The organism is Heliomicrobium gestii (assembly GCF_009877435.1).
GTDB lineage: Bacteria > Bacillota > Desulfitobacteriia > Heliobacteriales > Heliobacteriaceae > Heliomicrobium > Heliomicrobium gestii.
The window spans coordinates 57,672-173,014 of sequence record NZ_WXEX01000002.1; the positions used below are offsets into that span (position 1 = coordinate 57,672).

Annotated in this window: 97 protein-coding genes (1 of these 97 only partly in view); 17 read left to right on the forward strand and 80 right to left on the reverse strand. The window is 53.8% G+C overall.

The features are described 5' to 3' along the window. From GTO89_RS02290 to GTO89_RS02320, 7 genes are all read right to left on the reverse strand, one after another. Window positions 1–149: the beginning of a nitrogenase component 1 gene (locus tag GTO89_RS02290; protein ID WP_161260457.1), read on the reverse strand. The gene continues 1,357 nt to the left of window position 1, outside the view; 149 of the gene's 1,506 nt are visible here — the first part of the coding sequence; its start codon is at window positions 147–149; its stop codon lies off the left edge, out of view. Between the two features lie 5 nt (window positions 150–154). Further along, a complete protein-coding gene (locus GTO89_RS02295) occupies window positions 155–1,495 on the reverse strand; it encodes a nitrogenase component 1 (RefSeq protein ID WP_161260458.1) in 1,341 nt (446 codons plus the stop codon). Between the two features lie 45 nt (window positions 1,496–1,540). Then, the gene (locus tag GTO89_RS02300; RefSeq protein ID WP_161260459.1) at window positions 1,541–1,714 is read right to left on the reverse strand and encodes a hypothetical protein; all 174 of its coding nucleotides are present in this window, start codon (window positions 1,712–1,714) and stop codon (window positions 1,541–1,543) included. A 25-nt stretch (window positions 1,715–1,739) separates the two neighbouring features. After that, window positions 1,740–2,768: a uroporphyrinogen decarboxylase family protein gene (locus GTO89_RS02305; protein WP_161260460.1), complete on the reverse strand. Its 1,029-nt coding sequence runs from the start codon at window positions 2,766–2,768 to the stop codon at window positions 1,740–1,742. Window positions 2,769–2,935: 167 nt separating this feature from the next. Beyond that, window positions 2,936–4,321 (reverse strand): nitrogenase component 1, encoded by a 1,386-nt coding sequence (locus tag GTO89_RS02310; RefSeq protein ID WP_161260461.1) that lies wholly within the window; start codon window positions 4,319–4,321, stop codon window positions 2,936–2,938. Window positions 4,322–4,420: 99 nt separating this feature from the next. Next, the gene (locus GTO89_RS02315) at window positions 4,421–5,953 is read right to left on the reverse strand and encodes a nitrogenase component 1 (RefSeq protein ID WP_161260462.1); all 1,533 of its coding nucleotides are present in this window, start codon (window positions 5,951–5,953) and stop codon (window positions 4,421–4,423) included. A gap of 285 nt (window positions 5,954–6,238) precedes the next feature. After that, entirely contained in the window at window positions 6,239–8,686 is a 2,448-nt protein-coding gene (locus GTO89_RS02320) for a hybrid sensor histidine kinase/response regulator (protein WP_161260463.1), read from the reverse strand. A 435-nt stretch (window positions 8,687–9,121) separates the two neighbouring features. Between GTO89_RS02320 and GTO89_RS02325 the strand changes: the two genes are divergently transcribed. After that, window positions 9,122–9,751, forward strand: coding sequence for a DUF3793 family protein (locus GTO89_RS02325; protein ID WP_161260464.1), 630 nt, complete (start codon window positions 9,122–9,124; stop codon window positions 9,749–9,751). A gap of 94 nt (window positions 9,752–9,845) precedes the next feature. On the opposite strand, the gene GTO89_RS02330 is transcribed toward GTO89_RS02325, so the two are convergent. From GTO89_RS02330 to GTO89_RS02360, 7 genes are all read right to left on the reverse strand, one after another. Continuing rightward, complete coding sequence (locus tag GTO89_RS02330; protein WP_161260465.1) at window positions 9,846–12,959, reverse strand: efflux RND transporter permease subunit; 3,114 nt, start codon at window positions 12,957–12,959, stop codon at window positions 9,846–9,848. A gap of 43 nt (window positions 12,960–13,002) precedes the next feature. Next, window positions 13,003–14,337: an efflux RND transporter periplasmic adaptor subunit gene (locus GTO89_RS02335; RefSeq protein ID WP_161260466.1), complete on the reverse strand. Its 1,335-nt coding sequence runs from the start codon at window positions 14,335–14,337 to the stop codon at window positions 13,003–13,005. A 265-nt stretch (window positions 14,338–14,602) separates the two neighbouring features. Then, the gene (locus tag GTO89_RS02340; protein WP_161260467.1) at window positions 14,603–15,700 is read right to left on the reverse strand and encodes a DUF2680 domain-containing protein; all 1,098 of its coding nucleotides are present in this window, start codon (window positions 15,698–15,700) and stop codon (window positions 14,603–14,605) included. A gap of 192 nt (window positions 15,701–15,892) precedes the next feature. Next, window positions 15,893–16,744 carry a cytochrome c3 family protein gene (locus GTO89_RS02345; RefSeq protein ID WP_161260468.1) on the reverse strand — a complete coding sequence of 284 codons (852 nt, stop codon included), beginning with the start codon at window positions 16,742–16,744 and terminating at the stop codon, window positions 15,893–15,895. An 11-nt stretch (window positions 16,745–16,755) separates the two neighbouring features. Further along, window positions 16,756–17,406: a hypothetical protein gene (locus GTO89_RS02350; protein WP_161260469.1), complete on the reverse strand. Its 651-nt coding sequence runs from the start codon at window positions 17,404–17,406 to the stop codon at window positions 16,756–16,758. An 82-nt stretch (window positions 17,407–17,488) separates the two neighbouring features. Further along, window positions 17,489–18,949 (reverse strand): sensor histidine kinase, encoded by a 1,461-nt coding sequence (locus tag GTO89_RS17755; protein ID WP_161260470.1) that lies wholly within the window; start codon window positions 18,947–18,949, stop codon window positions 17,489–17,491. A 2-nt stretch (window positions 18,950–18,951) separates the two neighbouring features. Next, window positions 18,952–19,632, reverse strand: coding sequence for a response regulator transcription factor (locus GTO89_RS02360; protein WP_328793854.1), 681 nt, complete (start codon window positions 19,630–19,632; stop codon window positions 18,952–18,954). Window positions 19,633–19,881: 249 nt separating this feature from the next. Between GTO89_RS02360 and mntA the strand changes: the two genes are divergently transcribed. Beyond that, window positions 19,882–20,298 carry a type VII toxin-antitoxin system MntA family adenylyltransferase antitoxin gene (mntA, locus tag GTO89_RS02365; protein ID WP_161260472.1) on the forward strand — a complete coding sequence of 139 codons (417 nt, stop codon included), beginning with the start codon at window positions 19,882–19,884 and terminating at the stop codon, window positions 20,296–20,298. Next, on the forward strand, window positions 20,288–20,704 hold the full coding sequence (gene hepT / locus GTO89_RS02370) for a type VII toxin-antitoxin system HepT family RNase toxin (RefSeq protein ID WP_161260473.1): 417 nt from the start codon (window positions 20,288–20,290) through the stop codon (window positions 20,702–20,704). The genes mntA and hepT overlap by 11 nt, the downstream gene beginning before the upstream one ends. 180 nt (window positions 20,705–20,884) lie before the next feature. Here the strand turns inward: hepT and GTO89_RS02375 are convergent, their stop codons facing one another. From GTO89_RS02375 to GTO89_RS02405, 7 genes are all read right to left on the reverse strand, one after another. Next, window positions 20,885–22,117 (reverse strand): MFS transporter, encoded by a 1,233-nt coding sequence (locus tag GTO89_RS02375; protein WP_161260474.1) that lies wholly within the window; start codon window positions 22,115–22,117, stop codon window positions 20,885–20,887. Window positions 22,118–22,411: 294 nt separating this feature from the next. Beyond that, entirely contained in the window at window positions 22,412–23,350 is a 939-nt protein-coding gene (locus tag GTO89_RS02380) for a hypothetical protein (protein WP_161260475.1), read from the reverse strand. Window positions 23,351–23,378: 28 nt separating this feature from the next. Beyond that, window positions 23,379–23,924, reverse strand: coding sequence for a flagellar hook assembly protein FlgD (locus GTO89_RS02385; protein WP_161260476.1), 546 nt, complete (start codon window positions 23,922–23,924; stop codon window positions 23,379–23,381). Between the two features lie 104 nt (window positions 23,925–24,028). Next, entirely contained in the window at window positions 24,029–24,715 is a 687-nt protein-coding gene (locus GTO89_RS02390) for a response regulator transcription factor (RefSeq protein ID WP_161260477.1), read from the reverse strand. Window positions 24,716–24,733: 18 nt separating this feature from the next. After that, complete coding sequence (locus tag GTO89_RS02395) at window positions 24,734–25,939, reverse strand: ABC transporter permease (protein WP_170294339.1); 1,206 nt, start codon at window positions 25,937–25,939, stop codon at window positions 24,734–24,736. After that, complete coding sequence (locus tag GTO89_RS02400) at window positions 25,936–26,622, reverse strand: ABC transporter ATP-binding protein (protein WP_161260478.1); 687 nt, start codon at window positions 26,620–26,622, stop codon at window positions 25,936–25,938. Before GTO89_RS02400 ends, GTO89_RS02395 begins: the two co-directional genes overlap by 4 nt. A 12-nt stretch (window positions 26,623–26,634) precedes the next feature. Further along, window positions 26,635–28,002: an efflux RND transporter periplasmic adaptor subunit gene (locus GTO89_RS02405; RefSeq protein ID WP_161260479.1), complete on the reverse strand. Its 1,368-nt coding sequence runs from the start codon at window positions 28,000–28,002 to the stop codon at window positions 26,635–26,637. Between the two features lie 191 nt (window positions 28,003–28,193). Here GTO89_RS02405 and GTO89_RS02410 point away from each other — a divergent pair, with 191 nt between their 5' ends. Continuing rightward, complete coding sequence (locus tag GTO89_RS02410) at window positions 28,194–28,598, forward strand: nucleotidyltransferase substrate binding protein (protein ID WP_161260480.1); 405 nt, start codon at window positions 28,194–28,196, stop codon at window positions 28,596–28,598. Further along, window positions 28,591–28,908, forward strand: a complete 318-nt coding sequence (locus tag GTO89_RS02415) for a nucleotidyltransferase family protein (protein ID WP_161260481.1) — start codon at window positions 28,591–28,593, stop codon at window positions 28,906–28,908. The genes GTO89_RS02410 and GTO89_RS02415 overlap by 8 nt, the downstream gene beginning before the upstream one ends. Before the next feature lie 79 nt (window positions 28,909–28,987). On the opposite strand, the gene GTO89_RS02420 is transcribed toward GTO89_RS02415, so the two are convergent. Both GTO89_RS02420 and GTO89_RS02425 read right to left on the reverse strand, forming a co-directional pair. Beyond that, entirely contained in the window at window positions 28,988–30,991 is a 2,004-nt protein-coding gene (locus GTO89_RS02420) for a methyl-accepting chemotaxis protein (RefSeq protein ID WP_161260482.1), read from the reverse strand. Between the two features lie 207 nt (window positions 30,992–31,198). Continuing rightward, complete coding sequence (locus GTO89_RS02425) at window positions 31,199–31,747, reverse strand: NADH peroxidase (RefSeq protein ID WP_161260483.1); 549 nt, start codon at window positions 31,745–31,747, stop codon at window positions 31,199–31,201. 365 nt (window positions 31,748–32,112) lie between these two features. Between GTO89_RS02425 and GTO89_RS02430 the strand changes: the two genes are divergently transcribed. Next, the gene (locus GTO89_RS02430) at window positions 32,113–33,795 is read left to right on the forward strand and encodes an S-layer homology domain-containing protein (protein ID WP_161260484.1); all 1,683 of its coding nucleotides are present in this window, start codon (window positions 32,113–32,115) and stop codon (window positions 33,793–33,795) included. A gap of 135 nt (window positions 33,796–33,930) precedes the next feature. Here GTO89_RS02430 and GTO89_RS02435 read toward each other — a convergent pair whose 3' ends face one another. The 19 genes from GTO89_RS02435 to GTO89_RS02525 form a co-directional block, all read right to left on the reverse strand. Then, complete coding sequence (locus GTO89_RS02435) at window positions 33,931–35,694, reverse strand: hypothetical protein (protein ID WP_161260485.1); 1,764 nt, start codon at window positions 35,692–35,694, stop codon at window positions 33,931–33,933. 15 nt (window positions 35,695–35,709) lie between these two features. Further along, window positions 35,710–36,681 carry a hypothetical protein gene (locus GTO89_RS02440; RefSeq protein ID WP_161260486.1) on the reverse strand — a complete coding sequence of 324 codons (972 nt, stop codon included), beginning with the start codon at window positions 36,679–36,681 and terminating at the stop codon, window positions 35,710–35,712. A gap of 64 nt (window positions 36,682–36,745) precedes the next feature. Further along, entirely contained in the window at window positions 36,746–38,092 is a 1,347-nt protein-coding gene (locus tag GTO89_RS02445) for a hypothetical protein (RefSeq protein ID WP_207708913.1), read from the reverse strand. A 271-nt stretch (window positions 38,093–38,363) separates the two neighbouring features. Next, entirely contained in the window at window positions 38,364–39,158 is a 795-nt protein-coding gene (locus tag GTO89_RS02450) for a hypothetical protein (RefSeq protein WP_161260488.1), read from the reverse strand. 22 nt (window positions 39,159–39,180) lie between these two features. Continuing rightward, window positions 39,181–39,792, reverse strand: a complete 612-nt coding sequence (locus tag GTO89_RS02455; protein WP_161260489.1) for an FHA domain-containing protein — start codon at window positions 39,790–39,792, stop codon at window positions 39,181–39,183. A 74-nt stretch (window positions 39,793–39,866) separates the two neighbouring features. Beyond that, the gene (locus GTO89_RS02460) at window positions 39,867–41,480 is read right to left on the reverse strand and encodes a hypothetical protein (RefSeq protein ID WP_161260490.1); all 1,614 of its coding nucleotides are present in this window, start codon (window positions 41,478–41,480) and stop codon (window positions 39,867–39,869) included. 13 nt (window positions 41,481–41,493) lie between these two features. Further along, window positions 41,494–42,252 carry a PP2C family protein-serine/threonine phosphatase gene (locus GTO89_RS02465; protein ID WP_235920205.1) on the reverse strand — a complete coding sequence of 253 codons (759 nt, stop codon included), beginning with the start codon at window positions 42,250–42,252 and terminating at the stop codon, window positions 41,494–41,496. Window positions 42,253–42,291: 39 nt separating this feature from the next. Next, window positions 42,292–43,908, reverse strand: coding sequence for a serine/threonine protein kinase (locus GTO89_RS02470; protein ID WP_161260492.1), 1,617 nt, complete (start codon window positions 43,906–43,908; stop codon window positions 42,292–42,294). A 32-nt stretch (window positions 43,909–43,940) separates the two neighbouring features. Then, the gene (locus GTO89_RS02475) at window positions 43,941–45,932 is read right to left on the reverse strand and encodes an AAA family ATPase (protein WP_161260493.1); all 1,992 of its coding nucleotides are present in this window, start codon (window positions 45,930–45,932) and stop codon (window positions 43,941–43,943) included. Next, window positions 45,874–46,560: a 4Fe-4S single cluster domain-containing protein gene (locus GTO89_RS02480; protein WP_161260494.1), complete on the reverse strand. Its 687-nt coding sequence runs from the start codon at window positions 46,558–46,560 to the stop codon at window positions 45,874–45,876. The genes GTO89_RS02475 and GTO89_RS02480 overlap by 59 nt, the downstream gene beginning before the upstream one ends. Before the next feature lie 297 nt (window positions 46,561–46,857). Further along, the gene (locus GTO89_RS02485) at window positions 46,858–47,148 is read right to left on the reverse strand and encodes a hypothetical protein (RefSeq protein WP_161260495.1); all 291 of its coding nucleotides are present in this window, start codon (window positions 47,146–47,148) and stop codon (window positions 46,858–46,860) included. A 78-nt stretch (window positions 47,149–47,226) separates the two neighbouring features. Continuing rightward, entirely contained in the window at window positions 47,227–48,090 is an 864-nt protein-coding gene (locus tag GTO89_RS02490) for a cyanobactin maturation protease PatG family protein (protein WP_161260496.1), read from the reverse strand. A gap of 32 nt (window positions 48,091–48,122) precedes the next feature. Next, window positions 48,123–48,377 (reverse strand): hypothetical protein, encoded by a 255-nt coding sequence (locus tag GTO89_RS02495; protein ID WP_161260497.1) that lies wholly within the window; start codon window positions 48,375–48,377, stop codon window positions 48,123–48,125. Next, window positions 48,374–49,219: a LamG domain-containing protein gene (locus tag GTO89_RS02500; RefSeq protein ID WP_161260498.1), complete on the reverse strand. Its 846-nt coding sequence runs from the start codon at window positions 49,217–49,219 to the stop codon at window positions 48,374–48,376. The genes GTO89_RS02495 and GTO89_RS02500 overlap by 4 nt, the downstream gene beginning before the upstream one ends. Window positions 49,220–49,253: 34 nt before the next feature. Beyond that, window positions 49,254–50,195, reverse strand: coding sequence for a cyanobactin maturation protease PatG family protein (locus GTO89_RS02505; protein ID WP_161260499.1), 942 nt, complete (start codon window positions 50,193–50,195; stop codon window positions 49,254–49,256). A gap of 48 nt (window positions 50,196–50,243) precedes the next feature. Further along, window positions 50,244–51,119: a S8 family peptidase gene (locus GTO89_RS02510; RefSeq protein WP_161260500.1), complete on the reverse strand. Its 876-nt coding sequence runs from the start codon at window positions 51,117–51,119 to the stop codon at window positions 50,244–50,246. Window positions 51,120–51,170: 51 nt separating this feature from the next. Next, window positions 51,171–52,436 (reverse strand): cysteine desulfurase family protein, encoded by a 1,266-nt coding sequence (locus GTO89_RS02515; RefSeq protein WP_161260501.1) that lies wholly within the window; start codon window positions 52,434–52,436, stop codon window positions 51,171–51,173. Between the two features lie 115 nt (window positions 52,437–52,551). Continuing rightward, window positions 52,552–53,091 carry an RNA polymerase sigma factor gene (locus tag GTO89_RS02520; protein WP_161260502.1) on the reverse strand — a complete coding sequence of 180 codons (540 nt, stop codon included), beginning with the start codon at window positions 53,089–53,091 and terminating at the stop codon, window positions 52,552–52,554. Window positions 53,092–53,478: 387 nt separating this feature from the next. Then, entirely contained in the window at window positions 53,479–53,994 is a 516-nt protein-coding gene (locus GTO89_RS02525) for an NYN domain-containing protein (protein ID WP_161260503.1), read from the reverse strand. Between the two features lie 495 nt (window positions 53,995–54,489). Here GTO89_RS02525 and GTO89_RS02530 point away from each other — a divergent pair, with 495 nt between their 5' ends. From GTO89_RS02530 to GTO89_RS02545, 4 genes are all read left to right on the forward strand, one after another. Continuing rightward, window positions 54,490–55,932 carry a lipase family protein gene (locus GTO89_RS02530; RefSeq protein WP_161260504.1) on the forward strand — a complete coding sequence of 481 codons (1,443 nt, stop codon included), beginning with the start codon at window positions 54,490–54,492 and terminating at the stop codon, window positions 55,930–55,932. 141 nt (window positions 55,933–56,073) lie between these two features. Further along, complete coding sequence (locus GTO89_RS02535; protein WP_161260505.1) at window positions 56,074–56,991, forward strand: LysR family transcriptional regulator; 918 nt, start codon at window positions 56,074–56,076, stop codon at window positions 56,989–56,991. Window positions 56,992–57,251: 260 nt separating this feature from the next. Then, the gene (locus tag GTO89_RS02540) at window positions 57,252–58,520 is read left to right on the forward strand and encodes an NAD(P)/FAD-dependent oxidoreductase (RefSeq protein ID WP_161260506.1); all 1,269 of its coding nucleotides are present in this window, start codon (window positions 57,252–57,254) and stop codon (window positions 58,518–58,520) included. A gap of 261 nt (window positions 58,521–58,781) precedes the next feature. Further along, window positions 58,782–59,147 carry a hypothetical protein gene (locus GTO89_RS02545; RefSeq protein ID WP_161260507.1) on the forward strand — a complete coding sequence of 122 codons (366 nt, stop codon included), beginning with the start codon at window positions 58,782–58,784 and terminating at the stop codon, window positions 59,145–59,147. Between the two features lie 133 nt (window positions 59,148–59,280). Here the strand turns inward: GTO89_RS02545 and GTO89_RS02550 are convergent, their stop codons facing one another. The 8 genes from GTO89_RS02550 to GTO89_RS02585 all read right to left on the reverse strand — a co-directional run bounded on the left by GTO89_RS02550 (window position 59,281) and on the right by GTO89_RS02585 (window position 69,906). Next, a complete protein-coding gene (locus GTO89_RS02550) occupies window positions 59,281–60,882 on the reverse strand; it encodes a PAS domain-containing sensor histidine kinase (protein WP_161260508.1) in 1,602 nt (533 codons plus the stop codon). A gap of 360 nt (window positions 60,883–61,242) precedes the next feature. Next, a complete protein-coding gene (locus GTO89_RS02555) occupies window positions 61,243–61,788 on the reverse strand; it encodes a glutathione peroxidase (protein ID WP_161260509.1) in 546 nt (181 codons plus the stop codon). Between the two features lie 44 nt (window positions 61,789–61,832). Then, window positions 61,833–62,309: a glutathione peroxidase gene (locus GTO89_RS02560; RefSeq protein WP_161260510.1), complete on the reverse strand. Its 477-nt coding sequence runs from the start codon at window positions 62,307–62,309 to the stop codon at window positions 61,833–61,835. A gap of 328 nt (window positions 62,310–62,637) precedes the next feature. After that, a complete protein-coding gene (locus tag GTO89_RS02565; RefSeq protein WP_161260511.1) occupies window positions 62,638–63,576 on the reverse strand; it encodes a hypothetical protein in 939 nt (312 codons plus the stop codon). A gap of 23 nt (window positions 63,577–63,599) precedes the next feature. Further along, complete coding sequence (locus GTO89_RS02570; protein ID WP_161260512.1) at window positions 63,600–64,775, reverse strand: hypothetical protein; 1,176 nt, start codon at window positions 64,773–64,775, stop codon at window positions 63,600–63,602. Between the two features lie 811 nt (window positions 64,776–65,586). After that, window positions 65,587–66,183 (reverse strand): hypothetical protein, encoded by a 597-nt coding sequence (locus GTO89_RS17260; protein WP_235920196.1) that lies wholly within the window; start codon window positions 66,181–66,183, stop codon window positions 65,587–65,589. Window positions 66,184–66,348: 165 nt separating this feature from the next. After that, a complete protein-coding gene (locus tag GTO89_RS02580; protein WP_161260513.1) occupies window positions 66,349–67,746 on the reverse strand; it encodes a radical SAM/SPASM domain-containing protein in 1,398 nt (465 codons plus the stop codon). Between the two features lie 60 nt (window positions 67,747–67,806). Further along, the gene (locus tag GTO89_RS02585) at window positions 67,807–69,906 is read right to left on the reverse strand and encodes a RiPP maturation radical SAM C-methyltransferase (protein ID WP_161260514.1); all 2,100 of its coding nucleotides are present in this window, start codon (window positions 69,904–69,906) and stop codon (window positions 67,807–67,809) included. 418 nt (window positions 69,907–70,324) lie between these two features. On the opposite strand from GTO89_RS02585, the gene GTO89_RS02590 reads away from it, so the two are divergent. Continuing rightward, window positions 70,325–70,936 (forward strand): CBO0543 family protein, encoded by a 612-nt coding sequence (locus tag GTO89_RS02590; RefSeq protein WP_161260515.1) that lies wholly within the window; start codon window positions 70,325–70,327, stop codon window positions 70,934–70,936. Window positions 70,937–72,036: 1,100 nt separating this feature from the next. On the opposite strand, the gene GTO89_RS02595 is transcribed toward GTO89_RS02590, so the two are convergent. From GTO89_RS02595 to GTO89_RS02605, 3 genes are read right to left on the reverse strand one after another with little or no spacing between them, the layout of a single operon-like run. Further along, window positions 72,037–73,998 carry an AAA domain-containing protein gene (locus GTO89_RS02595; protein WP_161260516.1) on the reverse strand — a complete coding sequence of 654 codons (1,962 nt, stop codon included), beginning with the start codon at window positions 73,996–73,998 and terminating at the stop codon, window positions 72,037–72,039. A 1-nt stretch (window position 73,999) separates the two neighbouring features. Then, window positions 74,000–74,602: an HNH endonuclease family protein gene (locus tag GTO89_RS02600; protein ID WP_204758156.1), complete on the reverse strand. Its 603-nt coding sequence runs from the start codon at window positions 74,600–74,602 to the stop codon at window positions 74,000–74,002. Continuing rightward, window positions 74,599–75,894: an AAA family ATPase gene (locus tag GTO89_RS02605; RefSeq protein ID WP_161260518.1), complete on the reverse strand. Its 1,296-nt coding sequence runs from the start codon at window positions 75,892–75,894 to the stop codon at window positions 74,599–74,601. Before GTO89_RS02605 ends, GTO89_RS02600 begins: the two co-directional genes overlap by 4 nt. Before the next feature lie 280 nt (window positions 75,895–76,174). Here GTO89_RS02605 and dndB point away from each other — a divergent pair, with 280 nt between their 5' ends. The 5 genes from dndB to GTO89_RS02630 are packed head-to-tail and all read left to right on the forward strand — an operon-like array spanning window position 76,175 to window position 82,403. Further along, complete coding sequence (dndB, locus tag GTO89_RS02610; RefSeq protein ID WP_161260519.1) at window positions 76,175–77,275, forward strand: DNA sulfur modification protein DndB; 1,101 nt, start codon at window positions 76,175–76,177, stop codon at window positions 77,273–77,275. Then, a complete protein-coding gene (gene dndC, locus GTO89_RS02615) occupies window positions 77,275–78,699 on the forward strand; it encodes a DNA phosphorothioation system sulfurtransferase DndC (protein WP_161260520.1) in 1,425 nt (474 codons plus the stop codon). Before dndB ends, dndC begins: the two co-directional genes overlap by 1 nt. Further along, window positions 78,686–80,857 carry an AAA family ATPase gene (locus GTO89_RS02620; protein ID WP_161260521.1) on the forward strand — a complete coding sequence of 724 codons (2,172 nt, stop codon included), beginning with the start codon at window positions 78,686–78,688 and terminating at the stop codon, window positions 80,855–80,857. Before dndC ends, GTO89_RS02620 begins: the two co-directional genes overlap by 14 nt. Then, a complete protein-coding gene (locus GTO89_RS02625) occupies window positions 80,854–81,228 on the forward strand; it encodes a DndE family protein (RefSeq protein ID WP_161260522.1) in 375 nt (124 codons plus the stop codon). Before GTO89_RS02620 ends, GTO89_RS02625 begins: the two co-directional genes overlap by 4 nt. After that, the gene (locus tag GTO89_RS02630) at window positions 81,225–82,403 is read left to right on the forward strand and encodes a cysteine desulfurase family protein (protein ID WP_161260523.1); all 1,179 of its coding nucleotides are present in this window, start codon (window positions 81,225–81,227) and stop codon (window positions 82,401–82,403) included. The genes GTO89_RS02625 and GTO89_RS02630 overlap by 4 nt, the downstream gene beginning before the upstream one ends. On the opposite strand, the gene GTO89_RS02635 is transcribed toward GTO89_RS02630, so the two are convergent. The 17 genes from GTO89_RS02635 to cdaA all read right to left on the reverse strand — a co-directional run bounded on the left by GTO89_RS02635 (window position 82,359) and on the right by cdaA (window position 101,471). Then, complete coding sequence (locus GTO89_RS02635; RefSeq protein WP_161260524.1) at window positions 82,359–83,297, reverse strand: O-methyltransferase; 939 nt, start codon at window positions 83,295–83,297, stop codon at window positions 82,359–82,361. The genes GTO89_RS02630 and GTO89_RS02635 overlap by 45 nt on opposite strands. 1 nt (window position 83,298) lies before the next feature. After that, window positions 83,299–84,681 carry an ATP-binding protein gene (locus GTO89_RS02640; protein ID WP_161260525.1) on the reverse strand — a complete coding sequence of 461 codons (1,383 nt, stop codon included), beginning with the start codon at window positions 84,679–84,681 and terminating at the stop codon, window positions 83,299–83,301. Window positions 84,682–84,884: 203 nt separating this feature from the next. After that, a complete protein-coding gene (gene glmS, locus GTO89_RS02645) occupies window positions 84,885–86,711 on the reverse strand; it encodes a glutamine--fructose-6-phosphate transaminase (isomerizing) (RefSeq protein WP_161260526.1) in 1,827 nt (608 codons plus the stop codon). Between the two features lie 116 nt (window positions 86,712–86,827). Further along, window positions 86,828–87,172 (reverse strand): hypothetical protein, encoded by a 345-nt coding sequence (locus tag GTO89_RS02650; protein ID WP_161260527.1) that lies wholly within the window; start codon window positions 87,170–87,172, stop codon window positions 86,828–86,830. A 227-nt stretch (window positions 87,173–87,399) separates the two neighbouring features. Continuing rightward, entirely contained in the window at window positions 87,400–87,852 is a 453-nt protein-coding gene (locus GTO89_RS02655; protein WP_161260528.1) for a hypothetical protein, read from the reverse strand. 14 nt (window positions 87,853–87,866) lie between these two features. After that, window positions 87,867–89,015: a hypothetical protein gene (locus tag GTO89_RS02660; RefSeq protein WP_161260529.1), complete on the reverse strand. Its 1,149-nt coding sequence runs from the start codon at window positions 89,013–89,015 to the stop codon at window positions 87,867–87,869. A 3-nt stretch (window positions 89,016–89,018) separates the two neighbouring features. After that, the gene (locus tag GTO89_RS02665; protein WP_161260530.1) at window positions 89,019–90,071 is read right to left on the reverse strand and encodes a hypothetical protein; all 1,053 of its coding nucleotides are present in this window, start codon (window positions 90,069–90,071) and stop codon (window positions 89,019–89,021) included. 66 nt (window positions 90,072–90,137) lie between these two features. Beyond that, a complete protein-coding gene (locus GTO89_RS02670; RefSeq protein WP_161260531.1) occupies window positions 90,138–91,031 on the reverse strand; it encodes a TRAFAC clade GTPase domain-containing protein in 894 nt (297 codons plus the stop codon). A gap of 71 nt (window positions 91,032–91,102) precedes the next feature. Next, the gene (locus tag GTO89_RS02675; RefSeq protein ID WP_161260532.1) at window positions 91,103–92,278 is read right to left on the reverse strand and encodes an Hsp70 family protein; all 1,176 of its coding nucleotides are present in this window, start codon (window positions 92,276–92,278) and stop codon (window positions 91,103–91,105) included. Beyond that, on the reverse strand, window positions 92,259–92,591 hold the full coding sequence (grpE, locus tag GTO89_RS02680) for a nucleotide exchange factor GrpE (protein WP_161260533.1): 333 nt from the start codon (window positions 92,589–92,591) through the stop codon (window positions 92,259–92,261). Before grpE ends, GTO89_RS02675 begins: the two co-directional genes overlap by 20 nt. A 19-nt stretch (window positions 92,592–92,610) precedes the next feature. After that, window positions 92,611–94,167 carry a dynamin family protein gene (locus GTO89_RS02685; protein WP_161260534.1) on the reverse strand — a complete coding sequence of 519 codons (1,557 nt, stop codon included), beginning with the start codon at window positions 94,165–94,167 and terminating at the stop codon, window positions 92,611–92,613. Between the two features lie 21 nt (window positions 94,168–94,188). Beyond that, window positions 94,189–96,003, reverse strand: a complete 1,815-nt coding sequence (locus tag GTO89_RS02690; protein WP_161260535.1) for a dynamin family protein — start codon at window positions 96,001–96,003, stop codon at window positions 94,189–94,191. A gap of 14 nt (window positions 96,004–96,017) precedes the next feature. Further along, window positions 96,018–96,230, reverse strand: a complete 213-nt coding sequence (locus GTO89_RS02695; RefSeq protein WP_161260536.1) for a hypothetical protein — start codon at window positions 96,228–96,230, stop codon at window positions 96,018–96,020. Window positions 96,231–96,249: 19 nt separating this feature from the next. Continuing rightward, window positions 96,250–97,629, reverse strand: a complete 1,380-nt coding sequence (glmM, locus tag GTO89_RS02700) for a phosphoglucosamine mutase (protein WP_161260537.1) — start codon at window positions 97,627–97,629, stop codon at window positions 96,250–96,252. Between the two features lie 168 nt (window positions 97,630–97,797). Beyond that, a complete protein-coding gene (locus GTO89_RS02705; RefSeq protein ID WP_161260538.1) occupies window positions 97,798–99,492 on the reverse strand; it encodes an NAD(P)/FAD-dependent oxidoreductase in 1,695 nt (564 codons plus the stop codon). Window positions 99,493–99,525: 33 nt separating this feature from the next. After that, entirely contained in the window at window positions 99,526–100,662 is a 1,137-nt protein-coding gene (locus tag GTO89_RS02710) for a CdaR family protein (RefSeq protein WP_161260539.1), read from the reverse strand. After that, window positions 100,659–101,471 (reverse strand): diadenylate cyclase CdaA, encoded by an 813-nt coding sequence (cdaA, locus tag GTO89_RS02715; protein ID WP_161260540.1) that lies wholly within the window; start codon window positions 101,469–101,471, stop codon window positions 100,659–100,661. Before cdaA ends, GTO89_RS02710 begins: the two co-directional genes overlap by 4 nt. 128 nt (window positions 101,472–101,599) lie before the next feature. Here cdaA and GTO89_RS02720 point away from each other — a divergent pair, with 128 nt between their 5' ends. After that, on the forward strand, window positions 101,600–101,977 hold the full coding sequence (locus GTO89_RS02720; protein ID WP_161260541.1) for a small basic family protein: 378 nt from the start codon (window positions 101,600–101,602) through the stop codon (window positions 101,975–101,977). Window positions 101,978–102,049: 72 nt separating this feature from the next. On the opposite strand, the gene cimA is transcribed toward GTO89_RS02720, so the two are convergent. The 10 genes from cimA to ilvE all read right to left on the reverse strand — a co-directional run bounded on the left by cimA (window position 102,050) and on the right by ilvE (window position 114,519). After that, window positions 102,050–103,645, reverse strand: coding sequence for a citramalate synthase (cimA, locus tag GTO89_RS02725; RefSeq protein ID WP_161260542.1), 1,596 nt, complete (start codon window positions 103,643–103,645; stop codon window positions 102,050–102,052). 249 nt (window positions 103,646–103,894) lie between these two features. Continuing rightward, window positions 103,895–104,965 (reverse strand): 3-isopropylmalate dehydrogenase, encoded by a 1,071-nt coding sequence (gene leuB, locus GTO89_RS02730; RefSeq protein WP_161260543.1) that lies wholly within the window; start codon window positions 104,963–104,965, stop codon window positions 103,895–103,897. A gap of 248 nt (window positions 104,966–105,213) precedes the next feature. Further along, window positions 105,214–105,714, reverse strand: coding sequence for a 3-isopropylmalate dehydratase small subunit (leuD, locus tag GTO89_RS02735; RefSeq protein ID WP_170294340.1), 501 nt, complete (start codon window positions 105,712–105,714; stop codon window positions 105,214–105,216). Further along, the gene (leuC, locus tag GTO89_RS02740; protein WP_161260544.1) at window positions 105,714–106,976 is read right to left on the reverse strand and encodes a 3-isopropylmalate dehydratase large subunit; all 1,263 of its coding nucleotides are present in this window, start codon (window positions 106,974–106,976) and stop codon (window positions 105,714–105,716) included. Before leuC ends, leuD begins: the two co-directional genes overlap by 1 nt. A gap of 28 nt (window positions 106,977–107,004) precedes the next feature. Continuing rightward, window positions 107,005–108,543 carry a 2-isopropylmalate synthase gene (locus GTO89_RS02745; protein WP_161260545.1) on the reverse strand — a complete coding sequence of 513 codons (1,539 nt, stop codon included), beginning with the start codon at window positions 108,541–108,543 and terminating at the stop codon, window positions 107,005–107,007. 25 nt (window positions 108,544–108,568) lie between these two features. Continuing rightward, complete coding sequence (gene ilvB, locus GTO89_RS02750) at window positions 108,569–110,230, reverse strand: biosynthetic-type acetolactate synthase large subunit (RefSeq protein ID WP_235920197.1); 1,662 nt, start codon at window positions 110,228–110,230, stop codon at window positions 108,569–108,571. Between the two features lie 99 nt (window positions 110,231–110,329). Continuing rightward, the gene (gene ilvC / locus GTO89_RS02755; RefSeq protein ID WP_161260546.1) at window positions 110,330–111,325 is read right to left on the reverse strand and encodes a ketol-acid reductoisomerase; all 996 of its coding nucleotides are present in this window, start codon (window positions 111,323–111,325) and stop codon (window positions 110,330–110,332) included. A 64-nt stretch (window positions 111,326–111,389) separates the two neighbouring features. Then, entirely contained in the window at window positions 111,390–111,872 is a 483-nt protein-coding gene (ilvN, locus tag GTO89_RS02760) for an acetolactate synthase small subunit (protein WP_161260547.1), read from the reverse strand. A 27-nt stretch (window positions 111,873–111,899) separates the two neighbouring features. Beyond that, window positions 111,900–113,558, reverse strand: coding sequence for a dihydroxy-acid dehydratase (gene ilvD, locus GTO89_RS02765; RefSeq protein WP_161260740.1), 1,659 nt, complete (start codon window positions 113,556–113,558; stop codon window positions 111,900–111,902). 88 nt (window positions 113,559–113,646) lie between these two features. Then, window positions 113,647–114,519 (reverse strand): branched-chain-amino-acid transaminase, encoded by an 873-nt coding sequence (gene ilvE / locus GTO89_RS02770; RefSeq protein ID WP_161260548.1) that lies wholly within the window; start codon window positions 114,517–114,519, stop codon window positions 113,647–113,649. Window positions 114,520–115,343: the final 824 nt, after the last annotated feature.

Here is a 115,343-nt window from a genome sequence, read left to right on the forward strand (position 1 = left end):
TTGCTCGTCTGGCTGAAGCTGCGATCGCGATTCACCAGACAGCCCTGACGGGAATCGTTGACAAGACCGCAGACCGTCCCGCCGTAGGCATGACAAACGCGCAGGCGTTCGTCACGCTTGGGCGGCACCTTTTCATCGATATAGCCCATCCCCATCACCTCCCCGCAGCAGCCACATTCAGCAGATCCTCCAGAAGGTGCAACCCGCCGCGATAGCCCGCATAGCCCCGGTGCAATACGACACGGTTCGTGATCGGGAAACTGACGCTCAGATGCTTCGCCCCGATGGTGGATGCCAGATCCCGCTCCAGGGAACTGCCCAGGACAAAAGCGGGACTCAAACGCCGGTGATATTTTGCTTCCTTATATATGGGCCAGTGGCGCGCAAGACGCTGGGGGATTTCGGTCGTATCTGTTTCGAAAAGCAGTTGCGGCGTTCGATGATACCGCAATGTGGCGAGGTTTTGGCGAAGCCTTTCCTGTTGCTCGGCAGGTAGGGGATCGGTGACAACAACGAATTCAGGCAGCCAGCCAAGATCTTCCGTAAGGAAACGGGTGAGGGGAATCGTCATCGTGGCGTTGCCAACAACCACCGCATGGTGTTGCTGATCCGTGTCGGTGTAGAAATCGGCCACCCGTTCGACAAAGTGATAATACTCCGCCTGTTCCTCACGAATCACCGTCGCGACGGTCTCCTCCGGCACGTTCAGCCGTCGTCCCACCTGCCGCAAAAAATCCGCCGTCGCCGTCGGGCCGATCGGCGTCTCCAAGGGCAGATAGGGCGTTCCATGTTCCGCTTGAAAAACCTCTGCCGCCTGCACCCCATACACCGGCGAAAGGACGATATTGGCTGCTGCGCGACCGGCATGACGCAGATCATCCAACCCTTCGTCGTGGGAGAAAAAGGTGGTCACCTGCAACCCCAACCGACGGAGCAACCGCTTCAACTCCAACAGATCGCCGCGCCAGAAGGGATCCTGCCCCGGCACGAGACCCCACAGGTTGATCCGGTTCATCTCTTTTTGCGGCGCTGGGAGCACCACATCCCGAAACAGCGTCTCCAAAACCAGGCCGTAGCCCCCATAGGCGTTTCCGTTGAACCCGCCCGTTTGGACGGCGATGACTGTGTCGCCGGCGGATTGAAATCGACGGGCCACACTGGCAATATCATCACCGATGATCTCGGTCATACATCCGCTCAGAATGGCGAAGAGTTTGGCGTCGATCACCTGCCGGGTCGTTTCGATCTGTTCAACAAGCCGCTCCTCTCCGCCAAAAAGGATCTCCCGTTCCGTCACATTGGAACTGGGGACCGCCAGGCCGCCGCAGTACCCGGCGCCCTGGTAACCGCTGCCTCCGTAGAGAGTGTTGAAGATGTTGCCGCCACAACCGGCCGAGGCGTGGATCACCGGCGCCGCGTCACGCAACGCCGTTATCGTCGCCACAGCCCCGCCCAGCGCGCAACTGGCTCGCGGTCGTTCAATGACTTGGGACATGACCCGCCCTCCTTCCGGGAGTACCGCGCCCGCCGCTGGCTCTCATTACATCCCCTTTGATTGAAACACGCTCTTTTTGCTCAGCTCCTTCGAGGCCAGAAGCCCGATTCGCTGTCGATAGAAAAAGCAGCGAACCACGCCGCCCTTGGCTTTGTTTTGCCGCAAGACCCTCTCCAGATAATGCAGAGACGGTCGGACATCGATGCCTGGTTTCTCCATCCTCATCATTCCTCCCTTGCGCTGCCTAGCCTTTGACAGAAGCGATAAAACGCCGGATATTCTCAAGCGGCGTATCGGGCGGGATATCGCAGCCCGGCATCAAAATAAAAGACGCGTCCTTTCCCACCTCAGCTAGGCAGCGCCGGGCCTGGTCTGCCACCGCTTCTTGGGTTCCGTCCTTGATCACATCGACAGGGTTCACATTGCCGGCAAAGGCGATTTTGTCGGCAACCGTTTCACGGACTCGTCTCAGGGGGACTTTATAGTCGACCGACAAGACGTCGACACCGGCAGACGGGATCAGGGACAAGCGATCGGTAATGTTGCCGCAGATATGCAGCAAGCCGGCCGCGCCCTGTTCATGGATCCACGTCATCAACCGGGTGATATAGGGCAAGGCAAAGGCCGTGAAGTGCTTTTTCGAGATCATGTCGCCCGATGCCGTCGGTTCGGCTACCGAGAGAATCTCCGCCCCGGCTTTCCGGTGTCCTTCCAGATAGGCCATCGCCATCGCTGTCGTGAATTCCAGCACCGCATGGGCCGCCGCCACATCTTTATACAAGCTGTACATGAACCGCTCGACGCCGTAGACAAGTCCGGCCAAGGTAAAGGGCCCCCAGATGCTGGACCCGACCAGCGTCCGATCACCGACCCGCCGGCGAACGCCCTCAGTCATTTTCCAGAGAGACTGGATAGCGTCGTCGCTTTCGATGCGGCTCAAATCGATCTTCTGTAGTTTTTCGGGCGTCTCATCACCGTTGACCAGCAGTTCGATCACGTCCGGCGTGCCTTTCGGGCGGTATTTGATCCGGCCCCCCACCGCCTGAATGACTAAATTGTGATAGCCTGAACCGGGCCAGACGATGTCCGATCGCACGACCTCATTGGTCTCGGCGATGATCTGGGCCACCTCGTCCGGTCGGTTGGCGGCTTCCTGGAGAGACAGCCCTCGCTGCCGCAATGTCCAGGCGCCTCCCGACAAGAGCGCAACGGCAGGGCGCAAGGCAGGCTCGCGCCGGATCGTGGAAAGAACCATCTCCTTATCGGTTCCCATCGTGAATCCACCTGTTCCCTTCACATTGAAACTCCTTGTTTGCACCGGCATGCATCTGTTCGACAGTGCTGCCATGACGCTCCTGACAATCCTGATCGTTCAGACCGTCCTTGCAATCTTGACAATCCTGACAGTCTACATCATCGTAAAGCGCCCTTTTGATTCGCCTATGCGCTGGCGCTCACCGTAGTGGTGTAGATCTTCTCCAACAGCGTCAAGGCGCCGCGGTACCCCACATAGGACCGGGACAGGACCACCTCATAGGAGGCAGGAAAACCGACTTCGACGATGGCGCCTTTTAGCTCTTTGACCAAATCCCGTTCCCAGGTGGTTCCGAAAATGATTGGGGGCTTATGACCAAAATAAGTTTGACGGATCAACTGGTGGATGCGCCAACTGTCTTCTTCAAACTCAACCTCCACCGACACATCATCGGCGATGGTCCGGAATTGCTCGCGGATCCCTTCACGAAACCGCTCGGGCGGATTCTCCGTGATGATCAGCTTGCCGGGAATGACGCCCAGTTGATTGACGAGAAACTTTGTCAAAGCGAGGTTGTAGGCGCTGTCGCCGATGACGGCGAATTGGGCTGGCAGGCCCCACCAGTACTCGGCATAAAAATCGGAGAAATCCTCGAGGTAGCGATAATAGGTGTTCTCCTCTTTTTGGATGAACTGCTCGGCTTTTTCCCGATCAAGCCCGGCAAACTCGACGACCTGGCGCAAAAAAGCGCTCGTTTGTTTCGCGCCGATCGGGATGACCGGCACGTGCAGGTAGGGCTGCCCGTATTTTTCTTGCAGGTGTTCCGCCGTCTCCAGGCCAAGCCAAGGGGACAGGACCAGATTGAACTGGGCTCTCGGGATCCCTTTCCACTCGGCGACACCGCGAGACTCGTGCCCAAAGAGGATATTGACCTGTAATCCCACGCCTTCAAGAATCCGTTTCATCTCGGCCAGATCGCCGCGCCAGAAGGTGTTGTGGAAAGGAAGAAGTGACCAGACGTTGACGACGCCGGAGTCCCGCGGTCCTTCGTCGTCGCCCACAAACTGGTCGATAATCGCCCGCGTCACCAGCTCGTGTCCCGTAAAGTTGTTTCCTTTAAAACCGCCCGTCTCGGCATAGACGATCGGCACACCGCGAAGTTGAAACTCCTTCACCACCGAGCCCACGTCATCGCCGACCAGGTCGGAGATGCAGCCGGTCAGGACCACGAAGAGGTCGGCCTCCAGCACCTCCAAGGAGGCCGCAATCAGTTCTCGCAACCGCTCCATGCCGCCGAAGACCACCTCTTTTTCGGTGGCATTCGTGCTGGGCACGACAGCGCCGCCGCCATAACCGCCCCCCTGAAATCCGTTGTAAAAGGCGACGTTCATGAACTGCTTGTCGGCGCAGCCGGGGCCGCAGTGGGTGATCGGGATCACCCGAGGAATCGCGCAGGCGCTATGCAGGGCAGCGATGGAGCAGGCATAGCGGATCTGCTGAATGGAATTGGTCTTTTGCGTCTTCCCGATGACAGCCTCCTGGGATTGCCGCAACCCTTCACCATGTGACATGCCACATTTCCTCCTACCCTTTGATCATCGGCCGTTTGTTTGCGGGCCTGTGAAAAACCACCCTTTGATGGCCGACATTTTTTCTATGTATTGCACTGTTCAATCATAAGAGCCTTTCGCTTCGGCCTGTCGCTTTCTCGCCAGGATGAAGGGGTCGCTCTGGCGCAACCAGGCCTGTTTATAGGGCAGTTGCGTATGGGCCGCCAGGTCATCGTGAAACTTCTTGCGCGCCAGTATCTCCAGGATCGTTTCGCCGAGGTTCAACATTCCCTGATAGCCCAGGGCATGGTGCTCGTCGCCGAGCGGCGCGGCGGGGATGCCCAGCCGTGAGGCCAGCGGCGCCAGTCCATTGTGCCGGATGAGGATGAAATCGGGCTTTACGCGTTGGAGCAGGCCGTAAAACTGGTACTGCTGGCGATTGCTCACGCTGAAATGGGGCACATCGCCATAGTGGTCAACGAGATGGGATAGGGAGTCTTGTCGGGGGTCTTGGCTGTCGTAGACAGGGTCGTGGTGAAAAACAAGCGATCCGTCCACCTCGACGCCGAGTTCCCTTAAGACGGCGATCAGCCCGTGGGCGTAGGCGGAACCGGTGGCCACATACCCCTTCTTCCCTTTCAGCCGTTGGCGCAATTCCTCCAGGCGAGGCTTCACGCGGGCATGCTCCTTGGCGATGTAGGCTTCCGCCTGGGCTTCCCGTCCGGTGACGCGCGCCAGTTCCCGGATCCAGGCATCGGTGCCGGCAAAACCGTAGGGCTGGGGCGCCTTGATCTCAGGCACGCCGAAAGCCTGCTCCAAGGCTGTGGCCAGGTAGGACGCGAGGGTGTGGCAGAAGCCGACTGTCGCCGCCGCCTCCGAAAGCTGGGCCAACTCTTCGACTGTGGCCAGATCGACGACATAGTTGACGCGCAGCCCCAACTCCTTGAGCATGGGGGTGAAAACGTCAGTGCCCCAGAGGCAGATGACGTTGACCAGATCCTCTTGTTTTTGCGGGTTTTTGCGGACGATCTGCCGCACGATCCCATGCTGGGTGGCGTCAAAGCCGGTGCTCCAGTGCTTGGAACGAAAGCCTTCGCAATGAAGCGGGATCACCGGGATCGCCAGTTCCTCCTCGAGCCGGCTGGCGACGCTGTCCACATCATCGCCGATGATACCGGTGGCGCAGGAGGTGCCGATAAAAATCGCCTTCGGCCGGTGGCGCTCCCAGGCATCGCGGATCGATTGCTCCAGTTTCTCAACGCCGCCGAAAACCATGTCAGACTCCTGCAGGTTTGTGCAGATCAGGCGCAGGTTTTCTACGGGGAGTTTGCGCATAGCCAGCCCGTTGCGGTAGATGGAATTATAGATCACCTGACCGGCGCCGCAGCCGATGGGCGCATGCTGGATCAGCACGGCGTCGCGGACGTTGCCGGCCTGGCATTCGACCATCTGCTCACTGCAAACGGAACCTTGAGTGAAGGGGCCCTGAAGTTCACAGACCCTGCGCGCCTTTTCTCCGCAACCGGCGCCACAGGCGCCTCGCGCATAGGCCGATTCCGCGGAGAGTTCCGAGGCGGCGCCATCCCAGGCGATGATCGTGCCCAGTCGCTGTTCCCGATTCTCGACTACCGGTGTGTTCAGGTTGAGTTTCACCGTGTTTCCTCCTTTGACCAAACAAATCACCGAATCCAATCACGCCCCGGTAGATAAACGAAAAGGCCGAGGGATACGCGCCCCATCGGCGGTATACCTCGGCCTCCAGTCTATCTAGACAGCCATTGCTCTATCTCAACATTGTCAGGTGTATATCTCGAATTTTACGAACCCTGCCATCAGATGTCAACCATATTTTTTCCTTCTTTCGACCGCCGAGGTCGCTTCCCCTGTCCCTTGTCCCCTGTTAGCGATATTCGCGTCCCACGGGATTTCTGTCAACGACTATCGGAGTAATCGCGCCACTTCCGCCAACAGTTGCTCCTTCTTCACAGGCTTGCGCAAAAAGGCGGCGCACCCCGCTTGGCGGACACCGGCTTCTTGGTCCTCCAGGACGGAAGCCGTCACGACGACGACCGGAATGGTAGACAATTCCTCATCGTTTTTCAGGATCTGCATCACCGTAAATCCGTCCATTACAGGCATCTTCATGTCGAGGATGATGGCGGCAGGCCGGTGTCTTTCTGCCAGTTCGATGACTTCCCTGCCGTCGGTCGCCTCAATGAATCGAATGCCGTGGGGTTCAAGGTACTCCCGCACCAGTTTGCGATTTGTCACTTCATCATCGGCGACCAGCACCAGGGAGTCGGTAAAATGAACATCCGATCGCGCGGGCCTCGCTCTCGCCACAGCGGGTCCTGCCGCATCGACCCTTTCCACATCGCGCAGTGTCACCCGGAAGGCGCTCCCTCGGCCCACTTCGCTCGTCAGGGCGATCTCGCCGTTCATCATCTCGACGAGGCGCCGGGTGATCGTCAGCCCCAAACCGGTGCCGCCATAGCGAGCGTCCTGACCCTTTTGCTGGACAAAGGCCTCAAAGATCGCTTGCTTCTGCCCTTCGGGGATGCCGATGCCGGTGTCTTCAACGGTGACGGCCAGATCGAAGACGCCTGTTTTCCTGTCGCCGACGGGACAGGCGGTTACCTTGATCGAACCCCGTTGGGTGAATTTGACGGCATTGCCGATCAGGTTGAAGAGAATCTGGCGCAGGCGAACCTCATCGAGCAATAGTCGCGCTGGGAGCGCCGGATCGATTTCAATGATGAATTCCAGCCCCTTTTTCTCCACCTGAGTGGCAAAGGCCCGTCGCATCTCCTGAACCAGTTCCCACACATGAACGGGGCGCCGCTGGATCTCCAATTTTCCCGCTTCGATTTTCGATAGATCGAGGATATCGTTGATGATGCGCAGCAAGGTCTCACCGTTGGAGGAGATGTATTCCAGGTACCGCTGCCCCTGTTCATCGATCACATGGTCGTTCAGCAACTCGGAAAAACCGAGGATGGCGTTCATGGGGGTGCGGATTTCGTGGCTCATGTTGGCGAGGAACTCCGACTTGGCCTTGACGGCGAGGTCTTTTTTCTCGTTCGCCGCTTCCAACTCCACATTCTTTTTCCTCAATTCCCGGGTCCGTTCGGCCACCTTCTGTTCCAATTGGGAGAAAAGCTCCCCCAGTTGCCGCGCCATGGCGGTGAACGACTGCCCCAGTTTGCCGACCTCATCATCCCGTTCGATGGCCGGCGTATACGCCCAGTTTCCCCGTCCATACTCACCGGCGGCGATATTCAGTTCCCGGATCGGCCGGATCACCCAATGGGAGGTCCCTACCCCCACCAGGATCGCCACCAGCAGGGCGATGCCGATAAGTAGGTAGGTGGTCCGCGTGTTTGCCTGGATATAGCCCATAAAGTCTTTTTCCGGCACAACGACAACGATCCGCCAGTCCAGGCCGTATTCACGGAAGGGGAGCACCTGGGCGAAGAGGCGCTCCCCTTCCTGCTCGAAAGCGACCTGTTGGCGCCCTTGAATCTCATGGAGACTTCCAAAACGGTTCTCCAAGTAACGGGCTGCCCCCCGGATCATCGGGGAATCGGCGTCGACAGCAGGGATGCGCTCCATCTGGCCGTCCTTGAGCGAGTAGATCTTCTCCATGCCCGAGGAAGCGACCAGTTTGCCCGATGGGCAGACGATGAAGGTCTGACCTGTTTGTCCCACTTGAAGGCCGTGTAGAAATTGATTCAATCCGGTCAGTATATAGTCGACGCCGAGGACGCCGATAAGCTCGCCAGAGGGCTTGTACAGGGGATGGACAGCGGTGATCGCCAGGTCCTGAAAGACAAAATGGCGATAGATCTCGCTCCAGCCGGGCTGACCGGTTTTTTCACCCGTTATATACCAGGGTCGTTTGCGGGGGTCAAAGTTGCGGAAGACCTCCTGCAACTCCCCGGCTTCCCCATTCGGTTTGACGGAAAAATAGTGGGAGTTATGATCCGTGGCGTCACTGGCCAAGACCAGTTGGATGTCCCCGGCGAGATTGCGCCGGGCGCCCATGAATTCCCCCTGCGGGGTGCCGATGAAGTTCATGGCAATCTGGGGAAAGGCCTGCTGCTGCCGGGAAAAGTAACGCTCCCGCGAGGTCTTGTCCTGAATGTCCAGCAACCCCGTATCGATGGCGTTGGCATTGATGCGGTTGACGAGCAGGGGGATCTCCATGTGCCGCTTCAGGTGCTCGTCGATTCGATCAGCGATCTCAGTTCGCAATTGGTCGGTCATATCTTCGACAGCCCGCTCGCTGCTGTTGACCGATAGCCAGGCCACCAAACCCACAGCCAGGAGCAGTTGGAGCACAAAGGGGACGATGAATACGGCACGCAGCGGGACTTTTCGCAGCATGGGCAAATCCTCCTCATCGAATCCATGTCCTTGTGTCATTCGGCTGTCGAAAACGTCGCACTGCTTCAACTCACTCATCCTGAGGCCGGCCGGAGCCCGTCACGATGATCACACCGGCAAGAAAGACGAAAACTGCATACAATCCTATAGGGGCTCATCGGAATGCTGTGAAAAAACCCCCTCCGACGAGGGGGTTTTTTATTGTCTATATTGATTATAAATGAATGCATTCATATCCACAATCGCAACCGCACAATCTCTACTCACGCTTTGCCTCTACCCGTTGCCCAGGGATAAGACCAAGGAAAATTTGACAAAATGAAAAAACGGAAAGAACAAAATCCTTCTTGAAATTGAAAATCATTTTCAGTTACAATGGCGGTAACAACCACTTGTCGGATCACGATCATCATCGCTTTATAGGAGGGATTGGACATGGGACCATCTTATGGCCTCTGGAAAGACAGCCTGGCGGAAAAAGACGAACGCCAGGCTCGGTTTGAAAAATGGCTCTTTGTCAACCTCTCCAGGGTGCTCTTCGCTGGTAAGACCGGCGAGTTCATCCGCTTTCAGGAACCCTTCTTCGGCAAAGACATCGCCTCAACGCTGAAGGATGCGCGGCGCCTCGCCCACGACTGGGGTGTGGAGATGTTTTTGCTCAAACGCTGCGAAAAATGCGCCTGGGTGCTCTTTTACCGGGAGGCGCAAGTGAGGGCCTCGCTAAAACGCTTTGGCCGCCTGCGCCAATACCGCGACCGGCGTCTCCCCTGGCCCGTCGATGCGCGTCAGTTCCTCTTTCATTTGAAGGAGCGGTGGTGCAAAGGCGGCAAACTTCCCCACGAGATCGGTCTCGCCCTCGGTTACCCCCTCAAGGATGTGCTCGGCTACCTCGGCCTGTCTCCCCTGCCGAAAAATCATGTCTGTGAGTGGTGCATCTACGGAAATGTGGCGCCTTCGCTGCGGCTGAAAGAGCGTTTCGACTGGGCGAATCATCTCGCCCTGACCTTCCTGGAGGCCGACCGGATGGAACTAATCCGCGATGAGGCGCGACGGGTTCCGGCGTAAGTGAGAAAAGACCCCGGCGGTGTCCATACCGCACGGGGTCTTTCTTCTTTAGCACTGCTATTCGATAGCGTTAAAATTCGATTCTCTGGGGCGCTTAGGCGCCTTCTACCGCCTTTTCCCTGCCCTTCTTGGTAAACAACCCTTTCCATCCGCCATTCGACAACTTATCCTTCCAGCGATGCATGGCGATAAAGATGATCGGGATGATGACCAAGGTGAAAAAGGTGGACGTGAGGAGGCCGCCGATGAGCACCCAGGCCATGCCGATCCGGTTTTCAGCGCCTTCCTCAAGAGCCAGCGCCGTCGGCAGCATGCCAAAGACCATGGTCATGGTCGTCATGACGATGGGACGCAAGCGCGTCTTGGCTGCCTCGATGACCGCGTCGCGGGCATTGTAGCCTCGCCCCATGAGGGTCAGGGAATAGTCAAGCAGCAAGGTGCCGTTTTTGGCGACCAGGCCGTCCATCATGATGACGCCCATCATGGAGAAGAGGTTCAGGCTGTTGTGGGTCAGGGCCAGGGCCGCCACAGCGCCGATAAAGCCGAGGGGCAGCGAGAACATGCGGATAAAGGGCGTCAAGAAGGATTCATAGAGCACGACGAGCACCATGTAAACCAGAACCAGCGATAAGCCCAAGGCGCTGATCATCTGGCTGAAGGTGTCGTTCATGTTCTGGGTCTGACCGGCCAGGTTGATCGAGTAGAGGGGATCGAAGTTTTTCGCCTTGATTTTCTGTTGAACTTCCGAAGTAAACTCGGCCAAGGACCGGTCGTTCAGGTTGCAGGAGATGGTGATCGCCCGCTGTTTGTCGACCCGCCGGATCGAGCGCGGTCCAGTCCCTTCTTTGAAATCGACCAGGTTGCCCAAGGGGATGTTCTGACCGCTGACAGAGACGGGAATCGTCTTCAGGTCTTGGGGACTCATCTTGTCTCCGTCTTTGAAACGGACATTGATGTCGATATCATCGCCGTTTTGGCGGAATACGCCCGCCTTTGAGCTGTTGACACCGGTCTGCACGACGGTGGCGATATCGTTCAGGGATGCGCCATAGTGTTTGACCTGTTCGCGGTTGATGACCGTTTGAATCTCCGGTTGCCCCAGTCGCCAGCTGCTGTTCACGTCTTTGGCGCCGGGCGTGTTGCGGAGGATGTCCATCACATCTTCAGAGATAGCCAGCAGTTTCTCCTGGTCTGATCCCAGGATCTCGATCTGCACATTCCCGCTCGGGCCGCCGCGACCGCCGCCGCCAGGCAAACCGGCGATAGAGGCCGTCGATTCGCTCACTCGAACGATGCCAGGGGCGAAATTCTTTTTACTCCAGTCGCGCACCGTGTCGGCAATTTCCCAGACGGTGCGTTTGCGCAGCTTCTTGTTGGTCAGCGCCACTGACACAGAGCCCTGGTTGGAACTGACGCGGGCCTGGACGTTGCTCATCTCGGGTATGTTCAGGCAGAACTGCTCCACTTTTTTCGTCTCTTTGTCGACCTGTTCGTAAGGGGTGCCGACAGGCAACTCAACGGTGACGCTGAAGCTGCCTTCATCTGTCTTGGGCAGGAACTCAGCGCCGACGATCTGCAAGGGGATCAGGCTCATGACAGCGAGAAAGAGCGCCAGCGCGCCGGCCAAAACCTTTTTGGGATGATTGAGGCACCAGTGGAGAATGACCTCGTAGAAACTTTTGAATCGCCCGCCAAAGCGGTCGAACCGGTCGAAGAAGCGATGGGGCTTCTCCTCAAATCCCTTTTTATAGAGCCGGGAAGAGAGCATCGGCGTCACCGTAAAGGAGACAAAGAGGGAAAAGAGGGTCGCAAAGACGATGGTCATGCCGAACTGCCGGAAGAACTGGCCCACCATGCCCTGCATGAAGGCGATGGGGAGAAAGACGACGACGTCGCAGAGGGTGATGGCGATGGCCGCCATGCCGATCTCTTTTCGCCCTTCGGCGGCAGCCGTTTTGGCCTCTTTCCCCATGGACAAATGCCGATGGATGTTCTCCAAGACGACGATCGAGTCATCGACGAGGATACCGATACAGAGCGCCATCCCCATGAGGGACATCATGTTGAAGGAGAAGCCGGCCACATACATGACGAAGATGACGGCGATAAGCGAGGTCGGAATCGCGATGAGGACGGTCATCATCGAGCGCCACTCTTTCAAGAAAAAGAGCAGGGCGAAGGAGGTGGTGAGAATCCCTTCAAAGATGCTCAGTTGGGTGTTGTTGAGCGCTTTTTGCACATAGTCGGAGGCGTCGTTGGCGATGTAGAGGTTGACGCCGGGCAGGTCCTTGCGCAGTTTCGTGATTTCTGCATTGAGGGCCTTGCCCACATCGACGACGCTGGCATCGCTCTGCTTGAAGATTTCAATGCCCACCGACTCTTCGCCGTTGAGCCGTTCGGTGTTGCGGACGGTTTGGATCTGTTCTTTGACGGTGGCGAGTGTTTTTAGAGGGATGATTCCGCCGTCCCCAGTCGAAATGGGTAGATTCTCAATCTCTTTGATGCTCTGGTACTCGCCCATCAGCCGCAGGTCATAATCTTTCTGCCGGAACAATTTACCGGCCGGCTTGTTGGCGTTCTCCGCCTTGATTTTATTCACGATGGAATTCAAAGACACGTTGTAGGCAGAGAGCTTTTTCGGGTCCACTTCGACGGCGACTTCTTTCTGCCTGCCGCCGTAGATGTTGATCTCCGAGACGCCCTGCACGCGTTCCAGGCGCTGCCGGATCATGTCATCGGCCAGCTTATAGGCGTCCACCTTGGACAAGCCCTCGCTGCTGAGGCGCAAGGTCATGATCGATTGGGCATTAATATCGCGCTTGATGACGACTGGGGTATCCGCTTCGTCCGGAAGCCTGCCCTTGACGGCATCCACTTTTTTGGTGACATCCATGACGGCCTGGTCGGGATCGGCCGACAGGTCAAACTCCAAGATGACGAACCCGGAGCCCTCGTTCGCCATCGCCGATAGTTTCTTCAGCTTCGATACGGAGGAGACAGCCTCTTCCAAGGGTTCAACGACCTGTTTCTCCACGTCCTCGGCCGCAGCGCCGGGATAGCTCACCTGCACCGTCACATAGGGTGTATTCATCGCCGGCAGCAGATCGACGCCGATCCGGTTGAAGCTGTAGAGCCCCAGCACCACAAAGAAGAGGACGATCATGCTGATGCCGGCCGGTCGCTTGATGGAAAAATCCGTTATGTTCATGCATACCCCATCCTACCGTTTTCAGATGTGAGGCTCCTTCGCGCTACTGTTTTTGACCCTGCGCGTCAGGAGACTGTCCAGCCGGTTTTTGTTGGGACTGGGTCTGCTCGCCGTTTGTGTTGGCGTCCGGCTTTCCGCCGTCTTTCCCGGCCTTATCCTGTCCGGCTGCGTTTTGACCGGAACCGCCCTGGCCCGCGCCGCCTTGACCGGACTTGCTCCGTTCTTCGCTCACGGGCATGCCATCACGCAACGCCTGGAGGCCGCTGGTGATGACTTTTTCTCCATCGGCCACACCATCGGTAATCTGGGTGATCCCTTCGTCGACTCGGCCAAGGGTCACTTTGCGTTCAACGGCCTTATCCCCATCGAGTATGTAAAGAACCTTTTGTCCTTTCCTCTCCACGACGGCGTCGGAGGGAACAGTGAGGACATTCTCGAGCTTCTGGGTCGTCACATGGATCTCTGCGTACATGCCCGCTTTCAGCAGGTCGTCGGTGTTCTCCACGTTCACCCAGACGGGATAGGTCTTCGCCTTGGCGTCAGCCGCCGGGCTGATCTTGGCGACCTTGCCCTTGAAGGGTTTGGTCGACGCCGAGGGCACCGAGACATCGACATCCATGCCCAGTTTGAACTGGTTGATGTCGCCTTCGCTGACGGCGGCGTTGATCTGAACCGTCTGCATGTTGATGACGACAAAAGGCGCTGTGCCGGTGGAAACGGATTCGCCGGCATTGACATTCTTGGTGGCGATGACGCCGGAAATGGGCGAAAGAACGCGGCTGTTCTCCAAATCCACCTCGTTTTGCCGGATGGTGGCCCGGTTTTGCTCTACACTGGCCTGTGATGCGGCGACAGAGGCGACGTTCATGTCATAGTCTTTTTTGATCCCGTCGTAATTCATCTGGGCTGAATCGTATGCAGACTGAGCAATCGCGCCGGAGTCGAGCAGCATCTTCTGCCGGTCCAGGGTCCGCTTGGCGTCGTCCAACTGGAGTTGGCTCTTTTCCACCTGCATCTTGGACCGTTCCAAGTTGGCCTGGCTGGCGGCCAGGGCCGCTTTGGCGGCGTCGATTTTCGCCAGGATGTCATTGTTCTCCATTTGAATCAGCGTCGCTCCGGCGCTGACGCGCTGGCCCACATCGGCATAGACGCCCGCTGCCTTTCCGGAGGACTTGGGAACCACATTGACAGTTTCGCTCGGCTCGATTTTCCCGCTCAAGGTCAAGGTGTTCGTCAAGGTCGCCCGCTTCACCGCAGCGGTCTTTACCGATGTCACCGCTCCGGCCGCCGAGGTCGCCGGGGCATCCGTCTTCCCGCACGCCGATGTCAAAACCATCGTGGTCAAGCATACGGCGAGAACAACGTTTCGTGTCCGCAAGTTCTTCACCCCAAGTAATAATCTCTTCTCGATTATACATCTGAGATATCAAGAGCGTAATAAGATGGGAAAATTAAATGCAAAAGTTAAAGGAAAATAACATTTCAGGAAGGTTAGTTTAGACAAACAACAAGGTTCGCGTCTGTATTCCTCAAAAAATTCAATAAGGTCATCATGAAAAAGGGAAAAGCGACCGTGGGCGGGAATCCCCGCCCTCTGGTCGCATCATCATAGTCGATTGTCCCTTCGTATCGCTCGAAGGTTCTTATTTGTTTCGCGAATGACCGCCAAAACCTTTGTGGCTTAGCATGTTGTCGATCCGCTTTTCCAGATTGGCTTTGAATTGGTCTGCTTTTTCCGCCGTCAGCTTGCCGTCGGCGACGGCTTTGTCAATGTTGGCATTGGCCGTTTCCAGCAGTTTGGCTTTCAGGTCTTCCTTGGCGACACCTTTGGCCTGGGCGATCTCTTCCAGCGATTTGCCGGCTTTCAGTTCTGCTTTCAGTTCATCTTGGGTCATCTGCAACACATCGGCGACCTGTTGGAAGGGGTTTACACCGCCGGGCGCGTGGAAGCCCCCTTTGCCTTTGTCACCCCGTTTCATGTCGACGAAGGTCTCTATGTGTTGCTTCATCGTTTCTTTCAGTTGAGCGGCCTTTTCCGCTGTAAGCTTGCCGTTGCTGACGGCTTCGTCCAGGCGGGCTTGGGCGCCTTCGACCGTCTTCGCGACGAGATCCGCTTTGGCGACGCCTTTCGTTTGGGCGATTTCCGCCAAGGACTTACCGGATTTCAGTTCTGTCTTCAATTCGTCTTGAGTCATCTGCAACAAGTCAGCGATCTTCTGTAAGTTCGGGCCGCCGAAGCCGTGGAAACCGGCTTTGCCCATGTCGCCAAACTTTTGGCCGGCCTTGTCTCCAAAATTGCCGGTGTGTTTTTTGTCCACGGCGGCTTCAATGTGTTGCTTCATTATTTCTTTTTTCTGGGCAGCCTCTTCTGCGGTGAGCTTGCCGTTGCTGACGGCTTCATCCAGCCGGGTTTGGGCAGCGGCAACCATCTTAGCGATCAGGTCTTCTTTGGCGATGCCTTTGGCTTGCGCGATTTCTGCCAGCGATTTTCCGCTTTGCAGTTCCGCTTTTAAGGTCGCCTCGTCGATGCAGATAATCTTGGCAACGCCTTCAAAGCCTCTGGCGAAGTCGTTTCCTTTGAAGCCGCCCCGGTGATCCCTGCCGAACTTCTGAAAAATCGAGGGCTTACTGGTGTCGCTGCTTGTTGTCGCGTCAGTGGCGGCATAGGCGATCACGCCGCTGCACAGGAGCGCTCCCGCCACGCTGGTGGCCACCAGGGTCTTTTTCCAGGATCGATACATTGAAACGCCATCTCCTTTGTCCGGTTGTTTTGGCTGACGCCATTGATGCAAAGGGGGAGGGCATGGGTCATGTCATCCCGCCGCCTTCCCGTTGCGGGAAGGTCTTTCTTGGTTCCATTTCCTTTGACACCTTTACTTTACCAAGCAAAGCTGAAATTCGACTGAAAGAGGGGATGCCCTTTTGCGAATACCTTAGTCCGCTCCATGCTCATCTCCATGCCTCCGGTTTGGCCGCAAATCTTCTTTTTGATAGGCCTTTTCTTCGCCATAATGGAATCGGCCTGCCTGATTGATTCGATCGGTATCTTGCTGAAACGGCTCCGCTTGCTCCTCGCTAACGTTTCGGGTGGTTTCGCGCCGGAAACGGTTTCGATCGGTTCGCTTCTCCCCATGGCCCCCGTGACATTTCACGCAGTTCTCGATCCGCCCATAATCGGAGGTGTGATGTTCCCGGAGCATCTCGCTCTGGCTGTGGCAGGACGCGCAGCTATAGCTTTTGTAGTCTCCGCCCTGGTGACACTCGGCGCAAGCAACCTTGTGGTCGCCAACGAGAGGAAAGTATTTCCCATGATCAAAGGAAGCCGGTTTCCATGCCTCCACCTTATGGCAGGCAGCGCAGTCTTTCCCAAAGGCGTCGTGACCCTTTGGCCCCTGGTGACATTCGGCGCACCGCTGATTGATGTTGGGTAGGTCGTGGTCAAAGCGGGCGCTAAAGGCGGCTGCGGCGCCCTGATGCGCTCGGTGGCAGGTGGTGCAGTCCTCGTTCTTTTTGACCTCATGATAATTCAGCAAATCACTGCTCATCTGCCGAGTCTTCATTTCTCGACTGTGGCACTCGGCGGCAGCGCAACTTTCGGAGGTCACCTTTGACCATGGTTGGTGACAGTCGGCGCAACCTTGCACGACCTCTTCATGCGCTCGAGATAGGTGACCTGGGGCGTAAAAGGATTCCGGCAGCATATGTTCCTGCATGGAAAATGCAATGGCGCTGACGGCGATGATCGCAAAGGAGAGAAGGATCACTTTTTTGATTCCAGCAGTCATGTCATCCTCCCTCACCAACCGCGGTAGTAAGCAGCGGAAATGATGTGCAGGGTTAAGGCGAGTGTCAGGGTGATGTTTAAGGGAAAATGAACCCGCCGCCAGCCGGAGAGCAAATTCTCGCCAGAAATCGCCCAAGCAAGATACTCATCGGCCTCTTCCACGCTTTTTCCCGCTTCCAAGAGTAATCGCCTTTTGGCCGCCAGTTTCTGCTTAAGATAAAAGTGGAAGAAATAGCCGACCTGCCCGCTGATCATGACGACCATGAAGACAGCAAAGGTCAGCCAAGGCACGAAGGCATGGGTTCTGCCACCGATATGGAGGCAAATTAAAAAATTCCCTAGCACAGTTAGACTGACATGCATCTTCAACCAAAAGGCGAGACGACCGGGGAACGACCGAAACCGTTTTTTGATCGAATAGCCCATCGACAGGATCACCATCACCGTTCCCACGATGCCAATCCAGTAAAGGGCATCAAGCCAGTGATTTCGATACAACTGAGCGCCAAGCAGGTAGCCCGACCACCAGAGAATGAGAAATCCCACTCCAGACCAAATCGTCCGCCAGATCAACCCGGTAATCAACCGCTCGCCCCCCTCCATCCTTTGTTTCCACACTTTACCTTGGGAAAATGAAATTGCGCTGAAAACAAAACCGCCCACTGCACTCTTCCAACAAGATGGGCAGTGGACGGTTGCTTTATGACGTTGGATACCTCTGATGGACCCAACTGTTTTTGCACGCTTACGTTGACACTGACGCTGCGCCGCCGCGCTGCTCTTTGACCGGTATGGCGACAATAAAGCTACTCCCCCGCCCCATCCCGCCGCTTTCCACCCGGATCGCGCCGCCATGAGCTTCGACGATCCAGCGGGCGATGCTGAGACCGAGGCCCACGCCGCCGGCCTGGCGGGATCGCCCTTTATCGGCCCGGTAAAAGCGATCGAAGATACGCTGCTGGTCTTCCGGCGAGATGCCGATGCCCGTGTCGGTCACCTTGATTTGCAAGGCATCGCCGTGAACACCGCCTGATCGCGCCAGCGAGAGGGCGATGGCGCCGCCCTCGAGTGTGTATTTGACCGCGTTATCCAACAAGATGCAGAGCAGTTGGGTCATGCGCTCCCGGTCGGCAAAGACAGGCAGGCTCTCGGGCGCGTCCATCTCCATCGTCAACCCTTGTGCATTGGCGCGATGCTGGAATGTGCGAAAGGCCTGCTCCGCCACAGGGCGCAGATCGAAGGACGCCCGTTGCAGTTCCAGTTTCCCCGAATCGGCCCGCGCCAGGGTGAGCAGGTCGCCGACAAGACGGGTCATGCGACCGACCTCGTCTTTCATGTCAGCCAGAACCTGACGAGAAAAATCAGACAGGTTGCGTTCATCGTCCGCCTCGATCACCTCGATGGAGGACTGCAGGATGCTCAAGGGAGTGCGCAGTTCATGGGAGGCGTCGGCGACAAACTCGCGCTGACGCTGGAAGGAATGGATGATCGGCACCATCGCTCGTCCGGACATGTAATACCCAGCGCCGGCGGCCAGGAGTAGGGAAAAACTCGAGATCATACCAAGCACAAAGAGCAACCGGTACAACACGTGGCGCGAGTTGCTCACATCCATGCCGGCATAGACGATGCCGGTCAGACGGCCGTGATCCAGCACCGGCTGGGCGCCCAACATGATGTACAATTCATCGCCATCTTCATCAGAAAGCCGGGCGTCTTTCGTCTCAAATGCCGAGGGTTTCCACTGTTGAACCGCTTCCAGAATCTGCGGATGCAAGCTGGGGTATTCGTCTATGGCGCGAAGCACAGCGCCTGTTTCATCGACCATGAGCAAGAAGACCATCCGGTTGACGCCGTGCTTGGCCCCGTCGTCTCTGCCTCTGCCCTTGCCGTCGTCATCGTCGTCGTCATCGTCACTCGCCCGATCTTTTTCCCCCTCCGCGTCTTCATGAAGCTGCGCATATCGTCGATCACGTCTGCCGTCGACGAACGCTTCGTTGGATCCACGCGGACGGGCCGCCCGTCGCTTCGTCTCAAGCAACTGTTGATCGGCCATTTTGGACAGCATCATTTTCATGTCTTGCCGCTCTTCCTTCTGCAGGATGGAATGGAGCAGTCCGTAAGTGATTCCGGTGAAAGCCACCAAGATGATGACCATCAGGGCCACATAGGCCAGAGTGAGACGCGCGCGGATCCGGGTAAACACGGCTATTCCTCCAGTGTGTATCCGACGCCCCGGACGTTATGGAGCAACTTGGCGGCGCCGGGAGGTTCGATTTTTTTGCGCAACAACCGGATATAGGCGTCGAGGGTGTTGTCGGTCACATCGGCGTCAAATCCCCAGACCCGCTCCATGATCATCTCGCGGGGGAGAACCTGTCCTTTGTTTTGCACGAGCAGATCGAGCAGGGCGAACTCGCGGCTGGTGAGGGTGATCTCCTCGCCGCCGCGTGTGACGGAATGGCGATTGCGGTTCAAGACGAGGTCTGCCACCTGGACGACCTCTTCCTGTAAAGGAACCTTCCCGCGCCGGGAGAGCGCCCGCAGGCGGGCCATCAACTCGGCCGAGGCGAAGGGTTTCACCAGGTAATCGTCGGCGCCGGCGTCAAGGCCCTGGACGCGATCCTCCACGGCGTCCTTGGCCGTCAACATGAGGATGGGGCACTGGCACCCCTCCTGGCGCAGTTGCCGGCAGACGATCACGCCATCCATGGCCGGCATCATCCAATCGAGGATGAGCAGATCATAATGGGTGGACTGGGCGTAGTGATAAGCGTCGTCGCCGCGCTGCACCCAGTCGACGTCATGCCCTTCCCGTTTCAACATATGGTCGATCAGTTTCCCCAGCCGCTGGTCATCTTCGGCCAGCAAAATGCGCAATGGGATCACCTCGTCACACTTTATCGGTAGACCGCTGTCGCCGTTATTGGTTGCTGTGACCATCTTCCGCTGATCGGGCCTATCTTCCCCACTCCACCATAGAACGCAACAATGAAAATCGGCTGAAAGCAGAAGGGAAAATATTTCGCTGTACGAGCGTATGCAAAAAGACGCGCCACCCGTTGATTACAATATCAGGAAAATGTTATGATAAGACTGCTATTTTAGTTGCATCACTAAAAGGGTGGGAGGTTGCCCATGGCAATCTGTTCGTTAGAAGAGGCAAAGCCCCTCATTATTTCTACAATCCAAAAAAATTTGTCACCTGTGGCGGTTGTGTTATTTGGCTCGGCGGCAAAAGACAGGCTCCGTCCAGACAGCGACATCGATATCGCCATTTTAACGGGCGATCCTGTGGAGGAAATCGTCCTTTACCGCCTCAGTCAAGCCCTCTCCCACTCCCTGAATCGCGATGTCGACCTTATCGACTTATCGGCGGCTTCGACCGTCTTTCAGGCACAGATTTTATCGACAGGCCAGGTTATCTACTGTCGTGACCGCGATCGATTGCTTGCCTTTCATGCGTTGACGCTAAAAAAATACGCCCGGCTGAACGAAGAGCGCCACTGCATCTTCGCAGCGGAAAGGGAGAGGATCCGCGCCCATGAGTCCTGATGTGGCCTGGAATAAACGCGAAAGCATTGAACGCTGCTGGCGGCGCGTTCAAGAAGAATATGCCCAAAACCCTGATAACCTGAGCAACTACACCAAACAGGACGCCATCGTGCTCAATATCCAACGCATGTGTGAAATCGCCATCGACTTGGCTGCTCATGTGATCGCCATGCGCGGGTGGGGCCTTCCCCAAAATAGCCGTGAGATGTTCGAGATCCTTCACCAACAGGGTATCATTGATGGGACGCTAGTAAAAGCCTTGAAAGGGATGGTCGGGTTTCGAAACATCGCTGTCCATGAGTATCAGCGGTTAAACCTGACGATACTGCAACAGATCATCGAAGGGGATCTTGAAGATATTCGCCGTTTTGGTCGAATGATCGTTAAGTATGTTGAAAAGGGCTGACGATGGCGATGCTGTTAGATGGTGAGCCGCTTCTTCCGTGATTTCTGGATTTCCCCAACCGGTAGAATGCGTATTCAGCGGAATCGCCGTAACAGAAAAACGCCGCCCGAACACTCTCCGTTCAGGCGGCGTTTCACTTGTTTTCTTACCCTTCAACAGGGGGAGCGCTGGCTCAAATCCCTACGGCTGGCTGCTCAGTTCCTTCGCCACGGCCGGCAGTTTATAGAGGGGAAGGATGAACAGGATGCCGATAAAAAAGCAGGCGCCTGAGGCGATGTACAACGCCACCAGGGGAAACATCTGCTTGAGCGGACCGGCCAAGGACATGGTGAGCACCATCGCGCCGGTGAAGAGGGGGTTGAGGATGCCGTTGACCCGTCCGACAAAAGCGGTCTCCGTGTTTTGCAGAATCATGGTGTTGATGCCGGTGACGATGCTCGGAAGCGCCAGGCCGCTGATCAGGTGGGACATCACCGTCAGCCAGGGCGCCGTCGATACCCCGGTGATCCCCATGCCGAGGGCGTCAAAAAACATGCCGAAGACAAGCAACTTTTGCGGTGTCAGCCGGTTGGCGAGGCTCATCGTCAGAAAACCGCCGAGAATCGTTCCGATCCCATAGGCGGTAAGCAGCCACTGCAAGCTTTCCTTGGGCAAACCCAACCGTTCCGTCACGAGAAAGACACCGAGGGGCTGGATGATGCCAAGTCCTAAGCCGGCGGCCAGGAAGCAGGCGCCCAACAGGGTCAGCGACCGCTTGGCCAAGACGTAGCGAACGCCCTCGACCATCTCTGTCCACAGCGCCGAGGGGACCCTCGTCATCTCAGAAGGATCCTTCTGTGGCAGCAGGAGGAGCAGCGCCAGCGCCGACAGCAAGAAAGCCAGTCCTGTCGCGACGAGTGAGATGTAGATCCCAAAGTTCTGAAAGATAAAGGTGCCCACAATCGGTCCGAAAACCATGAAGACGGAAAAAACGGTCTGGTACAAGGACATCGCTTCCTGCACCTGGTCGTCGGCCACGTGCAGCTTGAGCAGTTTCAACCCAGAGGGCTGTGAGAATTGTGACAGAATGGCTGAAAAGAACATGGTGAAAAAGATGGCCTGCCACGAACCGGTTATGAGGGTCAATAAAACGGCAAAGACCGAGAGGGCGCTGAGAAACTCGCACCAGATCATGGTCCGCTTCGGCCGCCAACGGTCGGCAAAGGTGCCGCCGATGAAGGAAAACAGGAAGATGGGCGCAAACTCAGCCACGGAGACCATGGAGACAGCGAAGGGGTCCTCGCCGGTCATCTCGACTACGTAGAGTAGAACAGCGAAGTTTCGCACCCAGATCCCGATCTGGAGGAAGACACCAGAGAGTAGGATTGCCTGCACCACAGGGGTGCGCAGCAGCATGAAGCCTGATTTGGACATGAATAAAGCCTCCTGATCCGTTTCTGGACAGGAGGCGTCGCGACAAAAAGAAGATAGCTCCGGCGATGCCACCGGATGCAAAGAATCCTTTTTAAAAATGCGCGCACAAATCCCATCCAGAAACAAGTTCTTTTTTGAGAATCCTTGTTTTCTATTGATAGGATTAGAAGCGCATCAAGGTCATCCTTTCACGTTAACTCTCAATAATCGTACCTGATTTCACGCATCCAGTCAAGTTTAAATAAGGAACAATCTGTAGAGAGAAGCCTTTACCGGTCATTCCATCACAGGGTATCACAGGGTAACGCTCTGGATCAAACTTTGTTCGGAATCCTGATTGCCGTCACTGTAGGCCTGCATGTACGAATCGAATAGCTGCTGAAAAAGGCGGCTCTGGTACTGGCCCGTCTCGCCCGTCGCCATCGCTTTTTCCCGATCTTTTTCCTTCTCCTGCATCTTGGTCATCATTTCCTTCATGTCTTCTTCCGTAGCCGTGCCGTTTTTCAGTTTTTCCATAAAGTTCATGAGATCGCCGCCTGGCTTGGGAGCATGCCTGTGCGCCTTTGCCGTGCTTGTGTCCTCAGCGGACTCAGCAGCGGCGTCGGTGTCGGTCGTCGTCCCGGTCGACGTTGTCGATGTGGTGTCAGAAGCCGCTTTTTCCTTGAGCTTGGTCATGATATCGGTCAAGTCCTCGGCAGTGGCTGTGCCATCCTTCATCTTATCCATAAAGCTTTTCAGATCGGAATCCATTTCCGGCGGCGGGGGCGGAGCAGAACCATCCTGACCGAACGCTCCGAAAGCGCCCTGCATCCCGTCCATCATAAAGGGCAGGCTTCCCGTTCCATTCCCCATCATGGCTTCATGCAATTGGAGGCTGTCGCCTTCCTTCATCTTGGTCATCATGTCCTGCATATCCTGGTCGGTGGCTGTGCCACTTTTCAGCTTATCGATGAAGTCTCTCATCTCCGAGCCAGGGCCCTTATCCTGCTTTGCCGATGTGGTTGATTGTTCCGACGATTTGGCCTGCAGTATATTCATGATCGCCGTCAGATCATCGTCCGTGGCGGTGCCATTTCGCATCTTATCTAAAAAGCTCTTCAGATCCGCATCCATTTGCGGCCTTTTCCTTTTGTGCGCCTCTTGGGTGGTGTCTGTGGATGCGCTGGCTTGAGCGCTCGTTGTGCCGGAGATGCTCCATTGACTCACCACCGATGTAATCGATTGAATGCTCATCTTCTTCGAACCTCCATTTGATTTTTCGTTAGACCTCACCCAGACTGTTCTCAGTCTGACTGACCTCAGTTTGACTGACCTCGGTTACTCGTTCCAGGGCGACATTCTGTCCGTTGACGACAAGCACGGTTTTGCCATCGACCACCTTATACCCCGATACAGCCCCGGACACCTCGACGGTCGACGTTTGGCCATTCGCATCGGTAATGGCGTTCCCACTGCTATCCAACGCATCGAGTGTCGCCGTCACCTCTTTGCCGATCAGGCTTGCCCCGCCGAACTGCGTCATGGAGGTGATCGCTTTTTCAACGGTGGACGTCAGTTCTTTCACATTGGTGGCCACGTTTTGTGTCTGCTCGAGGGAACTGAACTGGGCCATCTGCGCAATCATATCACTGTTATCCATCGGGCTTAAAGGATCCTGATAGCGCATCTGGGTGATCAGCAGTTTTAAAAAATCGTCTTTCCCTAATGAAGCACCCGTGCTTTGGGTCGCGGCCGTTGTCGATGTGGATGACGTCGTCTGGGCTGTTGTTTGCGTCGTTGTCGCGTCAATGGTGTTAACGCTTGTCACGATTCCACCTCCCTGCCATTTTATATTTTATTGCTCTTTGGATATATCGAATGGATTTATAAAAATAATGGCAAGGAAAAATAAACAATCATAAAGCTCTGGGACTATCCCAAAAACTGATAGCCTACTCCCCAAATGGTTTTGATCAGCGATCCATAGTTGCCAAGTTTTTTGCGTATGCTCTTGATATGTACGGTAACGGTATTAAAATCGCTGAAATGATCCCCCCAGACAGCGCTATAAATCTGTTCACGCGTTAAGACTATTTTTTTATTTTTCATCAAGTATTGAAGGATTTGAAATTCCTTCGTGGTCATCACAACAGGTTTTTGTTCCACCAGCACTTCATAGGCGTTGATGTTGATCACCAGATCTCCCTTTTGAAACAGATGGCTCCCATCCTGTCCGTTGCCGGAAGCCCCGTAGTGACGAGACTCCCGGCGCAGGTGCGCTTTCACCCGGGCCACGAACTCAAAAACACCGAACGGTTTGGTCACATAATCATCAGCGCCCAGTTCAAAGCCCAGCACTTTCTCTATTTCCTTGTTCTTCTCGCTGACCAGGATGATGGGCCCTTTCGTCGCCGATCGAATCTGCCGGCAGATCTCGACCCCATCGACGGTGGGCAGCGCCACATTCAGGATGACCAGGTCGAAAGCCTCCCTTTGAATCTTCTTCAGGGCATCCATGCCGTCAAAAACCTTGCTAACGCCGAAACCCTCTTCCTGAAGATACTCGGCGATTCGATCGACAACATCCTTGTCATCATCAGCGACGAGGATTTTGTCCAACCGGTCAGCCTCCTTTTTCTACTCATAGCGCAGGGCTTCAATCGGGTCTAAGGCAGCGGCCCTGCGGGCCGGATAGATGCCGAAAAATACGCCCACGAGCATGGAAAAGCCGAAAGAGATCAAAATCGCGGGCAGGGACACCGCCGTGGTCCACTGGCCGAAGCGTCCAATCAGGTAAGAGGCGCCGATGCCCGCTGCGACACCGATGAGGCCGCCGAGACTGGACAGGGTCACCGACTCGACGAGGAATTGGAAGAGGATATGGGGTCGCTTGGCGCCGAGGGCTTTGCGGATGCCGATCTCTCGCGTCCGTTCCGTGACAGAGACGAGCATGATGTTCATGATGCCGATGCCACCGACCAGCAGGGAGATGCCGGTGATGCCGGCCAACAGCATGGTCATCGTCTCCGTCGTGCTCGACACGGTCTCGATGATGTCCTGCTGGTTGCGGATGGTGAATTTCTCCGTGCTCCCCAGCATCCTCGTCAAGACCGCCTCGACCTGCGCCTGGGCGATATCTATCTGACCGGCGGCGCCGGTGATGATCAGTTGCTTCAGGTTATTGCTCCCCAGCAATCGCTTTTGGGCCGTCGTCAGGGGAATGAAAATCTGATCCCCCATGTCCTGGGGGCCTGACTTTTTCGGTTCCATGACGCCGACAACCCTATAGGCCTCACGGCCAAAGCGGATCTTTTTCCCGATCGGGTCGGCGCCATCGAAAAGATCGCTGGCGACCGTATCACCGAGCACGGCCACATTGGCCATGTTCTGCACATCCTGTTCGTCGATAAAGCGCCCTGCTGCCGGCTTAAAATTGCGCACCCGGGAAAAATCAGCCGTCGTGCCTGTGATCGTCGTCGTGGTGTTGGTCTTTTCATACTGGACGACCGTCTGGGTTCCCGCCTCGGGAACGATGTCCTCGATGGCGTCGCCCTTTTCCCGGCGCAATTGCTCGTACTCTTTCATCGTCAGCAGGCTGGTGGAGCCGCGGGCGCCCTGGGCTTGCCCGGGAACCGGCGTAACCCGCCCGGAGTTGACGAAGAGCAGGTTGGAGCCAAGGGCGCCGATCCGGCTGGTGACGCTTTGCTGGGCGCCTTGGCCGACGGAGATCATGGCGACGACAGAGCCGACGCCGATGATGATGCCAAGCATCGTGAGCATGGAGCGCAGCTTGTTGGAGAGCAGGCTCGCCATGGCCATCTTGACATTTTCCAAAAGGATCATGACGCCACCCCGTTCTTCCGGTCGTCGACGATCCGCCCGTCACGGAAGGCGACGATGCGGAGCGCTTGCTGCGCGATCTCCGGCTCATGGGTGACCAGGACGATCGTCTTCCCGTCCCGGTGCAGACGATGAAAGGCGGCCATGATCTCGTCACCGGTCTTGGAATCGAGGTTGCCTGTCGGCTCATCGGCCAACAAGATGGACGGGTTGTTGACAAGGGCGCGGGCGATGGCGACGCGCTGGCGCTGCCCGCCCGACATCTCGTTGGGGTGGTGGTTGGCGCGCTCCATCAGCCCCACATCGCGCAAGGCCTGAATCGCCCGCTGGCGACGCGTCGCCGGCGGAACCCCGGCGTAGATCATGGGCAATTCCACGTTCTGCAGCGCCGTCAGTTTGGGCAGCAAATTAAAGCTCTGAAAAATGAAGCCGATGCGCCGGTTGCGCACGTCGGCCAGTTGATCCTCACCCAGGCGGGAGACCTCTTCTCCCGCCAAGGTGTACTCACCGCGGGTCGGCGAGTCAAGACAGCCAAGGATGTTCATCATCGTCGATTTTCCGGAACCGGAGGGTCCGACGATGGCGACAAACTCGTTGGCCCCGATATGGAGGTTCACATCCTGGAGCGCATGGACCGCTTCTGTTCCCATCCGGTAGATTTTGTGGATGCCTTCCAGTCGGATCATGCCCTCACCCCCTTATGGCGGTCCCATGCCCGGCCCGCCCATCATCGGCGGCGGTTGCATACTGTCGCTGTTCTTCGTCGATTTGGAACTGGAACTGCTGCTGCTTTGGCTGGCTTTGCGGTTTTCGATCAGGACGTGATCGCCTTCGCTCAGGCCCTCCAACACCTCCACCAGCGCGTCGCTGCGGAGCCCTGTTTTCACCGGCGTGAAACGCGGTTCGCCTGCTCCAGGGCTATCGCCCGCCATGAGCACCCCTTGTGCGCTGTCGCGTGTGACCAGGGCGTCCGTGGGAACGGTGAGGGCATTCGCCTTTTCATTGATCACGATCTCGGCCGTCATCGTCATGCCTGAGCGCAGTTCCCCTTCGGCGTTGTCAATGTCGACGAGCACTTCATAGTTGACGATGTTGTCGATCGTCTTGGGGTTCTGACCCACACGGGTCACTTTTCCCTTAAACCCCTTGCCGCCCAATGCGTCGACGGTAACCAGGGCATCCATCCCCAGCTTCACCTTGGCGATGTCGATCTCTTTGACGTAAAAGCTGCCCTGAATGACGCTCAAGTCGGCAACTGTGGCCATAACCATCTCTTGGGCCGCAAATTCGCCCTCTTCCACGGGGATGGACAAGACGACGCCGGCGAAGGGAACGGTGATCTCTGTGCCCGAGTAGTCCTGCATGGCCGCCTTCAGGTTCTCCTCGGCCTCTTTCACCTTGGCCTTCAGCACCTCGATCTGTTCGGGCTTCGTCCCCTTGCGCAGTGTGTCCAAGTCGGCCCGGTTCGAGATCAGCTTTTGTTCGTTTGTTTGCACCTCCACCTGGGCTTTCTCCAGGTTGTCCTTGGTCTCAGCGCCGCTGTCATAGAGGGCTTGCGTCCGCTGCAAACTGGTGAGAGCCCGTTGAACAGCGATCTCCTGTTGCTTGACTGTGGCTTCCGCTTTCGCCAGTTCCTCCGGCTCCGCCCCATCCAGGGCTTTCTTCAGGTCATAGCGGGCCTGGGCCAGGCTTGATTCCCGAGCGGCCACCTGGGCCTGCGACGACGAATTGTCCATCATCAAGATGGGCTGGTTGGCCTGGACACGGTCGGTCTCATGGACGAAGAGCTTCAAGATCGTGCCGTCCGCTTTGGCTTTGATCTCCTGCGTGCGAATCGGCTTCAACTGGCCCAAGGCGGAGATTTTCTGTGTCACCGTGGCTCGCTTGACAACCTGATCACGGTATGTAACGGCAGCAGATTGGCTCGCCTGCTGCTGATGCCAGTAGCTGTAACCGCCCCCCGCCCCGAGCAGACACAGGGCGACGATCGCCACCATTGTTTTCTTTTTCAGAAGGGCTGTGAGCCCCCTGCTCGCTGAACCGGCTGACTCTTCCTTCGTTGTCATCCTGTAATCCCTCCGTTGCTCCCCTCGCAGCGATCCCGCGCTTGGTTCTGGCTCCAGTGTAGGTTTTTTGTGTGTCCAATCTGTGAACTTTCTGTGTGTGTTTCATGTGTTTAAAATGTATCTCTACATTGATTACAATATAAGGAAAATGATATGATAACACTATAGCTCTTATTAAGGGGGTAAACGCATTGATTCAAGAGCGGGTCATCGAAAAGCTGGATAGCTACTCACGAGCATTAAAACGGCTTGAAGAAGCCTTACTGGTTGATGAATCCAATGATTACATTTACGATGCCGTCATCAAACGGTTCGAATTCACCTATGAACTGTCATGGAAACTGTTAAAGGCATTTATTGAGTACAAAGGCGGCGCCGATGTCCGCTTTCCCAGGGATATCTTTAAAGAAGCTTACTTTACGAGATTGATTCAAGAAGGTGATGTCTGGATCGCCATGATGAAAGATCGCAATCTAACCAGCCACACCTACAATGAACAGGACGCGCAACAAATCTACGTCCGTATCAAGACGCTCTATTTGACGCATTTCATTGCTTTAAAAGAAACCATTGCAAAGGGCTTGCAAGATGACTGAAAAAAATCCGGCAGGGTTACAAGCGTCTACACTGTCCGCACTCATCCATGTTTTTACCCAATATCGGCAAGTTGACCGGGTCGTTCTTTTTGGCTCCCGCGCCAGAGGGGACTATCATTCTCGTTCTGATATCGATCTGTCCATTGAAAGCGCGACAGAGATTCCACCTGAGGTTTTTTTTGCCGTCGACGAAGCCGCCGGCATATATAAGGTGGATATTGTCAATAGAAATCATCTAAACAATCACCGCCTCGCGAAAAAGATAGAGCAAGAAGGGATCGTAATTTATAAACGCGACGAAGAACAATGAGAGAGCCGGCATACGCCGGCTCTCTCATTGTTCTTTCAGGCTTTTTCACTTGGCTTATACTTCAGTAAAAACTTGCTTTTTACAGGCTAAACTTCATCACCGATTGTTGCAGTTCCTGAGCCGTCACAGAGAGGGCTTCACTGGACGCCGCGATTTCTTCCATCGCCGCCGATTGTTGCTGCACCCCGGCGGCGATGGAGTGGCTCTGCTCCGTCGTCTCCTGGCTGATCCGACTTACCTCATCCAAATGCTCCGCCGCTGCTTTACTGTTCTGTGCAATCGATTGGGCCAGTTTGGCGATTCCCTCCACGTTGCCGGCCAGTCCCTGGACCCGGCCGTTGAGGGTATCAAACATGGTTCCCATGGCGCTGACCACCTGGGTGCTGTTGGCTACCGCAGTTTGTCCCAGCGCCATCGCCTGGGTGATCTGCTCGATCTCCCGCTGGATCGTCACAATCAGCCCGCTGATATCCTCGGTGGCCTTCCGCGACATTTCGGCCAGCTTGCGGACCTCTTCAGCCACAACGGCAAATCCCCGTCCCTGTTCACCGGCTCGGGCCGCTTCAATCGCGGCATTTAACGAAAGCAGATTCGTCTGACCGGCGATATCGGCGATCGTGTTGACGATTTGGCCGATCTGTTGGGACTGCTCGTCCAATTGGGCGATAAAACCGGAGAGTGTGCTGACCGCTTCCTGAACACCTGCCATGGCGGTCGTGGCCTTCGTCACCGAACCATGCCCTTCCTTGGCCAGGCCGGCAGCGCCGTGGGCTTCGGCAGCGACCGTACTCGCTTGGGATGACGCGTCATCCAACTCAGCAAATATCCCCTGCACGCTGCCGATCGCATCCCGCACGATCTGATCTTGCTTCGTCGTGTTCTCGGCCAGTTCGGACACTGTTTCGGCCATATGGGTAATCGTATGGGCCGTTTGCTCAGAACCGGCCGTCAATTGTTGCGATGACGCCGAAACGGTCTGCGCTGCACTGGCCACATGGCCCACCACCTGGCGAAGATTTGTTGTCATCTGGCAAAAACTATCCAAAAGGGAGGCGAATTCTCGGCTGTTTGCCTCCTGTTCTGTCCAGGACATGTCAACGGCCAAGTTCCCCGTAGCGATCGCCTCTGCGCCCTCGGCCAAACGGCGGATCAATCGGGCGATGCGATTGCTGATGTAATAGATCAGGATGACAAGCAAGCCAACGGTGATCACATTTGTCACCAGCGATTGGCGCCCTAGGGCGGCGATCGCCGCATATTGTTCTGTCAGCGGTGTTGCGATGACAAGAATCCATCCGGAATTGCCGATAGGACGGTAGGCGTAAAGCTTTTCCACGTTTTTATAGAAAAACTGACCGAAACCCGACTTACCGCTGAGAAAATTCTTACCTGCCTCAGCCATCGCTCCGTTTTCAATGGTCAATATGCTCTGTTCCAGGGTCAGCGTCGGGTGGTAGATAAAGTTGCCCTTTTGGTTTAATAAAAAGGCATAGCCCGTTTCGCCATTCACTACTTTTGATACGGTTTCTTTGATAACGGCAAGATCCAGATCGGCAACGATCACCCCGATGGTCTGGTTGTCGCGGCGGATCGGCACCGACAAACTGATCACGTCTTTGCCCGTGATGGCGTCTACGTACACATCCGTGTAGGCAATCGTTCCGGACGGCGCTTTTTCACCCAATTGGTACCAGGAACGTTTCCGGGGATCGTAGTCTTTGGGCGGTATCCACCCCTTCGCATCGATGACCTGACCGTTGCTAAAGGCGACAAGCAGGTTGGCCATGCCATGGTGATGATTGAGCAGTCCCAAAGAAATCGATTTAATCTGATCGTCTGTCAGTGGATTCAAAGCGATGGTAGCCGCTAAAAAGTTGAGCGAGCTTTCTTCTTCCCGCAGCAACAATTCCAAATTCCGACTTTCGCTTTCCACTTGAAAGGTTAGCGATTCTTGCGTCTCTGTCTGCAGATAGGACGAAGACTCCCGATAGGTGAGATATCCAAGAACAATCAGCCCGATGAGAACCGGTGTAATCAGATAAAGCAACATCTGTGTCATAAAACTGGACTTAGCCGTTCGCATCAGGATCCCTTCTTTCTAGCAATTTACTTTATTATACGACGCAACGATTACGAAACAAGATTTTTCGACATTTTATAACATTTACACAAGCGACCGGCTTTAGGACGACATAACGTCTCCACGCCTTTTTTTCCTTCCCAATAAAAAAAATGGGGATGCTCCCCATTTTTTTACTCCACAGGATTCAGTTATCTTGACCGTAGAGAATTACTTCCCGAAGCAGCGGTCCAGCAGACCTTTGAACGCAGCGCCGTGGCGGGCTTCATCCTTGCACATTTCATGGACGGTGTCATGAATGGCGTCAAGGCCCAGCTCTTTGGCCCGTTTGGCCAGATCGAGTTTGCCCTGGCAAGCGCCGTATTCGGCTTCCACGCGGAGTTCAAGGTTCTTCTTCGTCGAAGGATGAACGACTTCGCCGAGCAGTTCAGCAAACTTGGCGGCATGTTCGGCCTCTTCGAAAGCGATCCGCTTGTAGGCTTCGGCCACTTCGGGGAAGCCTTCGCGATCGGCTTGTCGGCTCATAGCAAGATACATGCCGACTTCCGTGCATTCGCCGACAAAGTTCATTTTCAGGCCTTCCACCACTTGGGCGTCTACGCCGGCGGCGGCGCCGATCCGATGCTCGTCCGCCCATTTCAGCGCGCCCGCTGCTTTTTCTTCAAACTTGCTGGCCGGGGCCTTGCAGGTGGGGCAAAAATCAGGAGCGGAATCGCCTTCATGGACATACCCGCAGATAACACAGACAAACTTTTTCATCGTTATGTTCCTCCTTGTATGATGTTTAGGTAATGATTACTAGTTTCGATAAGAATTCGTAATTTCCTGCTACGTTGTACTGATTTGAAAAAATTTTTTTCGCCTCGCCTAAAGCCATGTAACTGGCCGATGCCCCAGCATGGAATCCTTCTGAAAAAGCCGTCCAATACTGCGCTACGCTTTTGTCAGTAAAAAAGGAAATCTATAGATAGGGATTAACAACAAAGGAATTCTCTACATGATCATCGAAATATTTGGATCAATCTTCACCACGTGGCTGAAAGGGGCGAGAATGGAAGTAACTGCATAGAGAGCTTCGTGGGAAGCATGGGAAACATCAAATAAGAAAGGGGTATCCATTTCACATGAACGTCATGATGAGGAGGAAAAAACGGCCCTGGACAGTTCTCTTGTTGCTCATCAGTCTAACCGCATTCTTTCTGAACATCACGCCGTCTTATTCCTATCCCGATGCGGGATCGCCTATCTCCTTCGTCGATATCCCCAGTGACCACTGGGCCTACCGATCGATCGAGCATATGAGAACAGCGGGTCTGATCAACGGGTATGACGATGGCAGCTATCGGCCAGACAACCCCGTTTCACGAGAGGAGTTCGCCGCCCTGCTGGTCAAGGGCTACTATCTCCCCCTCGATTATCCGCAGAAGCCCACCTTTATCGACGTGCCTTCTGACCACTGGTCTTTCAAATACGTCGAGACAGCCAAAAATTATTTGACCGGATATTATCCACCAGGCGGTGGCAAAGCTTTTTTCCGACCCGATGAGATCGCCACACGGGAAGATATCGCCGTCGCCATCGTCAAGGTGATGGGATTGGATAAAAGCAACCTCACCAATCTGAACATCTTGGAAAAACAGTTCAGTGATGTAGAAACCCTCTCGCCGCAGCTTCGCCCGCTGGTAGCGCTGGCGGTGGAACGAAAGATCATCAACGGATATCCTGACGGCACCTTCCGAGGAAGCGATCCCGTCACCCGGGCCGAAACAGCAGCCCTGCTTGACCGTCTGGTAAAGACCACCAATGATGACGCTTCACGGGCTCCGCTTTTGGAGGTTTGGGTTCCCGATAAAACGAGTGAACGAACGGTCTACTTGGAAGGCCGTACCGATCTGGACGCCACGGTGACACTGAACGGGAAAAAGCTGGACGTTTCAAAAGGAAAGTTTTGGGTTCCGATCGAGTTCTCCAAAGAAGGCCCCGTCGTGTTGCAGGTAGTTGCCACCTCTTCCTTCGGACGTTCGACGACCGTCGAAAAAACCGTCACCTATGACTCCGGAGCGCCCACGCTGACGGTGAATGTTCCGGCTACTTCCGACAAAGATACGATCACCATCAGCGGAACCGTGACCGATCCCCATGATGGTTCTCCCCTCGTCACCGTAAACAACGAGACGGCCGTTGTCTGGGGCACCAACTGGAAAAAGGACATCACCCTAAAAGAGGGCGACAACACCCTGATCATCACAGCGACAAATAAATTGGGCAAATCGTCAAGCCTGCAAAAGACTGTGTCCTTCGGTGTCGGTCTACCCCAATTGACCGTCAACGCTCCTTCCAATTCGTCTAAATCAGAGATCACCATCAGCGGAACCATCTCCGATGGGAATGATGATTCGCCGATTGTGACTGTCAACGGAAACCGTATCGATGCCTGGAACGGCACATGGAAAACAGATCTTACGCTCAAAGACGGAACCAATACCATTACTGTCACCGCGACAAACAAGCTGGGCAAGACGGTGACGGTGCAAAAGACGGTCAATTTCTCGATCCCGGCGCCGCAACTCACCGTTAGCGCAGCCGTCTATTCTTCCACTGACGTCACCACCATCTCCGGAAAAGTTATCGACGAGAACGATTCCGAACCCTTGGTCACCGTCAACGGACAACGGTCTTATGTCTGGGGAACCACATTCAGCACCGATATCAAACTTCGAGAAGGCTCAAACGATGTGACGGTGCAGGCCCTCAACAAGTTCGGCAAATCAGCGGTAGAACAGCGCAGGATCATCTATCAGCCGTGACGACCAACCCGTATCCGTTTTCCTTCCGAAGAAACAATCAAACTGGGACTAACGTAGAACCGGAGGCCCACTTCATCCCATGAAGCGGGCCTCCGGACTTTTTGTCTCTTCGTGACTGATATGTAGAAAAGAGAGCTAGGGATTGATAATCCTAAAGAAGATCTCTCCATCTGTTCGTTCCAGCATGTATTTTTTGCCGTTAATGACCGCTTCTTTTTTGCCGATCGCGTCGTCGCTTAAGAAACGGGTTTTAAACTCCTTATACTGCGCCGGATCCTGCTCGACCGTCAGGAACAAAGCGGCTATAGTCGCGTTATACCGGTCAAGGTCTCTTTCCACCACCTTCTCTACATGAAATAGGATTCGCTCTACATCTCCGTCTTGATTTATGACCCCCCTAAACTGGCAGGAATTTGAGAGAAACGCTCTGAAAAAACCTCTCGGCAAGCTCTCCGTTTTTGTCACATTATGATGCTCGTAAGAGACGGCGTGTTGTACATCTTCCCGTTTTAGTTTTCTTTTGTATCGATCTATTAATTCATTCAAAGTGATACCGAGAGATCCCTTGGTGTAGCCGGGGAGATTGCTCACCAATAGTAATTGAACTTCTTCTTCATCATGGTATTTATTCGATGCGCAGTCTTGGGCTAGAATGGCAAGAGTTCGAAATGCCCCGGCCGCCTGTGGATTGCTCTCTTGATATAACTCTGCCTTTTTTTGATATTCCGGTACAAAAAGTTTGAAATACTCTTGGTAATCATCGGAGCATATTTCAAATCGATTTCTCTCAATATCGAACTTGAGTATTTGATGCCAGTAGGGCTGGACCTCCGGTCCGCCATCCACTTTCACCGCAAGAGGAATTGTCTGGACCACATCATCTCTGCCGTCGCCATCCAGGTCGATTATTTTTGCGGGAAAAGCATCTTTTAGATCAAAGTCCATGATCTCTCCCTTTTTTCGATATTGAACGCGGAGCGTTCCACGGTCACTGCCCGGAGCGTTCTCTGTGTAAGAGTATTGAATCACTTTATCCGGTGGATACGAAGGTGGAGAAGGCTGCTTGTGGACAGCGAGCGCACTGTAAGCTACCAATAAAACGACAAAAAAAATCAGTAAAATGCCGCACCCTACCCGCTTGCACCCCTGTCGAATGATGAACTGATCATATTCTTCCCTTTCAATACAATAAAAGCGACCAACGCCGATGTGTCTCTCTATCTCGTTTTTCGGCTTCTCACTTTCCATCTGACTTGGCGCATTCGTTCTGTCCGTCCCATTGGTTTGGGTCGGCGAAGGAGTAACCCCCTCCAGTTTCCAGACCATATCCGGAGCAAAAGCAGCCAACACGTCAGGCAATTCGATATTGGTCAGGTTAATCCGTCCTAACTCCACCTGCTGGAGGCTAATGCGAAAGGTCGACAACTGATTCAGATCATCCATATTGGGTGGGGCAAGGGAGCGCAGTTGTTGCGTGTTTCCCTCCCGAATGGCACGGTGCAGTTCTTCACGCATTGCATTCCGCGATTCCTCCAACCACCGAACCGCATTCTCTTTCGAGGCGATATGAACCACCGCACTGGTATTCGGCGCACCACCGTGATAGGCTTCCTCAGATTCGTTACACATCTGTTCCAGCCTGGACAGGCGCTGTCCCAACATTTCTGCAACCCGAAACAGATCAGGGATCTGGCGGGAACCGACATCCCATTCCTGAATTTCCCGGAGCAATCTCCTTCCGTCATCCGTCAATCCTACGAAGCCGCCTGCGAACCGGCGTTGTTCTGCCGCCCAACGTTCCACTTGGCAGGTTGCGATTTCGCTGAGGACCCTCTTTTCTTCTGAGCATGCGCTAAGCAGAGTGAGCAGGCGACGGGTGGCTTGATTATATTCCTTCATAAAAAAGCCCTCTCTTCAGCGTGCATAGGCAAACTTAAGCATTATCACCATCATCACAAACCCAAAAAGCAAGAGCGGTGTAACGGCGAAGAAGAGAACGGAAATAAAGCCACCCACCAACAGCACAAGCGGTGAGATGCCAATAAGAAAGTTTGCTGTTACTTCTTTATCGATCAGTTCATCATACTCCGCCGCCGAAATGCAGAAACGGCGGCCCGCGCCAATACGGCTCTCGATTGCCTCCGTATCACTTGGAGTTTTACGCAAACTCGACGGGTTCGTAATTACTTTCCATAAAAGCGAAATCAATGAAAAGACAATAGAAAAGGGAAGGGTGATAAATCGCCACAAAAAATAAGGAACTGCGTTGGCCCCCGTCGAAGAAAAATCGCTCACCTCTATTTTCCAAACCGTCTCCTCGCCAAAAACGGCAAACGCATTGGCTGGCTCGATATTGGTCAGGTTTCTCCTCCCCAATTCAACCTGTTGCAGGCTGGCCCGAAAAGCCAGCAACTGATTGAGATCGTTCAAAGGGGGAGCACTCAGGAGTCGCAATTGCTCCGTATTCCCCTCCCGAATGGCGCGATACAATTCTTCTCTGACCGCTTTCCCTGTCTCTTCCAACCATTGCGCCGCATTCTCTTCCGAAGCGATGTGAACCGGCACAGCCATGAACTGGGCGGCTTGTCGATAGGCTTCTTCCGATTCAGTTTGCATCCGCTCAAACCTACGCAGGCAATCTTCTAACTTTTCTGCGGCCTGAAAGTGTTCCGGAATCTGCCAGGTTCCGGCGTCCCATTCCTGGATTTCTCCCAACAAGCTCCTTCCGTCCTCCGTCAAACCTACGTACCCGTCGATGATCCTGCGTTGCGCTTCCGCCCACTGTTCCACCTGGCAATGAGCGATTTCACTGAGAATCCTCTTATTTCCCGCGCATGCGCTAAGCAGCGTGAGCAGGCGGCGGGTAAATCGATTATACTCCTTCAAGGCGATCCCTCTTTCGGTTCAACCTTCCCGATTTCGCTGACCATCGTAAAACACAGACTGATTTCTATTCACCTTCGCCTTGCGCACTCAACGTTCTCGTGCGCCCTTTGACTCTGCTGAATGACGCGCCTCCATTTTCCCCTTTCAATGGAATCAACCGAGCATAGGAAACATCCGGCTCTTTCAGGTTTTCATTGCCCAGGGCCAACCCTGAGGCGGCTAATTTTTCTTTGATCCAGGGGTACTTGTCGCAAAAGCGCTCCATGCCTTCCTTGATTTTTAATTTTTCTAAGGATGTAGCCGGACGCTTTTCCTCACTAACGCCGGATACCTCAAACATCACCCCGCCGTTGTCCGATGTGAACACGTTGACCACCATGTCATCATCAAACCGATACATGTTGTGGATGATGTTGCGGTTCGGCGCAGCCAGTGTTTCAGACGCGACAACGTCATGTCCCAGTTCAGTCATGATCTCACCGACCGTTTTCGCGACATACTCCATTTCGTTCTTCTTCCGCAGCTCCTCATGGAGTTGTTTTACTTCTCGCTGCAACTCAGTACGGAAACACCGCACCGCTTCCATGGAGGCTTCCTCAGGGAAATCGCGAACCGGTCGATCTAATAAAGCGCAGTAGGCCGCATATTCTAAGTGAAGCGCTTCCGTTGCTTCCCGCTCCCGTCGATTCCGAGCAATCTCCTGATCATAACCGTTGTGGGTCGCCAGGAACGCTTTATGCCGTTTCTCAATCTCCGCCAGCTTGTCTTCCTCTGTCAGCGCGACGTCTGAATAGATTTGAAAAGCGGCGTCATACAGTTGACGCAGTTCCTCTTCATGGTCCAAAAGTCCGCTCCGCAGCCGCGGCTCTACATCAGCGCAAAAGGCGGCCCATCTCTCTTGCAGGGGCTCATCCGGCGCCACTTCCTGTAAACCCGGAATGAGAGGGGGCAGCGCCGGCTGAACAGGGCATTGGACCGTTGCGCCGGAGGCAAACTCAAGAAAGCCTTTTTCCGCATCGATCCGCCGAAGACTTATCGCTGATTGGAGTTCCTGCCGGTCGCGTGGCCATTCTTCGTCAAGCAGGTGACGGACTTGTTTGGTCAGTGAAATCAATCGCTTTTTATGTTCTTCAAAAACCACACTGTCCGTGCTGTCCGGCAAGTTCGATACGCAGCAGACTTCGGCCAGCAGTTTTTCTCTCCTCGCTTCCAGCGCCTTGACCTGGGGCGCGTCGTCGCCTATGCATCGCCTCGCCTCTGGTAACACATCTTCGGCGAAGTGTGTTATTTCTTCTTTTTGCCTATCTAAGGTTGCTTGCAGTATCTGAATTTCTTGTGTCAGTTGTTTGATTTTTTTCTGCTCTTTCCGGAGCCTCGTTTGTTCTTCCAACTCTGTCTTCACTTCTGCCAAGCGACTCTGGCTCGATTCCGACAGCGCCAGTCCGGCGAGCCCCAACACGACCAGATTCAATACAATCGAACCGCTCAATGTTTTCCCCCCTCAATTCCAAGGATTTTTTTGCGCCTTTCCTGCGTTTGAAAAATATACAATGTCTGCCTTCCATCCTAGATGTATCTTTTTTTATTAATAACCGATTCCGTACGACCGGTTGTGGCGCTCGAAGGCAATAACCGGCTGCTTCCCCTTATCTGAACTGTAGGAAAAGCGGAGGTTTGTTTTCCTATTTTAGGCCGGGCGCATGGGAGAAAGCATAAGCGACATAAAGCACGGCAAACAAAAAAATACCAACGACAAGTCCAATCTTACTTCGCTGTTCAGTGAGACTCTCATAATCGGAACTGGGGATGCAGTAAAACCGGTTGTCGCGAGCGAGTTTGCCCACATATTCTTCTGGGGTAATGGTTGAATTGGACGATTTGATCTCATCCATGGTCACAACCGTTTCAGGATGAAAGATGGCGAAGACATTCTCCCTTTGGATGTTTGTGACATTCTCTTTTCCTCTCTTCACCTCACGAAGTGAATGAAGAAAATGGAACAACGCGTTGATATCCTCGGCATCAGGCGGTGTCTGCTGTCGCAATTGCTGCACATCTCCATTGTTGATGGCGCCAAACAATTCATCCTGTACGGCTCTCTTCGTTTCTTCCAGCCATTGGGCAACCTTTTCTTTCGGGGCGATGTGGACCGGGCTTAACGCATTCTCTCCACCCCGGCGATAGGCTTCCGCCGATTCGCTTCGCATCCGCTCAAACTGTAACGACCGCTCAGCCAGCGCTTCCACCTGCCGGTAGATCTGCGGAACCTGCCGGTCGCCGATGTCCCAGCCACCGATCTCCTGCAACAGCTCTCTTCCGGCGCCGGTCAATCCGACGTACCCGGCGGCAGCCGAGCGTGGCCCTTCCGCCCAACGCTCAACCGAGCGGGCGGCGACTTCACCGATGATGTCTTTGTTGTCGGCGCATGCGCTGAGAAGTGTGAACAACCTGCGCGCTGCCAAGTTATAGGCACTCATCACGTTCCCTCCTTTGTTCCGTTCATTCTTCATCCACTTCGACGATAAAATCGATGTTGGCGAGCGTGAGCCGATCACCGGGCCGGATCGGCTCTTCACGGCCCCGCTCCACCATACGGCCGTTGATCCGCGTCCCGTTGGTGCTGCGCTCATCCAAGAGAACATAGCCATTCCCTTTTGGGTATACCTTGGCATGGGTTCCGCTGACGTAGGGCTTGTCAGCGAAATACCCGGGAGCGATGGCGCCGCTTCGTCCAAAGACGCCGCCTTCAACAGGGATCGAAATCGTCATGCCGTCCCGTGGATTGCGCAGCCGGAGGAGGAGTAATCGCAACGTCCCGGCAGAAGCGCCGTTTTGAGGAAGGCACTGATCCGGACCCGTCAGCCGGGGATGGGCAGTCTGACCATCCCCGATTCTCATAACCTGCAATTGCTGAACGATGACGGGCGTTGGCACCTCGGGCTGATCAACCGGAATAGTGGCAGAGGGGGCACTCGGCTTTTGCTGTTCCTCCGCCGCGTCGGCTATGACCGTAGGGCTGACATAGGATAGGTCGGCGCCGCACTGGGCGCACTCCAACTCGTCGGGCTGGTTCCTGCGACCGCAGAACTCACACACCCGAAACTCGTTCATGGCTCTCCCCTCCCAGAAGCGAGCGGTAGCACGGGCCATGGCTTATGACTGCGCAGTTTTGCCGATGTCAGATGTCACGATTCGTCGTCGCGCTTCATGAGCGACGGGCGTTGGCGCTGTTTTTCCTCTGCGACGGGAAGATTCGCGCCAGCCCGCTTTTTGTTCGCCAGAGGAAGCAACCGGGCATATCGAACATCGGCTGGTTTGATGTCTTCGTTACTGAGCCTTAACCCCTGCGCCATCATTTTTTCTCTGATCTGCCGGTACTTCCCACAGAATCGCTCCATACCTTCTTTGACTTTGAGTTTTTCCAGCGCTGTAGCGGGACGTTTCTCCTCGCTTACGCCCGACACCTCGAACATCACCCCGCCGGTATCTGAGGTGAACACGTTGACGACAAGGCTATCGTCAAACCGATACTGGCTATGAATCAGATTTCGATTCGGCAAAACTAACCGCTCTGCGGCCACGACGGTGTGACCCATTTCGTTCATGATCGTGTCGACCGTTTTTGCGACGTATTCCATCTCTTCATTTTTTCTCAATGCTTCACGAAGTCGGGGCAATTCCGTCTCTATCTCAGACCGGAATCGCCGCGCCTCTGCCATCGAAGCGTCGGCAGGGAAATCTCGGACAGTCTGTCCCAGGAGAGCGCTATGGGCCGCGTATTCGAGGTATAAGGCCTCTATCGCTTCCCGCTCGCCACGATTCCGGGCGATCTCGCTGTCATAGTGGCGTACTGTCGCCAACAACGACTTGTGCCGCTTGTCAATCTCCACGCTTTTATCCCGATCACTCAGGCGGCTGTCACCGTAGATGTGACAAGCGGCGTCATAAAACAGACGGAGTTCCTGTTCACTATCAAGTAGCCCGCTGTTCAGGCGCGCTTCCACATCGGCACAAAAAACATGCCAGGCGGTTACCAATTCGACATCAGGCGTCTCTGCCGACGGCATAGCCACTCCTTCCGGAAGGATCGCTGTTCGCAGTTCCCGGCTCACAATCGGTCCTTCGACAGGCCGGCTGCCTCTTTGCGCCAGCGCCGTTTCGGCGAAATCTGCAAATCGCGCCTCGGCATCAAGCCGATGATGCTTTTCCAGTGCCAATTTCAGTTCCTGCCGTTGACGGTGCAATTCATTGTCCAGAAAGCGCCGGTTTCTCTCAATCGATTCGACCAGCCGCCTCCGTAGCGCCTCATAAGCGACGCTTTCTTTCTGCTCGGGAGCAATCGGCAGCGCATCAATTTCTGCCAGCAGCCTCCCTTTTTGTTCTTCTAACCGCTCGATCAGGATCGCATCGCCTTCGATCCGCCCTTTTCCTTCAGCCAGTTCAGCTTCCGCAAAGTGAGCAATCTCTTCCTTTTGTTTACGCAAGGTGGACTGCAGCGCTTGAATCTCCTGAGCCAGTTGCGCGATCTTTTCCTCTTCCCGGCGACGTCGCTCCACTTCCAGCGCCCGCCGCCTCGCTTCTTCATCTGCGCGGCGCCGCTGCTCTTCCGCTTGGGCGCGACGCCGTTCCTCTTCAAGGGCGCGCTTTCTCTGTTTTTCTTCCTCCTTGCGGCGGCGGCGCTCCTCCTCCTGGGCGCGGCGTTTTTCCTTTTCTGCTTCCAGACGACGCTCGCGCTCCTCTTCCAGCGCGCGTCTTGCTTCTTCCGACAGGGATACCTCCCCTGATTTCGGACCGCTCAAGGAACTTCCTCCCTCACAGCGCGGATCGAACTCCATGGCGGATCGCCGCCGCCAGTGTCACATTGTCTGGCGCGCCACGCCGACGGGCCGCCTCCATCAGGGCGAGCGCCCCTTCCCGAAGTGTCGATGCGGCGCTAAGGACCATCTCCATCTCTTCCGGCGGGACGAGATCGCTAAGCCCGTCTGTGCAAAGCAGGTAAACATCGCCCCTTTCAAAGTTACCCCGGATCATCTGCACATCGGCCTGGATGCTCTCGCCACTACCGAGGTACTTCCAGATCCGATTTTTCTGCGGATGCCCGCTCATCTCTTCCCGGGTGATGGTTCCCATCTGATAGAGAGTTTCCACCAGCGAATGGTCGCGGGTCATCTGTTTGATATAGCCGTCCCGGTACCGGTAAACGCGACTGTCGCCCACATGAAAGCAAAGCACCTTGCCCTGACGGCACAGGATCCCGGCTAAGGTGGCGCCGAGGCCACTCGCCGGTGGATGTTTCTCCCCGTAGCGGAGCACCTGCTCATTCACAGCACCGATGTAACGGTCGATCGCCTCACAACTCAGGTTGAGCGGCATAGCGGCCATAGCGGTGAGGACCATGCGGGAAGCCACCTCCCCGGCGCTCGCGCCGCCTACGCCGTCAGCCACGGCGATGAGAAAATCCTCCTCGACGCCACTGACATGGCATTCCCCCTGCGCGAAGACATCGCCATGGATCAGAAAAGCGTCCTCATTGTGTTCCCGGACCAAACCGCAATCGGTGATGGCAAACATCTCAAACACGGCTCATCCCCTCCCAATCTCGAAGGCATTTCAACGTCCGTAGGGAAGCGCCCGCCATTGCTTCAGAATGCTGCCGTATCCCAGGTGTTCAAGCCACGCGTAAAAATATTTTGAACCGACCAGTTCCTCCGCCATGGCGTCGATATCTCCCTCCCGGTTTGCGTGCAGGTAACCGACAAGGGCATCGACGGAGTCGAACAACTGACCGCGCCATTTCATCAGATTGGAACCGGTCAACAGAAAGGCCATCTTGTAATAGGCCTCATTTCGATCGGTACGACACCTTTCTTTCAAACGAGCGAAGGCGTCGACAACGGCTGGATCCAACTGCTTAGTCCGCAAAAAATGCAGGAGCGCTCCGCTCTCAAGGAGATCGGCGTAGTCTCTATTAATTTCCGGCAGGCATTCCCGGACCCGTTCCCCCAGCCGTACCAGATCGGTAAAAAATTCGCCCCGCCAACAAAGGGGCGCTTTCGGGTTCAAAAGGTAGAGCAACTTGAAAAACCCAAACTCCCGATTCGTCTCCTCCTCGTAATCGGCTGCAGTAGAGGCCAGATCCTGGCCGATCTGCAGCAGGTGTTCGCTGATATATCCCCGGGCAAAGTGTTTCATCGCCTCATCCCATTTTCCCGCTAAGGCGAGCGCCAACTTATCCAATTCCATAATCTCTTCGCCGTTGAACACATAGGGGCGGATGTTTTTCACCCGGTTCGCATTTTCCTTGACAGGCACGGGCTGCCCTTCACACCAACGTTCTACTTCGTCATAACCCCACCGGTCCTCCCGTTCCTTCACGGTAAGCCCTCGGATCAACTGGGCGATGGTGTTATCAACGGTGGATGGAATATGTAATTTGTCTGTCAAGGTGACCTTCAGGATCTGCTGGTCTGTCATCCCCAGGAAGGGATCGTGACCCGTGATCAGATGCAACAGGCTCACCCCGAAGGAGTAATAGTCCGATTCTGTCGATACAAATCCCTGCGCTGTCTCCGGCGCCGAGTAACCGAGGGTGCGCGAGGCGGTGGTCAGACGGACGCTTTGCCGATCATCGAGGATAGAGCTGATGCCGAAATCGCCGACAATAACGCTGTTGCGATCATCGCTGAAGAAAAGGTTGTTCGGCTTGATGTCGCGGTGGATGATCCCTGCTTGATGAATCGCTTTCAACGCCGCATTGACCTGGGGCACGACAACCTGAGCGACAAAGGCGGCGTCCAGGGGGGTCGCCTTCAACAGATCACTGTTTTTATAGTAAGGAAGGATTTCAAAAAAGCGTCCGGCGATCTCGCCTTCCTCCAAAATCGGGATCACGTAGGGGGAGCGAATCGATTTGATCCGTTCGATGATCTCTTCTTTCGGCTTTTTATAGCGGTGATAGACCTTGGCCACCCGCTCCGTCTGGCCGTTCGTGGCGATAAAGATCGATGATTCTCCTGTATTTTCGGCAATGACACCGGTGAGCCGGTAACCACCTTTCAACGAACAGCCAATCGTAACATACTCTGCTGCGGGCTCATTCTCCGAAAACAGTGGACCTGTTGCTTCATCGCGCTGGCCTTTGCCTGACTCTTCATCGACGGCATCCATGACTGCCGTCATGACCGGAAGAATCTCTGTCGCCCGCGGCAAAATCTGAGTCTTTTCCATCCCTCGTCTCCTCCTATCACTGCGTTACCCCTCTAACGCGTTTCTGCGGCAGACTCAACGGCGCTGTCCAGGTGGACAATATCGTTTTCTTCAAATAAGCGCCGGATCCGCACCGTAGCGCCTCTTCCCACTTGCCGATCGAACAGGCACCGGGACAGTGGATTGATGAGATACTTTTCCACCACGTTGCCGATGCCGCGTCCGCCGTTCTCGAGGTTCCCTAGCGCCAACGCCAACAGGCCGGCACGCGCCTCTCCTTCGATCACCACGTCGATCCCCCGGTGTTCCCGCAGGTTGCCGGCGATCTTCTTCAATTGACTATCCATGATCTGTTCCGCCACATCACTGCGGATGTAGTCAAAAACGACGAAATTGTTGCCGATGCGGTTCATGATTTCCGGGCGGCCCAATTCCAGGACAAAGTACTCCTTGATGCTGGCCAGCGACCGTTGGCGGATCTCCCCATAGGTCATCTCCGGCGAGATATTGAGTTGGCGGTTGCCCATCTCGTCCTTGCGGTAGTTGCCCAGATTGCTGGTAAAGATGATGATCGACTCAGAAAAGTAGACCGTCTCTCCTCGGCCATCGGTCATGCGACCATCCTCTAAAATCTGCAGGAACTTGTCCAGAATCGAACCGTGGGCTTTCTCGATCTCGTCAAAGAGCAGGATGGAGAACGGTCTTTCCCGGACGGCGTTTGTCAGTTGTCCCCCCGCCTCATAGCCTACATACCCTGGCGGAGCGCCGAGAAGCTTTTGATCGGCGTGAGACTGCTGGTACTCGCTCATATCAAAGCGAATACAGGCGCTCTCATCGCCAAAGAGCAACTGGGCCAGGGTCTTGGCCAGTTCAGTCTTGCCTGTGCCGGTAGGGCCGGCAAAAAAAAGGATCCCTTTTGGCTTGCTGGAACCGGACGAGTGCTGCAAACCGGAAAGTCCGCCGACGGCCCGTTTGATGATATCGAGGGTTTGTTGGACGGCATAATCCTGCCCTTTCACGCGCCGGCAGATGAAACCTTCAGCGTCACAGAGTTTTTCCCGGCTGAGTTCGTCCCAAGGGTTTTCCTTGAGGCCGTACTTGTACAGCGATATCGCGTCTTGTATCCGTGAGACAGGGATACCCTCCTGCCGGCAGAGCAGTTTCAGGCCATTCAGTTCGAGGTTCTTCATCCCTTCTGTCAGATCGATGAACCGTTCTTTGAATTTTTCCAACTCATGATCGGACAGCGTTTCGGCCTCAGCGAAAAATTTCCACTGGCCGTCAATGAATCGCCGGCGAGATGACTTATCCGGTTTGCCGATGCAGATGGTCTTGACAAAGGGGTTGTCGTGGTAAAACCAGACAGGCACATCGTTGGTCTTGCTGACAATCAGAAAAAGCAGGTTGTTGACCGGACGGTCTGCGTTGCGGGCCTTCACCTGTCTGGGCTTTAAAGCGGTCAGGAGCAGACGGGAATAGACCTGGCGCTCCTCTTCGCTGAGATGCTCGGGAGAATCGATATACCGGGACGCCAGGTTCAGGATGATGGCCAGCGGCTGTTCCCGGTTGTCCATGGCCAGCCGGATCAACTCTGTCGCCCGGTCCAGCGTGGCAGCGTATTTTTTCGGTTTGCTGTCAGACGGCGGAGCAGATTCAGCCGGCGGCGGGGACGTTGACACCGGCGACATTGCCGACGAGGGTGTCGACAAGGAAGAAGTCGACGAAGGGGGGCGCGGTGAGACGTTTCCCGGCATGTGGAGTCTTTTCTCACCGGCTAAACAAAGAAAATCATCAACCATTGCCGGGGAGAACTCGTTGGAAAACCCGTCGATGTGATCATAGTAGACAACGGCGCCATAACCGTTGGCCATCAGGTAGTTGTAAAGGTAGCGGTCAAGCTTCAGCAGATCCCAGCGCAATCCCTCTCCCGTCGGCGTCGGGTACGCATGGATGTCGTAGATGTTTCCTTCGATGATAAAGGTGGTCTTAAAGGCGCGGAACCGATCCAGTTCCCGGTGCCATTTCGCCAAGCGGTTCTCCGCCATGTTCCTCTCCTTCCTCAATCCGGCTAAGGATGCCCTGTTCCGGCAGCTTCTGGCGCAGGGACTCACGGAATCCCCTTACCGGAATGCCGATGGTGAGCAAGCGATCCCCATAGAGCACATTTTGGACGGTTCGCCTGCCTGCCGCCGCTTCGCGGTAACGAGCGGTGTAGCGGGTGTTCAGGATATGCAGCCGCTGGTTGGCTGAACCGCGCAATGCCGCGCCGTCATTCTGCTCGTCCACATATCTGCCGTCGATCAGGGCCGCCACGTCAGCCAAGACAGCCTCCACGGCGGGGCGATTCATGGCCTGCAACGCTTCCAGGGTGTAGCCGGTATAGAGCAAGATATCATCTGTGACTTCCCTGCGGAGCCAGCCGGTGAGAGCGGCCAACTCTTCCGCCTGTATAAAGGGTTCACCCCCGGTGATGGTCACTCCGTCAATGGGTTGAGTGATCGTGGCGATCCATTGTTGGAGTTGCCTCAGCGATACGTCTTTGGACGGATTGTCCGGCCAAAGTTCGGGATTGGAGCAACGGGGACAGGCATGGGGGCAGCCGACCGTCCACAATCCAATCCTTCGACCATAACCCAGGGTTAAAACAGGATAATAGATGCGGTCGATCTGCATCGAAGATTCTCCCCCTTGAGCATATGGGGTTGATTTAAACTTTGTCCATGCTTTTCCAAGCACTGTAACAATATTGTAAACCATAAATTTCGAACTGGGTATCCACTACTTGCTTTACGCATTCAAATGCCTCACCGCGTCGGACAAAGGCGTCTATTTTGGCACACGAAAAAGCCGGCGACTGACGAGACAGCCTCCGGCTTTTTCGCACTAACTCATAGGGTTTGGGGATTTTTCGGATAGAAAAACGCCAGCGGCTGCCCGGTCAGCTTCTGGCGTTTTTGGATTACCGCGGCATTAGATGCAGCTCTTGATGCAGGAAATCGCGTCCGGCGCTTTGGTCAGATAGCAGGGTACACTGGTTCCGCACTGAAAGACGGCGGAAGCCGCAGCAGGACCGCAATTTTTGGCGATGCAGAGGGCGGGTCCTGCCAGGCCGCTGAGGGCGCTGCCGACTTTGCTGACGGCGCCTTTGATGAAGTCAAAAAAACCGGCTTCCCCCAACTGTCCACCAGCGACATTCTCAGAGACGCCGGCATACCGACCCTGGGCGCCGTAAAAACTTTGCTCCGCATTCATCGGGAACATGGGCATCGCTCCGTTCTTTCATTAAAGTAATCTATCGCTCATCCGGGTGAACGACCTGGAGAATCGAGAGCACGACAATCACCACAATTCCACGTATTCGGTCAATGGCCGTTGCACGAAGGGCACTGAACCGCTGACGTCGACGGTGCAGATAAATTTCTTCAAAGAACTGCCGTTTTGATACTCAAAGATGACATCGAGATACTTGTCCTTCCCTCGGAGCTTCGATTCCTGGGTGATCACGCGGGACAGGGTAAATCCCAGCCTTCCGTTGCCATAGGTGATTTCATATAACGAGAGATAGTTGAATACAAGATAGTTGATGGCCCGGTAATTGTCAGTCTCTCCCGTGTTATTGGTCAGTTTCGTCAACTGCACGAGCAGATCGGCCGCCTCATCGTCACTGATCTGCATCTTCGTTACGAGGTAGTTTTTCATATGGGCGAAGGAGATGCTCATCACACGTTCCGTGTAGATGAGCGGCAGTTCCAAGCCGTTGCACAACTCCGGCTTTGACAGGCCCATCCGTTGGCCGACGATCACCGAGAAAAAGACATCTGTTTTCGCGTACAGATCCGGGTCTAAGGCGGCGATGAGGCGAACCAGTTCCGTGTCTGTCGCCGGTTGCAGCACCAGGGAATCGACGCCTCGCACAAACTGGAACTTCCAGCAAAGTTCCCTCGCCAGATAGAGATTTCGCGTCTGACTCAAAACGTCGTAGTACATCTGTTCCATGGGTTTCCGTTGCAGCGATTCCTCGGAAGCCGTCTGAAAAAACTCCCGTTCCGTATTGAGAAAGGGAAACTCAAAGGCCACATTGCCAACACCGAAAAAAAACTGAGGATTTTCCGTCGTCACCGCATCGACCTGGGGGGAAATCAACCCATCGTTCCCGCCTGGTTGAAAACTGCATGGGCATGCTTGCAACAGTATATGGCTCACCACGTCAACCTCCCCTTGCGATAGGAATCGGCTCAGAAACATCTTTGCGAGATGCAGCGACTGGCCGAGCTGTCTTTTGAACAGGTGTCAAAGCAGCTCAGGTCTTTTCCGGCGCATTTGGAACCGCACTTGTAGGCGTTTTCGTCGCCGATACACCCTCTCAGGCACGATAGCGACATCATCGGTTCAATGGCGCCGCTTCCGCTCGAGGGCTCGGCGAGGGCGAAGGCATAGGTTCTCCCGGAACCGAGGAACGATCGATGAGCATTCATCTGCAACAGGATCATTCGACTACCTCCCTATACTCGCCGAGATCATTGTCCTTGAAGGCCACTTGCGGCATGGAACAGGCCACCCATAGGGGCGTCTCATCGCTGCCGCGCCCGCCCAGCAGCCCATCGTCCGGGTATTGGTTTTCCTCCTCACACCGGCGGGCGCGGTTAAAGGCGATAGTGCCATACCCTTCTGACAGCAGCCAGTTGCCTCGCAGTTCCGCTTTTTCTTTGGTCGCGGCGTCGATCAGGGTCAGCTTTCCGTCGATGCCATCACGCATATAGTTGAGAATCATCGCCAGGGACAGTGTCCCCTTCCAGATGCGCAGCTGCCGGATCACGCCGGTAAAGGCTTCATTTTTGTCTTTTGCGCCCTGCCCGTCCTGGCCCACCAGAAGCGGGGCCGTATTCTTCGTTTTGCCCTTCGTATTGTCTGTCACTTCGTCGCATTTTTTCCCATCCAGGTATAAGAGCAGCTTGGCTGCGCCATCAGAACCGGTGCGCCGGACGACGGCGATATGGTGCAACGTTCTGTCCTTGATCACGCTCGAAATGGCCTGGGGGTTGATCCCCGAATCGTCCAGGCGGCTGACGACGATGACGCCGCCGCCTTCCCCTTCCCGGTACCGCACCGCAATGGGATAGGGGGTGTCAGCGCCCCGTTTTTCGAGAATGCTGCTGATCCGGTTCGTCGCCCCCGGCGTCGCACGGAACCAAAAATCGAGGGAAAAATCGTCAACACCGAAGTTAAAATCATCGTGATGGGGGATGACGACGACGCTCTTTCCCTGAAATCGCAACCCTATTTGACCGAGCGCGGAGAAACGCGGAATCGTGTTTTTCACCGTTTCAACCATTGCCGTTCTCCTTCCCTTTTTATCCTATCCCCGATCACGGCCCGGGATAAAATCGAGCCAGCGGCGTCACCAGGAACGGGAACTGGTCGGACACATCGACCCGGCAATACCAATGCGCTTCATCGCCCAGGTAACGGTCTTCGTATGTAAAGATGATTTCGACGATGCTGCGATTGCCCTGAGCGTTGGCGGGACGGCCCCAGACCTTGGCCAGCGTATACGGGTTGTTGCTGTCTTGCAGCATGGCCTTCGCCATTTTATAGACAGCGTCATACTTCAGGATCACATAGTTGATCGCTCGATGGACGTCGGTGTTTCCGGCGTTGTCGGTAAAGGCCAACAGTTGACTGAAGGTGGCCGCGACGATCTTTTCGTCCACCTTGGTTTTGCCGGACACATACTGAACAAAATCTTCTTCCGTGAATGGGGTGACCTGATTGCAGAACAGGATGGGCAGTTGCAAATCGTTGCACATCTTCGGGGAGGCCACCGGTCCGCGGACCCCGATCACGAGGACGTGTTTGCGCTTTTTCGGATAATCGGCTTCTGTGTAACCGATGATTTCCGTCAGCTCAATCGGCGACCGCGCCTGGAGGATGTAGGAGTCGACACAACCGTCGATCTGGAGCACCCAGCAGATCTCCCGAGCAAGGGCCGCATTTCGCGCCTGACTCAGCACAGAAAAGAGCACATTGTCATCGGGCGTGACGCCGCGCAGGCTCGATGACAGCCGCGTCACTTCCCGCTTCACGCTCTCCGTGGGAAACTGCGGGCGGATCTGCCCGATCGCGTAGATGTATTGTTTCGCCACACCTGCATAGGGATGGTTGGTCTGGGGCATTTTCCCCAGATTCGGCGAGACCTCCGGCATCATCAAGGGCTGCGCCGCTTCCATTTCGGGCATAATCCCGCCACTCACTGGACAAGCCTCCTCGACGCCGGCACTGAGGTTTTTTTCCGTGACCTGATCGTTCACTTTGCTTTCCCCTTTCCCATTCGCTTTCTTAACCCATTGACGGAGCGTTCACCGGTTCAAATAGCCCCGCAGCGTTTGCCAACTGGCCTTCCCGTTTAACAACGGCGGCACGACGCTGTTGCGCTTCTGCCCCGTCGACAGGATGGCGCGGTGAAGCTGAGCGGCCGTTGCCTCGGGATAGAGCGACCAGAGCAAGGACAGAGCGCCTGTCACGAAGGGGACGGCCGCGCTGGTGCCGGTGAAGTAGGCGCTTTTGGCCGACGAAGCGGCGCTTGGGATCTGGACGCCCGGCGCCAGCAAACCCTGTCTGCCGATGCTCGCGCCCACATTGCTGCGTGGGTACAAGACCCCCTGTCGATCACAGGCCGCAACGGGAATCAACCAGGGATGGGCAAGCAGCGGCGTCTGGCCGACGCGCCCCTGATTGCCGGCTGCCGTGATGAGGAGCACCCCCTTGGCATAGGCGTAATCGACAGCCGCCTTCAGTTCCGGCCAATCCTGGTAAAAGGAGTTGTCCATCCCCAGGCTGAGATTGACGATCCTGGCCCCGCCGGCGATGACGTCATAGAGGGCCGTGATGAAGTCCCTTGGGGTCACCTGGAGGCAGCCATTCTCCCGGCCCCCTTCACAAAAGATCGGGCGGATCAGGAGGGTGCATCCCGGACAGATCCCCGGCGCCACCGCTCGATCGCCGCAGAGAATGCCGGCCACCGCCGTCCCGTGGTTGCAGGCGTAACTGCCCCAGGAACGGCACTGGATCCGGTGGTCGGAAGCCGCCCGTTGAAACCGGGCCTCGCGAAAGGCCTCGTGGGACCGCTGAACGGGTCCGTCGATCATGGCCACGACAATGTCCGGGGCGCCGCGGGTCTTCTCCATCAGCTCGTCCAAGCGAACCAGCCGTATCAACGCCTTGATTTCCTCCATAGTTCACACTGCCTCCCTCCTTTCGCAAGATAGGACGTTGCCCCGCTCGGATCACCTCCTTTGCGACGCCATCACGGTTGGATCGGCCGAGGAGAGCGGCAGCGGATCAATGGCAGCCGAGTCTATGAAAAAATCGGTGATCATGTCCAGCAGATACCGGATTTCGGCTTCCACGGTGAACCGGGACAAGCTGACGCGGATGGCCCCTTTGGCGATCGCCGGGGCGATCCCCATGGCCACTAACACATGGGAGGGCGTGGGATTGCGGCTGCAACAGGCGGAACCGCCGGACAGGGAGATCCCCTGCTGATCGAGGTAGGCCAAGATCGCTTTATTGCTCCATCCGGCGAAAGCGATGCAGGATGTCGACGGCAGCCGGTTGGTTCGATCGCCGCAGACACGGGCAAAGGGGAATCGGCGCAGGATCTCCTCCTCCAGGTCGTCTCGCATCCGCTTGATCCGTTCAATGTCTGCCGGCAGGTTGCGGTAGGCCTGGGTGGCGGCGATGGCCAAGCCGTTGGCGGCGGCCACGTTTTCTGTCCCGGCCCGCAGCCCCCGTTCCTGCCCGCCACCGATGAGCAGCGGTTCGATCGGCGTGCCTTTTCGAACGAACAAGGCGCCGATGCCCCGTGGGCCATGAATCTTATGCCCCGACAGGCTCATCAGATCGATAGGCAGTTGGGAGAGATCGATGGCCATTTTCCCAAAGGCTTGTACGGCATCGACATGGAGCAGGCACCCTTTTTCCTTCACCCTGCCGGCGATGCGCTGCAAGGGGAACAAGACGCCGGTTTCGTTGTTGGCCGCCATGATGGAAACGAGGGCCGTATCATCGGTGATGGCATGAGCCAACGCTTCCACATCCAATTGTCCTTCATCATCGACAGGCAGCACCGTCAAAGGAAAGCCCCGCTGTTCCATTCGCCGGCAGGTCTGCAATACCGACGAATGCTCAACCGCCGTCGTCACGATGTGCCTCTTCTGCGGCAACGCCGCCAATGTCCCTTGTATGGCCCAGTTGTTGCTTTCGGTTCCGCCGCTGGTAAACAGGATCTCGCCTTCTTGCGCGCCGAGCAGGGATGCCAACTGCCGCCTTGCCTCAGTGAGGACCCGGCCCGCTTCGTATCCGCCGGCATAGAGACTGGAGGGATTGCTGTAATGGCGGGTCAGACTGCGGACCACCTCGGGCAAAGGCGCTGTCGTGGCGCTGTTATCCAGGTAGACAGGAAAAAACCTGCGATTTGCTCGCCACCGGGGCGTCCGGTAGACGCCTTCCACCGGCCCCAATGACCGTTCGGCATTCAGATCAGGGTACACAAGACACCTCCTTTCTTTGCAGATGGCAAGAGCAGGCTACTTTCGATGGCGCTTTTGCCTTTGATTGGGTCTCGCCTGTAAATACGGGCGATAAAGGAAAATATTTCAAATCTCCTTAGCGCTTGCAAAAGTAATTTTCGTTTTTCTCCAGCATCCGGCGTAACTTGCGCAGCGTCCGGTACAAGATGACACCCACGTTCCGATCAGAGAGGTTCATGATCGTGGCAATTTTACGATTGGCCAGCCCGGATGCATACTTGAGCGTGATCACCTTGCGCTCCCGTTCATTCAGCTTGGCCATGGCCTCAAGCAATTGCTTCGTCGCCTCTTTGGATAGGGTGATCGTTTCGGGATTGATTTCGGCGCTTCCGGGGATGCTGGGCAACGCTTCAAGGGAAATCATCGTTTTCGAGCTGCGTCGATAATCGACAATGATGTTGTGGGCGATCGCATACAGCCACGATGATATCGTTCCTCGCTCGGGTTGGTAGGTCACTTTTTTGACAAAGGCCTGTTCAAAGGTCTGTCCGGCCAGGTCGCTGGCCAGATCAACATTGCCGACGCGCCGCAGTATGTATTTGTAAATTTTCGGATAGTACGAGGCGTACACCGTGCAAAAAGTCGATTGATCGATCGGTTGGCGATCTATGTCCATGAGCAGTCTTCCCCCTTTTTGGCATTTCTTACTTCTACACATTGCTCATGTTTTCTAATTCACAATTATTTGTGCTGATTTAAACTGCTGATTTCTACGGCAATCTCGCCAGATATGTATTTTAATTTTCACAAATGAACTACGTTAAAAATTTGACTGTATTACAGATCATTCCAGAAGAAGCGGTTACCAACTTTTACGTCTAAAAAACATCCGTTTAAGAACGCCTTTTCCTATTCACGGCAACAAAAAAAGAAGCCCGAATCCACTCAAAATGAGTAAATTCGGGCTTCTTTTTTATTCCGTATGCCGATTTTTATGTCGAATAGCCGTGTCGGACTACGCTCTGTCGCCGGAAGAGCCATTCGAGCGTTTACTGTTCAATCATTACGAGGTCGTCTTGTAGTACGTCAGGGCGTGAAAAAAGTCATCGAGGCGGATAAACCGAGAGGCCTTGCGCTTGAGGTGACCGCTGACCGAATGGTCCCATGACGCCACTGCCACGGTGAAGCCGGCTTCCCGCAACCCTTCCACAGCCGGCAAAAAGTCCTTGTCTCCCCCAACGATGGTGACCACGTTATGGTTTGGCGATCGCCCTTTCATATCCCAAGCGATGTCCCAGATCATCTTCGTATCGACCGCTTTTTCCTTGTTCGATGCGCTTCTCGGTATCAATTCGACGGTGTAATGAGACTTCTCCGCCATCCCCCACATCTGCCTCCCGCTGCCTGGCGCTTCTGAGGCGTACAGTTTGGCGCGCACATAGCCTCCGTCGGCGACAACGTAGAGCAACGCTTCAAAATCATAGACCCATTGCGTATCAAAAATCATCCCTGTATCGGCATAGCCCTTCTTGAGCGCGCTCAGGCGCTGTCCCTCAATCCAGACGTTGGAATGGTCCACATAGACGAAGTTGGTCAGGGCGGCACCTCCTTACAGCGAGCTTCGTTCCGTAAAAACACTTCTACAGAAATATGATTTTTCCTTTATTTTCCATTAAAATTTCGGGGTTTTTTTCACTATCATTCCGATATTTATGATATCACTTGTGCGGAAGGTGGAGCAAGCGACAAGCACGACACATCCACCGGGCATCCCTCTGATCGGGCAGTCAACCGGAGAAACAGCAGGCATGAGTGGTTGCTCCACCCTCACATCGGATGCGTCTTTTTTTCTATTATACCCTTCCAACGTTCCCGTTGTCCCTATAACAGAAAGGCAAAAACGACATTCATAATTTATGTTCCATAAATAACTAACCATAGGAGGGAAACCCACTCAGGCGTAGAAAAAAGCTTACATGATATTCTTCACCGATTGGCGCCGAAGGAATGCCGGATCAGCAAACAGGCAGCATCCGCCACCGCCTACAGGTTTCGAAAAAAAGGAGGGGGAATCATGGAGAGGACATTGTGGTGTCTAAACAGAGCGGCCGATCTGATCCAGGGCAATGAAGAGGCCTTTCGGAACAAGTATGCAGGCCGGCTAAACCTTGCAGACAGAACAAGGTTCAATAAGGGCTACAAACCGACCGAGGGAGACATCGCCTATAACCTGATGCCTTCTATTGAATACTTTGTCCCTGCCGTCCCCAAGTGCATCGGCAGCAGATTCAACAATGTCTTGGCCAATCCGATGATGTACCCCGAACTGGATCTCATACACGATTTATATGTAAATCACTATAAGCAACCCGATTATACCTATTACTGGGACGGCGGCAGCAAGGCCAACGATGATTGTTTTATGGCCACGGCCGATTACATGGGCTATTATGAGATCCTGGAGAAGACGGCGCCGAACATCCTGGTCGGTTACAGCCAAGGCGGGCTCGTGGCCAGGTTTTTGGCCTATCTCGATCAATGCGTCTTTAACAAGGGCGCGGACAACAGGGTCATCGACGCCATCGTGACGATCTCCAGCCCGATCTCCGGTTCGCCGCTGGCCAACCCAGCGAACAAAAGCAATATCCTGAGCGCATTTAAAGACTTGCTCCGTTGCATCCATATCTCGATTCTGTCGGACTCGTCGGACTCGATCGAAAAAAGGGCGGACGATGATCTGGCTGCCCTTCCCGCCGATGAGCGCCTGCAGCAGATCAGCATCCAAAAGGAACTCATCTACATCCGAAACCTGCTCCAAAAGATCTGTCCCGACTCCGCCAAAGAGTTGATCAATGTTCTCAATACATGGATCGCCTGCATCAACTGGCTTGGTGGCTTGGAAAATCAACCGAATACAGCCTTTTTCGACCTCAGTATCGGCAAGCTCGATGATCAGATGTCTGTCCTGCACTGTGTCAATACACCGCTTCGCCTCCCCCAAAAGGCGATTCTATCGACGAACAACGATGCCCGGCACCTGCTTGACGATACGTCAGCCTATGTGATTGCCCATTCCCGCCAACACCTGGCGAACTGGTTGCACCGGTCGACAGGCCCACTCTCCTGGCAAGCGGTGGAGGATGATTTCATTCAATCTTACAGCGGACCGGCGAACACCTTCTCGCCGATCAAAATCGACTATGACCGGATCAATGCCATATTTATGGATCAGATCATGGTGGAAAACATCAGTGAACCCTGGGAAAATCCCCTCATCGACGAACGCATTCGCCAGTACGAAAATGGCATCGGTGAGATCGACATCAACCGCTGCGCCCACGACTTTATCATCCCCTCGTCCTATCAACTGTTCGAACAGAAGCCGCTTCCCACCTATAATCAACCAAACCCTCTGGCCAATCACCGAACAGGCGCTTCCTACAGCTACGACGCCGGAAAAAAGAACTATACACTCATCACTGATTTTCTTGATGATTTTTTGCAGCATAACCAGTAAGGTTCCCGTAAAAACCTGCCTTTTTCGTATCGACAAAGCGGCAGGTTTTTGTATGTCCATCGCGCGAAAAGATTGATACAATGAAGTTGATTAGACCCTGTTGAACGACAAAGAACTGCAGGATGATGGGGATGAAGCGCCATGTTCATAAACGCCGAACTTTACCGCGCCTTTTATCTGGTCGCGAAGGAAGGCAGCATCTCGAAAGCGGCTGAGAAGCTGTACATCACCCAACCGGCCGTCAGCCGCTCGATCCAGCAGTTGGAGGAAAAACTCGGCTGCGCCCTTTTTTTCCGAACACCCAAAGGGGTCAAACTGACGAAAGAAGGGGAACTCCTCTTCCCCTATATTGAACAGGCCTTCAACTTCATCACCTTCGGCGAAAAGACGCTCACTCAAGTCAAGGAACTGGAAAAAGGCGAGATCATCATCGCCGCCGGCGATACCATCTGCAAGCAGTTCTTGCCGCCACACCTAAAAACGTTCAAGCAGGCCTACCCTGGCATCCGGATTCATGTGACCAACGAAAACACGCCTTCCACGATCCGTCTGCTGAAAAAGGGACAGATCGACATCGGCTTCGTCCATTCCCCGATCGTCAGCGACCCCTCGGCCACAGAGGCCCTGTCCGTGTACGAGGTCTTCGAGATCCAGGATTGCTTTGTCGTCGGCGAGAAGTACAGGGAGTTGGCGGAACAGCCCCGTTCTCTCGAGGAACTGGCCCAATACCCCTTGATCCTTTTGGAAAAGGGCAGCAGTTCCCGCATCTATATCGAGAAGTTTTTTGGCCAGCACAACCTTTCGTTGAAGCCGGAGTTTGAGTTGAGCGATTTTGAATTGCTGATCCGCTTCGCTCGCATCGATTTCGGCGTCGCCTGTGTGATCAAAAACTTCATCACCGAAGAGTTGGCCGGCGGATCCCTCTTTGAGATCAAGCCCTTGACGACGATTCCGCCGCGCCATGTGAGCGTGGCCCACCTGAAGACGATCCCATTGCGGACCGCGGCGAAGGCGTTCCTGTCCTTTTTGCTGAAAAACAATCACCTAGAGGTGCGATGAACCGTTACCCTGAAGATCCTGAACATACGCAAGCATCCATGACCGCCTTGTTTCGGTCGTGGATGCTTTTTTGCATAACCATCAGTTATACCCTTTATGCGAAACATGCATTATACTTATGTTTATTCTTCCACTATAATCAAATTGTAGACAGAAACAGGGCGATATTGACCAAACCTTGCACAAGTGTCAGTATTGCCTTTTCAAAACCCCTGTTTGTGAGAATTTTAATTTATCGGATTTCGACGGAGGGACTTCACATGGAAAACAAAAAACCTCGCATTGTCATTTTAGGCGCAGGCTACGCGGGCATCTTGACCGCCAGAAGGCTGCAGAAGGTCCTCCGCCGTGATGAAGCCGAGATCGTCCTCGTGAATAAGCACCACTACCATTACCTGACCACGTGGCTCCACGAGACAGCGGCTGGCACCGTCGACGACGAACGCATCAGCATCCCCATCCAGGATGTGATCGATCCCACCCGCGTTCGTTTCGTCAAAGACACGGTGGTCGAAGTCGAAAAGGCGGCGCAACGGGTTAACCTCTGCCATGGAGAGCCCCTGACCTATGATTACCTCGTGATGGCGCTGGGCTTCGAATCGGCCACCTTCGGCATCGCCGGGATCAAGGAGCATGCCCTTGCCATCCGCAGCATGAACAGCGCCCGCAAGATCCGCCACACAATCGAAGCCCGTTTCGCCGACTTCGCCCGGCAGAAAGTGGGACAGGAAAAAGAAGAACAACTGACCTTTGTCATCGGCGGCGCCGGATTTACCGGCATCGAGTTTGCCGCAGAACTGGCTGAACGCCTTCCCGGCCTCTGTCAGCACCATGGGATTGACCGGCGGCGCGTCCAGGTGATCAACGTCGAAGGCGCCCCCGGCATTTTGAACGGATTCGACCCCGCCATGGCAGAGTATGCCAAAGCAACTCTCGAAGGCATGGGCGTCCAGTTCCGCCTCTCCACGCGGATTCAATCGGTCGACGCAGGCGGCGTCACCTTGCAGACCGAGACTGGGGAAGAACGGCTCGAACCGGCTACGGTCATCTGGACCGGCGGGGTGCAGGGCAACTCACTCGTTTGCAACGAAACCTTCGCTGCCGCACGCGGCCGGATCGCCGTGGAAAAGGATCTGCGCGCCCCCGGCTGTGGGAATGTCTTCGTCCTCGGCGACTGCTCCAGTGTCGACAACAGGCAGACCGGACGCCCCTACCCGCCGATAGCGCAATTGGCCATCCTGCAATCGTCGGTGTGCGCCGAGAACGTGGCCACGCTGATCCGGGGCGGCAGCGACCTGAAAGAATTTGTTCCCTTTATCAAGGGCACCGTTGCCTCCCTGGGCAAACAGGATGCCGTCGGCGAGGTCTTCGGCGTCAAGCTGCGGGGCAAACTGGCGCTGATCATGAAAGCGATCATCGATATCCGGTATATGATCATGCTGGGGAGCCCCCGGTTGCTCCTCGATAAAGGCAAGCTCTCCACCTATGTGATGCCGGAAGCCTACACACAGACCTTTGGGAGTAAATAAAGCCGACGACAGCGAACCATCCTCTTCCCTTACTCACCATGCTCGCTATAACCACACATTATACCCTCTATACCAGATATGCATTATACTTCCAAGGGCGCCTCTCGTATAATCAAACCATACACAAGGCAAGGCAATGTTGGTCAAACCTTCTACAAAAAAGCCAGCATTGCCTTTTCAAAACCACTATTTGTGAAGTTCTTAATTTTTCTCCTTTCCATGATGGTAACTGTAAAGGGATCGAAGGAAGGCAGGATGGCTATGCGCGAGTTTTGGAAACGACTGTTTCGGAGCAAACCCTCGGTGCTCCGCGATCTGTTGCCCGAGCAGTTCTACGACTATATCGAGCAAAACCATGTTCATCCCGGCTATGAGACGGTGGAACTGCGCCTTCCCAACGGTCATCTCGTCCAAGTGACCTACCGCATGGGAATAGCGGAGAACGCCTCCTTTTCGGTCACCTTGGGAAGCTGGCGATACAAAGCCTTTCCCCAGCCTGTTGCCAGCGCGATTGAGACGCAAATGGAAGCGAAAAATTCCTTATACCTCTCGGCGGTCGAATGGGTGGAACTGTTGCGCCAGGTGGCGGCCATGCCCGGTCGCGAAAACCAGCTCGCGATGGGGTAACCCCACCACGCTCCCCTGATCAGCATCCCGTCGATAGATCGTGTTGACAAGCCAGCAAAAACAGCCCTTGACTTTTCCGCCTTTTTCGGAAAAGCCAAGGGCTGTTTTTCATCGCCAAAGGTTTGACCGGATGTTAGCTGTTTTCCCCCTTCAACTGCGGTTGTTGCGGGATCACAATCCAAAAGGTGGAACCCACGCCCAACCGGCTGCTCACGCCGACCGTCCCGCCGATATGTTCAATATACCGCTTGACCCTGGAAAGACCCAGTCCAATCCCGCCATAACTCCGTGAATAGGAGCCATCGGCCTGGGTAAAGTGGTCAAATATCCGCTCGATGTCTTTGTCGCCGATCCCGATTCCTGTATCCTGAACTTCGATGCGGATCGCCTTGTTCTGATTCTCATCGAGCCAATTGGCTATCCGGACATCGATCCGCCCTTGGTGAGTAAACTTCATGGCATTTCGGATCAATTCCAAGAGCGCCCGCTGCAATAAACGCGGCGCGCATAAGAATCGCTCATCGTCCCCTAACGTGATAGTGGTGTAAATGGGAATGCCTTTTTCCTCTGCCATGCGACGAATCGGTTCCATGACATGAGTGAGCAGATTCAGCGGGTTGACTTCCATCGTTTCCTCATGAACCAGCTCTGATTCCAACTTCGCATATTCCAGAATGCTATTGATGATCACCGATAAGTCATTGGCTGACTTTGTGATGATATCGATATATTGATGCTGTTCTTCTGTGTTTAAAATATCTTTGATTAATTCACACATGCCAATGATCCCGTTCATGGGTGTGCGCAGTTCATGGCTCATCGTGCTGAGGAACTCCGTCTTCGCAATATTGGCGACTTCGGCCAATTCCTTGGCCATCAACAACTTCTCTTCTGACTGCTTTCTCTCCGTGATATCATGTTGAATGCCAAAATGACCAGTGATTCTCCCCGCTTCGTCATAAAGAAGCTGATAATTTCCTTCAGCAAAGAAAGCGCTCCCATCTACCCGCCTTTCCGCTGTCTCAATATGGAGAACTCCCTCATCGAGAAACTTTCGGAAGGAATTTCGCTTATCCCGATCGTCTTGGACAAATAGGCTCCCTAGCGTTTTTCCGACGACTGCTTCTCTTTTGGCTTGATACAAGTTTAAGAATGCATCGTTCACCTTGGTGACGCGTTGGTGATGAATGGCGTAGTCCAACACCGTTTCCTTGTCGACGGTGTCGTCCCATCGAATCGGTGTATCCATCATCATGTAGAAGAAGCCATAGAGGGACTGTGAAAAAAACATTTCCAGCTTCTGTTCGCTTTCACGAAGGGATTCAAACAACAGCTTGTGTGAGGTAATGTCTCGACTCACGCCGATCAACCCGATGATTTCGCCGTTTTCGTTATAAAAGGGGGTCTTGATCGTTTCGATCAAGACTTTTTTTCCATTGGCCTCAAACCATTTTTCGTATTTCATTTCTTTTTTATTGTTAAATACCACTTCATCCATATAATTAAAAAACAATGCATCATTTTTATTCATAAACTCAATATTTTTATGCCCAGTGATCTGGTTGTCATCTAAACCTAAAAAATCGCAAAATGCTTTATTGCATTTCAAATATATCCCTGATAGATCTTTTACAAAAACAAAATCTGTAATAGCGTCAATAATCGGACTACATGATAGGTTGTTTTTTGTCAGCGATTTGATATAACAATTACTGTTGCATATCTGCGTATTCATATCCGCTGCTCCTTTCAATCTTGCCCATCACCGATGATGCGAAGCAGGGTCTATTCCACCCTCACTGACAGTCATTTAAATGTATTCGAGAATACTTTCACTTTTTCCTTTTTCGTTTCTACTCTCTATAGGGGCGTTTGACTTTCAATTCGCCCCACTCCGCATATGGGCGCAGAAAAAAACGAGCCGGTCAATATTCGGTTCGCAAAAAATAAACACCGCTTCCAGGTCTTATCGCCTGAAAGCGGTGTCTGTCATTCCTCTACCTGGAACCTTTTTCCCAGGCTTTATCTATCGCGTGATCGCCCGTCAGGATGGTCAGACAGCGCTCGAGAAGCCATCATCATGAGCACCGGTCATTCACAGCAACGCTTCAATCGCCGCTTTCATTTCCAGCGGGGTGGTTGTCGGCTCATAGCGCCCTACGACCTCCCCTTCCCGATTCACCAGAAACTTCGTAAAGTTCCACTTGATCGAATCGCCTTCCAACAGTTCGGGGAACTTTTCCTGTAAGATGGCTTGCAGCTTTCCGCCGATCGGGTGGTCTGGGTTGAACCCTTGAAAAGGCGCTTTTTGCGTTAGGTAGTTGAATAGGGGGTGGGCCTTGTTTCCTCGCACCTCCGTTTTCTCAAACAGGGGGAACTGAACGCCATAGTTGATTTGACAGAACTGCTGTACCTCTTCGTTGCTCCCCGGCTCCTGTTCGGCAAACTGGTTGCTGGGGAAACCCAGCACCACCAATCCCTTGTCGGCGTAAGCCTGATAGAGTTTTTGCAGTTCATAATACTGCGGTGTAAAGCCACATTTGCTCGCCGTATTCACGATGAGCAATACTTTCCCTTTGTAATCAGATAGGGAAACATCCTTGCCGTCAATCGTTCTCGCGTTGAAGTCATAGACGCTCATGTTTTTCCTCCTTTTTTTCGAAACCTTATGTACTGTTGCCTCGTTCAGAGCAATTTCTCGATATCGGCGGCGATCTGCTCCGGTGTGACCGTAGGGGCGAATCGCTTCACAACCGAGCCTTCACGATCGACCAGGAACTTGGTAAAGTTCCACTTGATTCGCTCCGAACCGAATAAACCAGGCGCCGTTTTTTCCAGGTATTGATACAAGGGATGGGCATTCGGCCCGTTTACATCGATTTTTTCAAAGAGCGGAAAAGTGACGCCGAAATTGATCGAACAGAAACTCGCAATCTCGTCATTGCTTCCCGGTTCTTGATTGAGAAACTGGTTGCAGGGGAATCCCAGTATTTCAAGCCCTTTCTCTTTGTAAGTCACGTAGAGATTTTGCAGACCCTGATACTGTGACGTAAACCCGCAGTGACTTGCTGTATTGACGATCAGCAGAACCTTTCCCCGGTACTGTTCGAGCGACACCTCCTGCCCTTGGATCGGCTTGGCCTTGAATGCGTAAATCGACATTCATCCATCCTCCTTCCTTCTCATCAATCGTCCTGAACGACTGTCACGGGATGTTTTCTTGAGCCTAGCGATAATTCCTTCATTTATTATGCCCTCAATTGTGGGATTCATCACTTGGTTCGCAAACTTTTGTTTCGCGAATATGTCGGCCGCGAAACGACATGAAAAGAGATGACGACTGATCTATTCAGTCGTCATCTCTTCGTCATTCGAATGATCTCTGGTGTAGACTTCCCACAGTAATTCAACGAAGAGCCTATCTGTTTTAACACCAGTGAACACCCTGTTTTACGTTCTCAATCCTGTGTGTGAGCGCCAAGTTGCCCGACTAAGGCTTCGAAACCTGTGTGAGCGACACTGCAAATTGTTCCAATAATTTTCCGGTTATAATTGGCCCGGTCTTGTGCTGTTCTAGAATTTGGAGGGTGAACGTCGCCTTCAATTGACCGCCATCCGTTTTATCGGCAAAATAATAGGCGCTGACTTTGGAGGCATAATTTTTCGGCAACATCGCCTCGGTTCCATACACCTGATTGGGAACCAGTTTTGTTTTACCGATTGAAATCACATTGCCGTCTGCATCGGGCGTGTCAAAGATAAAATACATCTCTGCATCTGCATCGAATTGAGTTGCCGATAACTGGACGGTGACTTTGATATTATCGGTATTATTGAGTTTCAGATTGGACACCCATCCGAACCCATCCGCTTTCACCGGCGGAGGTGTCGGCACGGGCAACGTGCGATAGGCTGCGTTACCGGCTTTAATGATCGCTTCCTTCAGGTTTTGACCGGATGGTTCCGGATGAGCTTTGTCCGTGATGAATGCGATGAGTCGGTACGGTGTATCTTGCGCTGGTGGCGCAACATTGGCCATGATAAAAGGTGTCTCAGTTACCGCAACTTCCTGCCCTTTTGCTTGTATGATGACGGTATTGTCGCCGGATTCTGTGGAGAGACGTATCCACCTATTTTTATTATTTAGATGATCTCCAAGGCAGTACCAGAGGCTGACACTGCCGATTGCCCGATTCCCTTCATCGGTGTTCAAATTCTTCGCACGAACATAGATGTAATTTTCCCCTCGATAATCCACATCCTGCGAATAGTCCTGATTGTACCCCGTCACAAATTCATTCAGATCGTCAGAACTCGCTTGTGAGCTACGGGTAATGATATCTGGGGACTTGTCACTCGGCTCTTGGGCGCCAGGCTCAGTTTGTTGGAGATTATTGCGGATGAAAAGCCAGTCATAGCTTTGACTCATTTTCATAATCCTCCTCTACACACCTAGATTTTTTGAAAACCGGTCTGCGGTGTTACACCATTTGAGCCGATGACCGTAACAAAATGAGGGATAACAGCAAAGTTATGGGCTTCCATAAATCCTTTGAATCCCGAGTGTACTCTCCTCGTTCTCGCATTAACAAATATGCTTTGTTCGTCGAAATTGCTGCGTAGATAGCTGCTGTACAACGAACTATTTTGCAAAAGACCGATGTTTTTTCCTATTGTCTTCATCGTAGGGGTACCGGCAGTAGACGCTACAAAATTCATAGTGAAGTTTTTGGGCTTGTCTTTGCCTCTAAAATCAATGTAGAAGCTCACTTTACTCGCGTAACCCTGCTCGATTTTCACATTTGTTCCGATATTAAAACTCGGATTGATGTTGGGATCTTTTGCCCCGGGTTTTGCGGGAACGACAGTAGAGCCAACAGCAATCGAATCGCCCCATTTGGTGTTTGTGTTGGCAGAAAAACCGATTTCTACGCCAACAGGCACATTGGTTACCTGAATGGAACAGGTAATTTCGGTATCGTTGAAGGGCTGCAGTAATTCAGTCTGACGTTCATAAATATCAGCGGCAGTGGTCGCTTGAATACTCACATTATGCCATCCGATGTTTCCATGTTGATAAATCCATGATGCATAAGCGCCCACATCATTATTAATGTTCTGAGGAAATTGACTCTCAACATCTTCATAATTATCGGCGACCACAACGACCAAGCAATGATGTTCCGTGGTTGTCGGACGCCAGGTGAACGCATTGGTTGCCACAACACTACCGGGTTTGGCTGTGAGCGTTTGATAGTTTTGGGGAATGGTTATGGTTTGCATTGGATTGTCGGGATCTTGTATGACTTTGTTGTACATGACGAGATTGTTCTGGTTGTACCAAATATTTGGCGTCAAAAATAAATGTTGCGGAACTTGAAACAAATACACGTTTTTCGTTAAATCTTTTTTGGACGTATTTTTCGAGCGCACATAAAAATTGTTATCAAAATACTGCGAAACTACCTCGTTGAAGCCCTTGTCGTAGTTCGAGATCATGTCGTCCGTTCTCAACGTTTGCTTACCAGCAATCAGAATATCGGGACAGCATGTCCAGCTTCCAGTGCGCGGTATGCTGCCGTTATCTTCTGAATTGTTTCGAATCAAAAAACCGGAATAATTCGACATATCGCTTTCCTCCTTAATAAGTTCATGTTCCTATAACCACTTTTGAAAACCCAATGCCATCAAAAAATGTTTCCGGTTCACTGGCACCTTGATCACAGTATGCGAGGGCGCCCTTGGGCAAATTACTACATCTGGATTCGAAGTGTTTTACGTTTCCAACCGCTGTCTCCCCCCTTAAATAAAAAAACTTTCATGATCCGTCATATCACAACCTAGCGATGATGTCCCTTGATAAAATACAACAGCCTCGCCTTCATAAGCTTGAGATAAATCACGCTGCCCTATCTTATCCTCATGAACTGAATATTTTTGTCGTCGCCATAACAGCATGTCCTTTCATTCCTATATATTCTTGCAATACCAATAATATGTCTACATTGTTGAAACATTGCCGGAACGGTTGCTAGGACGCCCTCATCGTTCATTCTGACCTCGCATTTGGAAGAAGAAATTCTACTTTCCTCTCGATAACCGTATGCGCCCATAATCTTCGGATGCATTAACGAAAAACCCCCCGGTTTGACTACTCAAAGTCGTACCGGGGGGCCGCATCCATTTTTCTCTATTTTTCATTTTGACAATAGGCCGGCAGATGTGAAAACCTGCCATTTCTCTCCTATCGAGAATGGCAGGTCGTCTCTTTATGGTGGTTAGATCGTCTCCAGACAGATTTTGTTTGGTCTAGGCAATGGGCGTGTATAAAAAGGCGTTCCATAGCGGTCGATGTGTTCTTTTAACCCCTGATGGGTTAGCACCTCGATCATTCAAGCCCCACCCTGACAACAAGGTGGGGCTTCTTTTACGGATACAGTTACAGGATGATCGGACAGACGGGCACGTCGACGGCGCAGGGACCGATGTTGACGTTGGCCGGGCAAAGGTCGGCGCCACAGGCGTGACCGACGCAGGCGTCGGCCACGCAGGACACGTTGGCGCCACAACCGGCGTCACCCGCACAACCACGGGCGGCGCAACCGGCGTCAGCAGCGCAACCGACATAACCGCCGCAACCGTCTGCCCCACAACCGTTTCGGGCCGCACAACCGACGTATCCTGCGCACCCATCGGCTCCGCAGCCGCCATCAGCAGTGCAAGTGCCGGAGACGGCTTCCATCACCGGCGCGGAAGTTATGTACTTAGCGCCGTTCGGCGGCAGGGACTCAAGGGTCAGTTCGCCCTTTTGAATCTCCAGGGAAACACCTTTCAAGAAGTTGATCAGCGTCTTCAGATCATTGATCTTGCCCAGATCGTCAGGCACCTTCAGCGCCTGACCGCCCGTGGCCGCCTTCGTGCCCGCAGGGGACACGTCGAAGATGACCAGTTGCTTATCCTTCGTGAAGCCCCTGACGATTGAATCGACATTGCTCTCAGGGTAACCGTTGAAGGCGATATTGACGAAGTTCTTCATGACGGCTTTCCTCCTCATCTCGCTCACAAGTCTCGTATCCATCCGATTTCATGTCCACTTGAACCTCTCACGAACAGAACTGGAATCACAGGTCTTGCTAAAAACAAGATTTTCGAAAATGGCTGCTCCTGCGGCACAGACTTTTATGGCTACTGCCTGTGCCGGCTACCGGATCGCTTCACCTCCTCTCGCCTCGTTCAACAGCAACAGCCTGGCGACGGCAGGATCTTTGGACGCAGCAAAGTGGAGAAGCTTGTCTTTTATGTTATATTTGAGTGCTGGACAGGGGGTGTTGAAGTCTCCATGGAACTCGGAGTGATATATGAAGCGATAGGCGCAGTAGCCGGCGCAGTTGGGCAAAATGGCGCAGTCGCGGCATTCCTCCTGCGCGAAGGGGGTCCAACTGGACCACTTCGTCTCCATGGCATTCTTGGTCAGATCGTCACCGTTCCCCAGCAGGCCGACCTTCTTCTTCCCATCTGAGACGGTCTCCCAGCAGCGATGGAGGTCGCCGTTGGGCAGGATGACAAGGCCGTTGGGCCGGCTCGCCGTGCAGATGCCCACCAACCGGTAGGGGAGTCCAAGGTCGCATAACCCCTTGGACAGGGCATATTTATAGAGTTCGAACTCATGTTCAGCAAAATTCTTCATATGGATCACGTCATCGACGACTTTTCCGCAAGCGTAGGTGGACGCCTCAATGGGCGAGAAGTACACCGACAGCCTGCCCGTATTCCCCAGGCCCTGTGCGGCCAGATCGTCGAGGAGCGCGTAAATGGAGTCCATGTTTCGCTTGTCCATGTTGATGCGGATGAGCGTCTTCAGCGGGTACTTGTGGATATAGCCCTTGATGTTGTCGATGATTCTCCTGTATGAGCCCTCTCCGGTCGTCTTGAGGAATCTTGACTGGTCGTGGAGTAGCTCGGCGCCGTCAAGGGTGATCTGGATCGTGCGGATCTTCCTCAGATAGAGTTCCGCCACGATTTCATCGGTCAAAAGATAGCCGTTGGTGATGAGCGACGCATAATAGGCGATCCCCCGGGTGTCACAGTAGGGGATGATGCGGTTGGACAGCTTTTTAATGATATTCAGCCCGATCAGGGGTTCGCCGCCAAACCAGGTGATGTTCAGGCTCTTGATGGTGGGCCCCTTTTGCTCCAACAGCCGGAAAATGGACTGCTGGATCTTCTCGGGCATTAAGGCCGTCGATTTTTCATCACCTTCAAAACAATAGGCGCAACCGAAATTGCAGTTCAACGTGGGCAGGATGGTCAGCCCCATGTTGTCGGTCTTTTCTCTCTCCTTCAAATAGTGTTTTTTGAACACCTCAACCTCGTCGATATCGACCGGCACGAGGAAGTTGTTGACGAGAAGGTGGTCGATGATGTTCCGGTCCTCCCCTGTGATGGACCCCCTTTTTCCGAGCTGAACGCGGTCAAAGACCTCCATCTCGCTGCTATCAAGCAGGGAAAATCCCTGGGAGAGGCCGTTGTAGATCAGCCTGTTGTCGTCATCGATCTTCACCATAGTGTTAAAGCGGGAGACCTTGTAGTTTTGATACATGACGCTTCCTCCATATATTGTTTGGCAAAGCGATCGCCGGCTTCAGGACTTCGCGAAATCTTATCGAGGCAGTTCCTCAAAGGCATGGTACAGCTTTGCCTGGGTGATGTTCTGCATGGTCTGCGGGGGTATGCGGTGTTGAATGTCCTTGAGTTGGACGGCGAGAGACAAATACCTGTCCCCTTCCCGGATCATCAGCTTTTTGAATTGGAGTTGCTCCAGGATCCGCTGTATCGCTTCCTGTGACGCGGCTTGTCCCCCCCCTCGCGCCGCATCAAGCGATGCTGCATAAGGGGCTTCTTCATCCCGGTCATGCCGATCGCCGCCGGATTGCGCCGTTTCCATGATGCTGTTGAGGGTTTTTATGTCATCGCAATGCAGAAAAATGATCGCCGCCAAGCCTCGAAGGAGGATGCTTTTGAATCGACCAAACCGGGAATCGTATATTTTAACGTGACCTGCCCCTGATTCATAGGCCAAAACAGGCCGGTGATTGCCGCCATAGCGAATATTCCACTCCTTGATCGCTTCGGTGATCCGGTTTAAGTAATCTAAATCTTCCGGTATTTCCGCGCAGTCGAAGGAGAAATTCATGGCGATCTTTTCGATATCGATGTCCCCCATCGGATAGATCCGCTTGTACTGGCTCATCGGCTCGATACGGGTGATGTGATGCGCCGCAGCCTGCCCATAATAGCGGCTGAACCGTTGCAGGATCATCGGCTTCGGCGGATACAGCGGCGGCGTCAGGTGATGGATCAGCGGAAACAGGGTGAGCAGATCATCGTAGTACGCCGGCTTTTCATTGGGGAAGCCGAAGAGGAAATTGTAGGAAACCTGGATGTCAAAGGTGTAGCTGTTCTTGATAAACTGCACGTTCTTCAGCATGGAGGCGCCCTTGTCGATCAATTTCAACACGTCGGTGCTGAAGTTTTCGATGCCGGCTTGCACCCTTTTGACGCCCGCCTTTGCCAGCGTCTGAAGCTGCGCCCGGGTCAGGTTGGGCTTAACCTCCCAAAACAGTTCCAGTTCCAGTTTGCTCTCCGGCAAGGCGGACAGCAGTTCTGCAAAAGAGGGATAACGCAGGATGTTGTCTACACAAATCAGGCTGTTTCGCTCGTATCGTCTTGACAATGCGCGCAGGTCCTCGTAGGCAGTTTCCCACTTCTTGCTCCGGTAGTGCAGGTTCTCGCCGTTGAGGCTGCAAAACTTGCACTGAACGCGCTCCCCCCACCAGCATCCCCTGGCCGTCTCAAAAAGGACCGTGTCCTGTTTCAGCTTTTTGCCGGTGGCCGCCTCAATCGCCCCGATCTGGCTGAAGTATTCATCGTAGTTGGGAAGGGGCACGTCATCCATCGGGATCAGCGGCTGCGGCGGCGCCTTGATGACCTGTCCATCGCCGGAGCGATAAAGGATGCCCTTCAGGTCATGCCCATGCCGATCGCGCCCACCATTCAGTCTGTCGTCGTTCGTTCGAAGATGCTCCACCAAGTCGACGAGCGCCCGTTCCCCTTCGCCATAGACGATGTAGTCGATCCAGGGAAATAGGCGCAGGTATTCCATCCCCATATCGCCGCTGACAGCGTTGCCGCCCAAGAGGATGACCTTGTCCTTGTATTTCTTCTTGATGATCCGGGCGAGGCTCAGCGCCGGCGCTGTCTGGCTGAAGGAGCAGGTAAACCCGATGATGTCGTATTCAGAGAGGCTCAGCCCATTTAGCAGCTTGTAGAAGAAGTCGGGAATGGTCTCGTTTTTGATCTTCTTGCAGACCTTGACCAACTCGTCTTCGATGAACTGCTCATTGACTGCCTGCGCGTTGCCAAGGGGCGACGGCTTGTATTGCTCAGTCAGAAAAGGATTGGCGCTTTTCAGGCTGATCAGTTCTCTGATATCCCTTTCCTGTGTGTTTCGAACCTCTCTGGCCAGGGACGGATCGGTGATGAGAAACTCGTTGAACAACCACTCTAACAGGTAGGAGTAGCGGGAACTGATGGACAGCCTGGAATAGAGGTCTAGGCCGATCATGTTGGCAAAAATCAGGTTTTGATAGGAGACATCGGCGTCGATTCCATGTCTGGCTAGGTAGCTTTTTAAGATGCCTAGCTGTATGGAAGGAAAGTCGATCTTTCCCCAGGGCATGTTGACAAGCAACAGTTTCATTCCGACACCTCGAAATCTATGTTGTTTGGCCCGTTCGATCGGTGATGTTGCTATTTATGGAATCAACATCTTTAGAAGTAGTTAGCTTCCTTGTCTTTTATTTCAAGGGTACGTCACCATTTGGCATGTGTCAACTTCTAATTAGAGAGGCGATGGGGGCGTGACGGCTTTACATGAAAAAACCTGACCCTTTGCGCAAACGCAGCGTCGCTTCCCCTTCCATCATGTTCGATCCTTCTTCTGGACAGACGTCGGGTCAGTCTACTATAGAATGGATGTCGAAATGGATGTGGGGGGACGACAGTGGGTGTAGGGGGAGATGCGGCTTTTAGGCAAATCTTTACTGGACCCTTTAAAGAATCTTCCCGTCTTGATATGGGCACAATGGACGAAGAAGCATTTTAGGACGGTGCTCAAGATGACTTATTATGATCAATTGCAAGCCCAATTGAACTTATGGCAAATTACCCTGAGTCGTTGGAACGCTGAAGAGCTATACTCAATATCATGGTGGTCGCTCATCGGCGTGATGGTGATCGCTTACGCAATCTGGTGGAAGATTGTAGACAAGAAGAGTTTGAGGAACATTCTTTTATTTGGCTCATTTATCGCTGTGGCAAACACCGTTTTCGATTCGACCATCATTACGATGGGTTTATGGGGATACAAAACGAAACTTATCCCAACGATACCTTCCACATTTCCCTTTGACTATACCGTTATTCCACTCTTAGCGATGACGATTTATCAGTTCTTCCCCACATGGGATAAGTTTTTTGTAGGTATAGCTATCGTTAAGGCGATCTTTGTCTTCGGGGTAATACCCCTATTGGTTCATTTTCAAATTATGGCCCTTCATGGTGTAAATTTATTTTTTGTATACGCAGGTATGGTCGCAATACCTACAGCCGCTAAATTTGTGATTGACTTGGTCATTCACAAAGAACATGCTACCGAGATGAAAGAACCGACTCGATCGTTATCGTCACTATCCCCGATTCCGGCGAAAAGACCAGGAGAGGATCATTGAATTCTAAAGTTTCGCAGGTTCGAATCCTGTCGCCACGACCATTTGTTCGTTGGGTTTTGTGCAGTCAGGCGATTGCGGCGTTTAGGACTTGACGCCTATTGGGGTTTAAGAAAATTAAAGATTGAGAAAATAGTCAAGGCCAGGATGAGACGTCCTGGCTTTTTTGCGTGTGTTTATAGAGTTTTGCTTACGAAGGCCACGTTTAGAAACAACACCACTCCCCTACCCTTTTGATATGAGTGGTCGCTGTTTGGCAACATAATGGCAGTGGGATCACAATTGGGACAATTATAGCAGATATTGGTATTGGAGGGATCGTGGGCCGATGCCATCATGTTTCCCTCTGAGTTTGTCGTTGGTGGTCATATAAAACACCTGCTCCTTCTGATGTACTGATATCGGAGGCAGGTGTAAGTTGTCTCGTGTGGGGTAGGTTTTAATCTGGACAAGTTGCAAACAACACGAACTAATCATATTACTAGGATGAAAATAATGGAAGGGGCGTTTGCCAATGAACGGTGATCATCAACAGCACATGAATCTTCTGCACATGATTCAGCACTGTGAAGCTGTGTGCGAACACATGGTGACTCACGTGACCTGCCTACAAGACGTTCGTCAACGTACAAGACAACTACTTCTCTTGAGGGACTGCGCGGATATCTGCGGTCTAACTGCTAAGTTCGTCGCTCGCAACAGTGCCTTTGCCCGACATCTTGCCCATATTTGCGCTATTATTTGCGAAGCCTGCGGGAATGAATGTGCTAGGTTCCCTGACAGAGAATCTCAAGAATGCGCCCGAGTATGCCTCGAATGCGCAAGAGAATGTAGGGAATTTGCAAGAATGCAAATGTAATCTCCTTATTTTATTTGAGTCGTCATTAACTTACGGTTTGCAGGTACAAAGGCCATCGAAACCTAATCCTTAAAAAGAGTGTCCAGGATCTGCGACCCAGCCTATCGGTAATCTTCTCGCTTCTCCCGCCGGTCACATTTTCCGTTCTGATGGAAGCGCTGGCCGTATAAAAACCTGCCGCTTCGCCTATAACGATAACGGCAGGTTAGGGTAATCGTTTATATTCCCCAGCGATTAAAGAGTATCAACCGGTCTGTTCCGTCTCCCGCCATGTTCGTTGAATCTCCATGGCTCTGCGGATCACGCGCTCCTTCAACTCACCATGAGCGGCGATTGCCGAAGCGTCCCGCTCCCCTTCCGGCGGAATATCCATTTGGTTCAACTTATCGAAAATCACCTGCATCGTCTGGTCAGGATTCCGGAAGTACTGGCTGCCTCGGATCCGTGCGAAGCGCCAACCCAGGCGTTCAAGGATGGCTTGCCGGTTCATATCTTCCGCCAAGTTCTCCGCTGTGTGGTACTTGTCGCCGTCGCATTCGATGGCGAGACGCCGGCCGGCGCCTTCCACCACCATGTCGATCCGGTAGGCGCCCACCTTCCATTGCGGTGTGACTTTGTAGCCGGCCAAAAGCAGCCGTTTTAGCACCTGCTTTTCAAAGTCCGAATCGGCTTCTTTCGATTTTTGTTCGAACAGGCTCAGTAGGTTATCGGGGTCTTGGGCATGTCGAATCAACTGCAGCCGCAGATCGCCGTCTTTTAAATCGTGGTCTGGATGGAGCGAGTAGACGACCCACATCTGATCCCGCGCCCTGCTGGCGGCGACGTTATAGCGTTTCTTGTAGATATCCTGATAGCCTTCGGTCCTTCGGGTCAGCGGACCGCCCATCTCATGGGGCGAGTCGACCATCGACAAAAAGATCACATCCCGCTCATCCCCTTGAAACTGCGAGGGGTTGCCGCACTGAATCCGGCGCTGGATGCACTCCGCTTCTGTTAAGCGATTCCGCAGCATCTGATCGATGAGCGCCGCCTGTTTGTCCCCCACCATGGAGATGACGCCAAAGGTGGCACGGGAATACTCGGGCATTTCCGTGCAGGCGATCAGCAACGATGCGATCGCCTCCGCCTCGACCCCATTGATCTGTCGCTGCGTGACAGCCCCTTCGACCCGGTAGGCGACAGTGGGCGGTTTGTCCAAAACCCGGCTGTCATCACGCAGCGGCTTGATCTTTCCATCGTAGGAGAGGTGGTTGCTGAACTGAATGATCGGCGCGACACAGCGGAAGTGTTCGCGCAAACATACCGGTTGATAGACGGTTTTGGCCAGATCATAAATGGAAAATAACCCGTCATAGAGGACGGCGTTGGGGATGTCGGCCAAATGGGCGTCGATCAGCTTTTGCACCTCTGTTTGGTTTTGCCCCACTGCGGTCGGACTCACCTGTTCATGGTCGCCGACGACCACAATCTGGCGGCCCATATACAAGGCGACGAGCGCCATCACATCAGCCTGGCTCGCCTCGTCGATGATGACCACGTCAAACTTATTTTTCCGGGGATCGTAGGTTTCGGCGACGCGGCTCAACGGCATGATCCACACGGGGACGGCTGACTGGCAGAGGGGCATGAGTTTTCGCGCCTCAGCCATGAACTTGGACGCTTTGGCGCCCGTTCCCTTGCCGACCCGTCGCATCAACTGTTTCCAACCCTGCAGCGCCTGACGCTGGGTCAAGGTCGTCCGCTTCACCTGCGCTGACCATGCACGCGTTTCGACCAATTCCGCCGTAATCTTCCGCAAGGATTCCCGCAACGTTTCAATCTCCGCCTGCAATTCTTCCAGCGAGGTGCGACCACGGTCATCCAGTTCATCGTTCAATTGGCGCCACAGCCATGCCTCGTTGACGTTACCCGGAAGGTTCACCTGTCCATGAATGCCATTTCGGCTGCGAAGAGCCCCTGCCCAGGATGGCGCAGCTTTTTCCAACCGTTGCAGCAGTTCCTCGCGGCGCTTGGCGTCGCTGCGCAATACATGCAGTCTCGCTAATCGATTATAGGCATCCTTGTACTTGGCAGGGTTGACCGTTTTGACCGCTTCCAGCAGTCGATTCGTGACACCGTGGGCGGCATCGCCTGTCTGCTTCAGTCTTGCGTGACAGCAACTTTTCCGTTTTCGGCATACTGTCTCAATGACCAGTGAACTATCCAATTTATAATAACCCTTGTCGATGCGCTTCTTTCCAAACAAAGGGCGAATACTTTCTTAGATGTTCAGCGATGAATTCACCCTGACAGTAGTCTTGGTAATGTCTCGCGCGAGTCTCTCGCAAATCAGATCGATCGAGACCAAGGCGATTGATCGTTTTTTTCGCCAGTTCCTGATCGATTTGGGGCATTTTCGGATTCGGGTAGATAGCTCCTGTTACGAGCTCAAGATAAAACATATCCGGTTTTACTTCAAAGGGATCAATCACATCTGTAAAGTCTCGTTTGCGGGAATTAATTTTGGAACCCGCCAAGCGGTAGTTTGTCCATTCATAGGCCACCCGAAGCTGACTCGATTTGGGGACAAAATGATCGACGGAAGCCCCGCCTGTTCCGAGTTCGATAAACAAGCACGTATAGGCGCAGATTCCTTTGTAGGCTTTATGTAACTCTGGGAGACAATCTCTCCAGTATGGTCTTACCTTTGTCCTATCGGGGGCTGGCTGATCCAAATCAAAACCCTGTTCTTCTAACCAAGCGTTGCCTGGTCTCCGCACTTTCTCATCGAAGAGCGGCACGGGCTCCGGTTGGGGTTGGACCGGTATCACCGGATCCACCCCCTTTTCTCACCCACAAACCTCCAGCGGATCCAAAAGGGGTCTGTATCACTGAGCAGTGTCCGCAACTTTTGATCCAACGCTTGCGCTTTTTTGTGATCAAACGTTTCGTCCTTCAGCGCTTCAGCCGCCTCATTGAGAGCCTCCTCGGCTTCCACCGAGCGTGCGCTGCCCAAATCAAAGGCGTCACTGACCAGCCAACTGGAGGCATCTCCTTGCCGGACCCAATCCTTCTTCTCAATTTGTACCGTATGCCGCTCCTGACCTTCCGACTTGACCAGATCAAAATCAAACCATGCATCTTGCTGCTCATCAAATACAGGTTCGATGGAGGCCAACACCAATGGAGAATGAGTGGCCGCGATCAACTGGACACGAGCAGCTAGTGCCATGTTGTTCACGACCTCTAACAGAGACTTCACAATCAGGCGTTGCCAGCGTGGATGAAGATGCGCTTCGATCTCGTCAATTAAAAAGATGATCTGATCCGCCACTTCCTGCCCGAGCAGCTTGCTGGCGTGAACGTGCTCATGCCAACACCATGTCAAGAAATAGGCCAAGGCGATGATGCGGCGCATTCCCGCGGAAGCGTGGATCACCGGCACATCCTGACCATAAGGCAACCGCAGGGTCGGCATATCCCGAACATCATCCAAGCTGATCCGTGTGAGCGCACCGGGTGTTAGCTTTTCTTCACCGTCCGGTGAAAGAGCATCGAGCACAGCACTCAAAAGACGAAAAGACTCGCCCCGCTCCTTTTGCCATCCCGACCAATCGTTGATCAAGCCATTGCAGAGCATCCCTCTTTCACCGGGCAAGCCGTCCCAGACTTCGCGGGGACTAAAGACATAGGCATGGGGGCGTTCCGGGCCTTCTGTCATGCTCTTTTTTCGCCAGTAGTTCCTCGCCGGGTCCCAGACGGAAAAACTGCCATCCACTTGCGCGTAAATCACTAACCCTGGGTTCACCGGTCGTCCAACGGGAATCGTCCATGCCTGTTGATAGCGGTTGAAGGCGCTGCTATAGGCTTGCCGCTTCGCCTTGCCGGTAAGGGAAAAGGCAATCGACGCTTCTTCACCATTTCGAGGACGCGCCATCTGCCCTGTCGTCAATTTAGGGTTGACTTCGGCCGGCCATTTTCGAGTCAGCGTCCACCATGCGATATCGAGGAGAAAACTCTTGCCGAGACCGTTATCTCCCGTCAGTATGTTCAATCTCGGCGCTAGATCCAGCTTCGTTTCGGCGGCTGGGCCGACGTTTTTTAGGTGAATGCTTTCGAGCATGGCGCTGGTCCTTTCTTTGCGCAAATATCTTTTAGCAGTTATTACTCGGCCCCTAACACCTTAAACACTGTAACCTCCGGCTTTTAAAACACTTGGTGAAGCGTTCTGTTTTTATGGACTTCTTTCGATAATGGTAGGGACAATTCCTTTTCTCGCTAACGTTTAAAACCCTAATAAACTATAGTTAAGTTATTAGAAAAGCAATGGATTAAATTGACGTTATTCCTCTCATGCTTTACTATAAGATCAATTGAAATTTACGTACGTAAGAGGTACATGTATGAGTGAATTTATGTTTGTCTTTCCCGCGATCAAAGGCATACAAGCAACTCGTGATTACTACGTCGCCATGTGTCCTCTGGGAATGTTATCAAAAATGTTTCAACTTCCCGACGAAGATCTTCTTCCGGAGTTTCGCGCTCAACGAATCTTAAATAAAAATCGTATACCCTCAATAACGCGATACATCGCTCAAAACCCAGAAGATTATGTCTTCTCATCACTCGCAGCATCTGTCGATGGCGAGATGATATTTGCTCCGTCACACTTTTCCCCTTCAGTAGGAACTCTTTCTATTGCTATGAACTCTCGTATCCTTATTAACGATGGTCAGCACAGACGAGCGGCAATTGAAGAAGCAATTAAAGATAATCCCGGTTTGTCCAGCGAGACCATTTCTGTGGTCTTTTTCTATGATCTTGGCCTCAAAAGATGCCAACAGATGTTTGCCGATCTTAATAAGCACGCGATAAATACATCTAGGTCACTCGGTATCTTTTATGATGGACGTGATCCTTTATCAACAGTAGTCCGTGAGATTGTCGAAGAAATCCCTCTCCTCCGTGATAATACAAGCAAAGATGCGGACAACCTTTCCGCACTTGCACCTCAGATATTTACTCTCACTAATATTTACAACTCGGTAGAACGTATTCTCGGAAAAAAACGTGATAAAAAGATCACTGACGATGGTATTCATTTCGTAAGAGCCTTTTGGAGTCTTCTTAGCGAGACGATTATTGAATGGAAAGATGTACAAAGCAAACAATTGAAGGCAACAGAGCTACGCAAAAACTATATACACGCCCACGGAGTAGTACTTGATGCTTTGGGATTATTAGGCAACTATATCTATCAAAATGAAAGGAATAACTTGAAAAACTATATTTGTCGCCTTAACAAAATAAATTGGAAACGTTCCAATACTGTAGATTGGGTGGGACGCGCTATATCCCCCCAAGGAGGCATTCTCAAGACCAAACATAGTCCAATTCTAACTTATATTCATATTAAGCGATTACTTAACCTTCCTCTTTTAGACCAAGACTATAGCACCGAAAAAAAACATCTCGCTCATTACGAGAAAGCAGGAGAAGTATAATGTCAAAATCAACACTTCATCTGATGGAACCAATTCTCGAAACCATGGAAGACCTGTATTTTCATGATGAACGCCCCTGGATTATCGGGTACTCAGGGGGAAAAGATTCAACTCTAGTCTGCCAATTAGTTTTCAAGTTTATACAACGTTTACCTGAGGGTAAACGAACTAAACAAGTTTACGTTGTTTCATCAGATACTATGGTAGAAAACCCCATAATCATCGATTATCTTCGAACCATGTCAAAAGAAATGGGGTTAAGCGCTAAAAGACAGCGATTAAATATTTCTACGCATATGGTATATCCACGAATAGACAATACCTTCTGGACGTTATTAGTTGGATTGGGATATCCGACTCCCGAACCGCCTGGGTTTAGGTGGTGTACAGAGCGTCTAAAAATTGACCCATCAAACAAATTTATTAAGGACACGATAAAAGATAATGGCGAAGTTATTATTCTGTTAGGGGTTCGCAAAGGTGAGAGTACTGCAAGAGCTCAGCGAATCGGAAAACGTAAGATTGATGGTCTGCTATTAAATCGCCACGAAGTTATTAATGGAGCATATGTGTACAACCCAATTGTAGATTTATCTACTGACGAGGTCTGGAACATTTTATTAGATGAAGGTGGCGTATCTCCCTGGGGGACTAATAATAAATATCTTTTCTCACTATACAAAAGCTCCGACGGAGGAGAATGCCCCTTTACAATAAGTTCAAAAGAAGACGGTAAAGATGTTCCTTCCTGCGGAAATTCCCGATTCGGTTGCTGGTGTTGCACAATGGTTAAAGAAGATAAATCACTTAAAGCCTTTATTGAAAGCGGTGAATCATGGTTAGAACCGCTTCTGAATTTTCGCTCATGGTTAATGTCCAACCGTGATAACCCTTCATTTCGAGATACTAAACGAAGGAATGGAACCGTATATAAGCGTAGCGATGGCAGCTTCGGTTTTGGCCCCTTTACGTTACAGGCGAGACAAATCATTCTTGAAAAATTGCTTGAAACAGAAAAAGTAGTTAATGCAAGAGTTGACTCTGAATCCGTTATTCAGCTTATCACCATGGATGAACTACGGAAAATCGATGAAATGTGGGATAATGAAGGTGACCTCACGAGGCGAATGCTTGTAGATACATATAAAAAAGTCTACAACAAGGAATTACCCTGGGATAAATATAAGAAACCGCTGTTTGACCAACGTGTTCTTTCACTATTAGAAGAACGCTTTACAGTAGGAGAATCTATTAACGAAGATAACATTCCACATGAATTAATAAAAAAGCTAATAGTTAATGTCAATCAGTGCAAGCATTATACCCACCGTCCTGCGTTAACACAAAATATTTTTCGTACTCTTAATGAATCTTGGCTACATTATAATGAAATGACAAAGGGGTTGCGCAATGAAGATCAATAATTTAACCATATGTAATTTTGGCTCTTTCGAAAATGCAGTTAGCTTCGATTTTTCTCTTACAGACAAAAATCGGAATGTTATTTTAATCGGAGGAAGAAATGGGTCCGGAAAGACTACGATTTTTACTGCTATTAAACTTGCTTTATACGGGCATTTAGCGTTTGGATATAAATCAATCACCCAAAGTTACTTAGACCAAATACGGATAAATAATAACTCATTATCTAAAAAAAATCTTATTTCCTATATTGAATTGTCAGTAGAACTAGAGGAAGAGCGTCATGTCGCTACGTATATGATACGTCGCGAATGGAAATTTAAACGTAAACAGCTTGGTGAATTAACAACAATATTAAGAGACTCAGTTGAACTAAGCAATGACGAAGTGCTATATTTCGAAAATTATATTAAAAATGTTATGCCACCTCAATTGTTTGACTTGTTTTTTTTCGACGGAGAACTAATAGGCAACTTTTTTATGGAAGGTAACGTAAGTAAGAAAATAAAAGAATCGCTTAATATTCTTAAGAACTATGACACATTTGACATAATCCAAACACATTTGCAACGTAATATTATAAAACTTGTAAACACTGATTCGAGTGCCGAAGAATCCCTTTATCTTTCACTTTGTCACCAAGAAGCGACTCTTAAGCAAGAAATCGAACAGTTAACTCAGCTAATTCAATCTATTAATAATCAAATTGACACGCTAAGTGAACAGCGTTCTTCAGTCGATAATCGATTTAAAAATGCAGGCGGTCTTAAAGCTCTAGAACTTTCTGAATTAAAGGCTTCCCTAATTCAGGAGGAACGTTTTCGCGAAGAAAAACACGATTGGTTAAGAAGTTTCGCTAATGATACTTTGCCATTCTTAATGGTATCCCCGCTAATAGCAAAGCTCAAAGAACAGCTTGATAAAGAAGAGTATTTCAAACAGTATAAAGTAATTACTGAGATATTAAACCCTTCTCTTTTTGCCTCGATTCTGCGTGATGAACTATCTATGGATTTGAACTTGTGCACTATATCGGAATCGTTAGCTCATAAACTTGCTAATGGTGTTATGAGGCGAATTCGTCCGCCATTCGCATTTAATATAAATGACTTTACGCCTATTCACGATCTATCTCCGGATACATTAAAAAATATCCGTCAGTTGATAGATAACATAGAACATCATTCAGTTGAGGAAATACGCTCATGCAAAGAAGCAATTCGTTGTTCCCTAGAAAACACTACAAGACTTCGACAACGCCTGGAAGTAGTAGAGGGAAACGATGAAATTAGCTTACTTGCTGCCGAAGTACAATCTCTTGACGAGCAGATTCATCAACTTAAAGAACATAGGCTTGAACTTACCAATACGCTTCAGACAAAACAAGTTGAGTCGGATGCGCTTAAACCCGAGTTGAAGCGATGCATCATGTCTCTTACCAAGGTGCGGAAAGAAAAATCGATGGTTTCGCTTTGCCTTAGAACACAAATGATCATAAATGAATTGATTCCAGAACTTTTAGCACCAGAGGTCACTCTTTTTCGTGAAAGTTTTTGGTATATATTTAACCAGCTGATGTCGAAAAACACATTGGCAGATGAGGTTTATGTATCGAAAGACTTTGATGTCACCCTTTATCGAAATGAATTAAAATCAATAAACGAAATTCGAAACATATTATCAAAGCTAGGATTAGATGGTTTTGAAACAGTTTTAGGGAGTCGTTGTATTGCAGTTCTATGCGATAAGTTGAAACTCCAAACTCCTACAGAGCTTGAAAATCGATTAAAGTCGTGCCTCTCAACAGATAATCTTCTTATTCCTATTAAGGTAGATATTAATTCTCTATCAAAAGGCGAGCAACAAATTTATATTATGGCTTTATATTGGTCACTTATAAAAGTAGCCAATAAATCAATCCCTTTTGTTATTGATACTCCTTATGCTCGAATTGACAAAAAACATCGTCAGCATATAACCACTCAGTTTTTTCCTACACTCAGCCACCAAGTAATAATCCTGTCTACCGATAGCGAAATAAACGAAGAGTACTATGCCCTGTTAAAGCCTTTTATCGCCAAAGAATATACTCTCTGTTACTCAGAGAAACAAAAAAATACTGTAACTGAAGAAAGATATTTCTTTGAGGTGACCGCATGATTTTTCGTTTGAAGACTTCAAAAAAAACTATGGATTGCTTTACTGAGATTGGCCAAAAAACTGGACTTAAACCCTTTGCTTTAGCGAAGCTCGCTATTGCCATTGCACTAAACAGTAATTTTGATAGCCTCTCTTTTCGTACAGATACAAATGGTCTGGATTTAAACCGGCAAACAATTACCGGTGAGTACGATGCCATGTACAAATGTTTGATCGAGCAACATTGCGGCAACCATTTATGCGAAGACGATTACTTTCCCACGTACGTTAAAGCATACATTGATCATGGTTCTATCCTGCTACACAATCAGTTCCGTTATGGAAATGATTTTATCTTGAACTTGGCAGGGCTGGAGGGAGACTCTATATGATATACCTGGATAATGCCGCGACAACTCCTATTGATTCGGAAGTAAGAGAAGCCATGCTTCCCTTTTTAGAGAAGGAATTTGGTAATCCATCAAGCAAGTATTACTCATTAGCGATTAACGCTAAGGAAGCAGTTGAAGAGAGTCGCAAAAAAGTAGCATCGTTAATCAACGCTGATCCTAGGGAGATTATTTTTACAAGCTGCGCTTCTGAAAGCAACAATATGATCATCAAGGGAGTAGCGGACTACAAAAAATACATAGAAATATCAGGCAACCACCTTATCACTTCAGAAGTTGAACATAAATCTGTATTAAATACGTGTCGTTTCTTAGCAGGTTATGAGAGCAATACCCTTAACGTAGAGAAAAACCGATTGCGGCCCGGTAAAAGGTCAGTTCGCATTATCGACCGAGGTTATCATGTCTCATTCTTACCGGTTAATGAATTTGGTCAGGTCGAACCCGACGTTCTAAGAGCGGCTATAACCAAGCAAACTGTCCTGGTATCACTTATCTGGGGAAATAATGAAACTGGTACTCTAAACGATATTGAAGCTCTGGGAGAGATATGTCGTGAACGAGGTGTACTTTTCCATTCTGACGCCACACAAGTGCTCGGTAAGATTCCTATAAACGTAAAAAGATTACCCGTAGACTTTCTATCATTTTCGGCTCATAAGATATACGGTCCCAAAGGAGTTGGGGCTTGTTTCATGCGGTGTAACGAGATTGGATTACGACCTAGCATTACAGCATTCATTCATGGAGGATCTCAGGAAGACGGATACCGTGCTGGAACTTATTGTGTCCATAACATTGTAGGTTTTGGTAAAGCTGCAGAAATAGCTAAACGCGATATGACAACATATATTCCTTATATACTTGATTTGGAACATAGATTTAAGAGTTTAATAATCGATAAGTGTCCCAATGCTACATTTAACGGTCACCAGGAAATGAAAATCCCCGGGTTAATAAGTATAAATATCCCAGGGATAAATAACGAATTATTTGTGAAGAAGTTAGCAGAGAGCGGGATAGCAGCTTCTACAGGTTCTGCTTGTTCAGTAGAAGATCATAATTCTATGAATAGTAATTATGCAGTACGCTTTAATCTATCCAAATACTCCTCATATACCAACTGCATCGAAGTAATGAGGAAAATACCTGTATAACCTTTGATATTGCTGAATATCCTCTTTTTTTAATATATCAGATAAATTGTTATCTGAGGAATACAGGTTCTTGTTTATTTCCATTTTTTCTTTAAGTGTCAAACACGGCACTGTTATGTCAAAGTGATTTTCATCAGTTTTAACAAACTCGTATCGGAATAAATCACATTTCTCAAGTAAATTTTGTTCACTTTCCTTATATATAATTCCACCAATTGTTAACATGGGCGCTCCGTCAGCGTACCTAAAGTTAAACAACTGCTGGTACATTACCTTTTCATTAATAGTTGAATTCCTTGTTCTCAATTGCGTAACAATATTATTGTTGATTAAATCGTACATAAAATTATAAGCATCGTTTTTAGTAATAAATCTATTTTCTTGTAACCCGATCGGACATTTATTTTCTAATTTTTCTTTTAGAAACTCTAACCTGTTTCCGGCCCTCCCAATACTAGTGTTTAAAGTCATCAAGAATATGCTACCTGGTACTGCTCTTTCAAAGATTATTTCTATATCATCAAGCATATATCTCTCAATCGTAGAGTCATAATCCATCCATATAATACTCTTTTTGTCTTCCGTCCAAGGAATTTCAATTTCCAAAACTTGAGTAGAAAAACCTTGATGTAAATCAATAAAATTATAGGGCTTGTTAAACTCCGCCCTGGAAATTATATTATCATTTCCTTCAATGCTAACCATATCATTAATGCCAAGTTCTTTATGAAACAATGTGAAGTCAACAAAGTAAAAAGATCCAAATCCAATATACCTATATTTTTGTATGTCAGAAAAACCCCTTAACAAGTTGAGTACGTCACATATCATCTTTCTTTCTATACACTTTGCCGGCCTAAGACTATAATCTATCTTCTCTCCAGAATTCGACATTCTAGTTGCACTCCCTATCAAAGAAATATTGGAAGGTTAATTCTCCGACACTTCTGTAAGATTCAACTCCTAGGACACTCATTACTTTTGTTACATCGCTTCTTATCCTTTTATAACTAATATTAACCTCTGGATTCGTACTTTTTTTGGGAAATTCGGTAAATTTTGTGACAAATTCAGAAGATAGACCGGTAGTTATTTCTTTATAGTTCGATACACTTACTTGACATTTTTCCATCGAGTCTATAATTTCTTCCACTTCTTCTCTTTTTTGTTCACTCTCAATATTCTTTATCTTCTTCAATACATCAGAAACCTTCGCAAATGCCGTTTTCATTCGCTTTTTGGCAGCTATATATATCGGTGATGATGTGTCTATTCCAGTTTTCGTAGTATTCCAAGGTAGGTTTCTTGCATCTTTCGACTCAAAAAAAACAAATCCTCTAAACCTTGCGTACGTAGGATGAAATTTGGGGGTATTATCTTCTTCCCACCCTGTCTTATTTGATTTGTCTGCTACCACTATAAGACGATTGTTGCAATAAATATACCAACCAGCGTCATCAGGAAACCCTTTATCACTCATTCCGGCAACGATCCCAACCTTTACCTCTGTTCCGTTCATAACTCGACTAAACTCTTCAAAAACAGGTTTGCAGTTTTCATCTTTAATCAAGGAATTTAAAGAGGGCATAATTTTTATTCCATTGATCATTACCTGCAACCCTTTTTCTAAATATGAGGCAAGGTATGCCTTGTATTTAGACTCTAATTCCGATAAAAACGCGTAGCTTTCAAAATCAGTTTTTATCCCTTCATAAAGATTTGTTATTTCTATTTTAGTACCTATTAAATGTTTTTCTTTAGAATAATCCTCTACCACTCTAAACTCAAAATTCCATTTTTCATCCTTTTCCCAATCATCAACATCTATATCTATTTCGAAATAGTGTTTTCCATCACAGGAACTAATTCTAAATTTCCTCCCCATTTTGAACAAAGCTCTCTTCATTCCTATTCCAAATACACCTGTTGAGAAATCAATCCGTTCAGCATCTTCTTGTCTTCCAAAAGTAAAAGCCTGATTTATTGCAGTATTCAAGGACATCCCACCACAATTATCATCAATTACAAACATATTACCAGAAATTGTTATTTTTATCCGATAATCATTAAAACCTATATGGCTATTGCTATGCTTAATCGCACTATCAACGGAGTTATCTACTAATTCTAGAATTGCATCATTTACATTGATATCTCTGGAAATCATTGAGATAAAAAAACCTTTTGAGGGACTCGCATTTATCTTATTCAAGATAAATCTTCCTTCCTTTATCGAATATATTGTTATTATTTTACCATATTTCTCAAATAGTTTCAAGTATTATTCTGCTACTAAGAATCACACAACCTACGATAGGAATAGTTCAATTTACCTTTCGCTCAGACTCTCTACGATATTTAACTATATTTGTATTTTCTAGTTATTAATACACACCATTTTTTAAAAAATGACGAGAGCTATGTTACGCTCTCGTCATTTTTATTCTTGTTAAAGGAATCTAATATTTATTAACAATAACCTTACTCCACCGTCACACTCTTCGCCAAATTCCTCGGCTTATCCACATCACACTCCCGCGCCACAGCCGTGTAGTAGGCGAGCATCTGCAACGGCACAACGGCCAGGATCGGCGTCAGCGCGGCGTGGGTGCGGGGAATGGTGAGGACGTGTTCGGCGAACTTGCCGATCTCCTTGTTCCCTTCCTGGGCGACGGCGATCACGTAAGCGTCGCGGGCTTTCACCTCTTGGATGTTGGAGACGGTCTTGTCGAGAACCTGCTCCTGCGTGGCCAGGGCGATGACGGGGATGTTGTCGGTGATCAATGCCAGGGTGCCGTGTTTCAGTTCGCCGGCGGCGTAGGCCTCGGCGTGGATGTAGGAGATCTCCTTCAGTTTCAGGGAGCCTTCCAGGGCGACGGCGTAGTCGATGCTGCGGCCGATGAAGAAGACATCGTCCCAGCCTTTGATCTGTTCGCTGATCTCCTTCACCTTGTCGGCCTGGGCGAGCACCGTCTCCACTTGGCCGGGGATGGCTTTCAGCGACTCGGCGATGGCCTTGATCTCGCTGCAGGGCAATGCGCATTGGCACTGGGCCAGGGCCAGGGCGACGGTGATCATGGCGGCCAGCTGGGTCGTGTAGGCTTTCGTGGAGGCGACGGCGATCTCCGGGCCGGCCCAGGTGTAGAGAACCGAATCGGCTTCCCGGGCGATGGTGGAGCCGACGACGTTGGTGACGGCCAGGACTTTAGCGCCTTTGGACTGGGCCTCCCGCAAGGCGGCCAGGGTGTCCGCCGTCTCGCCGGACTGGCTGACGACGATGACGAGGGTCTTTTTGTTGATGAGCGGGTTTCGGTAGCGGAACTCGGAGGCGATGTCCACCTCGACGGGGATGCGGGCCAGGTTTTCGATGACGTATTTGCCGACGAGGCCGGCGTGGTAGGCGGTGCCACAGGCCACGATGACCACTTTGTTGGCTTTGGTCAGCAGTTCCTTGTCAATGCCGATTTCATCGAGGTTGACGCCGTCTTCATTGAAGCGGCCCTTGATGGTGTCCCGCAACGCCTTGGGCTGCTCATAGATCTCCTTGATCATGAAGTGGTCGTAGCCGCCTTTTTCGGCCGCCACGGCGTCCCACTTGACCTCAAAGACCTCTTTGGCGATGACCTCGCCAGACTCTGCCGTCTTGATGACCGCGCCTTCAGCGGTAAGGACGGCCATCTCACCGTCGTTCAAGATGAAGGTGCGACGGGTGTGGGCCAGAATGGCCGGAATGTCGGAGGCCAGGAAGTATTCGCCGTCGCCGAGGCCGACGACGAGCGGGCTGTCTTTGCGGACGGCGACGATTTTTTCGGGTTCATGGCGGCAAAGGAAGGCCATGGCGTAGGAGCCTTCGATGGCAGCGACGACCTTGTGGACGGCCGCTTCCAGGTCGCCCTCGTAGAAGGTTTCGACGAGGTGGGCCAGCACCTCCGTGTCGGTCTCCGATTTAAAGGTGCGTCCTTTGGCGATGAGGTCTTCTTTGAGGGACTGGAAGTTCTCGATGATGCCGTTGTGGACGACGGCGAAGTCGCCCTGGCAGTCCTGATGGGGGTGGGAGTTCTCATCGGACGGTTTGCCGTGGGTGGCCCAGCGGGTGTGGCCGATGCCGATCTGAGCGCCGAAGTTGCAGCAGCTCAGCCGGCCTTCTAAGACGGCCAGTTTGCCTTTGGCCTTGCGGACCTCGATCTTGCCCGACTCCATAACGGCGACGCCGGCTGAGTCATAGCCGCGGTACTCCAGTTTTTTGAGACCTTCCACCAAGATCGGGGCGGCGGCTTTGCCGCCAATGTAACCAACGATACCGCACATGAGTGATTTCTCCTCTCTTCGTTCCGATGCCAGGGACTGTGCCTGCCGCGTTCACCGGAGCCAGCGACGGGTGTCACTCCGTCAATGCGCACCTCCTTGCTGTTGTCGAAAGCAATTCAGGTGACGCTGCTGGCCGGGAAGGGCTCGACTCGAAAAATGGGCGCAAAAAAGCCGCCGCTCTCGTTCGTTTCGTCACGTTTCATCACGAGAGTGTTGGCGGCCGAAAGGCACAGATCGATCCCGACACTCACCACCAGCCCTTTGTCCCCGCGATTGCTCCCGGGATTTGTGGCTTGGCTGCGGCTGTGAGCGGCCGAGGGGCACCCGCCGAAAACTTCGATAAACCCCTGCCTCGTCAACCGGCTGACTGGAAATCGCGTTTCACTATGTACTCTGCTGCCTGCGACGCGCCCTTTGCGCTGCCTAGGCTGGATATGAAGGAAACTGCGATCCGCTATCATGATGATCCGCCGGTTCTGGCGCTGTGCGATTCACTTGTCGTTCAGTCATCTGACCTTCGCGGCCCTATTCTGAGTCATGATCATTGTATCAGCGAGGCCTGTCCGGCGCAACCCTCCCGATGAAAAATAGGCCCTCTGGCCTAAGGTCGCGCCGCAAAAAAGCCGACACCGTTCTTCATCGATGTCGGCCAATGGACCACAGTAGCCTGCCGCCTCAGCGCTCCAAGCTATTTGACTTTTTTTCCGTCTATATCGTAGACATGGCCATCTCCGGCTTTGTACAGTTGTTCCCCATTCGGTCCCGTGTACGTATAGCCCGTAAACGCGACATCACCTGAAGATGATTCATGACCGCCATGACCGGAATGAATCGGATGGGCGTCCACATGGATGTTTTCCGCTGTGCCCGTGCTGGGCAATGGACCGGTGTGAGGCGGCGCAGCCGCCGGATCGTTCAAATGCGAGTCGAAGATCTCGTGATTTGCCCCCATCAGATCGGAATGCCCTTCATATCCGGCATCGGCGAAGGGGGATTCGAAGGTAAAGTTATCGTGGGGTAAACTGCCGTCGTGCAAACCATCATGGTTGCGCCAGTGCCCCATTCCGTTTTCATCCTCGAACCCCACCGGTTGATGGTCGTGATTGTCCATCAGATCGTCATCGTCAAAACCCCAACTCATGAAAATACCCTCCTTTACACCTTCTTGTCGTTCATGCCGGGATCATTCGGCTTGGAGACGACTTCCTTTGTGCCTCTTTTTTGATCGTAGGGGGTGCTGTTCTGATTATACTTTTTTTCACTCTCCTTTTTTCCAAACCCTCGAAAGATATCTATGCCATCTTTGAGAAAACCCTTAAAGCCCCGTTTTTCCTGGTGCGCGTATTCCGAAGGCTGTGCCGGAATCGGCGGTGCGACTTGTCCCCGTTGATCATATCCCCGTTGCTCATACATGGCATGGCCTTGTTTTGATCGGCCACCGGTCTGTTTATTTTGTGCGACCGCCCCATAGGGGGCATACCCCTCCTGCCCCTTCGAAGACGACACCGGTTGCGCCACTTGGCGACCCAGCGGATCGACCGTCGACTCACCCGGCTTCACCCGGTTTCGAGAAATTCTTTCACTCTTGCCGGCATGAATGAAAGAAGCGTTCATGTATTGGCTCTCGACAATGTTGTCCTTGTTCAAGGCGTTGAGACAAAGGGATGTATGGGCCCCTTTCTGCTCCATGAACATCTCGATCAACCGGTGGTCTAGCGCCCTCGTCTGAGGATCGCTTGCCGGGAACACCTGGAGGTAATTTTCATCATGATTCAACGGGCCCGGCACGTCAGAGGAGGGGCTGCCCTGGCGCGCCGGCGGCTGTTGCCCCTCGATGACATGGGTATAGGCGTCTCTTCGAAGACAGTTCATTTCGATCTCATAATTGTCCTTTTCCCATACCCCTTCAACGTACTCCCGGTAGAGCCCCTGAAAGAGGGACAGGTCATAGGCGACCGCCTGGTCTTCTCCTTGCGAAAACAATGGCGGGAGTTGGCTTACAGGCGCTTTGGCAACGAACCCCACGAAAGCGAAACAGGACCTGGTGAACTGGTCAACGGTGTATTGGGCATCACTGGCCAGCTCCCTGGCCATACATACCAAACCGATGCAGGTGTATGTACCGTTGCAAAAAGCCGTCACAACCGGCGTCGCCGGCAAGGAATCTCCCGTGCTCGGCATAACGGGGATGATAAACTTTTTCACCCACCTCATCTGTTCGTCTTGAAAATCATTCGGACGAACGTGCCACTTGAAATCGACGAATTTCGTCCGAGCATAGATCAGGGGGGACCAGTTACTCATCGGCTAAACTCTCCTCAACAATTCTTCGATCGAGATGTTCTGGGTGCTGTTGTAATAGAAGTAGCAATTTCGCCCCTTGGAAAGGGTGTCCACCAATAAATGATAGTCGCTTTCACAGCGTTCCAGTTCACTCTTTACACCGCTCGCGTTCGACATATGTTGGTTTGCGCTCATATCAGCGCTTTCCGCTTCCTCGCTATACCACCATCTGCGGACGGCGTTACCCGATTTATACTCGCTGGCGACTCTTTTGGCATTGGATGCCGAGTTCACCAGTCGATTATACTCGTCCTTCTTAATGTCAATCGCTTGTTTTAAGGCGATGCTCATGGCGTACAGCATCGGCAAATGGATGTTAATCGGATCGATTCTTCCGTTGAGCACATCGCCGTTCAGTTCCTCGCCCAAGGAAACGGGGCAGATAAAGACCGGCCAATCGGAATTATTCACAAAGAGGGGCTCTACGACCTGTTCCATGAGCGTTCTTTTGGCGAGTTCAAAGTTCCTTTCTGTGCTTTTCGGATCGCCCGGAACGATCAGCTTGTCGCTCTTGGTGATCATCAGTACAATCGGGCATTTCTTATGATTTTTACCGGCGTATTCGGTCAGGATCTGGGTTATGGCAAGGGCGGTAAATTGAACATCTTCGTAATCGGGCAGGTTGCGGTTTAACATGTTGGCGGGAATCATCAGAAAAATGCAGGAGCACTCACAGAGATAATTCACCAAACTATCGATGTCATCCTCATCGCTGTCTCCGACAAGCAGGCCGCCCCGGTAGTCCTTGAGGGTAAAGCCGAGAATGGCCCGGTAGGCGTGACAACAGTCGAACCTCCAGTCTTCTTCCTTCGATGTGGGGTTATTTCGCTTTTCCCCGCCTTCCACCATCGCCTTCCAGATGGAGTTCAATCGAAGCCCCTGTTGAAACTTTTTACTGTTCAGGGTAAAGCCATGGACACCCCTGCACATGGTCGCGAACATCCCTGTCATAAACCAGGTCTTTCCTGAACCGCTAACACCGATCATGCCAACTTTTACATCGGGCAGTGTGCTCACGATTCCAGCCCCCTTTTCGTCGTCTATCCACTTTTTCATTCTCGACACTGGTCGGAACGATCGTCCTTATTTCCAATTAAAATCGGGGAACTTCTGCGCACGCATATAGGCGTTCAAGTTTTTATAGACACACTTCAGCCGATTCATCTCTTCTTCGATTTCTTTCAATCTCTCAAGCTTATCGTCTCTCAGTTCAGCGTAGGTAGGCTCGTCATTTAACTTGGACATGAACCAATCAGTGATTCCCGCTTTTTCATTATACCGATTGGCGTCATGAACCACTTCATTGTGCCTTTCCACGACCTGATTGTATTGATCAACAGCAATCGACCACAGGCTGAACGCCATCGGGTATTCAACGTTCATCATCTTTTTGCCGACTGCCGTCCGGTATACCGTCACGACGGCATTCTCGCTGGCAAACAAATTATCAATCAAATCTTCAAAGGGTCTTCGCACTCTCCAAAAAGATCCCTCGTCCACCATATCGGATTTGGTGAACACGATGGCGACAGACTTGCGATAATTGCATCGAGATAAGGCCGATGCCAGCAGGTCTGACAGCAGCGCCGTTTCAAAATCAGAGTAGATATTGTTCTGTACACTGTGACTGTCGATGAACAAGATCACGGCGTCCGCGCTCGCGATATCTGTCAACACCTGTTCCTGTTCCGACGAGCTCTCCAACTCTGTGAGAATCCCGCCTCGATAATCGACCATGGTGAACGGCATGATCTGGCGGCCTTGGTAGCACAGGTTCATGTCAATGGAATCCACATACAGGGAAAGGGGCGGATAGGCGCCCTTTTTCAACTGTTCATACGAATGGATCAGTTTTTTATGGAGATTCGACGCCGTCGACAGGGTTACCCCTTCTATGGGCTGTTGAAATCTCCCGTACATCGACGAGATCAAGCTCGTCTTCCCCGCGCCGGAATATCCCAGCATAACGACCTTCATCATGAGTCCCCTTTCCGGGCCGCTGCCTTCCTGACTGCGTTCATGGGTATGATCTTTTGCCTCGCGGTTTTTTAGAAAAAGCCCTTGTTGGGGTTATAGGGAATGGCCATAAATCGATCGGCTCGCGGTTGAGGAGAAGGGGCTGCTTCTTCAACGGGCGCCGGTTCAATCGACAGCGCGGCGCCCTGACAAACGGCCAAATGGGGTTTTTTGGCCAACACAACGGTGCAAGCAAAGGTTTTCTCCAGCAACTGGCGCACCAAGGGAATAAAACTGCTGCCGCCAACCAGCAGCACCAAAGAGATATCCTCCGGTTGCAGCCCCGCGTCGGCGATCACCTGTTCACAGCACTGGATGGTCCTCTGCAGCAGCGGCTCGATGAGCTGATTCAATTCCACCCGTTTCATCGAAAACGAATCGACAGGCAGTCCGTAGGGCAGCATCGTAAAGACTTCCGTCTTCGTCGTCAGATTGTGTTTTATCCTTTTGCGAGCCACATCAAACAGTTCGTAATGCAGGCGGATTTCCGCGTCAGAATCACTGGACTGCAACCGGTTGATGAACTCTTCGCCACAGTGGGCGAGGATTCTCTGATAGATCAAGATGTCAATGTCGACGCCGCCACAGTCGCTCAGCGATCCTTGGACGCCGGGAAACTGATAGCCCGTCTCCGTCTTTTCCAGCAGCGCCACGTCGAAAGTGCCGCCGCCAAAATCGTATACCAATGCGTAATCGCCCTTCTCGAGGTCGCTCTTCTCTCTCTGGGCGTAATACATGGCCGCAGCGACCGGTTCCGGCAAGAGGTCAATTTCTCGAAACCCCGCTTCCGTGGCGGCGCGTCTCATGAGCCCTTTTTCCCTGCTCGTATAACCGGCAGGCACCGTTAACACGACCTGCTCGATCCTCCCCCTGTTTCTTTCGGCCGTTTCCTTGACATAGGCCAGGAGTTGGGCGACAAGCTTGTAGGGTTCGTACTTCCGGCTGCCAAGGAAGATGGGCTTGTCTTCAAGCAGATCGCGCTTCAGCTTATCGCGGAATCGGCTCGGTTCACTGAGCGCCTGTTGTTCCGCCAAAAGGCCGAGATCGAGCTTGCCTTCTTTGTTCAAAAAAACACAGCTTGGAAACATCTCTTCATATTCGTCGCTCTTGATGATCTCGATTTCCCCGTTGGGATGACGCAGTGTGGCACAACTGTTGGATGTCCCAAAATCAATCCCTAGGATAAACTCACTCGGCTTCATAGCCATATACAACCACCTCTTGGGCGCGTATCAATCGTTCTCGCAACCGGTAGCCTGGACGAATCGTGCTTTTGATGACTAAATCCTGTTCGGGAGAGTCCGTCGGGACTTTTCCCACGATATGCTGCGCGCCTGGCTGAAATTTTCCGTCCTTCAGAATGGTCTCTACGTCCATGGAGCGCAGGATGTTCCCCAACCAGTCGAAAACCGTCTTCGCGATCCGCGCCTCCGCGGCGCTTCCTTGTTCACAGGCGGCGTAGCAGTAATCGCGCAACGCCAGCATCTCCTCGAGGGTGTCCGGCTGTACAGGCGTTGTCATCTTCAACCTCCACTCCTCGTTAAAACGAATTGATCTGTTTCAGATGCTGCAGCAGCAACGCGAAGGAATCGGCGATGGTCGATGCAGCATCTTGGGCCTGCCGGTTCATGAAAAAGGATGTTCTCGCTTTCTTTTGAAAGTAGTTCATCCGCTGCTCCGCTTGCTTTTGAAGCTCCTCAAAAGCGGCGCCTTCCGGCATGTCAAGACGCTGAAAAATGCTGCCGCCCCACTCGCCGGTCACAGCGAGGATCCAACGCACCTCCTGTTCATTGAAGGGAAGCGCCTGTTCATAATAGAGGCGGAGAACCTGCAGCTCTCGAAATTCGTGTCTTTTCGCGATGAGGGAAGCGATCTTGGCTTCCACGTCCTCCACATGCTCGGACGCCTTCCCCGAGACGCCCTGTCTCGCCATGAAGCAGATCTTTTGCAGGTCCCTCAAACTTTTGCTCAACTTGATGATGAAGGACCGGTTGCCGAAGTGGGAGATCAGGATCTGGCGCAGGTGTTCTACGCCGCTTTCCTCGAAGAGGTATTTTTTTACGCCCTCATAATCAACGCCTTCTCGGATTTTATCGCAGGCCAACTTAATGCCGTACATCCCCAGCTTGCCGGCAAGGCGGGCTCTCTCTTCTTTGACGGGGAAATCGGGCAGTGTGTCAAAGCTGCGCGTGATGAAGGCCTCTTTGCCTTTTCGCCAAACCGAGCGGTCCAGGATTTCGGCGGGAAACGCCGCGATGCGCTTCAAAAGAGCGAAGTCTTCCCTGGTCATGGTTTGTGCGCCCAGCGCCAGGATTCCGCAGATCGGTTTTATCGTGTAGAACAACTTTTTCAAGACGGCTTGCTCATTGGCGGTTGAATCGATAATGTCTCTCGCCTTGCCGATGGCGTCCTGTTCCTGCGGGAAATAGTCATCAACCCGGGTCAACACGCCGATCGAGTTGGTCGCGTTCATCTGAGAGACGCCGCCGTGAAAACGTCGCAAGACCGAAAGATCATATTCGCTTAATGTCCTGCTGAACAGATACACGATGGCATCGGCGTCTCCGGCGGCAGACATGGTCCATTTTTCGATTTCGTCTGAGCCGATGCCGAGAAAATCCAATGTATTTTTGGCGTCAACCTCATAAAAGGAATCCAACCCCGGCGTATCGATGAGATGAAACTTCCTGAGCAATTCGTTCGGGTACCCGACGTTGATATGTTTGATATTCCGAATGAAGTCGCCTTTGTTTGAATTCCGTATGGTCAGATCCTGCAGTTCCTCAAAATTGCAGACAGTTTGCTGCCCATTTTTGAAAACGACGGTGATCTCCGGTGTTTCTGCATAACGAAACCAGTTTACATTGAAGGTCATTTCCGTCGCGCCGGTGGGCACCTTCTGTTCACCCAGGAAGGCGTTCATCAATGTCGATTTTCCGGCTTTCAGCTTGCCCACGATGGCGACTCTCATCGGTCCATCCAGATCCGCCAGGGCTTGCTTCAGGCCTGCCTGAAGCCTGTGCAATTCCGGATAGGCGGTGATCTGTCTCAGCGCATCTGTGAGCAACGCCTCTGCCTGCTGACGTAAACGTTCCATCGTTCTGATTCACCGACCCATTCAATGGTTAAGCTGACCGGCAATCGCCTGAATCGCTAGATACAACTCCTTAAGCTGCGCCAGTAAGCGTTGTATTTCCATCGCTCGCTTTTTTGCCTCTTCTGCGGAGGCCTTCTGCGCTTTATCCATCGCGGCGATGGACTCGTCACAGATTCGAATCTCCCGTTCGACTTGGACCCGAAACTCCTCGCGGATATCGGTCTCCATATTGGCCAGCGTCAATTGGATGTTGCGATCGCAGTCATTTTGGGCTTGTGTCAGTTGGGGCCTGAAATGATTCGTGAGCTGCTGCGCCGTAAAATTGCGGTCGTTGGTCTGGATCTGTTTTATCCCGTCAAAGAGTCCATGGATCAAGCCGACGACAGCCCCGATGACGGTGCCCGGTCCCGGAAAGAGGCTTCCGATGCCACCGCCCACCGTTCCGTTAAAGGTGGCTTGCCTCGCTACGGTAAACACCTTGGAGAGCAGGCCCTGTCTGCTTTCGAGAGACACGCTGTCGTCAAAGTCGACATCACCGCTGCTACGATACTCACTGAAGGTGAGACCCAAGCCGGTGTCTTGAATGAGTTCCTGATAGAGCGTCCCAGCCTGTTCGTTTAAGGAATGGTCGATCTGGCTCATCAACGCGGTGATCTCGGCTGCCAATAACGCGGCGATCTCGTCGGGCCTGCCTTGGAGCTGCCGATCTTTCACATATTGCTGCATTGTGGTATGGACAGCGGTAAAGCCGCTCCTCATGCGATGTTGCGTGTTGATCTTGATTTTCGAAATCCCCAGGTTTAGCTTTGTCTGCCATTCAGCCCGGTTCGACATCAGGCTGAGCCGGTATTGATACTTGGCGTTCAGATCGGCCCGTTGTTGTTCGATGAGTGCCTGGTTCTGAGAAGAGCAGACGTCAAGTTCCCTTTCTAGCGGGATCTTCAACGCCATAATCGCCTGGACCATCGAGGCGATCGCTCGCGAGAGGATGATGCGTCCTCTCTCTCGTTGGAGAAATTTCCACAGCGTATTTTCCAGTTCTTCAAAGTTGCTATCTTTTAAATCTTCCACATCTCTATCGAGTAAATAGTTTTCTTTGGCCAGGTTGGATACGGGGATGATGGTCAGGCTTTCCGGAGATTTGCTCAGCGTTTTCGCCAGTTTGCTCCTGTTCTCCGAAACGACGCTTTCCAGGTCGCTGACTTGATCCTTGCGGGTGATGACGAAAATCAGATTGCTGCAATCTCTGGCGACACGCTTGATAAATTCGAGTTCGCTGTTCGATAAGGGGCTTGTGGCGTCACAGACATACAATACGGTGTCGGCATTGGGAATAAAGGTATAGGTCGCGCTGGTATGACTGGCGTTCAGTCCTCCCACACCCGGCGTATCAACAAAGACGATCCCGTCTGACAGGCGGGGATTCGGTATTTGTATATCGATTCTCGCAACATTTTTCCTGTTGTTGGGGTTTTCCTGTTGTGTGGCATACTGTTGGATTTCGGACCTTCCGATCGTCTCGATTTCCTCTGCATCGTCCTGTTTTATATGTACGTTCACTTTTTCCTGAGGGGCGTACTGTATGGTAGAGACCAGACAGGTTGTGATGGCCGCATTTACGGGACAAATCACCTCTTCAAGGAGGTTGTTGACCAGACTCGATTTCCCTCGCTTGCATTCCCCTGCGACAACCACTGTCAACGTATCCGAATGAAGCCGATCTTTGGCGATTTGCAATTCCGCCACAAGGCTGTCTTTGGCAAGATGCTTCGTGAAAGCGATTGTTTTGTCGAGTTGAATGATTGTCTTCTCTTTGAGTACTTGATAGGTGCTCATCCCAACATCACCTTTCACCACTTTGCTAGGGTATCGGGTTCGACAATGATATAACCTTTTTTGTCTAGTGGTAAATATACCAACTCTTTTCCCCTCTTCGATTTTGTCATAAATTCTCCTGCTTTTTTTGTCATTGATTCTATCCCAATGAAGTTTTTAATAAAAAACCCCTGCCGGTTTATTCCCAGCAGGGGCAAATGGATATATCCGATGATCATTGTAGGCAACGCTTACATCCGGTTTTTTTTAGAACCGCCGGAACAGGTCGGCGATCTCCTCGACGACCTGCTTCAGTTCCTCCGCGTCGGGTCCTTCCCCCATCACCCGGATCAGCGGTTCCGTGCCGGAGGGGCGGACGAGGATGCGGCCGCGGCCTTCGAGCTTGGCTTTGCCGGCTTCGACGGCGGCCTGCGCTTCCGGTGTGTCCAGGCAACTCTTGTCCTTGACGCGCACGTTGACGAGAAGCTGGGGAAGCTGTCGCATCTGGGCGGCCAACGCCGACAGGGGTTGGCCCGACTCTTTCATGACCGTCAACAGTTGCAGTCCTGTGAGCACGCCGTCGCCGGTGGTGTTGTGTTCTAAAAAGAGGATGTGCCCCGACTGCTCACCGCCAAAGAGGGTTCCCGATTCCAGGAGCGCTTCGAGGACGTAGCGGTCGCCCACCTTCGTCTCCAAGATGCGGATCCCGGCCTCCTTGAGCGCCAGGTGCAAGCCCATGTTGCTCATGACGGTGACGGCGACAGTGTCTTGGGGAAGTTGTCCTTTGGCTTTCATATGTAAGGCGCAGGTGACCATGATCCGGTCGCCATCCACGATCTGGCCTTTTTCATCGACGGCAATGAGCCGGTCGGCGTCGCCGTCATGGGCCAGTCCGACGTGGGCCCCATGGGCGACCACGGCCTGGCAGAGCTTCTCCGGGTGGGTGGAGCCGCAGCCGTCGTTGATGTTTGTGCCGTCGGGTTCGCAGCAGATGGTGACCACCTCGGCGCCCAGTTCGCGCAGGATGCGGGGGGCGACGCGGAAGGCCGCCCCGTTGGCGCCATCGACGACAACCTTGAGACCTCTAAAATCGACGGGAACGGTGGACTTGAGGTAGTCGACGAACATGGTCTCCGCATCGGCCACTGGGCTGACGCGCCCCACCTGGGCGCCGGTCGGCGCCGGCAAGCCGTCGGCATGATGCCCCTCGGCGTCGCCGCCGACGCTGTCGGGACAGGCGTTGTTTTCGCCCAGGACGTACCGTTCGATTTCCTCTTCCACTGTGTCGGGGAGTTTGAAGCCGGAGGCGGAGAAAAATTTGATGCCATTGTCGGCGACGGGGTTGTGGGAGGCCGAGATGACGACGCCAGCGGTGGCCTTTAGTTTCCGTGTCAGGTAGGCGATGCCCGGTGTCGGCAGCACACCGACCGGCAACGCTTCGCCGCCGACGGAGGTGATGCCGGCGATCAGCGCCGCTTCCAGCATATCGCCGGAGATGCGCGTGTCCTTGCCGATGACGATGCGGGGATGGGGCGCCTCTTGGCTCAGCACATAGGCGCCGGCTCGTCCCAGCTTAAAGGCCAGTTCCGGCGTCAGTTCACTGTTGGCGACGCCGCGCACACCATCGGTTCCAAATAATTTTCCCACGTCTCAATTTCCCTCTCTTTTTGGCTAATCCGCTTTTTCGATCCGAGAACGACTATCTTCTTGTTTTATTATGTCACTTTTCTTTCTCTACCTGGTTTTTCTAAGAGGGTCTCCGTCCATCATCGCGCTGACTGGTTCTACCGTGCCGGTAGCACAACTCTGTCCACGCTACCGCTCCATCAACCGGTAGGTGGCGATGATCGCCTCGGCCAGGCGCAGGCCGTCGACGGCGGCGCTGACGATGCCCCCGGCATAGCCGGCGCCTTCCCCGCCGGGGTAGAGCCCCTCGATGCCCAGCGACTGCAACGATTCGTCCCGGTTGATGCGCCAGGGCGCCGAGGTGCGCGTTTCCACGCCGGTCAGGATCGCTTTGGGCAGGTCAAAGCCCTGGAGCTTGCGTCCAAAGTCGGCCAGGCCTGCCGCCAGCGCCTCGCCCACTTCCTTGGGCAGGCAGTCGCGCAGATTGGCCGCCGTCACACCGGGCCGGTAGGTGGGCTGGACAAGGGCGTCCGCCAGGTCGCCTTTCTGATCGGCCAAAAAATCGCCCACCGTCTGGGCCGGCGCGCGATAATCGCCGCCACCCAATGCAAAGGCCTTTTGCTCCCAGATCCGTTGGAAGTCCGCCCCGCCGAGGGGCCCCGGCGTCGGGTAGTCGCCAGGGTGTACGGAGGCGACGAGAGCCGAGTTGGCCACACCGGTGTCACGGGCATAGGCGCTCATGCCGTTGGTGACGACGCCGCCCTCTTCCGAAGCCGCCGCCACCACCTCTCCACCCGGACACATGCAGAAGGAAAAGACAGTCCGCCCCGCCTCGGCGAGTTTGGTGTGCAGGTTGTAGTCGGCGACGCCGAGGCGCTCATGGCCGGCGAATTCGCCGTATTGGGCGCGGTCGATCAGCGCCTGGGGGTGTTCCACCCGCACGCCGATGGCGAAGGGCTTCGCCTCCATGGCGACCTCTTGGGCGTAGAGGTTTTTGGCCGTGTCGCGGGCGCTGTGGCCGATGGCGATGATGACCAGGTCGCTCGCCAGTTCGAGACCGCTCTGCGGCGTGCCCGAGAGGGGCAGTCCGGCCTTGGCGCTCCCTGTATCTGTCAACTCTACGCCCGGCGCCAAACGCAGGCCGGCCACCCGCCGTCCCAAGGCAGAATTCTCTAGGATCAGTTCCTCCACGAGGGCGCCGAAAAAGACCTGCCCGCCCAGAGCCTGCAACCGTTGTCGCAGATTGCGGACCACCTGGCGCAGGACATCGGTGCCCACATGGGGTTTCGCCTTGTAGAGGATCTCCTGGGGCGCGCCGGCCTCGGCGAGCCACTGGAAGACCTCGTTGATGCGGAGGTCGTGGGTGCGGGTGGTCAACTTGCCGTCGGAAAAGGTGCCGGCGCCGCCTTCGCCAAACTGGACGTTCGAATCGAGCTTCAGTTCCCCCGTCTCCCAGAAGCGATCCACATCGGCGGCCCGCCGGTCCACGTCATAGCCGCGCTCCAGCAGGATGGGCTTGAACCCGGCCTCGGCCAGCTTCACGGCGGCGAAGTAGCCGCAGGGACCGGCCCCGACGACGACAGGACGGCGCGCCAGCGGCTGGTTGCCCCGCAAAAGCGGCGTCTGTTTCTCCTCCGGGACGACGCTGACCTGAGGGTCTTTGTCGATGATCCCCAAGGGCGGTTTGACGCCGCCTTTGAGGGTCAGTTCGACCGTGTAGACGAGGCGGATCTCCGCCTTTTTGCGGGCGTCGACGGCCTCGCGCAGGATCGCCATGTGCTCGATCTGTCCGGGTTTGAGCCCGATCCGGCGGGCCGCTTTTGGCAAAAGGCGCCCGGCGTCTTCCGACAGCCCGGCGCGCAGGTTGGCGATACGGATTTTCAAGCGATTTTGGCTCCTTCATCATCGGTGATGGGATTACCTTGGCGTTCCGCTTCCCCCGGTGGCTCCACCGGCAGCCCCGCCTGTTGAGTTGCCGCCGGTCGTCGAACCGCCGGTTCCTCCACCCGATCCGGCTCCCCCGCCGCCCGGCTCTTTTCCAGGCTCCTTGCCGGGTTCTGCCGCTGTTCCGCCGCCAGTGGTCGCTTTGCTCTCATCGGGAGGCGGCGTTGGCTCAGACGGCGGCGCCGCCGGCCCGATGGCGACGAAGACGCGAACGACGCTGAGCGCCGGGTTCACCGGCCGCACGCCTGCAGGCAGGGCCAGATTCACCTCTTTGACCACATCGGAACGGGCGCCATTGATGTCCACAGGCGACGTGGCCAGGGCGCGGATATCGGCAAAGCCCTCGGCCGGCAAACTGACCGGCAGATTCGCCGGTTCCACCCGCGTGGACACCACCTTGTACCCGGCTGCCGGGGTTCCGGTGACGAGCGGCTGGACCGCCACGTTTTTGGTCGTCATCTCCTGATTGACCGGGACGGTCACCTCGGTCGCTTTGGGCGTGACCTGCAGTCGCCCATCGTCGCCGAGGGCCGGTTCGATGACGCGCACCGGCAAGGAGCGGGTGAAGGTCTCCTTGGCGCCCATGGGGATTTGAACGCCGACGCGTTGAATCAGGCGCAACTTTTCGCGAGGCCCGCTGATGACGACCTCGGTCGGTCGAAGGGTCGGATCGCCCACGCGGTAACCAGCCGGTATGTTGCCTTTGAATTCCCATGTCAGGGGGAGCGTCTTCGTCTCCAGCACGTCCACGTTCAGGCTCAATTCTGCCGGCGTTTTGCTGATGATCTGCACATTCGGCGGCGCGTCGACGGTGACGCCGACGGTCATCGGTCCCGGTTTCGCCCCGGTGAGGGTGATGCGGGCGCGAAAATCGCGTGAAGACAGGTTGGCCATGATCGCCTTCGGCCCTTTGACCCGCAGTTCCACCACGGTGGGCGGTTCCGGATCGAGAACATAGCCAGCCTCTAAGCCCTCCCGGTCCAATTGGACAGGAAAGGTCTGGATGCCCTGCTGCTCGGCGTTGACGTAGACCCAGAGGAGGATGGCGATGGCAAGAGCCGCCAGTTTATAGAGCCAATTGCGGCGCGCAGTTCCAGCAATGTCCATCATGGGTTGCTCCTCCATTGCCAGAACGAACGGGCGTTCGTCGTTCGCTGTTGCAGCAGTTCCTCCAGCCGCGAACGGAGGGAGGTTTCGTCAAGAAAACGGGTCAGTTTGCCGTCCACCGCCATCGATAGGTTTCCCGTCTCCTCAGAGACGATTACCGCGACGGCGTCCGATTGCTCGGTGATGCCGATTCCGGCGCGGTGACGGGTGCCCAGTTCGCGGGACAACCCTGGGTCATCCGTAAGGGGCAGATAGCAGGCGGCGGCGGCGACCCGATCGCCGCGCACGACGACAGCGCCGTCATGGAGGGGCGTTTTGGGGATGAATATGTTCACGAGAAACTCGCCCGACACCTTGCCGTCGATCCATGTGCCCGTTTCAATGACATCGTTGACGCCGGTCTTGCGTTCGATGATGATCAGAGCGCCGATTTTATTTTTCATCAGAACACCAACCGCCCGCACGATCTCGCCGATCAGGAAGCTGCGGTCCTCATCGGCCATGACGGCGATCTGGGCCGGAAAGAGCTTGCCACGGCCCAATTGCTCCAGTGTCCGGCGCAGTTCCGGCTGGAACACGATCGGCAACGCCACGATCAGGGCGGTCCAAGCCTGTTTTAAGAGCCAACTCAGGGTGTTCAGGTTCAGGGCTTCGCTCAGGTATGAGGCGATGATCAACACACCGAACCCTTTGAGCAGTTGGACCGCCCGCGTGCCCTTGATGAACATGGTCATCCGATAGATGATGAATGCGACCGCAACGATGTCAACTACGGCCATAAAATTGAAATTCTCGAAGTTCGGTGGTAACATCGTCATCACCTCCCTGCATAGAAATTCTCTCTCAGAGGGGAAAATCCCTTGTGGCAAAATCCGGTTTGCGACTATAATGGATGCAAAGTGACAAAGATTTTTTCCGGTCGAGGTGGTGACAGAAACAAATGTGGCTACCGCTGGTTGGGTTGGCCATCGGCATCTTCATCGGATCCGTTTTATCCATTACCATCCCCATGGAGTATGCCAAATATATGTCCGTTGCCGTTTTGGCGGCGCTGGACTCGGTCTTCGGCTCCCTGCGAAGTTTCCTGGAAGACAAGTTTGACGCCGTCGTGCTGTTGACCGGCTTTTTTACAAATGCGGTCCTGGCGGCCCTGCTGGCCTACATCGGCGACCGGCTTGGCGTTGATCTCTTTTTGGCGGCAGTCTTCGCCTTCGGCGTCCGGATTTTCCAGAACCTCGCTGTCATCCGCCGTTATGTGATCGACCGCATCGTCCGTCCCCGGCCGAAGAGTCAACCGAATCCCATCGAAAAGGTATGAAAAAGTATTCCGAATGATCGGAGCCTGCCCACTGGGCAGGCTCTATCTGTTTCGCTCTCACTTTGCCATGCATCAGGCCGACTCGGACGTTTTCTCCTGCTCCTGGGAACGCTCCCGCATGTAGCCGTAGAGGAAAGAATCCATCAACGCCTGCCAGGAGGCTTCAATGATGTTGGCCGATACGCCGACAGTGCTCCACGCGTCTTGGGAGTCGCGTGTTTCGATGAGGACGCGGACCTTCGCTTCGGTGGCGTCTTTTCCGTCAAGGACGCGCACCTTGTAGTCGGTCAGGTGGCAATCGCCCAGGAAGGGATAGTGGCTGACAAGGGCTTTGCGCAGGGCGGCGTCAACGGCGTTGACGGGACCTTTGCCCTCAGCGGCCGTATGGACGACCTGATCGCCGACACGCAGCTTGATCATGGCCTCCGAGGTGAACTCGTCGTCAGAGCGCTTCTCAATGATCAGGCGGATCGAGTCGAGCACGAAGGGCACCGGGTCTTCGCCGAAGGCGCGGCGAAGCAGTACCTCGAAGGAGGCTTCCGCCCCTTCGAATTGGAAGCCCTGGTGTTCCAGGTTCTTGATCTGCTCGATGATCTGTTTCGTATCGGCGTTCTCCCGGTTTACGTCAAGGCCGAGTTCTTTCGCCTTGTAGACGACATTGCTCATGCCCGCCAGTTCCGATACGAGGACGCGACGCTGGTTGCCGACCGTTTCCGGCTGGATATGTTCGTACGTCCCAGGGTCCTTCAACAAGGCCGACACGTGGATGCCGCCCTTATGGGCAAAGGCTGAATGGCCCACAAAGGGCATCTCGTTGCGCAATGGCATGTTGGCGATCTCGCCCACAAAGTGGGCTGTGTCGGTCAGCGTCTGCACCTTGCCCTCGGGCAGGCACTCGATCTGCATCTTCAACTGTAGGTTGGGGATGACGGAACAGAGATTGACGTTGCCGCAGCGTTCGCCATAGCCGTTCATGGTCCCTTGCACCTGGCGAGCGCCGGCCATGACGCCCATGATCGAGTTGGCCACCGCCAGGTCGCCGTCGTTGTGGACGTGGACGCCCACGGGCGCGCGCAGGGTGAAGACCATCTCCTGGGTGATGGACAGCATGTCATGGGGCAGGGTGCCGCCGTTGGTGTCACAGAGGACGATCCAGTCGGCGCCGGCCTTTTCCGCCGTCAGCACAACCTCTTTGGCATACTCGGAATTGCCCTTGTAGCCGTCATAAAAGTGCTCAGCGTCAAAGACGACTTCCCGTCCCTGCTCTTTTAAAAAGGTGATGGAATCGCGAACGAGGCGCAAATTTTCTTCCATGGATGTGCGCAGCGCCGCCGTGACGTGAAAGTCCCAGGCTTTGCCGAAGATCGTCACGACCGGCGCGCCCGATTCCACGAGCGCCTGCAGGTTGGCATCCTCACAGGCCTTGACGCCGGGGCGGCAGGTGGAGCCAAAGGCGGCGATCTTGGCGTTTTTCCAGGTCATCTGCTGGGCCCGCCGGAAGAATTCCATGTCTTTGGGGTTGGAGCCAGGCCACCCGCCCTCAATGTAGGCTACACCCAGTTGGTCCAAACGTGCTGCGATCTTGACTTTGTCTTCCACACTGAGGGAGATGCCTTCCCCCTGGGTTCCGTCGCGAAGCGTCGTGTCATAAATAAATACACGGTCCAATCGGGGGCACCTCTTTCTCGCTCTGATAGGCTAGACCACATGCAGGCGCGCTGTCAGCGGGTTCGTGACAGTCTTTCCGCAACGGTCATCGGGATAGATGGCACGCACGTCCTTTGGACTCAAAGCGCAGGAGCGTCAAAGACGGCTCTTGTGCAGCGTTGCGATTCCGGCGGGACAGCAAAGCGCATCGATGCCCATGCTTGAACTTGTGAAATCAAGCATGGGTGCTGAAGATGAGGAAAGAGCCGGTCAAGCCAGCTCTTCCAACACTCGGTTCGTCATCTCTTCGGTGTTGACCAGGGTTTTTCCTGCTTCCATGATGTCGCCGGTGCGGAAACCTTTTGCCAGCACCTTCTCCACGGCCGCTTCGATGTCGCGGGCTTCGGCGACGCGGTTGAAGGAGTATTCCAGCATCATGGCCACCGAAAGAATGGTGGCGATGGGGTTCGCTTTTTTCTGACCGGCGATGTCGGGAGCAGAGCCATGGGCCGGTTCGTAGAGAGCGACCTCTCCGCCGATGGAGGCTGACGCCAGCATGCCGAGGGAGGCCGACAGCATGGAGGCCTGGTCGGAGAGGATGTCGCCGAAGGTGTTTTCGGTGACGACCACATCAAATTGGCTGGGCCTGCGGACGAGCTGCATGGCCGCGTTATCGACATACATATGGGTGACAGTGATATCCGGATATTCGGCGGCGAGGCGGTTGACCGTCTCCCGCCAGAGGCGCGACGACTCCAGGACGTTCGCCTTATCGACGGAGCAGAGCTGTTTGTTGCGCTTGCCGGCCGCTTCAAAAGCCAGGCGGGCGATGCGCTCGATCTCGGGCGTCGAGTAGACCATGGTGTCCCAGGCCTTTTGGCCGCCTTCCACGTCTTCCCGGCCTTTGGCGCCGAAGTAGAGGCCGCCGGTCAGTTCGCGAATGATCACCATGTCCGTGCCGGAGAGAACCTCTTTTTTGAGGGTTGAGGCGTCCGCCAGGGCCTCATAGGTGCGGCAGGGACGGACGTTGGCGTAGAGGCCCAGCTCTTTGCGCAAGGGCAAGAGCGCGCCCACTTCGGGGCGGAGGTGGGTCGGCAGGTTGTCCCATTTGGGTCCGCCGATGGCGCCGAGGAGGATGGCGTCGCTGTTGCGGCACAGGTCCAATGTCTCCTGGGGCAGCGGATGGCCTGTCTTGTCGATGGCGATGCCGCCGATGAGGCCTTCGGTGAAGGTGAAGGAGATCCCGTACTTGGCTCCAATGGCTTCAAGGACGCGAATCGCCTGGGGCACGATCTCCGCGCCGATGCCGTCACCGGGAAGCACTGCGATGCGGTATGTCAACAATGCTCTTCCTTTCGTGGGGCAACGGGCGTGGGCTTGTTCGCTAAGAGCTTCGCGGCGGCTCACTTGCCTGCTTCGCTAGGGCGCCAAACCTCTGGGCTTTTCTGCATGTGAACCATGGCGCCCTTGACGCTCTGCAGTCTGCGTTCGCTTTTCGCCGCTCCGCTCTAATCGCTCACAAGCCCACGCCCGTTGCCTGGTAATATGTCCGTTAATCGTTCCTTTTTCGATCCTTTTTTGGTCCCTTTTTATTTCCCTGCGGCGACCCGGGTCTTGACGTATTGCATGAGGCCGCCGGCGTGGATGATCGATTGCATCGATGCGGGGAGGGCTTTGGCGGTGTAGGTCTGGCCGGTGGTCATGTTGAAGATGACGCCGGTGCCGGCGTTGACCTGGACGACATCGCCTTCGCGGATGCCGTCAACGGCCTCGGGGCATTCGAAGATGGGGAGGCCGATGTTGATGGAGTTGCGGAAGAAGATGCGGGCGAAGGACTTGGCGATGACGCAGGGAACGCCGGAAGCCTTGATGGCGATGGGGGCGTGTTCCCGCGAGGAGCCGCAGCCAAAGTTCTTGTCGGCGACAATGATGTCGCCCTCACGCACCTTCTGCGGGAAGGCGGGGTCGGCGTCTTCCATGCAGTGTTTGGCCAGTTCTTCCGGCGAAGTGGTGTTCAGGTAACGGGCCGGGATGATGGCGTCCGTGTCGATGTCTTTGCCGAATTTCCATACGCGACCTGTGAATTCCATTATTCCACCTCCCGGGGATGGACGATGCGTCCGGCGATGGCTGAAGCGGCAGCCACGTTGGGGCCGCACAGGTAGACTTCGCTCTCAGGGTGGCCCATGCGGCCGACGAAGTTCCGGTTCGTCGTCGCCAAGGCCCGTTCCCCTTTGGCCAGGATGCCCATGTGGCCGCCCAGGCAGGGGCCGCAGGTCGGCGTCGATACGGCGACACCGGCGTCGACGAAGATATCCATCAGGCCTTCCTTGATGGCCTGTTTGTAAATGGCTTGGGTGCCAGGGAATACGACACAGCGGACGTTTTTGTGGACCTTTTTGCCTTGCAGGATCTTCGCCGCCATGCGCAGGTCCTCAATGCGCCCGTTCGTGCAGGAGCCGATGACGACCTGATCGATCTCGACATGGCCGGCCTCGCTGACTGGACGGGTGTTTTCCGGCAGGTGAGGGAAGGCCACGACGGGTTCCAGTTTTTCCACGTCATACTTGATGACGCGGGCATACTTGGCGTCGGCGTCGGATTCATAGACCTTGTAGGGGCGGGTGGCCCGCTCGTCCACATAGGCCAGCGTCTTCTTGTCAGGGGCGATGATGCCGTTTTTGCCGCCCGCTTCGATGGCCATGTTGCACATGGTCATCCGGCCGTCCATCGACAGGTCATCGATGGCGGAGCCGGTGAACTCCATCGACTGGTAGAGAGCGCCGTCGACGCCGATGTCGCCGATGGTGTGCAGGATCAGGTCCTTGCCGGTCACGTCTTCCGGCAGCTTGCCTTCGTATTCGAACTTGATCGCTTCGGGAACCTTGAACCAGGCTTCACCGAGGGCGATGCCGGCGGCCAGGTCGGTCGAGCCGACGCCGGTGGCAAAAGCGCCCAGAGCGCCGTAGGTGCAGGTGTGGGAGTCGGCGCCGATGACGGCGTCGCCAGGCACGACGATCCCCTTTTCGGGCAGCAGGCAGTGCTCAATGCCCATATCCCCCACGTCATAGTGGTGGGTGATGTCATGCTTGCGGGCGAAGTCGCGGACGATCTTCGACTGTTCCGCCGACTTGATGTCCTTGGCCGGCACGAAGTGGTCCTGGACCAAAACGACCCGGTCTTTGTCAAAAACGGTATCCAGGCTGGCCTTTTCCAACTCTTTGATGGAAACGGGGGCCGTAACGTCGTTGGCCAGGACCAGATCCAACTTGGCTTGGATCAGTTCACCCGGCTCCACCGACGCTTTCCCGGCATGCGCCGCCAAAATCTTCTCAGTAATGGTCATTCCCATGGCCGTCTTGATCCCTCCTCATATTAAATTAAACAGCCCGCTCCGGCTTCACCGACCGCAGCCCGTCAAAGAGTATCTTGTTGACCGCGTTCAGATAGGCCTTGGCCGAAGCCACGATGATGTCCGTGTCGACGCCGCGTCCCGTATAGAAGCGGCCTTCGCGTTCCAGCTTGACGCTGACCTCGCCCTGGGAGTCCTCGCCCGAGGTGGTGGCGTTGATGGTATAAGAGGCCAGGCGGGCGCCGGTGTCGGTGATCTTCTCGATGGCCTTGTAGGCGGCGTCGACAGGGCCGTCGCCGCAGGAGGCCTCTTCGAAGGTCTCCTCTTCCCTACGGAGCCGGAGGGTCGCCGTCGGCACCAGCACGGTGCCGCTGGTGATGTGCAGGTATTCGAGGCTGTACGCTTCCGGGAAGGCGCGCAGTTCGTCTTCCACAAGGACGACGAGATCGTCGTCGGTGATGTCGCGCTTGCGATCGGCCAGCGCCTTGAACCGGGCGAAGGCTTTGGCGAGCTTGTCGTCATCAAGGGTGTAGCCCAGTTCCTTGAGGCGCTCCCGGAAGGCGTGCCGGCCCGAGTGTTTGCCCAGGACGATGTTGTTGGTGAAGATGCCGATCATCTCGGGATTCATGATCTCGTAGGTGGTCCGCTCTTTCAGCACGCCGTCCTGGTGGATGCCCGACTCGTGGGCAAAGGCGTTTTTGCCGACAATCGCCTTGTTCGGCTGGACGAGCATGCCTGTCAGGTTGGAGACGAGGCGCGATGTCCGGTAGAGTTCGCTCTTGTTGATGGACATGTCCAGGCCGTAAACCGACTTGCGGGTGTAAAGGGCCATGATCACCTCTTCCAGGGAGGCGTTGCCGGCCCGCTCGCCGATGCCATTGATGGCGCCTTCCACCTGCAGTGCGCCGTTTTCCAGCGCCGAGAGGGTGTTGGCGACGGCCAAACCGAGGTCGTTGTGGCAATGAACGGAGACGACGGCCTTATCCATGTTCGGCGTGCCGTTGATGATCGCCTTGATGAAGGCGCCATACTCTTGGGGCGTGGCATAGCCGACGGTATCGGGGATGTTGATCGTCGTTGCGCCCGCCTCAATGGCGGCCGTGAAGATGCGGCAGAGAAATTCCACATCGCTGCGGAAGGCGTCTTCGGCGGAGAACTCCACATTGGACGTGAAGGACTTGGCGAATTTGACGGCTTCAACGGCCGTCTCAAGGACCTTGTCCGGTTCCATGCGCAGCTTGTGCTTCATATGGATCGGCGATGTGGCGATAAAGGTGTGGATCCGCGCCTCTTCAGCGGCGCGCAAGGCTTCGGCGGCCCGTTCGATGTCCTTGCGGTTGGCTCGGGCGAGGCCGCAGATAACCGGCCCGCGCACCTGCTCGGCAACGGTCTTGACGGCCTCAAAATCGCCCGGTGAGGCGATGGGGAATCCGGCCTCGATGACGTCCACGCCTAGGCGGGCCAACTGCTGGGCGATTTCCAGCTTTTCATGGAGGTTAAGGCTCACCCCAGGCGATTGCTCGCCGTCTCGGAGAGTGGTGTCGAAAATGACGACTCGCTTGGACATCCGATGGCCCCCTTTTTTTATTCAATCACTCGCTGACGATGATCTCATCGAGCCCTTTGCCGCCGAGGACCGTCGGATAGACGATATGGTTCTCATCGGTCCGAACCTCGACGAGGGTCATTCCGGGATGGGCGAAGGCCGCTTGCAAGGTCGACTCCACATCCTCGGGCCGGGTGATGGGAAAGTAGCCGATGCCATAGGCGGCGGCGATCGATTCGAAGGAGGGGTTGAAGGTCAATTTGACGCCGGAGTAGCGCTTCTCACAGTAGAAGTGCTGGAGTTGACGCACCATTCCCAGGGCGTTGTTGTTGAAGAGGATGATCTTGAGGGGCAGGTTCTCTTGCCGAGCCGTGCCCAATTCCTGCATCTGCATCTGAATGGAGCCGTCACCCGTAATCAGGATCACCAGATCGTCGGGCCTTGCCGTCTGGAGGCCATTGGCCGCCGGCAGGCCGTAGCCCATGGTGCCGAGACCGGCCGAGGTGATGAACCGGCCCGGCTTGTCGAATTTGTAGTGCAGCGCCGTCCAGATCTGGTGCTGACCCACGTCGGTGGCCACCCAGGCCCGATCGCGCGTCATGTGCCCGACTTTTTCGATGACCGACTGGGCAGTCAGGCAATCCTTCGGGTATTTGAGCGGGTGTTGGGCCTTGAACTGTTCCACCTTTTCAAGCCACTCGGCATGGCTGGGCGCCGGTTTCAAGTGATTGATCTGCTGGAGGACGAGACGGGCGTCACCGACGATCGGAACGTCGATGTCGGCGTTTTTGCCGATCTCGGCGGGGTCGATGTCGATGTGGATGATCTTGGCGTCCCGGGCGAACTTGGACACGTTGCCGGTGGCCCGATCACCGAAGCGCACGCCCACACCGATCAGCAGGTCAGCCTTGGTGACGGCCCGGTTGGCATAGGGGGTGCCATGCATCCCCACCATCCCCAGGGACAGTGGATGGGTCTCTGGAAAAGCGCCGATGCCCATCAGCGTGGTGGCGACGGGGATCTGGGCCGATGTGGCCAGTTCGACAATCTCCGGCGCGGCGTTGGCCAGGATGACGCCCCCGCCGACGAGGATCACAGGCCGTTTCGATTCCTGGATCAGCCGGGCGGCGTTTTTGATCTGCGACGGGTGCCCTTTGATGTTGGGGCGGTAGCCGCGGATCTCGACGACAGGCTTTTCCTTGCACGCCTCGCACTCAGCCGACAGGACATCCTTGGGGATGTCGATCAGCACAGGACCTGGCCGGCCCGTCGAGGCGATATGGAAGGCCTCGAAGACGACCCGTGGCAGGTCGGCCTTGTCTTTGACGAGGTAATTGTGTTTGGTGATCGGCATGGTGATGCCGGTGATATCGACTTCTTGAAAGGCGTCGGTGCCGACCATGGAGGTGGGCACCTGCCCGGTGATGACGACCATGGGGATGGAGTCCATATAGGCGTTGGCGATCCCCGTCACGAGGTTTGTGGCTCCCGGTCCTGATGTGGCCAGGCAGACCCCCGGTTTGCCAGCGGCGCGGGCGTACCCGTTGGCGGCATGGGCAGCCCCTTGTTCACAACGCACAAGGATATGCCGGATGGGGGAATCGAGCAGGGCGTCATAAATCGGCAGCACTGACCCGCCGGGATAGCCGAAGATGACCTCGACGCCGTTCTCTTCTAAGCATTTCAGCAGCGCCTGAGCTCCGTTCAAGGCGTTCCACTCCCCTCTTCCTCTAATTGGCCCATCGACAAGGAAAGCCCCGTAACGGGGCCTCCTCATCGGATCGCGCATGTGGGCCTCTGTGTCCGATTACTTCTTGTTTTTCAGCCAGGGCATCATGGCCCGCAGTTTTTTACCGACAATTTCGATCTCGTGGTTTTCGTCGGCTTTGGCCAGGGCGTTGAATTTGGGACGGTTCACTTCGTTCTCAAGGAGCCATTCCTTGGCAAAGGTGCCGTCTTGGATCTCCGTGAGCACTTTTTTCATTTCTTTCTTGGTCTCTTCGGTGACGATGCGGGGCCCGATGTTCATGTCGCCCCACTGAGCCGTGTCGGAGATGGAGTAGCGCATCATGGCGATGCCGCCTTCATACATCAGGTCGACGATCAGCTTCAGTTCATGGAGACACTCGAAGTAGGCCATTTCAGGGGCGTAACCGGCTTCCACGAGGGTCTCAAAGCCCGCTTTGACGAGGGCCGAAGCGCCGCCGCAGAGAACCGCCTGTTCGCCGAAGAGATCGGTCTCGGTCTCTTCTTGGAAGGTCGTTTCAATGACGCCGGCCCGGGTGCCGCCGGTGCCTTTGGCATAGGCCAGGGCGTAGTCTTTGGCGCGGCCGGTGGCGTCTTGATGCACGGCGATCAGCGTGGGGACGCCGGCGCCCATGGTGTACATGCGGCGAACCATGTGACCGGGGCTCTTGGGGGCAACCATGAAGACGTCCACATTTTTGGGCGGCTGGATCTGGCCGAAGTGGATGTTGAAGCCGTGGGAGAAGCAGAGGGCTTTGCCTTCCGTCAGGTAGGGGGCGATCTCGTCACGGTAGACTTTGCCTTGCCGCTCGTCGGGGATCAGGATTTGGATGATGTCCGCCTTGGCAGCCGCCTCGGCGACAGGATAGACCTCAAAGCCGTACTCTTGGGCTTCTTTGACGCGGTTGGAATCGGGACGCAGGCCGATGATGACGTTGACGCCGGAATCTTTCAGGTTCTGGGCTTGGGCGTGGCCTTGGCTGCCGTAGCCGATGACGGCAACGGTTTTGCCTTCGAGCAGGGACAGGTCGGCGTCGGCATCATAGTACATTTTCATTGAGAGGTTCCTCCATTCAATATTTGCAAATTTGTACATTGGGGTTGCGAAGTGGGATGATCGCCTACTTGGTCCCCCGCAGCATGGAGATCCGCCCGGTGCGGGCAAATTCGCGAATGCCGAAGGGGCGCAGGCTGGTCAGAATGGCGGCGATCTTTTTCTGATCGCCTACGACCTGGATGATCACGGAGCTGCGGCTCAGGTCCACGATGGTGGCCCGGAAGATCTCGCAGATCTGCATGACCTCGCTGCGGGCGGCCACATCGGAGGTGCACACCTTGACAAGGATCAGTTCCCGGTGGACCGATTCCTCATCGGTGATGTCTTGGATCTTGATCACATCGATCAGCTTGTGCAACTGCTTGGTGACTTGTTCGATGATCCGGTCGTCGCCGTCGACGACGATGGTCATGCGGGAAACGGTAGGGTTCTCCGTCTCCCCGACGACGAGACTTTCGATGTTGTATCCCCGACGGGCAAAAAGGCCGGCCACGCGCGTCAGGATCCCCGGTTTGTTCTCCACTAAAACGGACAGGGTATGGCGCATCGCATTTGCCTCCTTCTTTTCCCGCGCTTAGCGCATCCGCGCCCCGGTGGAGGCGGATAGCACGTTCTGGGCGTAGCGTTTCATGTACCCCGAGGTCACTTTTGGCGCCGGCGGCTGCCAGCCTTGGCGGCGGTCCGCCAGTTCCGCCTCGGAGACTTCCACCTCGAGCTTGCCGTTAGGAATGTCGATGGCGATCATGTCGCCTTCGCGGACGAAGGCAATGGGACCGCCGTCCGCCGCTTCCGGCGAGACGTGGCCGATGGCGGCGCCCCGCGTCGCCCCGGAGAAGCGGCCATCGGTGATCAGGGCCACATCCTTGTCGAGGCCCATGCCGCAGATGGTCGAGGTGGGCGAGAGCATCTCCCGCATGCCAGGGCCGCCGCGCGGTCCTTCGTAACGGATGACGACGACATCGCCTTTTTGGATCTTCCCGGCGGTGATGGCCTCATAGGCCTGTTCCTCCGAGTCGAAGACGCGGGCCGGTCCTTTGTGGACGAGCATCTCCGGCGCCACGGCGCCTTTTTTGACGACAGCGCCGTCAGGGGCCAAGTTGCCCCGGAGGACGGCGAGACCGCCTGTTTTCGAATAGGGGTTGTCGACGGGGCGGATCACCTCGGGCCGCAGGTTGACGCTGCGGGCGGCGTTTTCGGCGATGGTCTTGCCGGTCACTGTGGGCAGGTCGCCGTCGAGGAGCCCCGCATCGAGGAGGGTCTTCAGGACGGCGGAGATGCCTCCGGCTTCGTAGAGGTCTTCAATATGATGCTCCCCGGCTGGGGCGAGCTTGCAGAGGTGGGGTGTTTTGGCGCTGATCTCATTGACCATGTCCAGGTTCAGTTCCACGCCGGCTTCATAGGCGATGGCGGGCAGGTGGAGCAGTGTGTTGGTGGAGCAACCCAGGGCCATGTCGACGGTGATGGCGTTGCGGAAAGTCCGCTCGGTCATCATGTCGAGGGGCCGCAGGTTGTTCGCCAGCAGGTCCATGATCCGCATCCCCGCCTCTTTGGCGAGACGGATGCGCGCCGAGTAGACCGCCGGGATGGTGCCGTTGCCAGGCAGGCCCATGCCCAGGACTTCCGTAAGGCAGTTCATCGAGTTGGCCGTGAACATGCCCGAGCAGGAACCACAGGTGGGGCAGGCGTTGTCCTCAAGCTCCTCCAACTCTTCCAGCGTCATCTTGCCGGTGTTGTGTTGGCCGACGCCTTCGAAGACGGTGTTCAGGTTGACCTTTTTCCCCTGGAAGCGCCCGGCCAGCATGGGACCGCCGCTGACAAAAATGGAGGGGATGTTCAGACGAGCCGCCGCCATCAGCATGCCGGGGACGACCTTGTCACAGTTGGGGATGAAGACGAGGGCGTCGAAGCCATGGGCTGTGGCCATCACTTCGATGGAGTCGGCGATCAGTTCCCGCGAGGCCAGGGAGAACTTCATGCCCGTGTGGTTCATGGCGATGCCGTCGCAGACGGCGATCGCCGGGAATGCGAGCGGTGTGCCGCCAGCGAGGCGGACACCCGCTTTGACGGCTTCGGCGATGGTGTCCAGGTGGATGTGGCCGGGCACAACGTCATTCTTGGCGTTGACGATGCCGATCAGCGGTCGGTTCATCTCCTCAGCCGTAAGGCCCAGCGACCGGAAGAGCGAACGGTGGGGCGCTTTTTCGACACCGCATTTGACGGTCTGGCTGCGCAAATTCGTTTCCAACAGGTTCCCCCCATTTCCAGTTTTTCTTGTGTCAACTTCGGCCTGTTTCAGCTCGATTTATTCTTTTGGCGATATCCTAAATCGGCGTGCCGTGATTCCGAGCGAATTCCCGGAAGGCCGAGATCAGGGCGCCTGTCGCCTGTCCGGGAACCCCGTCTCCGATGGAACGACCGTCGACGTTGACGACGGGGATCACCTCGGCAGCGGTGCCGGTAAGGAAGACTTCGTCTGCCGTGTACACATCAAAGCGGGTGAACACCTGCTCCGAGACCTCCATGCCGCTTTCGCGGGCCAGGTCCATGACGGTGTTGCGCGTGATGCCTTCCAGGATGCCCACGTGGACCGGCGGCGTGATCAGGCGGCCCTTCTTGACGATAAAGATGTTGTCGCCGGTGCATTCGGACACATAGCCTTCCTGGTTGAGCATGATCGCCTCCAGGACGCCGGCGCGGGCCGCTTCGATTTTGGCCATGATGTTGTTCAGGTAGTTCAGTGACTTGATGCGCGGGTTCAGGGCTTCCGGCACGTTGCGGCGGGTGGCCACCGTGACGACCTCCAGGCCCTTTTCATAGAACTCGGGCGGGTAAAGGGTGATGCCGGCGGCGATGCATAGCACCGTGGGCACAGCGCACTTGCGCGGATCCAGCCCCAGATCCCCTTTGCCCCGGGATACGATCAAACGGATGTAGGCGTCGCGAAGATGGTTGCGGCGCAGAGTCTCCAGGACGACGTCGACCATTTCCCCTTTCCCCATGGGAATCGCCAGTTTAATGGCTTTTGCTGAGTCATAGAGGCGGTCGATGTGGTCATCCAGTTTGAAGACCCGGCCGTTGTAGGCCCGGATGCCCTCAAAGATCCCGTCTCCGTACAAAAAGCCGTGATCGAAGACGGATATCTTTGCCTGCTCCTCCGGAACAAAACGGCCATCCAAGTAGATGATTAGGCTCACCTTCGCATTCTCCCCTTCCGTTTGCTTACCACCACTGATGACGACATACGATGTCGAAAAAAATAAAAAAACCTCCCGCCCAGACAGGCTTTTCACCTGTCAGGGACGAGAGGAGTTTCCCGCGGTACCACCCTGATTGTCGCACCCCAAAAAGGACGCGACCTCTTGACCGGCAGCCAATCGCTGCCGTCAGCATGATAACGGACGCTCGCGCCGATAGCGCTCCATCCGGCTCCATCTACTACCCCGCCTCGCGGCAAGGGTTCAACTGGCAACTCCCGGGAGAGACAACACCGCTGTATTAGTGCCGGTTTCCAGCTCCCCCGGCTCTCTGGGACTAAGGGACAAACGGTGTATAGTACCCCATCATCGTCTTTGATCTAAGTTCTGTTGTTGACAACTAGTATAGTCAAGCATCCCCTCTGGTGTCAAGGACCGAAGGCCGTTAAAAGTCTGTAAAAAAACTCTTCTTTTCTTGTTGTATTCTTCACTTTATTGTGCTACTATAAAGTCAAGCAACAGCCCTACAGTAAGGTTCAGGTTCACCCTATCACGATGGTTGGAAACCAGGTTTTCCGGTCAGTGCAGGTGTCGACCAGTCCAACAGTGGGGTTCTTTCCATTTCCAGCTCCCGTCGGTTACACTTCCCCCTTGACGGCGTGGGAGCCCGTCTCTCGGTTCTGGGTACCGGATCCCGGCTCAGTATTTTGTTCAAGTTCCTGTGTCACGGCTCTTGGTTGAGGCCTCTGGTGGTCACGTCTATGCCCCCGGTTTGGGGCGAGACCTCTTACTTCCAGTCCAGTGTCACGTTTACGGTAGAGGTC

What these genes read in the sequence shown, in the direction of transcription:
- GTO89_RS02675 (WP_161260532.1), bottom strand. Translation starts at nt 92,278, where the DNA reads ATGGCTATGAAGCCGAGTGAGTTTATCCTAGGGATTGATTTTGGGACA.
- GTO89_RS02590 (WP_161260515.1), top strand. Translation starts at nt 70,325, where the DNA reads ATGACTTATTATGATCAATTGCAAGCCCAATTGAACTTATGGCAAATT.
- ilvN (WP_161260547.1), bottom strand. Translation starts at nt 111,872, where the DNA reads ATGCGCCATACCCTGTCCGTTTTAGTGGAGAACAAACCGGGGATCCTG.
- grpE (WP_161260533.1), bottom strand. Translation starts at nt 92,591, where the DNA reads ATGACAACGCCTGTACAGCCGGACACCCTCGAGGAGATGCTGGCGTTG.
- GTO89_RS02325 (WP_161260464.1), top strand. Translation starts at nt 9,122, where the DNA reads ATGGGACCATCTTATGGCCTCTGGAAAGACAGCCTGGCGGAAAAAGAC.
- GTO89_RS02300 (WP_161260459.1), bottom strand. Translation starts at nt 1,714, where the DNA reads ATGGAGAAACCAGGCATCGATGTCCGACCGTCTCTGCATTATCTGGAG.
- GTO89_RS02340 (WP_161260467.1), bottom strand. Translation starts at nt 15,700, where the DNA reads ATGTATCGATCCTGGAAAAAGACCCTGGTGGCCACCAGCGTGGCGGGA.
- GTO89_RS02635 (WP_161260524.1), bottom strand. Translation starts at nt 83,297, where the DNA reads ATGTCGAATTCTGGAGAGAAGATAGATTATAGTCTTAGGCCGGCAAAG.
- GTO89_RS02550 (WP_161260508.1), bottom strand. Translation starts at nt 60,882, where the DNA reads ATGAATACGCAGATATGCAACAGTAATTGTTATATCAAATCGCTGACA.
- GTO89_RS02535 (WP_161260505.1), top strand. Translation starts at nt 56,074, where the DNA reads ATGTTCATAAACGCCGAACTTTACCGCGCCTTTTATCTGGTCGCGAAG.
- GTO89_RS02455 (WP_161260489.1), bottom strand. Translation starts at nt 39,792, where the DNA reads ATGAACGAGTTTCGGGTGTGTGAGTTCTGCGGTCGCAGGAACCAGCCC.
- dndC (WP_161260520.1), top strand. Translation starts at nt 77,275, where the DNA reads ATGTCAAAATCAACACTTCATCTGATGGAACCAATTCTCGAAACCATG.
- GTO89_RS02685 (WP_161260534.1), bottom strand. Translation starts at nt 94,167, where the DNA reads ATGGAACGTTTACGTCAGCAGGCAGAGGCGTTGCTCACAGATGCGCTG.
- GTO89_RS02625 (WP_161260522.1), top strand. Translation starts at nt 80,854, where the DNA reads ATGATTTTTCGTTTGAAGACTTCAAAAAAAACTATGGATTGCTTTACT.
- dndB (WP_161260519.1), top strand. Translation starts at nt 76,175, where the DNA reads ATGAGTGAATTTATGTTTGTCTTTCCCGCGATCAAAGGCATACAAGCA.
- GTO89_RS02400 (WP_161260478.1), bottom strand. Translation starts at nt 26,622, where the DNA reads ATGATCCGACTGGAAGGCATCCACAAAATCTACCGGATGGGAACAGAA.
- leuC (WP_161260544.1), bottom strand. Translation starts at nt 106,976, where the DNA reads ATGGGAATGACCATTACTGAGAAGATTTTGGCGGCGCATGCCGGGAAA.
- GTO89_RS02420 (WP_161260482.1), bottom strand. Translation starts at nt 30,991, where the DNA reads ATGCGAACGGCTAAGTCCAGTTTTATGACACAGATGTTGCTTTATCTG.
- GTO89_RS02520 (WP_161260502.1), bottom strand. Translation starts at nt 53,091, where the DNA reads ATGGACATAGATCGCCAACCGATCGATCAATCGACTTTTTGCACGGTG.
- GTO89_RS02745 (WP_161260545.1), bottom strand. Translation starts at nt 108,543, where the DNA reads ATGTCCAAGCGAGTCGTCATTTTCGACACCACTCTCCGAGACGGCGAG.
- GTO89_RS02305 (WP_161260460.1), bottom strand. Translation starts at nt 2,768, where the DNA reads ATGGGAACCGATAAGGAGATGGTTCTTTCCACGATCCGGCGCGAGCCT.
- GTO89_RS02510 (WP_161260500.1), bottom strand. Translation starts at nt 51,119, where the DNA reads ATGGAGGAAATCAAGGCGTTGATACGGCTGGTTCGCTTGGACGAGCTG.
- GTO89_RS02470 (WP_161260492.1), bottom strand. Translation starts at nt 43,908, where the DNA reads ATGGAAAAGACTCAGATTTTGCCGCGGGCGACAGAGATTCTTCCGGTC.
- GTO89_RS02555 (WP_161260509.1), bottom strand. Translation starts at nt 61,788, where the DNA reads ATGAGCGTCTATGACTTCAACGCGAGAACGATTGACGGCAAGGATGTT.
- GTO89_RS02560 (WP_161260510.1), bottom strand. Translation starts at nt 62,309, where the DNA reads ATGTCGATTTACGCATTCAAGGCCAAGCCGATCCAAGGGCAGGAGGTG.
- GTO89_RS02475 (WP_161260493.1), bottom strand. Translation starts at nt 45,932, where the DNA reads ATGGCGGAGAACCGCTTGGCGAAATGGCACCGGGAACTGGATCGGTTC.
- GTO89_RS02415 (WP_161260481.1), top strand. Translation starts at nt 28,591, where the DNA reads ATGACTGAAAAAAATCCGGCAGGGTTACAAGCGTCTACACTGTCCGCA.
- GTO89_RS02485 (WP_161260495.1), bottom strand. Translation starts at nt 47,148, where the DNA reads ATGTTCCCGATGAATGCGGAGCAAAGTTTTTACGGCGCCCAGGGTCGG.
- glmS (WP_161260526.1), bottom strand. Translation starts at nt 86,711, where the DNA reads ATGTGCGGTATCGTTGGTTACATTGGCGGCAAAGCCGCCGCCCCGATC.
- GTO89_RS02430 (WP_161260484.1), top strand. Translation starts at nt 32,113, where the DNA reads ATGAACGTCATGATGAGGAGGAAAAAACGGCCCTGGACAGTTCTCTTG.
- GTO89_RS02435 (WP_161260485.1), bottom strand. Translation starts at nt 35,694, where the DNA reads ATGAAGGAATATAATCAAGCCACCCGTCGCCTGCTCACTCTGCTTAGC.
- GTO89_RS02405 (WP_161260479.1), bottom strand. Translation starts at nt 28,002, where the DNA reads ATGACAACGAAGGAAGAGTCAGCCGGTTCAGCGAGCAGGGGGCTCACA.
- GTO89_RS02330 (WP_161260465.1), bottom strand. Translation starts at nt 12,959, where the DNA reads ATGAACATAACGGATTTTTCCATCAAGCGACCGGCCGGCATCAGCATG.
- cdaA (WP_161260540.1), bottom strand. Translation starts at nt 101,471, where the DNA reads ATGTTACCACCGAACTTCGAGAATTTCAATTTTATGGCCGTAGTTGAC.
- GTO89_RS02465 (WP_235920205.1), bottom strand. Translation starts at nt 42,252, where the DNA reads ATGTTTGCCATCACCGATTGCGGTTTGGTCCGGGAACACAATGAGGAC.
- GTO89_RS02670 (WP_161260531.1), bottom strand. Translation starts at nt 91,031, where the DNA reads ATGAAGGTCGTTATGCTGGGATATTCCGGCGCGGGGAAGACGAGCTTG.
- GTO89_RS02425 (WP_161260483.1), bottom strand. Translation starts at nt 31,747, where the DNA reads ATGAAAAAGTTTGTCTGTGTTATCTGCGGGTATGTCCATGAAGGCGAT.
- GTO89_RS02660 (WP_161260529.1), bottom strand. Translation starts at nt 89,015, where the DNA reads ATGAGTAACTGGTCCCCCCTGATCTATGCTCGGACGAAATTCGTCGAT.
- GTO89_RS17260 (WP_235920196.1), bottom strand. Translation starts at nt 66,183, where the DNA reads ATGAAGAACTTCGTCAATATCGCCTTCAACGGTTACCCTGAGAGCAAT.
- GTO89_RS02310 (WP_161260461.1), bottom strand. Translation starts at nt 4,321, where the DNA reads ATGTCACATGGTGAAGGGTTGCGGCAATCCCAGGAGGCTGTCATCGGG.
- GTO89_RS02480 (WP_161260494.1), bottom strand. Translation starts at nt 46,560, where the DNA reads ATGCAGATCGACCGCATCTATTATCCTGTTTTAACCCTGGGTTATGGT.
- GTO89_RS02500 (WP_161260498.1), bottom strand. Translation starts at nt 49,219, where the DNA reads ATGGTTGAAACGGTGAAAAACACGATTCCGCGTTTCTCCGCGCTCGGT.
- GTO89_RS02655 (WP_161260528.1), bottom strand. Translation starts at nt 87,852, where the DNA reads ATGAGTTGGGGTTTTGACGATGACGATCTGATGGACAATCACGACCAT.
- hepT (WP_161260473.1), top strand. Translation starts at nt 20,288, where the DNA reads ATGAGTCCTGATGTGGCCTGGAATAAACGCGAAAGCATTGAACGCTGC.
- GTO89_RS02530 (WP_161260504.1), top strand. Translation starts at nt 54,490, where the DNA reads ATGGAGAGGACATTGTGGTGTCTAAACAGAGCGGCCGATCTGATCCAG.
- GTO89_RS02570 (WP_161260512.1), bottom strand. Translation starts at nt 64,775, where the DNA reads ATGTCGAATTATTCCGGTTTTTTGATTCGAAACAATTCAGAAGATAAC.
- GTO89_RS02620 (WP_161260521.1), top strand. Translation starts at nt 78,686, where the DNA reads ATGAAGATCAATAATTTAACCATATGTAATTTTGGCTCTTTCGAAAAT.
- GTO89_RS02395 (WP_170294339.1), bottom strand. Translation starts at nt 25,939, where the DNA reads ATGATCCTTTTGGAAAATGTCAAGATGGCCATGGCGAGCCTGCTCTCC.
- GTO89_RS02565 (WP_161260511.1), bottom strand. Translation starts at nt 63,576, where the DNA reads ATGAGTCAAAGCTATGACTGGCTTTTCATCCGCAATAATCTCCAACAA.
- GTO89_RS02545 (WP_161260507.1), top strand. Translation starts at nt 58,782, where the DNA reads ATGCGCGAGTTTTGGAAACGACTGTTTCGGAGCAAACCCTCGGTGCTC.
- GTO89_RS02380 (WP_161260475.1), bottom strand. Translation starts at nt 23,350, where the DNA reads ATGAGCATTCAATCGATTACATCGGTGGTGAGTCAATGGAGCATCTCC.
- leuD (WP_170294340.1), bottom strand. Translation starts at nt 105,714, where the DNA reads ATGGAATTCACAGGTCGCGTATGGAAATTCGGCAAAGACATCGACACG.
- GTO89_RS02295 (WP_161260458.1), bottom strand. Translation starts at nt 1,495, where the DNA reads ATGTCCCAAGTCATTGAACGACCGCGAGCCAGTTGCGCGCTGGGCGGG.
- GTO89_RS02720 (WP_161260541.1), top strand. Translation starts at nt 101,600, where the DNA reads ATGTGGCTACCGCTGGTTGGGTTGGCCATCGGCATCTTCATCGGATCC.
- GTO89_RS02650 (WP_161260527.1), bottom strand. Translation starts at nt 87,172, where the DNA reads ATGATAGCGGATCGCAGTTTCCTTCATATCCAGCCTAGGCAGCGCAAA.
- GTO89_RS02495 (WP_161260497.1), bottom strand. Translation starts at nt 48,377, where the DNA reads ATGATCCTGTTGCAGATGAATGCTCATCGATCGTTCCTCGGTTCCGGG.
- mntA (WP_161260472.1), top strand. Translation starts at nt 19,882, where the DNA reads ATGGCAATCTGTTCGTTAGAAGAGGCAAAGCCCCTCATTATTTCTACA.
- GTO89_RS02375 (WP_161260474.1), bottom strand. Translation starts at nt 22,117, where the DNA reads ATGTCCAAATCAGGCTTCATGCTGCTGCGCACCCCTGTGGTGCAGGCA.
- GTO89_RS02585 (WP_161260514.1), bottom strand. Translation starts at nt 69,906, where the DNA reads ATGAAACTGTTGCTTGTCAACATGCCCTGGGGAAAGATCGACTTTCCT.
- GTO89_RS02345 (WP_161260468.1), bottom strand. Translation starts at nt 16,744, where the DNA reads ATGACTGCTGGAATCAAAAAAGTGATCCTTCTCTCCTTTGCGATCATC.
- GTO89_RS02605 (WP_161260518.1), bottom strand. Translation starts at nt 75,894, where the DNA reads ATGCTCGAAAGCATTCACCTAAAAAACGTCGGCCCAGCCGCCGAAACG.
- GTO89_RS02630 (WP_161260523.1), top strand. Translation starts at nt 81,225, where the DNA reads ATGATATACCTGGATAATGCCGCGACAACTCCTATTGATTCGGAAGTA.
- GTO89_RS02540 (WP_161260506.1), top strand. Translation starts at nt 57,252, where the DNA reads ATGGAAAACAAAAAACCTCGCATTGTCATTTTAGGCGCAGGCTACGCG.
- GTO89_RS02580 (WP_161260513.1), bottom strand. Translation starts at nt 67,746, where the DNA reads ATGTATCAAAACTACAAGGTCTCCCGCTTTAACACTATGGTGAAGATC.
- GTO89_RS02450 (WP_161260488.1), bottom strand. Translation starts at nt 39,158, where the DNA reads ATGAGTGCCTATAACTTGGCAGCGCGCAGGTTGTTCACACTTCTCAGC.
- GTO89_RS02320 (WP_161260463.1), bottom strand. Translation starts at nt 8,686, where the DNA reads ATGCTGCGAAAAGTCCCGCTGCGTGCCGTATTCATCGTCCCCTTTGTG.
- GTO89_RS02690 (WP_161260535.1), bottom strand. Translation starts at nt 96,003, where the DNA reads ATGAGCACCTATCAAGTACTCAAAGAGAAGACAATCATTCAACTCGAC.
- ilvC (WP_161260546.1), bottom strand. Translation starts at nt 111,325, where the DNA reads ATGAAAATGTACTATGATGCCGACGCCGACCTGTCCCTGCTCGAAGGC.
- GTO89_RS02710 (WP_161260539.1), bottom strand. Translation starts at nt 100,662, where the DNA reads ATGATGGACATTGCTGGAACTGCGCGCCGCAATTGGCTCTATAAACTG.